The organism is Pseudomonas sp. P108, from assembly GCF_032613195.1.
Lineage (GTDB): Bacteria > Pseudomonadota > Gammaproteobacteria > Pseudomonadales > Pseudomonadaceae > Aquipseudomonas.
In genome coordinates, this window is the sequence record NZ_CP126691.1 from 3,857,169 (window position 1) to 3,972,511 (window position 115,343).

General features: G+C 60.8%; 76 protein-coding genes and 1 tRNA gene (2 of these 77 cut by a window edge). 40 read left to right on the forward strand and 37 right to left on the reverse strand.

What is annotated here, in order from left to right:
* The 13 genes from QOM10_RS16935 to QOM10_RS16995 all read right to left on the reverse strand — a co-directional run.
* On the reverse strand, positions 1 to 76 hold the beginning of the coding sequence (locus QOM10_RS16935) for a methionine ABC transporter ATP-binding protein (RefSeq protein WP_316916577.1). The gene continues 725 nt to the left of window position 1, outside the view; the window shows 76 of its 801 coding nt (coding positions 1-76); it begins with the start codon at positions 74 to 76; its stop codon lies beyond the left edge, outside the window.
* Positions 73 to 882 (reverse strand): MetQ/NlpA family ABC transporter substrate-binding protein, encoded by an 810-nt coding sequence (locus QOM10_RS16940; RefSeq protein WP_141128264.1) that lies wholly within the window; start codon positions 880 to 882, stop codon positions 73 to 75. The genes QOM10_RS16935 and QOM10_RS16940 overlap by 4 nt, the downstream gene beginning before the upstream one ends.
* A gap of 27 nt (positions 883 to 909) precedes the next feature.
* The gene (locus tag QOM10_RS16945) at positions 910 to 1,956 is read right to left on the reverse strand and encodes an isopenicillin N synthase family dioxygenase (protein ID WP_127928413.1); all 1,047 of its coding nucleotides are present in this window, start codon (positions 1,954 to 1,956) and stop codon (positions 910 to 912) included.
* A 495-nt stretch (positions 1,957 to 2,451) separates the two neighbouring features.
* The gene (catA, locus tag QOM10_RS16950) at positions 2,452 to 3,369 is read right to left on the reverse strand and encodes a catechol 1,2-dioxygenase (protein WP_316916578.1); all 918 of its coding nucleotides are present in this window, start codon (positions 3,367 to 3,369) and stop codon (positions 2,452 to 2,454) included.
* 163 nt (positions 3,370 to 3,532) lie between these two features.
* Positions 3,533 to 3,823 (reverse strand): muconolactone Delta-isomerase, encoded by a 291-nt coding sequence (gene catC / locus QOM10_RS16955; protein ID WP_150652796.1) that lies wholly within the window; start codon positions 3,821 to 3,823, stop codon positions 3,533 to 3,535.
* Between the two features lie 15 nt (positions 3,824 to 3,838).
* On the reverse strand, positions 3,839 to 4,960 hold the full coding sequence (locus QOM10_RS16960; RefSeq protein WP_316916579.1) for a muconate cycloisomerase family protein: 1,122 nt from the start codon (positions 4,958 to 4,960) through the stop codon (positions 3,839 to 3,841).
* A gap of 22 nt (positions 4,961 to 4,982) precedes the next feature.
* Complete coding sequence (locus tag QOM10_RS16965; RefSeq protein WP_127928421.1) at positions 4,983 to 5,744, reverse strand: 1,6-dihydroxycyclohexa-2,4-diene-1-carboxylate dehydrogenase; 762 nt, start codon at positions 5,742 to 5,744, stop codon at positions 4,983 to 4,985.
* 21 nt (positions 5,745 to 5,765) lie between these two features.
* The gene (gene benC / locus QOM10_RS16970; RefSeq protein WP_316916580.1) at positions 5,766 to 6,779 is read right to left on the reverse strand and encodes a benzoate 1,2-dioxygenase electron transfer component BenC; all 1,014 of its coding nucleotides are present in this window, start codon (positions 6,777 to 6,779) and stop codon (positions 5,766 to 5,768) included.
* A gap of 20 nt (positions 6,780 to 6,799) precedes the next feature.
* Positions 6,800 to 7,288: a benzoate 1,2-dioxygenase small subunit gene (benB, locus tag QOM10_RS16975; RefSeq protein WP_127928425.1), complete on the reverse strand. Its 489-nt coding sequence runs from the start codon at positions 7,286 to 7,288 to the stop codon at positions 6,800 to 6,802.
* Entirely contained in the window at positions 7,288 to 8,643 is a 1,356-nt protein-coding gene (gene benA / locus QOM10_RS16980) for a benzoate 1,2-dioxygenase large subunit (RefSeq protein ID WP_316916581.1), read from the reverse strand. The genes benB and benA overlap by 1 nt, the downstream gene beginning before the upstream one ends.
* A 154-nt stretch (positions 8,644 to 8,797) precedes the next feature.
* Positions 8,798 to 9,754, reverse strand: coding sequence for an AraC family transcriptional regulator (locus QOM10_RS16985; protein ID WP_316916582.1), 957 nt, complete (start codon positions 9,752 to 9,754; stop codon positions 8,798 to 8,800).
* An 884-nt stretch (positions 9,755 to 10,638) separates the two neighbouring features.
* Positions 10,639 to 11,562: a helix-turn-helix domain-containing GNAT family N-acetyltransferase gene (locus QOM10_RS16990; protein ID WP_127928431.1), complete on the reverse strand. Its 924-nt coding sequence runs from the start codon at positions 11,560 to 11,562 to the stop codon at positions 10,639 to 10,641.
* Positions 11,563 to 11,629: 67 nt separating this feature from the next.
* Positions 11,630 to 11,905 (reverse strand): hypothetical protein, encoded by a 276-nt coding sequence (locus QOM10_RS16995; RefSeq protein ID WP_150750956.1) that lies wholly within the window; start codon positions 11,903 to 11,905, stop codon positions 11,630 to 11,632.
* A 138-nt stretch (positions 11,906 to 12,043) separates the two neighbouring features.
* Here QOM10_RS16995 and QOM10_RS17000 point away from each other — a divergent pair, with 138 nt between their 5' ends.
* Together QOM10_RS17000 and QOM10_RS17005 are read left to right on the forward strand one after the other, a co-directional pair.
* Entirely contained in the window at positions 12,044 to 12,880 is an 837-nt protein-coding gene (locus QOM10_RS17000) for an AraC family transcriptional regulator (RefSeq protein ID WP_034155481.1), read from the forward strand.
* A gap of 54 nt (positions 12,881 to 12,934) precedes the next feature.
* Positions 12,935 to 13,531 carry a LysE family translocator gene (locus QOM10_RS17005; RefSeq protein ID WP_127928437.1) on the forward strand — a complete coding sequence of 199 codons (597 nt, stop codon included), beginning with the start codon at positions 12,935 to 12,937 and terminating at the stop codon, positions 13,529 to 13,531.
* A gap of 112 nt (positions 13,532 to 13,643) precedes the next feature.
* Here QOM10_RS17005 and QOM10_RS17010 read toward each other — a convergent pair whose 3' ends face one another.
* Positions 13,644 to 14,414, reverse strand: coding sequence for an AraC family transcriptional regulator (locus QOM10_RS17010; RefSeq protein WP_123593317.1), 771 nt, complete (start codon positions 14,412 to 14,414; stop codon positions 13,644 to 13,646).
* Between the two features lie 231 nt (positions 14,415 to 14,645).
* Here QOM10_RS17010 and QOM10_RS17015 point away from each other — a divergent pair, with 231 nt between their 5' ends.
* From QOM10_RS17015 to QOM10_RS17035, 5 genes are all read left to right on the forward strand, one after another.
* Positions 14,646 to 16,271, forward strand: a complete 1,626-nt coding sequence (locus QOM10_RS17015) for an APC family permease (RefSeq protein ID WP_316916583.1) — start codon at positions 14,646 to 14,648, stop codon at positions 16,269 to 16,271.
* Positions 16,272 to 16,293: 22 nt separating this feature from the next.
* On the forward strand, positions 16,294 to 17,220 hold the full coding sequence (locus QOM10_RS17020) for a 4-hydroxyproline epimerase (RefSeq protein WP_316916584.1): 927 nt from the start codon (positions 16,294 to 16,296) through the stop codon (positions 17,218 to 17,220).
* Between the two features lie 55 nt (positions 17,221 to 17,275).
* Positions 17,276 to 18,223, forward strand: coding sequence for a dihydrodipicolinate synthase family protein (locus QOM10_RS17025; protein WP_316916585.1), 948 nt, complete (start codon positions 17,276 to 17,278; stop codon positions 18,221 to 18,223).
* Positions 18,224 to 18,295: 72 nt separating this feature from the next.
* Entirely contained in the window at positions 18,296 to 19,888 is a 1,593-nt protein-coding gene (locus QOM10_RS17030) for an aldehyde dehydrogenase (NADP(+)) (RefSeq protein WP_316916586.1), read from the forward strand.
* Entirely contained in the window at positions 19,878 to 21,143 is a 1,266-nt protein-coding gene (locus QOM10_RS17035) for an FAD-dependent oxidoreductase (RefSeq protein ID WP_316916587.1), read from the forward strand. The genes QOM10_RS17030 and QOM10_RS17035 overlap by 11 nt, the downstream gene beginning before the upstream one ends.
* Before the next feature lie 72 nt (positions 21,144 to 21,215).
* Here QOM10_RS17035 and QOM10_RS17040 read toward each other — a convergent pair whose 3' ends face one another.
* Both QOM10_RS17040 and QOM10_RS17045 read right to left on the reverse strand, forming a co-directional pair.
* Entirely contained in the window at positions 21,216 to 23,501 is a 2,286-nt protein-coding gene (locus QOM10_RS17040) for a hypothetical protein (protein WP_316916588.1), read from the reverse strand.
* A 25-nt stretch (positions 23,502 to 23,526) separates the two neighbouring features.
* Positions 23,527 to 23,601, reverse strand: a tRNA-Lys gene (locus QOM10_RS17045).
* 304 nt (positions 23,602 to 23,905) lie between these two features.
* Between QOM10_RS17045 and QOM10_RS17050 the strand changes: the two genes are divergently transcribed.
* Both QOM10_RS17050 and QOM10_RS17055 read left to right on the forward strand, forming a co-directional pair.
* The gene (locus QOM10_RS17050) at positions 23,906 to 24,739 is read left to right on the forward strand and encodes an oxidoreductase (RefSeq protein WP_127928451.1); all 834 of its coding nucleotides are present in this window, start codon (positions 23,906 to 23,908) and stop codon (positions 24,737 to 24,739) included.
* An 11-nt stretch (positions 24,740 to 24,750) separates the two neighbouring features.
* On the forward strand, positions 24,751 to 25,689 hold the full coding sequence (locus QOM10_RS17055; protein WP_127928453.1) for an AraC family transcriptional regulator: 939 nt from the start codon (positions 24,751 to 24,753) through the stop codon (positions 25,687 to 25,689).
* Between the two features lie 5 nt (positions 25,690 to 25,694).
* Here the strand turns inward: QOM10_RS17055 and QOM10_RS17060 are convergent, their stop codons facing one another.
* From QOM10_RS17060 to QOM10_RS17070, 3 genes are all read right to left on the reverse strand, one after another.
* Positions 25,695 to 25,907: a DUF2945 domain-containing protein gene (locus QOM10_RS17060; protein WP_127928455.1), complete on the reverse strand. Its 213-nt coding sequence runs from the start codon at positions 25,905 to 25,907 to the stop codon at positions 25,695 to 25,697.
* 29 nt (positions 25,908 to 25,936) lie between these two features.
* The gene (locus QOM10_RS17065; protein WP_127928457.1) at positions 25,937 to 26,137 is read right to left on the reverse strand and encodes a hypothetical protein; all 201 of its coding nucleotides are present in this window, start codon (positions 26,135 to 26,137) and stop codon (positions 25,937 to 25,939) included.
* A 168-nt stretch (positions 26,138 to 26,305) separates the two neighbouring features.
* A complete protein-coding gene (locus tag QOM10_RS17070; RefSeq protein WP_127928459.1) occupies positions 26,306 to 27,232 on the reverse strand; it encodes a Gfo/Idh/MocA family protein in 927 nt (308 codons plus the stop codon).
* 188 nt (positions 27,233 to 27,420) lie between these two features.
* Between QOM10_RS17070 and QOM10_RS17075 the strand changes: the two genes are divergently transcribed.
* The 6 genes from QOM10_RS17075 (at position 27,421) to QOM10_RS17100 (ending at position 32,122) form a co-directional block, all read left to right on the forward strand.
* On the forward strand, positions 27,421 to 28,470 hold the full coding sequence (locus tag QOM10_RS17075) for an NAD(P)-dependent alcohol dehydrogenase (RefSeq protein WP_127928461.1): 1,050 nt from the start codon (positions 27,421 to 27,423) through the stop codon (positions 28,468 to 28,470).
* A gap of 123 nt (positions 28,471 to 28,593) precedes the next feature.
* The gene (locus QOM10_RS17080) at positions 28,594 to 29,289 is read left to right on the forward strand and encodes a tRNA (adenine(22)-N(1))-methyltransferase (protein ID WP_316916589.1); all 696 of its coding nucleotides are present in this window, start codon (positions 28,594 to 28,596) and stop codon (positions 29,287 to 29,289) included.
* Positions 29,290 to 29,470: 181 nt separating this feature from the next.
* Complete coding sequence (locus QOM10_RS17085) at positions 29,471 to 29,686, forward strand: tautomerase family protein (RefSeq protein WP_016987787.1); 216 nt, start codon at positions 29,471 to 29,473, stop codon at positions 29,684 to 29,686.
* Positions 29,683 to 30,339 carry a DsbA family oxidoreductase gene (locus QOM10_RS17090; RefSeq protein WP_127928465.1) on the forward strand — a complete coding sequence of 219 codons (657 nt, stop codon included), beginning with the start codon at positions 29,683 to 29,685 and terminating at the stop codon, positions 30,337 to 30,339. The genes QOM10_RS17085 and QOM10_RS17090 overlap by 4 nt, the downstream gene beginning before the upstream one ends.
* A gap of 49 nt (positions 30,340 to 30,388) precedes the next feature.
* Complete coding sequence (locus QOM10_RS17095; protein WP_127928467.1) at positions 30,389 to 31,099, forward strand: SDR family NAD(P)-dependent oxidoreductase; 711 nt, start codon at positions 30,389 to 30,391, stop codon at positions 31,097 to 31,099.
* 93 nt (positions 31,100 to 31,192) lie between these two features.
* Positions 31,193 to 32,122: a LysR family transcriptional regulator gene (locus tag QOM10_RS17100; RefSeq protein WP_127928469.1), complete on the forward strand. Its 930-nt coding sequence runs from the start codon at positions 31,193 to 31,195 to the stop codon at positions 32,120 to 32,122.
* A 57-nt stretch (positions 32,123 to 32,179) separates the two neighbouring features.
* On the opposite strand, the gene ycaC (QOM10_RS17105) is transcribed toward QOM10_RS17100, so the two are convergent.
* Positions 32,180 to 32,812, reverse strand: a complete 633-nt coding sequence (ycaC, locus tag QOM10_RS17105) for an isochorismate family cysteine hydrolase YcaC (protein WP_316916590.1) — start codon at positions 32,810 to 32,812, stop codon at positions 32,180 to 32,182.
* A gap of 189 nt (positions 32,813 to 33,001) precedes the next feature.
* The gene (locus QOM10_RS17110; RefSeq protein ID WP_316916591.1) at positions 33,002 to 34,012 is read right to left on the reverse strand and encodes a LacI family DNA-binding transcriptional regulator; all 1,011 of its coding nucleotides are present in this window, start codon (positions 34,010 to 34,012) and stop codon (positions 33,002 to 33,004) included.
* A 204-nt stretch (positions 34,013 to 34,216) separates the two neighbouring features.
* Between QOM10_RS17110 and QOM10_RS17115 the strand changes: the two genes are divergently transcribed.
* From QOM10_RS17115 to QOM10_RS17125, 3 genes are read left to right on the forward strand one after another with little or no spacing between them, the layout of a single operon-like run.
* Positions 34,217 to 35,380, forward strand: coding sequence for a Gfo/Idh/MocA family oxidoreductase (locus QOM10_RS17115; protein WP_316916592.1), 1,164 nt, complete (start codon positions 34,217 to 34,219; stop codon positions 35,378 to 35,380).
* Positions 35,370 to 36,452: a sugar phosphate isomerase/epimerase family protein gene (locus QOM10_RS17120; protein WP_316916593.1), complete on the forward strand. Its 1,083-nt coding sequence runs from the start codon at positions 35,370 to 35,372 to the stop codon at positions 36,450 to 36,452. The genes QOM10_RS17115 and QOM10_RS17120 overlap by 11 nt, the downstream gene beginning before the upstream one ends.
* 42 nt (positions 36,453 to 36,494) lie before the next feature.
* Entirely contained in the window at positions 36,495 to 37,733 is a 1,239-nt protein-coding gene (locus QOM10_RS17125) for a nucleoside permease (protein ID WP_316916594.1), read from the forward strand.
* 82 nt (positions 37,734 to 37,815) lie between these two features.
* On the opposite strand, the gene ycaC (QOM10_RS17130) is transcribed toward QOM10_RS17125, so the two are convergent.
* Complete coding sequence (gene ycaC / locus QOM10_RS17130) at positions 37,816 to 38,448, reverse strand: isochorismate family cysteine hydrolase YcaC (RefSeq protein WP_007916011.1); 633 nt, start codon at positions 38,446 to 38,448, stop codon at positions 37,816 to 37,818.
* Positions 38,449 to 38,576: 128 nt separating this feature from the next.
* Positions 38,577 to 39,173 carry a TetR family transcriptional regulator gene (locus QOM10_RS17135; protein WP_316916595.1) on the reverse strand — a complete coding sequence of 199 codons (597 nt, stop codon included), beginning with the start codon at positions 39,171 to 39,173 and terminating at the stop codon, positions 38,577 to 38,579.
* A gap of 140 nt (positions 39,174 to 39,313) precedes the next feature.
* Here QOM10_RS17135 and QOM10_RS17140 point away from each other — a divergent pair, with 140 nt between their 5' ends.
* Genes QOM10_RS17140 through QOM10_RS17155 form a run of 4 tightly spaced genes read left to right on the forward strand, consistent with a single transcriptional unit; the run spans position 39,314 to position 43,168 of the window.
* Positions 39,314 to 40,414, forward strand: a complete 1,101-nt coding sequence (locus QOM10_RS17140) for an alkene reductase (RefSeq protein WP_316916596.1) — start codon at positions 39,314 to 39,316, stop codon at positions 40,412 to 40,414.
* A 60-nt stretch (positions 40,415 to 40,474) separates the two neighbouring features.
* Positions 40,475 to 41,257, forward strand: a complete 783-nt coding sequence (locus tag QOM10_RS17145) for an SDR family NAD(P)-dependent oxidoreductase (RefSeq protein ID WP_116029652.1) — start codon at positions 40,475 to 40,477, stop codon at positions 41,255 to 41,257.
* Positions 41,258 to 41,271: 14 nt separating this feature from the next.
* Positions 41,272 to 42,102 carry an alpha/beta hydrolase gene (locus QOM10_RS17150; RefSeq protein ID WP_316916597.1) on the forward strand — a complete coding sequence of 277 codons (831 nt, stop codon included), beginning with the start codon at positions 41,272 to 41,274 and terminating at the stop codon, positions 42,100 to 42,102.
* 55 nt (positions 42,103 to 42,157) lie between these two features.
* On the forward strand, positions 42,158 to 43,168 hold the full coding sequence (locus tag QOM10_RS17155) for an NADP-dependent oxidoreductase (protein WP_316916598.1): 1,011 nt from the start codon (positions 42,158 to 42,160) through the stop codon (positions 43,166 to 43,168).
* 187 nt (positions 43,169 to 43,355) lie between these two features.
* Here QOM10_RS17155 and QOM10_RS17160 read toward each other — a convergent pair whose 3' ends face one another.
* Positions 43,356 to 44,288, reverse strand: coding sequence for an AraC family transcriptional regulator (locus tag QOM10_RS17160; RefSeq protein WP_316916599.1), 933 nt, complete (start codon positions 44,286 to 44,288; stop codon positions 43,356 to 43,358).
* Positions 44,289 to 44,857: 569 nt separating this feature from the next.
* On the opposite strand from QOM10_RS17160, the gene QOM10_RS17165 reads away from it, so the two are divergent.
* The 4 genes from QOM10_RS17165 (at position 44,858) to QOM10_RS17180 (ending at position 48,788) form a co-directional block, all read left to right on the forward strand.
* On the forward strand, positions 44,858 to 46,207 hold the full coding sequence (locus QOM10_RS17165; protein WP_410479166.1) for an MFS transporter: 1,350 nt from the start codon (positions 44,858 to 44,860) through the stop codon (positions 46,205 to 46,207).
* 99 nt (positions 46,208 to 46,306) lie between these two features.
* Complete coding sequence (locus tag QOM10_RS17170; RefSeq protein WP_127928493.1) at positions 46,307 to 46,999, forward strand: fumarylacetoacetate hydrolase family protein; 693 nt, start codon at positions 46,307 to 46,309, stop codon at positions 46,997 to 46,999.
* A gap of 41 nt (positions 47,000 to 47,040) precedes the next feature.
* Complete coding sequence (locus tag QOM10_RS17175; RefSeq protein WP_150751071.1) at positions 47,041 to 47,799, forward strand: SDR family oxidoreductase; 759 nt, start codon at positions 47,041 to 47,043, stop codon at positions 47,797 to 47,799.
* A 32-nt stretch (positions 47,800 to 47,831) separates the two neighbouring features.
* Complete coding sequence (locus QOM10_RS17180) at positions 47,832 to 48,788, forward strand: 2-hydroxyacid dehydrogenase (protein ID WP_150750927.1); 957 nt, start codon at positions 47,832 to 47,834, stop codon at positions 48,786 to 48,788.
* A gap of 568 nt (positions 48,789 to 49,356) precedes the next feature.
* On the opposite strand, the gene QOM10_RS17185 is transcribed toward QOM10_RS17180, so the two are convergent.
* Together QOM10_RS17185 and QOM10_RS17190 are read right to left on the reverse strand one after the other, a co-directional pair.
* The gene (locus QOM10_RS17185) at positions 49,357 to 51,483 is read right to left on the reverse strand and encodes a TonB-dependent siderophore receptor (protein ID WP_316916600.1); all 2,127 of its coding nucleotides are present in this window, start codon (positions 51,481 to 51,483) and stop codon (positions 49,357 to 49,359) included.
* A 167-nt stretch (positions 51,484 to 51,650) separates the two neighbouring features.
* Positions 51,651 to 52,235, reverse strand: coding sequence for a TetR/AcrR family transcriptional regulator (locus tag QOM10_RS17190; protein ID WP_122599598.1), 585 nt, complete (start codon positions 52,233 to 52,235; stop codon positions 51,651 to 51,653).
* Positions 52,236 to 52,447: 212 nt separating this feature from the next.
* Between QOM10_RS17190 and QOM10_RS17195 the strand changes: the two genes are divergently transcribed.
* The 4 genes from QOM10_RS17195 to QOM10_RS17210 all read left to right on the forward strand — a co-directional run bounded on the left by QOM10_RS17195 (position 52,448) and on the right by QOM10_RS17210 (position 58,761).
* Positions 52,448 to 53,125 carry a type 1 glutamine amidotransferase domain-containing protein gene (locus tag QOM10_RS17195; protein WP_150750924.1) on the forward strand — a complete coding sequence of 226 codons (678 nt, stop codon included), beginning with the start codon at positions 52,448 to 52,450 and terminating at the stop codon, positions 53,123 to 53,125.
* Positions 53,126 to 53,228: 103 nt separating this feature from the next.
* Positions 53,229 to 54,353: an alkene reductase gene (locus QOM10_RS17200; RefSeq protein WP_316916601.1), complete on the forward strand. Its 1,125-nt coding sequence runs from the start codon at positions 53,229 to 53,231 to the stop codon at positions 54,351 to 54,353.
* A gap of 279 nt (positions 54,354 to 54,632) precedes the next feature.
* Complete coding sequence (locus tag QOM10_RS17205) at positions 54,633 to 56,171, forward strand: cryptochrome/photolyase family protein (RefSeq protein WP_316916602.1); 1,539 nt, start codon at positions 54,633 to 54,635, stop codon at positions 56,169 to 56,171.
* A gap of 127 nt (positions 56,172 to 56,298) precedes the next feature.
* On the forward strand, positions 56,299 to 58,761 hold the full coding sequence (locus QOM10_RS17210; protein WP_316916603.1) for a PAS domain-containing protein: 2,463 nt from the start codon (positions 56,299 to 56,301) through the stop codon (positions 58,759 to 58,761).
* On the opposite strand, the gene QOM10_RS17215 is transcribed toward QOM10_RS17210, so the two are convergent.
* On the reverse strand, positions 58,723 to 60,270 hold the full coding sequence (locus QOM10_RS17215) for a sensor domain-containing diguanylate cyclase (RefSeq protein WP_127928510.1): 1,548 nt from the start codon (positions 60,268 to 60,270) through the stop codon (positions 58,723 to 58,725). The genes QOM10_RS17210 and QOM10_RS17215 overlap by 39 nt on opposite strands.
* Before the next feature lie 265 nt (positions 60,271 to 60,535).
* On the opposite strand from QOM10_RS17215, the gene QOM10_RS17220 reads away from it, so the two are divergent.
* Positions 60,536 to 61,786 carry an MFS transporter gene (locus tag QOM10_RS17220; RefSeq protein WP_316916604.1) on the forward strand — a complete coding sequence of 417 codons (1,251 nt, stop codon included), beginning with the start codon at positions 60,536 to 60,538 and terminating at the stop codon, positions 61,784 to 61,786.
* A gap of 81 nt (positions 61,787 to 61,867) precedes the next feature.
* On the opposite strand, the gene ycaC (QOM10_RS17225) is transcribed toward QOM10_RS17220, so the two are convergent.
* Positions 61,868 to 62,500, reverse strand: a complete 633-nt coding sequence (gene ycaC, locus QOM10_RS17225) for an isochorismate family cysteine hydrolase YcaC (RefSeq protein WP_007915995.1) — start codon at positions 62,498 to 62,500, stop codon at positions 61,868 to 61,870.
* Between the two features lie 211 nt (positions 62,501 to 62,711).
* Here ycaC (QOM10_RS17225) and QOM10_RS17230 point away from each other — a divergent pair, with 211 nt between their 5' ends.
* Both QOM10_RS17230 and QOM10_RS17235 read left to right on the forward strand, forming a co-directional pair.
* Positions 62,712 to 64,298 carry a sensor domain-containing diguanylate cyclase gene (locus tag QOM10_RS17230; RefSeq protein ID WP_316916605.1) on the forward strand — a complete coding sequence of 529 codons (1,587 nt, stop codon included), beginning with the start codon at positions 62,712 to 62,714 and terminating at the stop codon, positions 64,296 to 64,298.
* Between the two features lie 135 nt (positions 64,299 to 64,433).
* Positions 64,434 to 65,180 (forward strand): helix-turn-helix transcriptional regulator, encoded by a 747-nt coding sequence (locus QOM10_RS17235; RefSeq protein ID WP_316916606.1) that lies wholly within the window; start codon positions 64,434 to 64,436, stop codon positions 65,178 to 65,180.
* A 242-nt stretch (positions 65,181 to 65,422) separates the two neighbouring features.
* On the opposite strand, the gene QOM10_RS17240 is transcribed toward QOM10_RS17235, so the two are convergent.
* The 7 genes from QOM10_RS17240 to QOM10_RS17270 all read right to left on the reverse strand — a co-directional run bounded on the left by QOM10_RS17240 (position 65,423) and on the right by QOM10_RS17270 (position 107,422).
* The gene (locus tag QOM10_RS17240; RefSeq protein WP_238704347.1) at positions 65,423 to 65,704 is read right to left on the reverse strand and encodes a DUF6124 family protein; all 282 of its coding nucleotides are present in this window, start codon (positions 65,702 to 65,704) and stop codon (positions 65,423 to 65,425) included.
* A 59-nt stretch (positions 65,705 to 65,763) separates the two neighbouring features.
* Entirely contained in the window at positions 65,764 to 66,129 is a 366-nt protein-coding gene (locus QOM10_RS17245; RefSeq protein WP_316916607.1) for a DUF6124 family protein, read from the reverse strand.
* Between the two features lie 589 nt (positions 66,130 to 66,718).
* Positions 66,719 to 68,677, reverse strand: coding sequence for a MacB family efflux pump subunit (locus QOM10_RS17250; RefSeq protein ID WP_316916608.1), 1,959 nt, complete (start codon positions 68,675 to 68,677; stop codon positions 66,719 to 66,721).
* A 2-nt stretch (positions 68,678 to 68,679) separates the two neighbouring features.
* Positions 68,680 to 69,828, reverse strand: coding sequence for a macrolide transporter subunit MacA (gene macA / locus QOM10_RS17255; RefSeq protein ID WP_160040705.1), 1,149 nt, complete (start codon positions 69,826 to 69,828; stop codon positions 68,680 to 68,682).
* A 66-nt stretch (positions 69,829 to 69,894) separates the two neighbouring features.
* Positions 69,895 to 87,741 (reverse strand): non-ribosomal peptide synthase/polyketide synthase, encoded by a 17,847-nt coding sequence (locus QOM10_RS17260; RefSeq protein ID WP_316916609.1) that lies wholly within the window; start codon positions 87,739 to 87,741, stop codon positions 69,895 to 69,897.
* Positions 87,738 to 100,754 carry a non-ribosomal peptide synthetase gene (locus QOM10_RS17265; RefSeq protein WP_316916610.1) on the reverse strand — a complete coding sequence of 4,339 codons (13,017 nt, stop codon included), beginning with the start codon at positions 100,752 to 100,754 and terminating at the stop codon, positions 87,738 to 87,740. The genes QOM10_RS17260 and QOM10_RS17265 overlap by 4 nt, the downstream gene beginning before the upstream one ends.
* A gap of 257 nt (positions 100,755 to 101,011) precedes the next feature.
* On the reverse strand, positions 101,012 to 107,422 hold the full coding sequence (locus QOM10_RS17270; protein ID WP_316916611.1) for a non-ribosomal peptide synthetase: 6,411 nt from the start codon (positions 107,420 to 107,422) through the stop codon (positions 101,012 to 101,014).
* 477 nt (positions 107,423 to 107,899) lie between these two features.
* Here QOM10_RS17270 and QOM10_RS17275 point away from each other — a divergent pair, with 477 nt between their 5' ends.
* From QOM10_RS17275 to QOM10_RS17290, 4 genes are all read left to right on the forward strand, one after another.
* On the forward strand, positions 107,900 to 108,694 hold the full coding sequence (locus QOM10_RS17275) for a helix-turn-helix transcriptional regulator (RefSeq protein ID WP_150750911.1): 795 nt from the start codon (positions 107,900 to 107,902) through the stop codon (positions 108,692 to 108,694).
* Between the two features lie 33 nt (positions 108,695 to 108,727).
* On the forward strand, positions 108,728 to 110,122 hold the full coding sequence (locus QOM10_RS17280; protein WP_316916612.1) for an efflux transporter outer membrane subunit: 1,395 nt from the start codon (positions 108,728 to 108,730) through the stop codon (positions 110,120 to 110,122).
* 157 nt (positions 110,123 to 110,279) lie between these two features.
* Entirely contained in the window at positions 110,280 to 110,885 is a 606-nt protein-coding gene (locus QOM10_RS17285; RefSeq protein ID WP_008079652.1) for an SCO family protein, read from the forward strand.
* On the forward strand, positions 110,885 to 111,364 hold the full coding sequence (locus QOM10_RS17290) for a copper chaperone PCu(A)C (RefSeq protein WP_127928535.1): 480 nt from the start codon (positions 110,885 to 110,887) through the stop codon (positions 111,362 to 111,364). Before QOM10_RS17285 ends, QOM10_RS17290 begins: the two co-directional genes overlap by 1 nt.
* Positions 111,365 to 111,443: 79 nt before the next feature.
* Here the strand turns inward: QOM10_RS17290 and QOM10_RS17295 are convergent, their stop codons facing one another.
* A complete protein-coding gene (locus QOM10_RS17295; RefSeq protein WP_316916613.1) occupies positions 111,444 to 111,941 on the reverse strand; it encodes a hypothetical protein in 498 nt (165 codons plus the stop codon).
* A 234-nt stretch (positions 111,942 to 112,175) separates the two neighbouring features.
* On the opposite strand from QOM10_RS17295, the gene QOM10_RS17300 reads away from it, so the two are divergent.
* The 3 genes from QOM10_RS17300 (at position 112,176) to QOM10_RS17310 (ending at position 114,389) form a co-directional block, all read left to right on the forward strand.
* Positions 112,176 to 112,550, forward strand: coding sequence for a hypothetical protein (locus QOM10_RS17300; protein WP_127928539.1), 375 nt, complete (start codon positions 112,176 to 112,178; stop codon positions 112,548 to 112,550).
* Complete coding sequence (locus QOM10_RS17305; protein WP_093430734.1) at positions 112,547 to 112,744, forward strand: helix-turn-helix transcriptional regulator; 198 nt, start codon at positions 112,547 to 112,549, stop codon at positions 112,742 to 112,744. The genes QOM10_RS17300 and QOM10_RS17305 overlap by 4 nt, the downstream gene beginning before the upstream one ends.
* 175 nt (positions 112,745 to 112,919) lie before the next feature.
* Positions 112,920 to 114,389 carry an alkaline phosphatase D family protein gene (locus tag QOM10_RS17310; RefSeq protein ID WP_316916614.1) on the forward strand — a complete coding sequence of 490 codons (1,470 nt, stop codon included), beginning with the start codon at positions 112,920 to 112,922 and terminating at the stop codon, positions 114,387 to 114,389.
* A gap of 33 nt (positions 114,390 to 114,422) precedes the next feature.
* On the opposite strand, the gene QOM10_RS17315 is transcribed toward QOM10_RS17310, so the two are convergent.
* Positions 114,423 to 115,343, reverse strand: partial view of an ABC transporter substrate-binding protein gene (locus QOM10_RS17315; RefSeq protein WP_127928543.1) — the 3' portion only. Its footprint extends 96 nt past the window's final position; the window shows 921 of its 1,017 coding nt (coding positions 97-1,017); its start codon lies beyond the right edge, outside the window; the stop codon is at positions 114,423 to 114,425.

Below are 115,343 nucleotides of genomic sequence, written 5' to 3' on the forward strand. Positions count from 1 at the left end.
TGCTCAGCGAGACCTGGTCGAGTGCCGGTTGCGCGGCCGAAGGATAAGTCTTGCTCAACTGCTCGATGGCGATCATGGCTTGCCGCCCGCCACCGGAATCACCGAACCGGCGAAGTTGTCGGTGATGTATTTGGCGACCTCGGGCGACGTCAGGTCCTTGGCCAGTTGCGCGATACGCGGGTCGTGTTCGAGCTTGGGCGTGGTCACCAGAATGTTGGCGTAGGGGTTGTGCTCGGCTTTCTCCAGACCCAAGGCATCCTTGGCCGGCACCAGGCCTGCGTCGAGCGCGTAGTTACCGTTGATCACGGCCAGATCGACGTCGTCCAGCGAGCGCGGAATCTGCGGCGACTCGATCTCGAGAATCTTCAGCTGTTTCGGGTTCTCGGCGATGTCCTTGGGCGTTGCCTGGTCCGCTGCCGGGTCGTTGAAGCCGGATTTGAGTTTGATCAGGCCGTTGTCCTGCAACAGGTACAGCGCGCGGCTCAGGTTGGTGACGTTGTTGGGCACGGCGACGGTGCCTTTTACCGGCACGTCGGCGAAGCTTTTGTGCCGGTGCGAATAGATGCCCAAGGGTTCGATATGCACCGTGGCCGCCACCGCGAGTTTCTCGCCGAGGGCCTTTTCCTGGGATTTCAGGTACGGCAGGTGCTGGAAGTAATTGGCGTCGACATCACCGTGCACCAACAGTTCGTTGGAGTTCACACCATTGGGGATCTCGATGACTTTAAGATTCAGCTGCGGATCGATTTTCTGGATGTACGCCAGAATCTGCGCGTGAGGCACCGGGTCGGCGGCGACGCGCAACGGCTCCAACGCCTGCGCTCCGAACGACGTCACCAGCGCGCCGAGCACGGCCAGGGTCAAACCTGCTTTCTTGATCATGTGCGGAGTCCTTGAGCGAGTGATGAGTCAGGCGGATTTACGAATAGGCGGTGGCGGCAGCAGCGCATCGGCGTAGAAGCGCTGCGCGACATCCGGATGCGAGCGCAGACGCCCCTTGAGGTAGTTCCAGCCGACATCGCGAAACAGCGGATTGAGCGGATCACTCGCCGGCCCGCGCGCCTCGCGCAACAGTGCGGTGGGCAGCGGATACAGCGGCACCACGGCATCCAGTTGCGCGCCAAGGAAGAACGCGACAGACAGGCGTTCGCTACCCGCCGGTGGCGAAACCACGCGATGTACCGTGGCCCGCAGATAACCGTTGCTGGCCAGTTCGAGCAGTTCGCCGATGTTCACCACCAGGGTGTTCTCGCGCGGCAATGCATCGATCCAGCGGCCCTCTTCGATTTCGACCTGCAGACCGGCCTGCTGGTCTTGCAGGAGGAAGCTGAGGAAACCGGAATCCTTGTGCGCGCCGACGCCTTGATGGCTTGACTCGCTGGATTGACCGGGATAGCGCATCAATTTGATGTGCTCGTTGGGCTTGTCGCCGTAGAGCTGATCAAACGCATCGGCCCGTAGCGACAGTGCCTGAGCGAACGCACGCAGCAGGCGTAACGACATGCGCGTCATCGCCTCTTGCCATTCCAGCAGCAAAGGTTTCAGTTCCGGCAGTGCCGCCGGCCATTGGTTGGGGCCTTGCAGCCGCGCCCAGAACGGGCTGTCTGCGTCTAATGGCAACACCTCGCGCTCGGCGCCCAGATCGAACTGTTCACGCTGATCGGGCTGGCCACGGGTGATCTCCGAGGCGGCACGGTTGTAACCGCGAAAGTGTGGTGAGTTGATCATGCCGACGGCGTTTTTCTCGCTGTCGGGCAAAGCGAAGAACTGCCGAGCGTGGGCCTGTACCTGCTTGAGCAAAGCGCTGTCGATGCCATGCCCGGTCAGGTAGAAGAACCCGACGTCACGGGCGGCGTGGCGCAGGTTTTCAAGAAATTCGTAGCGCTGTTGCGCCGTGCCTTCGAACAGCGACAGGTCCAGCGTCGGTAATGCGGTGATGTCGAGGGTATGCGGCATGATTCACTCCCGTGTGAATCAAACCTGAAGAACCTGTGATCGATTCAGCGTGTGCCGTCATGGCAATCGGGGGTCTATCGGTTTGATGCGTTTTGATTCGTCGTTGTGACAAAACTAAACGATCTTAAAAATACGTAGCCAATATCTTTTTCGCATTACCTTAGGCCCGATTTTCCCTCACCCCAGCCCTCTCCCGGAGGGAGAGGGAGTCGACCGAGGTGTATATCGCGATACATCGACCTGAACGACCGAGTCGATTATGGATTCGGCACAAACTGTTCAGGTCGGCGTAGCACTAAATATCGCCTCGGTCAGTATCCTCCCAACCCTCTCCCGGAGGGAGCCGACCGAGTTGTTTAGCGTTATGCACCGACCTGAACGACCGGGTTGGATTCGGTACAAAACGTTCAGGTCGGCGTAGCACTCAAGGTCATCTCGGTCAGTCCCCTCTCCCTCTGGGAGAGGGTTAGGGTGAGGGAACCAGACGACTCGGTATCAAGCGTCTTGCAACGCACGCGGCCGTTGGCTGCGTTGTTCAGCACTGGCGTCCGGCGCCGGTTGCAACTGGAAGTCGAACTTCAGCTCGGCATAGCGCCCCGACACCGCATCTTCACAGAACACCACCTCCCCGACCAACCCTTCACGGGTTGCATAAGCGAAGTCATCCCACAGGTATTGATCACCCGACAGATTGATCTGCGTCGTCAGGTGCCGATGCCCCGGTGCGCTGATAAAGAAATGCACATGGGCCGGACGCTGGCCATGACGGCCGAGCAGATTCAGGCATTCCTGGGTAGGCCCTTGCGGGTCGCAGCCATAACCGGACGGGACAATGCTGCGAGCGCGGTAATAGCCTTCGGCGTCGGTAATGATGCGTCGGCGCAAGTTGTACTCGGACTGGCTCGGGTCGAAAAACGAATAGGTGCCCTTGGTGTTGGCGTGCCACAGGTCAACGGTGGCACCGGACAACGGCTGGCCCTGCAGATCGAACACTTGGCCTTCGAGGTGCATAACGGTGGCGACGCTCTCCTCGCTGCCGTCATCCATGCGGCACTCGCCTTCACACAGCGGCGCGCCGGCCACGTAGAGCGGGCCTTCGATGGTGCGCGGCGTGCCGCCGGTCAAGCCGATCTGTGCGTCCTTGGCATCCTGTAGCAGGTCGAGAAAATGCTCGAGGCCCAGCCCCGCGACCAATAATCCTGCTTCCGAGCGAGCACCCAAACGGTTGAGGTAGTCGACCGCTTTCCAGAACTCGTCCTCGCTGATCTCGAGGTCTTCGATGATCTTGGCGCTGTCCTGCAAGATGCGCAGGACGATGGTTTTCAGCCGGGAGTTGCCGTCGTCGTTGGCAAAACCGGCGGCTTCTTTGAAGAACGTTTGCAGCTCGGCGGTGTGGGCAATTTTCACGGTCATGGTGGTTACCTCATCTTGTTGTTTTGTCGACGCAGTTCTTGAGTTCCAGCACCGTCCCTTGTAGGAGTGAGCCTGCTCGCGATAGCGGTCTGCCAGTTACCATCAATGCTGAATGACACACCGCTATCGCGAGCAGGCTCACTCCTACAGGGACCGGGCTGGGTCAGCGGTCGTCGCTGTGGATCGACGACGGATGCCGGCAGAGGCCATCGACCTCGATGTCCATGTACGGAAACAACGGCAGAAGCATCAGTGTGTCGTGCAGGGCCTCAACGCTCGGCACATCGAACACGCTGTAATTGGCGTAATGCCCGGCGATGCGCCACAGGTGCCGCCAGACACCTTCGCGTTGCAGCCGTTGGGCCAGTTCCTTCTCGTCTGCCTTGAGCCGGGTGGCCAGTGACGGGTCCATATCGACGGGTAATTTCACGGTCATTTTTACGTGGAACAACATGCTGGTTCTCCTGATTCAGTGGCGACGAAAACGCGCCAGACGCTCTTCATCCAGCACTAGGCCAAGTCCCGGAGTTCGCGGGATGTGCAGATGGAAATCGCGGTACTGCGGCGTTTCAGTGACGATGTCTTCGGTCAGCAACAACGGCCCAAACAGCTCGGTGTCCCAGGTCAGTTGTTTGAGCGTGAGGAAGGCGTGCGCCGAGGCCAGCGTGCCGATGGAGCCTTCGAGCATGGTGCCGCCGTACAGCGCGATGCCGGCGGCTTCAGCGATCTGCGCAGTTCTGAGCACAGCACGCGGGCCGCCGTTCTTGGCGATTTTCAGGGCGAACACACTGGCAGCGCCGTCGGCGGCGAGGCTGAAAGCATCCTCGACGCTTTCGATCGATTCATCGGCCATGATCGGCGCCGGGCTGCGCTGGTTCAGGCGAATCTGCCCGGAGCGGTTGACCCGCGAAATCGGCTGTTCAATCAGGTCGATGTCGTTGTCACCCAGTACCTGACAACCACGAATCGCCTGGGACTCATCCCAATACTGGTTAACGTCAACCCGCACACTGGCACGCTCGCCCAAGGCTTTTTTGATCGCCACCACGTGCTTGAGATCCTGCTCCAGCGGGTTGGCACCGATCTTCAATTTGAAGATGCGATGGCGACGCGCTTCAAGCATCTGCTCGGCTTCGGCAATGTCGCGGGCGGTGTCGCCGCTGGCCAGAGTCCAGGCCACTTCGAGGCTGTCCCGTACGCGGCCACCGAGCAGTTCACTGACCGGCAGGCCGAGGCGCTTGCCTTGAGCATCGAGCAGTGCACTTTCGATGCCGGACTTGGCGAAGGTATTACCCTTGGCGATCTTGTCGAGCCGATGCATCGCGGCGTTGATGTTGTTGGCCTCCATGCCAACCAGCGCCGGGGCCAGATGTGCGTCGATATTGGCTTTGATGCTTTCCGGGCTTTCATAACCGTAGGCGAGGCCGCCGATGGTGGTGGCTTCACCGATGCCTTCAATACCATCGCTGCAGCGCAGGCGCAGAATCACCAGGGTCTGCTTCTGCATCGTGTGCATCGCCAGTTTGTGCGGGCGAATGGTCGGCAGGTCGACGATGATCGTCGTCAGGTTTTCAATCAGAATTCGCTGCATTTCAATATTCCTTGAAAAGTCATCAACCAAGGTCGCCGCCACCGACCGGCAGGGTCACGCCGGTGATGTACGAGGCGTCATCGGAAGCCAGAAAGAGGATCGCGCCGACCTGTTCATCAAGGCTGCCGTAGCGTTTCATCAGGCTGCTGTCGAGGGTTTGCGCGACGATTTCCTGATACCAGGCCTGCTCCTGCGCCGACGGTTCGGCGGCATTGCGCGGGATGCGCCGGGGCGGTGCTTCAGTGCCACCCGGCGCGGTGGCATTGACGCGAATACCGCGCTCGGCGTTCTCGAATGCCAGGCACGCGGTCAGCGCATTGATGCCGCCCTTGGCCGCGCCGTACGGCACGCGATTGACGCTGCGGGTAGCAATCGATGAAACGTTGACGATGGCGCCGCTCCCTTGCTTGAGCATGTACGGCAGCGCGGCGTGGCAACACCACAGGGTCGGGAACAGCGAACGGCGGACTTCAGCTTCAATCTGTTCGACTTCGTAGTGCTCGAAGGGCTTGGCCCAGATCGTGCCGCCGACGTTATTGATCAGGATGTCGAGTCGGCCGAAAGAGTTGATCGCCTCGACCATCACCCGCGCACACTCGGCGTACTGCTCAAGGTCGGCGGTCAACGCGAGAACACCCTCGCCTTGCAGCTCGTGAACCAGCTCGGAGCGGTCGACGGCAACCACTTGCGCGCCTTCGCGCAACAGGCGTTCGCACACACGGCGGCCGATACCCTGCGCCGCGCCAGTGACCAGCGCGACCTTGTTGGAGAATCTGTTGTTCATGACAACCTCGAAAGAAGGGTTTCAGGCAGCCGCAGCGGCGAATTTCTCGTAGTAGAAATTCGCGGGAGTGATGCCCTGCTCGCGGATGTATTGGCTGACCGCTTCGACCATCGGCGGCGGGTCGCAGAGGTAGACGTCGACATCGCCTTCATTGAGGTGGCGCGGCTCGATGTGCTGGGTGACGTAGCCCTTCAGAGGATGCGCACTCTGCGGGTTGGCCACGCAGGCACCGAAACTGAAATTGGCGATCCGTGCGGCAAAGGACTCGAGACGATCGAGTTCCACCAGATCGAAATCGTTGGTCACGCCGTAGATCAAATGCACCGGGTGCGCGCTGCCCTGCTCGGCGATCTTTTCCAGCATCGCGGTGAACGGTGCCAGGCCGGTGCCGCCCGCCAACAACAGCAGCGGCCGCTTGATCTCGCGCAGGTAGAAGCTGCCCAACGGCCCGGCCAGGTTCATGCTGTCGCCGGCCTTGGCCAGACCGGTGAGGAAGCTGCTCATCAGGCCACCGGGCACGTTGCGGATCAGGAAACTGACTTCTCCGTCCTTCTGCAATGAGCTGAAGGAGTAAGCGCGGGTCTGCTCGCTGCCGGGCACTTGCAGGTTGACGTATTGCCCCGGCAGAAACGCCAGTTTGCTCAGCGCTTCGCCCTTGATCGATAGCGCGATGGTGCTCTCGGACAACTGCCGGACAGCGCTGATCGAGGCCTGGAAATTCGCCTGTTCGGTCTTGCACACCTGTGAGCCGGCCGGCACTCGCACGACGCAATCGCTTGCAGCGCGCATCTGGCAGGTCAGCACATAACCTTGCGCAAGCTCGTCGTCGCTCAAGGCGTCTTCAATGAAGTTGTCGCCCATGTCGTACCGCCCGGCCTCGGCGAAACATTTGCAGGTGCCGCAGGCGCCGTCGCGGCAGTCCAGCGGGATGTTGATGCCTTGGCGATACGCCGCGTCGGCCACGGTTTCATGGCCGCCAGCCTCGATGAATCGGGTGACGCCGTCTTCAAAATTAAGCGCAATCTGGAAATTCATGGTGCACCTCGTCGTGTCGACTAGATGTGATAAATGTCGATGACCTGACGGACGTAATCGTTTTTCAGCACGACCTTCTTGGCCTTGATCAGCGGCTGTTCGCCACGCAGATCGAGGGTGTAGAAACTGCTGCCGAAGTAGCTGTCGGTGACCTGATAGCGAAAGCTCAGGGTGTGCCAGTTGAAGCGCACCAGGCACTGGTCCGCGCTCTGCTCGACGATTTCGATGTTGCTCAGGTTGTGCGAGGTGCGGGTGTCGGGAATGGTCGCGCTGGAGCGCTCGGTCTTGATCCGGAAAATGCGGTCTTCGAGGCCGCCACGGTTGCCGTACCAGATCAGTGAGATTTCGCTTTGCGGGTCTTCAGTGAGGGTGTCATTGTCGTCCCAGGCCGGCATCCAGAAGGTCGCATCAGCGGCGTACAGTTCCAGCCATTGATCCCATTGGCCGTCATCGAGATAGCGTGCTTCGCAGTAGAGAAAATCGCGCACGCTGTCGTAGAGGTTGCTCATCACACGGCCTCCACAGGGATCAGTTGTGGTTCGCTGGCAGCGGCTTTGAGCATGGTTTCCTGCCAGTACTTGTGTTGCAGCACGAACAGGCCTTCGTCTTCGGTGCGCATGCCGGAGAGCAGCGGTTTCAGGTCGATTTCTTCGGCCGCTGCGTCCGCGCCTTCAACCCAGTGGGTGGCGCCACGGGACATGTCGTTCCAGCCACGGCCAGCGCCGTAGCCGGTCTGGCACGAACGAAACTCTTCCAGATCATCCGGCGTGGCCATGCCGCTGACGTTGAAGAAGTCTTCGTACTGCCGAATGCGTTTGGCGCGCGCCTCGGCGCTCTCACCTTTGGGGGCGATGCAGTAAATGGTGATTTCGGTCTTGTTGACCGAGATCGGCCGGGCGATACGGATCTGTGAGCTGAACTGATCCATCAAGTACACGTTGGGGTACAGGCACAGGTTGCGTGAGTTCTCGATCATCCAGTCGGCACGGGCCTGACCGAAATCACGGGCCAGTTCGTCGCGACGCTCATAGGCGGGACGATCTTCAGGGTTGGCCCAGCGGGTCCAGAGCAGCAGGTGGCCGTGATCGAAGGAATAGAAACCGCCGCCCTTTTTCGCCCAACTGCCAGCGCTCATGGTCTTGATCGCCTCACCTGCTTCGCGCTGTTGACGCTGGTTCTGGGTGGCGGCGTAGTTCCAGTGCACCGAACTGACGTGGTAACCGTCGGCACCGTTTTCGGCGGTGAGTTTCCAGTTGCCTTCGTAGATATAGGAACTGGAACCGCGCAGTACTTCCAGGCCTTCTGGCGACTGGTCGACGATCATGTCGATGATTTTTGCCGACTCGCCCAGATGTTCGGTGAGGGATTTCACACCGGCATTCAGGCTGCCGAACAGAAAGCCGCGATAGGACTCGAAACGCGCGACTTTGGTCAGGTCATGGGAGCCTTCGCAGTTGAAACCTTGCGGGTAACCGGCTTCGCTCGGGTCTTTGACCTTGAGCAGTTTGCCGCTGTTGTTGAACGTCCAGCCGTGAAACGGGCAGGTGTAGCTGGAACGGTTGCCGGACTTGTGCCGGCACAGCATGGCGCCGCGATGGCTGCAGGCGTTGAGAAAAGCGTTGAGCACACCGTCCTTGTTGCGCGCGATAAAAATCGGCTGGCGCCCCATGATGGTGGTGAGAAAATCGTTGTTGTTGGGCAGCTGGCTTTCGTGGGCGAGGTAAATCCAGTTGCCTTCGAAGATGTGCGCCATTTCCAGTTCGAACAGACGCGGATCGGTGAACATCTCCCGCTTGCAGCGGTAGGCGCCCTTCTCTTGGTCTTCTTCAAGCATGGCATTGAGGTAGTCGATTCCCAGGGACATGGCCGGGGCCTCCATTGTTATTGTTCAGGCCAGGTCAGATTAGGGAGGCGATGCACGGGGCAATAGCCGAATCCTGCAGATCGCTATCCGTTTTGCGCAGGACGGCGCGGCAGGTGATTCGGCGTGTTTCAGAGGGGGGGTTTAGCGCAGTGTTTTAGTGGCGGCGTTTGAAGGTCTGCGACGGCAGTTCGCCGTACTGTTGGCGATAGCTTTCGGAGAAACGGCCGAGGTGCAGAAAGCCGTAGTCCAGGGCCAGTTCGGTGAGGTTGCGTACCGGGCAGCTCGGATCGCTGAGGCAGGCGTGGATGCGCGCAAGCTTGCGCTGGCGGATGTATTGCATCGGCGTGATGCCGAGCTGGCGCTCGAACAAGCTGTACAGCGAACGTGGGCTCATGCTCGCCTGCGCCGCTAGATGTTCGGCGGGCAAATCCAGTTTCAGATTGCGCTCGATGTAATCGAGAATGCGTTCGAAGCTTACGCTCGGTGCACTCAGACACTCACGGCTGACGTTGGTGTTCATCAGCGAGATCAGTTTGCTACCGATGATCTGCGCGTAATGCTCCTGCACCCGCAGCAACGGATCGCTGGCCTCGGCTTCCTGACAGATCATCGCGAGCAGGTTGGTGAAACCTTCCAGCTCATCGAGCCGATAGTGATTGCGCAGGAAACGGATACCGCTGGAGGGGTGCTGCCAGCGCTGCTCGTCGCACACCGATTCGAGCACGCTGACCGGCACCTTGAGGATGAATTTCTCGCAGTCTTCCGAGTACGTCAGATCGACCGGATCATCGGGGTTGATCAACAGCAACTCGCCAGGCACCAGATGCTGTTCGTGCTTGTGCCCGCGCCACAGGCAATTGCCTTGCAAGAGCACTTGCAGGTGGTAAACGGTCTCCAGCGCCACGGAGGTCACGCGCACGCTGCCGCCATAGCTGATGCGGGCCAGATCGAGATCGGCGAGTTTGCGATGGTTGAGGCTGGCTTGCGGGTGGGTGGTTCTGGACAGGCCAATGAAGTGCTGGCCGACGTGCTGATTGACGTAGTCGGAGACGGCATAAGGGTCAGCGTGACGGAACACGCTGCTGCGATCGCTCAGCAGATGGCTGTCCATGGGGCATTGCTCGTTGTTGTCGTTATTTTGGGATCACGGGGTTTCAGGCATCACGACTCACAGTACGCCGGAGTCTCACGGTGGGCAATTGGACGAAGGTTTGGGCGCTCGATAATCGAACACTTCTTGCGGATTACGGAGTGGTTTGTACAACGCCTACACTTGCCGAAGAAATGCCCTACACGCCAAAAAAACCCGATACAGAAAAATCCTACTTATGACAGTTTTATAAAACAAAAAAAGCCCGTTTTCAGTCGAAACTGAAAACGGGCTTTTCCCACCTCAACGGCCTTTACTTCAGGTCGTCAAAGTGGTCTCGCAGGAACTCGTAAAAGCGAAAGGCTTTAAACAATCTCCATACAAGGCTCAGCGTACGCAGCAAAAGCTTCATACGTTTTGGCCTCCAGGGCTGGGGGCCAAACCTCCAGCAAGCTTACCGGATCATGCTTGCCTTAAGCATGCATGTCAAAGCAGCCAATGAGGCGGCCGTTTGAAAGCCCTCCGAAGTATCATTCCGGCACGGGTGCAAAACCGTGTCAGAGGGAATGAAATCGTTGAGTTGCCAGCCAAACCTCGTCGCTGCTTAGACATGTGAGCGTCGGCATCATAACCCTCAATAGAACGATACATGACCAGGTAATTCATCGGCTTTGTAAAACGTTATTTCTGCCAGCATTGCTCTTTTCAACATTGGATAACGTATGCATCCACCTGAAACAGAATATTAATGTTGCGAGGGGACGCAAAGACTCATACCATGAGCACATGTCAAAGCAGCTAGTGAAGCAACAAACCTCAGCCGCAAACCGAGGTTTAAAAAACCACCCCGCTAAGGTGGTTTTTTTTCGTCTGCCTTTTCACTGCACTCGACGACGAAAAACAGATCACAACGTCCGCGCCCAAGTCTGACTCACCAGATCCTTGCCAAAGCTGTGAACCGTCTCCTCCTCCACCAATTCAAAACCGGCCTTCTGATAAATCTTGCGCGCAGCGGTCAGGTTACTGGTCGTCCACAAGGTCATTTTCTGGTACCCGATCTGCCGGGCAAAGCGCAGGCACTCCTCGACCAGACGGCTGCCAATGCCCAAGCCCCGCGCGCTGGCGTCGACGTAGAGCATGCGCAGTTTGGCGGTTGTTTCATCCTGGCGGACGATGAACACCGAGCCGATGACCTTGCCGTCCTTTTCCGCAATCCAGCAGCGCTCGCTCGTCGGGTCGTAATCACGCAGGTACTTGGCGACCACCTCGGCCACCAGCGCCTCGAACTCCGAATTCCAACCGTACTCACGGGAATACAGGGCCGCTTGTTGCTGCATCACCGTGCCCATGTCGCCGGGCTGCGGATCGCGTAATACGTAGGTTGAGTCTTTATTGCCTTGCAGCAGTGTCTGGATCAACGTCATGGCGCCGATCAGTTGCTTCTGCTGCGGTTCAGGCAATCGCTCGAGCATGGCGACGATCTGTTCGCGGGAGGCCTTTTCCAGCGGAATCAGGATTTCACGGCCAAAATCGGTTAAGTGCAATTGCGCAGCGCGAGCGTCCGTGGGCGACGGGACTTTCTGGATCAAGCCGCGCTTCTCGAAGCCGCTGATGATGCGGCTCATGTAGCCGGCGTCGAGGCCGAGCATCTGGCGCAGGTCGGCACTGGTCAGGTCACCGCGCGAGGCCAATTCATACAAGATGCGTAGCTCGGTCAGCGAGTAGTCGCTTTGCAGCAGATGCTCCTGCAATACGCCGATCTGATGGGTGTAGAAGCGGTTGAAGCCGCGCACAACGTCGGCTTGCTCGAGGAGATGGCTGCTGGACATGGCAGATACTCAGTTAATTGCTTAAAGCAACTATATATTTGCCTAAAGCAACCATGTCAACAGAAAGCTATCGGCACTTGGCCAACACCACCTGACAGGTGTCCGGCGTGCCCCCGGAGCGCCCGGCGTAACGGATGCAGTTGTTCATCGATTTCTGCCGGGCCATGTTCAGACTGGAGCCCCAGGCCAGACCGCCCTCGCCGACCGACGGCAAGGCTTTCGCGTAGCAGGCGTCGCCAACACCCGACGGTGGATAGTGTTTTCGGCTGGAGCAACCTGCATTAAGCGTCAGGCTAAGGCCGATCAGGGTAAGCATGCCCCAGAGCGTGTATCGGTTGAGCATCGTATTTCACCTGCCGCCAAAACGGGTCGTAACCTGCTGAGTCTAGCCCCCTCACCTGCACAAATCTTCTAAACGTCGATGACCATTGCGCGGTATTTTATGTGGCCGCACCTTTCAATGGCGAACACTGGAGCCTTCGTGGATAAACGCAACTGGATCGAACTGTCCCAGGATGTCGACACCGGGATTGAATCGATTCGCGCTCACTTTGAGGGCCATGCCTACGATCCGCACTGGCATGACAGTTTCCTCGTCGGCGTCACCGAGCAAGGTGTGCAGCAGTTCAATTGCCGCCGCGTGCGCCATCGCAGTACGCCGGGAAACGTGTTCCTGCTGGAGCCGGGGGAAATCCACGATGGGCAAGCGCCGACCGAGGAAGGTTTTACCTATTCGATGCTCTACCTCGATCCGCACTGGCTGGAGCGTGAACTGCATGCGCTGTTCGAAGACGCACCGTCCGACAGCCAGCCCGGTTTTGCCGACACGCTGAGTCAGGACCCGCGTCTGGCCACAGCGATCAGTCACGCTTTCCATGCGTTGCATGACGGCGATCTGCGCATCGTCCGTCAGACCGCCGTCGACGGGTTGCTGAGCTCGCTCACGCGCCATCTCGACTGGCGCAAGCGCCAGGTTTTCGATCCGCGCCTGCCATTGGTGGCGCAACTGGCGCGGGATTATCTGCACGCGCACACCTATGAAGATATCGGTCTCGATGATCTCGCGCGGGTATGCGGGGTCGACCGTTTTCGTCTCAGCCGCGCCTTCAAGTCGGCTTTTGGCCTGGCGCCCCACGCGTACCTGATCCAGTTGCGCCTGGCCAAGGCGCGACAGTTACTGGCCCGGGGTGAAACGCCGGCGCAGGTCGCCAGCGTGCTCGGTTTTGCTGATCAGAGTCACCTTGGGCGCTGGTTCCGCCGGGCCTACCAACTCACTCCCGCCGACTACCGCAAGCGCTGCTCAAACCTTCCAGACTGATCCACAACGACTGGCGATCATGGCTTCCTGTGTTTACTTCCAAGGAATCCGCCCGTGGCGTCATTATTGCCCTTCCTGCTGTTTGCTTTCGTTGCCTCGATCACGCCGGGGCCGACCAATATTCTGGTGTTGAGCCACAGTTCGCGCCAAGGCTTGCTCGCCACGCTGCCAATCATTTTTGGCGCCTGCGCGGCGGCGGCACTGATTGTATTGGTGGTCGGCCTCGGTGCCGGCGAAACCTTGCTGCGCTACCCGCGCGTGCAGCAAGCCATGGCCTGGGGCGGCGTGCTTTGGTTGAGCTGGTTGGCGTGGCAGATCTATCGCAGCACGCCGCCATCGCTGGACCCTACGGATACACAGGAAGAAAGTTTCAACGTGCTGGGCGCCGCCATGCTGCAACTGGTCAATCCCAAGGTATGGATGATGGCTGTAGCGGTGGTCAGCGTGTTTGTCGGCGGTGGTGACAAAACCCTGCGGCTGCTGGTGTTGTCGCTGGCGTTTCTGTTGGTGTCGCTGCCGTGCATGACGTTCTGGGCGTTGCTGGGTGTGGGCAGTGCGCGATTGATGGGATCGCCAAAGGCGTTCAAGCGGATGAACACGGCACTGGCGTTGTTGTTGCTGCTCTCGGCATGGCTGACTGTCCTGGCTTAACGCCCTCGTAGGAGCTGCCGAAGGCTGCGATCTTTTGGTTTTGTTTTTTAAGATCAAGATCAAAAGATCGCAGCCTTCGGCAGCTCCTACATAGCGCTTCAATACCATTTCATCAGGGTGAGGTGGCCTGCCGGTACTCACGCGGCGTAAACCCGGTCGACGCCTTGAACTGCCGAGTGAAGGCGCTGTGATCGGTATAGCCGCATTGCAGCGCTACATCAGTAATCGGCAGGTCGGTGTGTAGCAAGCGGTGCGCGTGTTCGAGGCGCACTTTCTGGATCATCTGCCGTGGCGTCAGGTGGAACACGCGTTTGCAGTAACGCTCCAGTTGCGCCACGGAAATACCGGCGATTCGCGTCAGTTCACCGAGGGTGACACGGCGATTGAAATTCGCGCGGATGTGCTCATCGACAGCCGCCAGCCGCTCGAATGCCGGATGCGTTTCACTGGCCGATTGCAGGTCCACGGAAATGCCCGCCAGGCCAATGATCACGCCGTCACGGTTGTACAGCGGCTGCTTGTGTGTCAGGCACCAGCCCGGTTCGCGACTGCCGTACAGATGCAGTTCGAGCTGATCCTCCAGCACAAAGCCCTCCTCCAGTACCTTGCGATCCTGCTCGGTGTAGCCCGGCCCGAGTTGCGCTGGAAACACCTGCGCACTGGTTTTGCCGAGCAACGGGCGTAAATCCTTCAAGCCACAGCGCTGCACCAGCGTGCGATTCGCGAGCACGTAACGGGCTTGCACATCCTTGATGAAAATCGCCGCATTAGGGATCACATCGAGCATCGGCAACAACAGCGCGGCGCCAGCCAAGAGCTCCTCAAGTGTTTGCGGACGATGCCCATCAATGCCTTGAGACAGGATCGAAAACGCCTGTTGCATCAAAGATTCCTCTCGTAACGTGGATGGACGAAGCGCCCGCCATGCGGACTTCGCGTGCAGATTGCAGCATCGCTCAAGACCTGTCGAGGGCCACGTTTCGCCAGCGCGACTGTGCTGATTTCGTCATCGAAGCCGCCGCAAAACATCAATCGCCCCACCGTTGATAAGTTCAAAGTCTGGCCGTCCCAGTGACACAACTGCCTATCCAATAACTCACAAGAAGGCGATGCCATGTCAGGCCAAGGCAAGTTCAAAAAACAGCTTTCACTGATCGACCTCACATTTATCGGGCTCGGGGCGATCTTCGGTTCCGGCTGGTTGTTCGCGGCCAGTCATGTGTCCGCCATTGCCGGACCGGCGGGGATTTTTTCCTGGCTGCTGGGCGGCTTCGCCGTGTTGTTGCTGGGCATCGTTTACTGCGAACTGGGCGCGGCGTTACCGCGTGCCGGCGGCGTGGTGCGTTACCCGGTGTACTCCCACGGGCCGTTGCTCGGCTACTTGATGGGTTTCATCACCCTGATTGCGTTTTCCAGTTTGGTGGCGATCGAAGTGGTTGCTTCGCGCCAATACGCGGCAGCGTGGTTTCCCGAGCTGACCAAGGCTGGCTCTGGCGATCCGACGATCCTCGGCTGGATGGTGCAGTTCGGCCTGCTCTGCGTGTTTTTCCTGCTCAACTACCGCAGCGTGAAGACCTTCGCCAAGGCCAACAATCTGGTCAGCGTGTTCAAGTTCATCGTGCCGCTGCTGGTGATCGGCGTGCTGTTCACCTTCTTCAAACCGGCCAATTTCGAGGTACAGGGTTTCGCCCCGTTCGGCCTGTCGGGTGTGGAAATGGCGGTGTCGGCGGGCGGGATCATTTTCGCTTATCTGGGTCTGACGCCGATCATCTCGGTGGCCAGCGAAGTGAAGAATCCGCAGCGCACCATTCCCATCGCGCTGATCCTCTCGGTGCTGCTGTCGACGCTGATTTACGTGCTGCTGCAAATGGCCTTTCTCGGCAGCATCCCGACGGAAATGCTCGCCAATGGCTGGGCCGGTATCAGCAAGGAGTTCGCCCTGCCGTACCGTGACATCGCGCTGGCACTGGGTGTGGGCTGGCTGGCCTGGCTGGTGGTCGCCGACGCGGTGATCTCGCCGAGCGGCTGCGGCAACATCTACATGAACGCCACCCCTCGCGTGATTTACGGCTGGGCGCAGACCGGGACCTTCTTCAAAGTATTCACCCACATCGATGAAAAGTCCGGGATTCCGCGTCCGGCGCTGTGCCTGACCTTTGCCCTGTCGGTGTTCTGGACCCTGCCGTTCCCGTCGTGGGAAGCGCTGATCAACGTGGTTTCCGCTGCGCTGGTGTTGAGTTACGCCGTGGCGCCGGTGACCGTGGCCGCGCTGCGCCGTAATGCGCCAGACATGCCGCGCCCATTCCGGGTCAAGTGCATGGGCGTGCTCGGGCCGGTGTCGTTCATCATCGCCGCGCTGATTGTCTACTGGTCGGGCTGGAACACCGTGTCGTGGCTGCTCGGCCTGCAAATCCTGATGTTCGTGGTGTATCTGCTGTGCGGCCGTTTTGTGCCGACCGCGCACCTGAATCTGGCGCGTCAGGTGCGCTCCTCGGCGTGGTTGATCGCCTTCTACGCGGTAACCATCGTGCTGTCGAAACTCGGCACGTTTGGCGGCCTCGGCATCCTCGCCCACCCGTTCGACACCATTGTCGTCGCTGCTTGCGCCACCGGCATTTATTACTGGGGCGCCGCGACCGGTGTGCCGGCGCATCTGCTGCGCCTTGAAGAGGACGACGAGGAAAGCGAAGTCACCGCCCCTGCCTCGACCGTTTCTGCACGCCCTGCCGGCGCCTACTGAAATCATCCAACGGGATCTAATCATGAAAGAACTACACGTCATTGATTCCCACACCGGCGGTGAACCGACGCGCCTGGTGATGAACGGCTTCCCCGATCTGCCCGGCAACACCATGGTGGAAAAACGCGATGCGCTGCGCACTGAGCATGATCAATGGCGCCGCGCCTGCCTGCTGGAACCACGCGGCAACGATGTGCTGGTCGGCGCGTTGTATTGCGAACCAGTATCGGCGGACGCCACTTGCGGGGTGATCTTCTTCAACAATGCCGGTTATCTGGGCATGTGCGGCCACGGCACGATAGGCCTGATCAATTCGTTGTATTACCTGGGGCAGATCGAACCGGGGGTGCACAAAATCGACACCCCGGTCGGCCCGGTCAGCGCGACGTTGCATGACGACGGAACCGTCACCCTGTGCAACGTCCCCGCCTACCGCCATCGCAAGCAGGTGCCAGTTGATGTGCCGGGATTCGGTCGTGTCTTCGGTGATATCGCCTATGGCGGCAACTGGTTCTTCCTCGTTTCCGAGCACGGTCAGACGCTGACGATGAACAACGTCGAACACCTCACCGCCTACACCTGGGCGATGCTCAAGGCCCTCGAAGACTCAGGCATTTTCGGCGAGGACGGTGCCGTCATCGATCACATCGAACTGTTCGCAGACGACTCCGTTGCCGACAGCCGCAACTTCGTCATGTGCCCCGGCAAAGCCTACGACCGCTCGCCGTGCGGCACCGGCACCAGCGCCAAACTCGCCTGTCTAGCCGCCGACGACAAGCTTCAACCCGGCGCAACCTGGGTGCAGGCGAGCATCACCGGCAGCCAGTTCGAAGGCCGCTTCGAATGGGACGGCGAACGAGTCCGCCCGTTCATCACCGGCCGCGCTTACATGACCGCCGACAGCAAATTACTGATCGACGAAGCAGACCCGTTCGCGTGGGGCATCTGAGCCACCGCGCTGACTTTTCACCTCAATTTGAACGATGTGCCAAGGAGTTAAAACAATGAGCGACAACATCTTCACCGGTTGCATGCCGGCCCTGATGACCCCGTGCACCGCCCAGCGCAAACCGGACTTCGATGCCCTGGTGGCCAAGGGTCGCGAGCTGATCGATATCGGCATGAGCGCCGTGGTTTATTGCGGTTCGATGGGCGACTGGCCGTTGCTCACCGAGGCTGAACGGCAGGAAGGCGTGGCGCGTCTGGTCGCTGCCGGGATTCCGACCATCGTCGGCACCGGCGCAGTGAACTCACGAGAAGCGGTTTCCCATGCAGCGCACGCGGCGAAAGTCGGCGCGCAGGGTCTGATGGTGATTCCGCGTGTGCTGTCCCGTGGTGCTTCGCCGGCCGCGCAAAAAGCCCACTTCGCAGCGATTCTGCAAGCCGCACCGAACCTTCCAGCAGTGATCTACAACAGCCCTTACTACGGCTTCGCCACCCGCGCTGACCTGTTCTTCGAACTGCGCCGCGAGCACCCGAACCTGATCGGTTTCAAGGAGTTCGGCGGTGGTGCCGACCTGCGTTATGCCGCGGAAAACATCACCTCCAAAGACGATGACGTGACCTTGATGGTCGGCGTCGACACGCAAGTGGTCCACGGTTTCGTCAACTGCAACGCCACCGGCGCCATCACCGGTATCGGCAACGCCCTGCCCCGCGAAGTGCTGCAACTGGTCGCGCTGAGCAAGCAAGCGGCCAAGGGTGACGCCAAGGCCCGTTGTCAGGCGCGGGAGCTGGAAGCGGCACTGGCGGTGTTGTCGTCCTTCGATGAAGGCTGCGATCTGGTGCTGTATTACAAGCATTTGATGGTGCTCAACGGCGACAAGGAATACACCCTGCACTTCAACGAAACCGATGCGTTGAGCGATTCGCAGCGGCGTTATGCCGAGAAGCAGTATGCGCTGTTCCGTCATTGGTACGAGAACTGGTCGGCGGAACAGAATTTCGCCTGATCGACTCCCCCTCACCTGCCGCGATGCGTTGTGCTACGCGGCAGGTATTTCCCTTTTTCTCAGGAAGACACCATGACTCTGACGGGCCACATGCTGATCGGGCAGCAATCCATTGCGGGCAATCGCGAGGCTGTTCGCGGGATCAATCCGGCCACGAATGAAGCGCTGGAACCGGCGTATGCCGGAGGATCGACGGAGCATGTCGAACAGACCTGCGCGCTGGCCTGGGCAGCGTTCGATGTTTATCGCGAGACAGCACTGAATCTCCGCGCCGAATTTCTGGAAAGCATTGCTGGAGAAATCGAAGGGCTCGGCGATGAACTGATCGAGCGTGCACACGCCGAAACCGGCCTGCCGCGCGCGCGTCTGCTAGGTGAACGCGGGCGTACTTGCCAACAATTAAGAATGTTCGCCCGCACCGTGCGCGCCGGTGAGTGGCTGGATTTACGCGTCGATAGCGCGCAGCCGCAACGTCAACCGATGCCGCGTGCGGATTTGCGTCAGCGGCAGATTGCGCTGGGGCCGGTCGCGGTCTTCGGCGCGAGCAATTTCCCGTTGGCGTTTTCGGTGGCGGGCGGTGACACCGCTTCGGCCTTGGCCGCCGGTTGCCCGGTGATCGTCAAGGCGCACAGTGCCCATCCCGGAACCAGCGAACTGGTAGGTCGCGCAGTGGCGCGGGCAGTGAAAGCCTGTGGTTTGCCGGAAGGCGTGTTCTCGTTGCTGTACGGTTCCGGCCGTGAAGTGGGCATTGCGCTGGTCACTGATCCACGGATCAAAGCGGTGGGCTTCACCGGTTCGCGCAACGGCGGTCTGGCCTTGATTCAAGCGGCGCAAGCCAGGCCCGAACCGATTCCGGTGTACGCGGAAATGAGTTCGATCAATCCGGTGCTGCTGTTTCCGGCGGCGCTGGAGAATCGCACGCAGGCGTTGGCTGAAGGGTTTGTGGCTTCGCTGACACTGGGCGCGGGTCAGTTCTGCACCAATCCGGGTTTGGTGATTGCCTTGAAAGGACCGGCGCTGGACAAGTTTATCGCCGCCACCGCCGAGATCATTCAACGCAGTCCGGCGCAGACGATGCTGACACCAGGCATTTTCAGCGCTTACGAATCGGCGGTGAATGCGTTGGCCGAGAATGCCAGTGCGAACATCGCGGGTGTTGGTCAGAGCGGCAACGGCCCGAACCAGTGTCAGGCGCACATATTCGTCACAGAAGCGGCCGACTTTCTCGCCGATCACAGGCTGCAAGCGGAAGCATTCGGCGCGGCTGCGCTGATCGTGCAATGCAGCAGTGAGGCTGAAATCCGTCAGGTCAGCGAACACCTGGAAGGCCAGTTGACCGCCACGTTGCACCTTGATGACCAAGACCTGGAACAGGCGCGTGCATTGCTGCCGACACTGGAACGCAAGGCCGGTCGGTTGCTGATCAACGGCTGGCCAACCGGGGTGGAGGTGTGTGACGCAATGGTTCACGGCGGGCCGTTCCCGGCCACCTCCGACTCGCGCACGACATCCGTCGGTACAGCGGCGATCCTGCGTTTCCTGCGCCCGGTGTGCTATCAGGATTTCCCCGACAGCTTGTTGCCGACCGCACTGAAACAAGGCAATCCGCTGCAATTGCGTCGTCTGCTCGATGGACAAAGGGAAGCGCAGCACTATGGCGAATAACGTCTCCCACGACATCGCCGTGGTCGGCGCCGGCATCATCGGCGTCGCCTGCGCACTGCGTCTGGCACGCCAAGGATTGCGCGTGGTGGTCATCGATTCGCAGCAACCCGGCCACGGCGCCTCGTTCGGCAATGCCGGGCATCTGGCGACCGAGCAAGTGTTTCCGATCGCCGATGCGTCCATCCTCAAGCGCCTGCCGGCCATGTTGATGGACCCAATGGGACCACTGCGACTGGACTGGAAATACCTGCCGCGCGCCTTGCCATGGTTCACCCGCCTGCTGCTGAACCTGCGCCCGGCGCCTTTTCAGAACACCGTGGCAGGTTTGCGCGCGCTCAATGAAAGCAGTCTGCAGGCTTGGCAGCGCTTGCTCGCCGACATCCAGCGGCCGGACCTGCTGAAGATCGATGGCTCGTTACTGGTATTCGAGCGCCCCGAATCGCGTCAGACCATCGAGGCATTACAGGCTCGACTGCATCAGCAGCAGGTGCCGGTCGATTACTGGCAGGCCGGCGCCATCCGCGAAACCGCGCCGCAACTCAGCGAACAGATTCAGGGCGGCTTGTTCTTCCCGCGCACCGGGCACTTCATCGACCCGTATCGCGTGGTGTGTGAATTGGTCGAAGCGGCCAAAGCCAGTGGTGTGAGCTTTGTGCAGCAACAGGTTCAGGGCGGCCATGTACAAGAGCAAGGTGTTGCGCTGATCACCGGAAATGGCGCTCTGACCGCAAGCCGCGTGTTGATTGCCTGTGGCGCACATTCGGCGAAACTCACCGCCGCCCTCACCGGCAAAAAAGTACCGCTGGACACCGAGCGCGGATACCACCTGATGCTGCCTCAGGAACACGATCGACTGCCCTTCCCCGTCACCTCGCTGGAACGCAAGTTCATCATGACGCCGATGTCCGAAGGCTTGCGTCTGGCCGGCACCGTCGAGTTCGCCGGACTGGAAAAGCCACCGAGCATGGAACGCGCGTGGCAGTTGCATCGGTTGAGTCAGGGCTTGTTTCGCGAGGATCTGAGCGCTGACGCAGCGACGCCGTGGATGGGTTTTCGACCATCGTTGCCCGATTCATTGCCGGTGATTGATCAGGTTTGTGAGGGCAAGGTGTTGCTTGCGTTTGGGCATCAGCATCTGGGGCTGACACAGGCGGCGGTGACGGCGGAGATGGTGGTGCGGATGGCTTTGCCTGCGACTGCAAAAGATGCCTGCAAGCTGCCACTCAACGAACATTACAGGCTCGATCGTTTCTGAAAGGAAGTCTCTGACCCACAAGCCTGCTTTCCGGCGCTGGCTTGTGGCGGTGCACTGGCAGATCTACAGACGCTACAAAGGCATTAACCAGTGTCGCTCAGTGGTCCATCCCAGAAAAACCCTCGCGCCCTCATCTTTTTGGCGGCTCGAGGTCAGCCGATGCCCGGCAGCGGCAACACGCAACCCAATCATGGCAGGCAGAAACCTTTCGCGGAATTCGCTGGATTGCGCTGCAAAATGCGACTCAACGCTATCGAGCGCAGCACGCAACAGCTCGCCATCCAGCATCGACAAGTAAAACATCATCTGACGCCAGGCATACGCCGTGTTCTTCAACATCACCAGACGTGCATGGTAATGCGTGATGTGCATTTGTTGCCGCTTGCAAATCCACTCGAAGCACGCCCGCGCCAGCGCGCTCAAACGATGATGCAGCAGTGTTTTCAGGTTCAATTCGCCGAACAGGAGCGCGAGGTTTTGCGTCGTCAGAATCTGCTGCTGTTCGATGATCGTACCGTTAACCGCTGGCGACCATGTGCCAAAGGTGGAGTTTGCCCGCTGTGCACACAGCGTCGCTAACGCATCACGGCTGTTGCTTCTGCGCCGAGATCGGCGCTGATCGGGAAGGCCTGCCAGGCCATCCGTATCAATGTCGTAATAACGAGCGTAAAGCGTTCCGGCTACACATCTGGCCGATTGCCTGGCCGCTCTCGTGAACTTGTTGGAGAACGCGCCCATAAAAATGTCAGCCGCCACCTCATCGACGAAAGGAAGATCCAGCTTCGCCGTTTCAGCCAGTGAAACAAACTCCTGCAGTAGCTTGTTCGGAAGAATGGCCTGCGGATACGCCGAGAGGGTCATTGCAGAGGCCTCGACCAACGCCTGCCTGGCACCCGTGGCGGAAATAGCACTCGCCTCACGCTCACCCTCTAAAGCCGCGACCCACGGCAGCTCGGCAATTTTGACCTGACTTTGCAGCTTAAGCAGCAGCAACGAGCGCCGACGACGGAAAGCACGATACGTCGCCCCCGCCAACGACTGCAGCATCCCGACCCGGTATACGCTGCTACAGATTTGCGCCGTCATTGCTGGCAGAACCTGCGCCACGGTATCGGCGGATGAGATCAAGCCATGATCAATCAACTCGGCAATGGTCCCCTTGCGGCAACGCTCGAGGCGGCGGCGAACCGCAGGCGGAATCATCACACCAAGGTTCAGCCGGTGACGCTTCGCCTCCTCATCGGTGATCGGTTCAAGCAGCGGCGAAAAGTCACTGACGCCGTCCGAACCCGGGTAACTAGCCAAACGTGCCGAGACAGCCCGGGCGATCAAATGATGCCCGGGGGCCGCCACATCTTGGTGCTGCTCTGCTCGTTTAAGGGAATGTGCGGCGGACTCGGGATGCCCGTGTTTGGCCACAAAGTCATCAACAATGCGCCGGATGCGACCGACCTGGCGGCCGGTCAATGATGCTTGATCGCACAAACACTGACCGAGCAACGCAAACAGTTCCGCCGCCCGGGTCTTGAAAGAACCGTTGCTGCGGTGTTCAGCGCTACAGGTCCGAGCAATCTGCGCGCCAAGTGCCGTTGCGCGTTCGAACCAGCCTTCAGGGTAGTGCCTGCAAGGCCAACCATCCTGACAGGTCAAAAGGAACAGTGAGACCGCAGCGTCGTAGAGAGGCAGACGATTTTCAACCACATGCTTTTGGACGGCCAGACGCGGTTGAGCCAATTGCCGGTTCAGCCGCTGCCTGACACTGGCGCTATCAAAAACATGCACCTCAGCCGTGGAAATCGGCGGCTCGTCAACGGCAGTCGGGAAGAAACGCAGGTGATCGAAGAAAGGCGCGATCTGCTCGATCAGCGTTCGCGCCTCGTCAGTACGCTGATGCCGCAAAAGCCATGACACTGTCAGCAGCGCGGCTTCCTCCGGAACATCAATTTGATAGGTGCCTTTCGCCAAACGCTCTTGCAGCGTTGCGACGCCCACATCAGAGAGGTGCCAGACGTTGAGATCGAACCGTTCATGCCCGGCACGAATGCCGGGGATCGACACGGCTAACTGGCGCTCATAGGCAGTCAAAGCGCCACCGGCCAGAAGTTGCCCGGTGGCAAATCCACCCGTCGCCACGTCCAGCGTGATCCACGGCGGCAAATCGGCGAACGGCACGCGTGAACCGTATTGTGCGCTGCCCTGCATCAGGTGTTCGACCACCCGCTGCCAGCGCTCGACTCGCTTGCGTGCCTGAGGGTCAGCGTCGCGCTGTGTAGCGATCAACGCTCGTGAGAGCTGGAACACCGCATAACCGGCATTCACGCCATCGTGCTCGCCGAACTCAACGTCGTCCCTGGACATACTTCCTTGTGACCCTGCAATGTAATGGGTCCGGGGGCTGGATTCGAACCAGCGCCCACCCGGTTAAGAGCCGAGTGTTCCACCGCTGAACTACCCCGGAACAGAGCCCGCATTGTCGAACAGCCACAAAAGAATGTGAAGCCCGAAGCCTGTTGCAAGACAATTCGCGCCAGCAGGCTGAAACAAGCACTCGTTACAGTTTTTGGCGACCGGCCTCGTCACTCCTGGCCTTGTATTGAGGCGCTTCCTTCGAGTCGGGCCGATGCTGTCTGTTTTCACTAACGTGGTGGCCGTCGTAGAAACTCAACCTGATAGGAATAGGCAATGCTCGAAGATAAACCGGCATAGGTTACCGCTTGGGTGGTGACTACCATGACGTCACACCCGAGTCATTGGAGACCGTCATGAAACCAAGCAAAACCCTGTTCATCACCGGCGTCAGCAGCGGTTTCGGCCATGCACTGGCCAAGGAAGCCATTGCCAACGGCCACCGCGTGATCGGTACTGTGCGCAATGAAAGCGACCTGAAAAACTTCCAGGCGCTGTCCCCGGACAACGCGTACGGCGTGCTGCTGGACGTTACTGATTTTGAGCGGATCGACAGCGTCGTTGCACAAGTGGAAGCCACTCACGGTCCGGTCGATGTGCTGGTCAACAATGCCGGTTACGGTCACGAAGGCATTTTTGAAGAATCGCCGCTGGAGGACATGCGCCGTCAGTTCGACGTCAATGTGTTCGGCGCTGTCGCCATGACCAAAGCCTTCCTGCCCTACTTCCGCCAGCGTCGCGCCGGCCACATCCTCAACATCACCTCCATGGGCGGCACCATCACGATGCCCGGCATTGCCTATTACTGCGGCAGCAAATTTGCGCTTGAAGGGATCTCCGATACCCTGAGCAAAGAGCTGCGGCCCTTCAATGTCTTCGTCACGGCGGTGGCGCCTGGCTCGTTTCGCACCGACTGGGCCGGCCGTTCGATGCAACGCACCGCGCGCAGCATTGCCGACTACGACGCCAGTTTCGACCCGATCCGCCAAGCCCGGGAAGCAAAAAGCGGCAAACAGCTCGGCGACCCGCAAAAGGCTGCGCAAGCGATGCTGCAGATCATCGATTGCCCCGAGCCTCCCGCCCATTTGTTACTCGGCAGTGATGCGTTGGGACTGGTGCGTGACCGCCTGCAACGGGCGCTCGACGAGATTGATCAATGGCAAGCGCTGAGCTGCTCCACCGATCACTGAGAGAGAAAACAATGACGCCGGCCGATACCAGCACCGCACGCATGGTGCAACTGATGGAAGTCCTCGCACCGGTCGAGGGCTACAATCTCAGCGCGCTCGATGACGTGCGCTTCCTGCGCTCGAATCGCCCACTGACCCGCACCCCGGTGTTGTACGACCCCGGCATTGTCATCCTCTGCCAGGGTCGCAAGCGCGGTTATCTGGGTGAGGACACCTACGTCTATGACGCGCAGCATTATCTGGTGGTGTCCGTGCCCATCCCCTTCACCATGGAGACCGACGCCACGGCAGCCGAGCCGATGCTCGCGATTTACATGCAACTGGATTTTCAGTTGGCCAGCGAGTTGATGTTGCAAGTCGATGAGGTGCATGGCGTCAGCGATGCTGAGCCAAAAGGCATGTACGCCTCGCCGATGGACGAAGCGCTGCGCACTACGACCCTGCGTTTTCTCGAGGCGATGAGCGTCGCCGGTGAAGCGCAAATTCTCGGGCCGGCGCTGGTACGCGAGATCTATTACCGCATTCTCACGGGCGAGCAAGGTGGATCAATGCGTGCCGCGCTGCACCGTCGCGGGCATTTCGGCAAGGTGAGCCGGGCGATCCGCAAGATTCACAGCTGTTATCGGCAGCGCCTCGACGTTGAGCAATTGGCCCACGAAGCGAGCATGAGCGTACCGAGTTTTCACCTGCACTTTCGCAGCGTGACCGATACCTCGCCGATGCAATACCTGAAGTCGACACGCCTGCATCAGGCGCGGCTGCTGATGCTGCGCCAAGCCATGAGCGCATCGGCGGCAGCGTTCGACGTCGGTTATGAAAGCGCCTCGCAATTCAGTCGCGAGTTCAAACGATTTTTCGGCCGCACGCCGCAGGCGGAGATTGAATGGATGAAGGCGACGTACTCATTGCCGCCGCCGACAACGCCTTCCGAATTCGTGTCGTCGCACTAGACCGGTCATTTCGCGGGATGAAGCGCCGCGCCGTGGTGCATTGCCAGATGCCCGGTCTTGTCACTTTTGACTTCGTACTGCGGCTCGTCCTTGGAAGCAGGCCGATGGCGGCCCATGAACTCGACATCCCAGGTGTGCACCTTGACCACCTTGCCGCGAATCTCGCCGGCTTCGCTGTTCCAGTGAACCGCGTCGCCGACCTTGAATGACGTGCTCATGGCCTGTTCCCCACACTTATTCAATCCGGTCATTGCGACTCAGGATGCTCGCTCGACACCGAGTTGTTGGCCGCCACATCCGTCATGTCTTCATCGACTGGGGATTCTTCATCGGCGGGCAATGGAACCTCAGGCGGATTGCGTTCCGGATCATGCCCCGTCTCATTGTCCGTCGTCCGTGTCACGTTTTGCTGTGACCGGTTGCCCGGTGCATTTTCATCGATGTCCATGCTTGCTTCTCCGTTCTTGTACGCGGGATATCCGCGCTTAAACGTGAGAGGCAACGGCACAGCGCAAGTGCCGGGCACTGGACGAACGGTGCTCCAACGAAAAAAGCCTGCCGTTCAGGGCAGGCTTTCGCTTGGAGATTAAAATAATCGTGCCGGGCCAGCCGGACGCTAATCGTAAAACGCCTCAACCAAAACCCGACTGCCGACAAAGAAACTGTCCGCCACCAACCGTAACGGCTGCACATCCAGGTCACTGGCCTTGTCGCCGATCAACTGTTGGAAATGTCTGTACACCGCCGCGTACTCGCCCTCCTCCGACACGGCCTGACGCACGCCATCGATGCTCAACAGCGCCCCGCCGTTTTCCAGACGCAGAACACCCTCGGCACAACGAACTTCGATACTCCACAGCTCATCATGCCCATGGTCGAAATCGAACTCCGCCCGCACATCAAGCTGACGCGCATCAGCCATTTTGATCGACGCAGCAATCGGCGACTGGCAGTTGCTCGGCACGCGCAGTTCAGCCGATTCGACAAACAGCGGCAGCTTCAGCAGATGGGTGACGATCGACAAGGCATTGATCCCCGGATCGAATACGCCGAGGCCGCCGGGTTGCCAGATCCAGGTCTGCCCGGGGTGCCATTTGCGCACGTCTTCTTTCCAGTCGATCTGCACGCTTTGCAAAGTGCGCGAGGCGAGCCAGTCGCGAGCGGCTTCGATACCGGGCGCGTAGCGTGAATGCCAGGCAAACAACGCGCTGACGCCCTGCTCTGCGGCCTGATCGACCAAGGCCAGCGCTTCGCCCAACGTGGCACACGGGGGCTTCTCAACCAACACGTGTTTGCCTGCGGCCAGCGCTTGCTGCACCAGCGCAAAACGACCTTGCGGTGGCGTGCAGAAGGCAATCGCGTCAACCTGCGGACCGTTTTCCAGCAGCTCGCTCAACGAACGGAAATTTTCGACACCGGGGCAAGGCTTGCCTTGGGTAGCGACGGAGACCAACTGGAAAGCGGGATTGGCGAGGATCGCCGGGACGTGTTGATCCTGGGCAATCTTGCCGTAGCCCACCAGACCGAGACGGATTGGTTGCATCAATGACTCCTGTTTTGATTTTGTTGTCGTCAGTGAACCGGGAGATTACCTGTAAACGCCACGAGCGTCTGTCCGCGCAATGTCACAACAACGCACAGGATCAGGCAAGGATTGCACAGGAATGCACTAGTGCCCGAAGCGCCGGAAAAGAAACAATGCCTTACGACAAACCGATCGAGGATGTTCCCATGCTTGTACAAGCCTACGGCGCCCACGCGGGCGACAAACCCCTTGAACCGATGCAGATAAACCGCCGCGCGCCGGCCGCCCATGATGTGCAGATCGATATCGCCTTTTGTGGCATCTGCCATTCGGATCTGCACCAGGTGCGCGCGGAATGGGCCGGTACACAATTCCCATGCGTACCGGGGCATGAAATCGTCGGTCGCGTTTCCGCCGTCGGCGCACATGTGTCGGACTATAAGGTCGGTGATCTGGTCGGCGTCGGTTGCATCGTCGACAGCTGCAAACATTGCGATGACTGCGAAAGCGGTCTGGAAAACTATTGCGACGGCATGATCGGCACCTACAACTTCCCGACCGCGGATGCGCCGGGCTGGACGCTGGGCGGCTACTCGCAAAACATCGTTGTGCATGAACGCTACGTGTTGCGCATCCGTCATCCTGAAGCGCAACTGGCCGCCGTCGCGCCGCTGCTGTGTGCCGGCATCACCACTTACTCGCCGCTGCGTCATTGGAATGCGGGACCGGGCAAGAAAGTCGGCGTGGTCGGCATCGGTGGCCTCGGCCACATGGGCATCAAACTGGCTCACGCTCTGGGCGCCCACGTTGTCGCATTCACTACCTCTGAATCCAAACGCGAAGCGGCCAAAGCGCTTGGCGCCGATGAGGTTGTGGTGTCGCGCAATGCCGAAGAAATGGCCGCACACGCCAAGAGCTTCGACCTGATCCTCAACACCGTCGCCGCGCCGCACGATCTCGATGCATTCCTGGTGCTGCTCAAGCGCGATGGTGCGTTGACGCTGGTCGGCGCGCCTGCGACGTCGCATCCTTCGCCGAACGTGTTCAACCTGATCATGAAGCGCCGCACGATTGCCGGCTCGATGATCGGCGGCATTGCCGAAACTCAGGAAATGCTCGATTTCTGTGCCGAGCACGGCATCGTTTCCGACATCGAACTGATCCGCGCCGACCAGATCAACGACGCCTACGAGCGCATGCTCCAGGGCGATGTGAAATATCGTTTCGTGATCGACAACGCAACGTTGGCCGGCTAAGCCTCAGCGCCCATTGGCCATTAAGCGCGGCCAATGGGCCATTGAATTCCGTCGCCGGGATTTGACAGGTCCGGCGTTGCTCGCCAGAGTCGCACCCCTTTGCCTGCCATCAAGGGGTTGCCGTTGAACGAACAGACATTGTCCATGCGCCTTGAGCGCGTGGCTGCCCACGTACCTGCCGGTGCGCGATTGGCGGATATCGGCTCGGATCACGGCTATCTGCCGGTGGCGCTAATGCGCCGTGGTCTGATCAGCGCCGCCGTGGCGGGCGAAGTCGCGTCGACGCCGTTCCACGCGGCTGAACGCACCGTGCGCGAGAATGATCTGCAGCAGCAAATCAGTGTGCGCCGGGCCGATGGTCTGGCAGCAATCAAACCTGACGACGGCATCACCGCCATCAGCGTCTGCGGCATGGGCGGTGAAACCATCCGCGACATCCTCGACAGCGGCAAGGCCCACCTCAACGGCCAGGAACGTCTGATCCTGCAACCCAACGGCGGCGAACAACCCTTGCGCCAGTGGCTGATGGAAAACGGCTACCGCATCCTCAGCGAAGAGCTGCTGCGGGAAAACCGCTTCGACTACGAAATCATCGTCGCCGAACGCGCTGAACCGGTGATCTATACCGACAAGGAACTGTACTTCGGCCCCTTGCAGATGCAGGCCCGCAGCCCCGAGTTTCTGCGCAAATGGCAGCACAAACTTCACCATAAGCAGAAGACGCTGAGCCAACTCGCCCATGCGCAGCAGGGTTTACCGGATGGAAAGGTGCAAGACCTGACGCAACAGACACGCTGGATTACCGAGCTGCTGGCCTGAGCGCCAGCGTTTCGCACTGAGAAAACGCGTGCACAGGATGACTGCTCGCGCGCCCTCATTTGATACACCACATCATAAATGATGTACCCCAAGCCCCATTTATCAATTCTCTCCTGCCTCTTAAAGTCCTCTCCAACAGCCGCCCATCACTCCGACGGGCCAGCGACTGGAGATACCCCAAATGCCTTTCATCAGCGTACGTATCACCCGTGACGGCGTGACCCGGGAACAGAAAGCCCAGGTCATCAAGGAAATCACCGAAACGATGCAGCGGGTGCTGCACAAGGACCCGAAACTCACCCACATCGTGATCGAGGAAGTCGACACCGATAACTGGGGTTACGCCGGCATCACCACCACCGAATATCGCCAACAGTTGGCGGACTCGCAGTCATGAGCCGGGCCGTGAAAATCGATTTCGTCTCGGATGTCGTTTGCCCCTGGTGCGCATTGGGCGCCACCGCTCTGGAGCAAGCGATCCGGAATCTGGCGGGCGAAGTCGACGTGGAACTGACCTACAAACCGTTCGAACTGAACCCCGACATGCCCGCCGAAGGTGAACACGCCATCGAGCACATGATGCGCAAATACGGGCGCAGCGCTGAGCAAGTGGCAGATCGCAACGCGATGATCATCGAACGCGGCGAGCAGATCGGTTTTCACTTCGACCTGGAAAAACGCAGCCATTTCCACAACACCTTCGATGCCCATCGACTGCTGTTCTGGGCCGCCACACAAGGACGTCAGCGTGAGTTGAAGCAAGCCTTGCTCAAGGCCTACTTCACTGACGGCAAGAACCCGAATGACCACGCCACGCTGGTGATGCTGGCAGGCGCAGTCGGGCTCGACAGTCAGCGTGCGCAAGAGGTTCTGGCCAATGCAGAGTTCCGCCAGGCCGTGCGCGAACTTGAACGGTTTTACCAGCAGCGCGGCATCGACTCGGTTCCGGCCATGGTCCTTGATGACAAACAGGTCATCCCCGGTTCCCAGTCCGTCGCTTATTACGAGCAAGCGTTACGTCAAGCCGCGCAGATTGCGGCTCACGCCTGACACCCGAACTTCGTTTTTTCAAACCATTCAGATTGCATGAGGAAACATCATGAGCACGTCCAAAAAAGTTGTAGTGATCACCGGCGCCTCGCAAGGCATTGGCGCAGGCCTGGTCAAGGGTTTCCGTGAACGCGGCTATCAGGTTGTCGCGACCTCCCGTTCGATCAAACCGTCCACTGACGCGGATGTTCTCGCCGTCGCCGGTGACATCGCCGACCCGCTGACCGCCGAACGTGTGATTCGCGAAGCCGTTGCTCGTTTCGGGCGCATCGACACGCTGGTCAATAACGCCGGGATTTTCGTCGCCAAACCCTTCACCGAGTACAGCCAGGCAGACTACGCACAAGTGGTAGCGACCAACATGAGCGGCTTCTTCCACATCTCGCAATTGGCCATTGCCGAAATGGAGAAAAACGCCAGCGGCCACATCGTCAGCGTCACCACCAGCCTGGTCGACCACGCGATTGACGGCGTACCGTCGGTGCTCGCGTCGCTGACCAAAGGTGGCATCAACGCGGCGACCAAATCCCTGGCCATCGAGTACGCCAAGCGCGGTATTCGGGTCAATGCGGTGTCGCCCGGCATCATCAAGACACCGATGCACGGCGAAGAGACTCACGCCGCCCTCGGTAGCCTGCACCCGGTTGGGCATATGGGTGAGATCGACGACATCGTGCAAGCGATCCTTTACCTGGACAGTGCGAAGTTCGTGACCGGCGAAATCCTCCATGTCGACGGTGGTCAAAGCGCTGGCCATTGACACCTCCCCACGGCACTGCCGGTGTGTACCGGCGGTGCCGCTTCATGAGATAAACCTGAGAATGAACCGTCAGTTGATCCTCAGGCTTATTCCATGAAGCGCCACTTTGAAGACTTGCAGTTAGGCAGCATCGAACTCTTTTGCCTCGCCGCTGAAGCCGGCAGCTTCACCGCCGCCGCCCAGCTTGCGGGTGTGACGCCGGCCGCGGTGAGCCGGTCGATTCTTCGCCTCGAAAAAAGATTGGGTTCACGCTTGTTTGCCCGAACTACCCGCAGCATTCGCTTGACCGAAGCGGGCAGAAACTTTTTCGTCCAGTGCAGCCAGGCGCTGACGCAACTGGTCGAAGCGCAACAAGAAGTCATGGGCGCACAGTCGTCACCGTCCGGTCAGTTGCGCATCAGCCTGCCCACCACTTACGGGCACCACCGCATTCTGCCGCTGCTGCCAAAATTCCGCGCGCTCTACCCTGACGTCACCGTCGACATCCACTTGGGCAACCGCAATATCGACTTCGTCGGCGAAGGCTACGACCTGGCGATCCGCGTCCGCGCGCAACCGGATTCGACCATGGTTGCGCGGCTGCTGGAGGATGCAAAACTGGTGGTGGTCGCCTCCCCCGACTATCTGAAAAAGGCTGGCACACCGAAGACGCTTGAGGATCTGGTGCAACACGAATGTATTCAGTTCGAACTGCCGAGCAGCGGGCGGCGGATCTCCTGGCTGTTCCAGGAAAATGGCCACGATCGCGAAGTGATTTCCGACGGCGGTTACTCCTGCTCCGATGACGTGCTCGGCGGTGTCACCCTGGCCAGACATGGTGCCGGGGTCTTCCAGACGTACAAGTTCATTGTCGAAAAGGAGCTGGCGGACGGCAGCTTGGTCGAGGTACTTAAGCCGTACGCCGGGCGCTCGCGACCTTACACCTTGCTGTATCCGCATGGACGGTATGTGCCGCAACGGGTCAGGGCGTTTGTCGACTTTCTGTTGCAGTTTCGTGATGAGTGGGCGGTTGACGCTGATTGAATCGGCGCAACACAAAAGCCTGCTTTTCATGGCAGGCTTTTGTGTGGTCGCGCAGGCTTACTTCTGCTGTGCGGTCAGCGCCGTGTAGCTGTTCATCAGGTTGCGGTAGTTCGGGATCCGCTGCGACAGCAGGTTACCCAGACCTTCAATGTCGTTGCGCCAGTCGCGGTGCAGCTCACACGCCACCGAGAACCAGTTCATCATCTGCGCACCAGCCTGAGTCATGCGGCTCCACGCGGCTTGTTGCACGGTGGTGGTGAAGGTGCCGGAGGCATCGGTGACCACAAACACATCAAACCCCTCCGCCAGCGCCGACAAGGTCGGGAACGCTACGCAGACATCCGTAACCACACCGGCAATGATGATCTGCTTGCGCCCGGTGGCCTTGATCGCCTTCACAAAATCTTCGTTGTCCCACGCGTTGATCTGACCAGGACGAGCGATGTACGGCGCATCCGGGAACATCTCTTTCAGTTCCGGTACCAACGGGCCGTTCGGGCCTTGTTCGAAGCTGGTGGTGAGGATGGTCGGCAGTTCGAAGAACTTGGCCAGATCCGCCAGGGCCAGCACGTTGTTCTTGAACTCGTTTGGCGAGAAGTCCTGCACCAGGGAAATAAGGCCGGTCTGGTGGTCGACCAGCAGCACGATGGCGTCGTCTTTGTTCAGGCGGTTATAGGTTGGAGTGGTCATGGTCTGCTTCCCTTTTGAGTTTTAGAAGTTGTTGTTGCGTTCAAGTTGGGTACAGATTACTGACGCACAGGGACGGGATAAATCGGCTGAAAAGCGTTTCACCGTCCACTCAAAAGGGACAATTTTCCGGCTGCCGGTGAGTCTGAAAAACTGGCACCACTGACAAACCTGCGCGGAGCAGTCACGGGGTCATTTATCAGCTGCAGGTCCCCGCGCCGTGCTGTCGCGCTTCGTCAATGTGAACGGCAACACCACATGCCGTTGCGGCAACGGCTGTTTCTCGATCAGCGCAATCAGCATTTCCACGGCTTTCTCGCCGAACATTTCGGCGGGCTGGGCAATGGTCGTCAGCGGTGGATCGCAGTACGCGGCCATTGGAATATCGTCGAATCCGGCGAGAGAAATATCCTCCGGCACACGCAGCCCCTGCTCTTTAATGCTCTTGAGCGCGCCGATGGCCATTTCGTCATTTTCACAAAACAGCGCGCTCGGTCGGTTGTCGAGCGCGAGCAGTTTCCCGGCACCCGAATAGCCAGCGTCCAGGGTGAAATCGCCGTGACAGATGAGCGTGTTGTCCAGCGCAAGACCGGCGTCGCGCAGGGCCGCCTCATACCCCGCCAGACGATCACGCGTGAGCGGGCTGCCTTTGGGGCCTTTGATCAGTCCGATGCGCTGATGCCCCATCGCGATCAGGTACTCGGTCATGGCTTTGGCCGCCGCAACGTTATCCAGACTGATCGTTGGATGCCGTCCGTGCCGGATGACTTCGCAGGCATTGACGATCGGGGTCAGCACTGGCTCGGCGGCGGATTCATCGAATGGATCAAAGGCACGCAACTGAATCACGCCATCGGCTTGATGGGCATACACCAGATGGGCGAACTGGCGCTCAAGCGATGCCTGGCCCTGGGTGTCGCACAACAGCAACCGGTACCCGGCGGCCTGCGCGGCTTTCTGTGCGCCGCTGATCACCCTGGCGAAAAAGGTGTTGGCAATGGTCGGGACCAGAATCACCAGGTTGCCCGTTCTACGCGAGCGAAACTGCACCGCCATCAAATTCGGTCGATAGCCGGTTTGCTGGACGGCGGCCATGACCCGCTCGCGGGTATCGGGCAGCACACGCTCGGGGGACTTCAATGTTCTCGACACCGTTGCTACCGAGACACCCGCCAGCCGTGCCACTTCGCGGATATTGGACAAGACTGCCTCGCTCTTTCAATCAAATCGGCCGTCGAGCTTACCGCACAGCGTCACACGCCGAAACGTTGGCATTCGTCAGACACGGTTTGACACTCGCTGATTTCAGGCCTAGATTTCGCCCACGATGTAACCGGTTACATCATCAATGTTCCGCATGAATCCACTGAGACAATTGCCATGATTGCAGCAGGTAGAAAAATAAGAATGGGCTTCGTCGGCGGTGGTGAAGGTGCCTTCATCGCCCAGGCACACCGGCAGGCCGCCGGCCTCGATGGACGCTTCGAACTGGTCTGCGGTGCGTTCAGCCGCGACGCCCATAACAATCAACGCAGTGGTGCGGCGCTTGGGCTGCCTGCGCAACGCTGCTATGACGCCTGGCAAGACATGCTGGCCGCCGAACACGCACTGCCGGCCGATCAGCGCATGGAACTGCTGGTGATCGTCACGCCTAATCACCTGCACGCCCCTATCGCCAGTGCAGCACTGAGTGCGGGTTTCCATGTGTTCAGTGAAAAGCCCGCTGCGCTCAATCTGGCGCAAGTGCAGGACTTGGCCCGCGTGGTCAACAACAGCCAAAGGATCTACGCCCTGGCACATACCTACCTGGGGTATGCGATGGTCTGGCAGGCACGCGAGATGGTCGCCAGCGGTGAAATCGGGCATCTGCGCAAAGTCCTCGTCGAATACCCGCAAGGCTGGCTCAGCAGCGATGTGGCTGGCCAAGGCAACAAACAGGCGGGCTGGCGCGACAATCCTGAACAATCCGGCATCGGTGGCTGCATCGGTGACATCGGCACGCACGCGTTTTCCCTCGCGGAGTTTGTCGCCGGTCAACCCATCCAGTTCATCAGCGCGATGCTCGGGTCGCATTTGAGCAGTCGCCAGCTGGATGACGACGCCTCGATGCTGTTCAAAATGGCCGACGGCGCCAGCGGCGTATTGATCGCCAGCCAAGTGTGCGCCGGCGAAGAGAACCCGCTGAAGATTCGTCTGTATGGCGACAAGGGCGGGCTGGAATGGCGTCAGGAAGAGCCCGCCAGTCTGATCCATCGCCCCTTGAATGAGCCGATGCGCGTGCTGCGCTCGGGCCTTGGTCAACCTTGGCTGTGCGCAAACGCCACGCGGCGCATGCGCTTGCCCGCCGGACACCCGGAAGGCTACCTCGAGGCCATGGCCAATCTCTACGGTGACCTCGCGCAGGCCATTTTCAACGATGCGAGCGGTCCTGACGCACCGGGCGTTCCCGGCATAGCCACCGGGCTGCGCGGCATGGCCTTCATCGAGACCGCCATCGCCAATCATTGTGGCGAAGCCAAATGGACTGCAATACCTGACCTTGCCAATGGAGCAACCGCCAATGAACGTTAATCAACAACGCCCGAGCGGGATGCGCGGCCCCGGTATCTTTCTCGCCCAATTCATCGCCGACGAAGCGCCTTTCGATACCTTGGCCAACATCGCGCAATGGGCAGCTTCTCAAGGCTACAAAGCCATTCAATTGCCGACCCTCGGCACGCGCTTCATCGACCTTGAACGCGCCGCCGACAGTCAGGATTACTGCGACGAACTCATCGCCGTATGCGCCAAGGCCGGTGTGGTGATCAGCGAGCTGTCGACACACCTGCAAGGCCAACTGGTCGCGGTGCATCCGGCGTTCGACGCACTCTTCGATGACTTCGCCCCGGCAGCGCTGCGTGGCAATCCGCAAGCACGCACCGAATGGGCGATCAACCAGTTGAAACTGGCGGCGCGCGCCAGTCAGCGCTTGGGGTTGACCGCCCACGCGACCTTTTCCGGCGCCCTGCTCTGGCCCTACGTCTACCCATGGCCGCAACGCCCTGCCGGCCTGGTGGAACAGGGCTTTGCCGAATTGGCGAAACGCTGGTTGCCGATCCTCGAATGCTTCGATGAGGCCGGTGTCGACCTCTGCTACGAGATCCACCCCGGCGAAGACCTGCACGATGGCGCCTCTTTCGAACAATTCCTTGAAGCGGTGAATCATCATCCGCGCGCGGCAATTCTGTATGACCCGAGCCATCTGTTGCTGCAGCAAATGGACTACCTGGGCTTCATCGATCGCTACCACGCGCGCATCCGCATGTTCCACGTCAAGGATGCGGAGTTTCACGCCAACGCGCGATCCGGCGTCTACGGCGGCTATCAGGGCTGGGTTGATCGCCCGGGGCGGTTTCGTTCATTGGGCGATGGCCAGATCGACTTCAAAGCGATCTTCAGCAAACTGACGCAATACGACTTCAACGGCTGGGCCGTACTGGAGTGGGAATGCTGCCTGAAAGACGCTGCGCAAGGCGCTGCCGAAGGGGCGGCCTTCATCGAACGACACATGATCACCCGAACCCGCAAGGCATTCGACGATTTCGCCAGTGTGAGCGCTGACGAGCAATCCAACCGGCGTCTGCTGGGCCTTGGCGAACCCTGATTACCACGCTGTTACCGACATAAAAATAATACGGTGATTGAAATGAACGTAATGAATGCGCGACTCAGCGTCATGATGTTTCTGCAGTTTTTTATCTGGGGCGGCTGGTTCGTCACCCTCGGCACCTTTCTCACCACGACACTGGCAGCCAGCGGCGGCCAGGTGGGAATGGCGTTCTCCACGCAGTCGTGGGGCGCGATCATTGCGCCGTTTGTCGTTGGTCTGATTGCTGATCGCTTTTTCAATGCCGAACGCATCTTGGCAGTGCTGCACCTGCTGGGCGCGGTGCTGCTCTTTCAGCTTTATCGGGCAACTGATTTCAGCGCGTTTTATCCCTATGTGCTGGCCTACATGCTGGTCTACATGCCAACGCTGGCCCTGGTCAACGCGGTAGCCTTCAGACAGATCAAAGACCCGGCCCGGGAGTTTTCCCGCATCCGCGTATGGGGCACCATTGGCTGGATCGTCGCCGGCATCGTGATCAGTTTCGGCTTTGCCTGGGACGCTCAACAGACGATTGCTGCAGGCGGTTTGCGCAACACGTTCCTGATGTCTGCCGTGGCTTCGCTGATCTTGGGACTCTACAGCTTCAGCCTGCCGAACACGGCGCCGCTGAAGTCGACGGGCGATTCGCCAGGCATCAAGCAGATGCTGGGGGTGGACGCATTGGGCTTGCTCAAGGATCGCAGCTATCTGGTGTTCTTTCTTGCATCCATCCTGATCTGCATTCCTCTGGCGTTCTATTACCAGAATGCCAATCCGTTTCTGGCCGAAATCGGTGTCACCAACCCCACCGCGAAGATGGCTCTGGGTCAGGTCTCCGAAGTGCTGTTCATGCTTCTGCTACCCCTGTTCATCCAGCGTTTCGGCATCAAGATTGCCTTACTGGTCGGGATGCTGGCCTGGGCCTTGCGCTATGTGTTGTTCGCCTACGGCAACAATGGTGACCAAGCGTTCATGCTGCTGATCGGTATTGCACTGCACGGCGTGTGTTATGACTTTTTCTTCGTCTGTGGGCAGATCTACACCGATGCCAAAGCGCCCGAGCGCTTCCGCAGCTCGGCTCAGGGCCTGATCACCTTGGCCACTTACGGTGTGGGCATGCTGATCGGATTCTGGGTGGCGGGTCAGATCACTGACCACTTCACCGCGCAAAACGGCCACGACTGGAGAAGTATATGGCTGTTCCCGGCAGGATTTTCGGTGGTGGTTCTGCTGTGTTTCGCACTGGCGTTCAAAAGCCGTGGCGGCGAAAAGGAAGGGATGCCGTCGACCGTCTAGAAACGCCGTTCTGATAGGCGCAGCGCAGAAAACAGAAAAAGCCTGCTTTTCAGGGCAGGCTTTTCGTTTACATCGCGCAGGCTTACTTCTGCTGTGCGGTCAGCGCCGAGTAGCTGTTCATCAGATTGCGGTAATTCGGGATCCGCTGCGACAGCAGATTACCCAAGCCTTCAATGTCGTTGCGCCAGTCGCGGTGCAACTCACACGCCACCGAGAACCAGTTCATCATCTGCGCACCAGCCTGAGTCATGCGGCTCCACGCGGCTTGTTGCACGGTGGTGTTGAAGGTGCCGGAGGCATCGGTGACCACAAACACATCAAACCCCTCCGCCAGCGCCGACAAGGTCGGGAACGCTACGCAGACATCCGTGACCACACCGGCAATGATGATTTGCTTGCGACCGGTAGCTTTGATCGCCTTCACAAAATCTTCGTTGTCCCACGCGTTGATCTGACCAGGACGAGCGATGTACGGCGCATCCGGGAACATCTCTTTCAGTTCCGGTACCAACGGGCCGTTCGGGCCTTGTTCGAAGCTGGTGGTGAGGATGGTCGGCAGTTCGAAGAACTTGGCCAGATCGGCCAGGGCCAGCACGTTGTTCTTGAACTCGTTTGGCGAGAAGTCCTGCACCAGGGAAATAAGGCCGGTCTGGTGGTCGACCAGCAGCACGATGGCGTCGTCTTTGTTCAGGCGGTTATAGGTTGGAGTGGTCATGGTCTGCTTCCCTTTTGAGTTTTAGAAGTTGTTGTTGCGTTCAAGTTGGGTACAGATTACTGACGCACAGGGACGGGATAAATCGGCTGAAAAGCGTTTCACCGTCAACTCAAAAAGGACAATACCGATCAACCAGGCACTTCTGCACTGTCGGCAGATATCAGCAATGACGCGGTCATTTCAGCGTGGCATACCGCAAGGATTTCATCGGCCAGCGCTGAATCATCCGGGCAGGCACGCGACAGAATAATCGCGCCCACCGCCCGCGCCAGCATGTCGATCATTTTCACTCGCCCCTCACCAGATGCCGCGTCGGGCCCTGTCGGGTACTTGTCGCCGAGCGTCTGCAGCGTGCGTTCGATCCCATCGGCAAACGCCGTTTTCACATCGTCAGACTGACGCGCTGCGTCGCCGCACAAAGCGGCCATGGTGCAACCGCTGCCCCGCCCGTCCCGATGTTCTTTCGAGACATAAGCGTCGATGAAGCCTTGAACATCGACCATTTCGGCACCGACCAACGAGCGCGAAAGGCTGTTGGCCGAAGCTTCGGACATCAGGTCGGCTTTCGAGCCGAAGTGTTTGTAGAAACCGCCATGGGTAAATCCGGCCGCCGCCATCAGGTCCGCGACGCCGACACCGTCAAAACCTCGCTCACGAAACAGCACCGAGGCGGTCTCGACGATGTGCTCGCGGTTTGCCTGCGCCTGGGCTTTGGTGACTCTCACGTGCAATACCTCCGCTGAAATTCATGCGCCGATGATACATAGATGTCAGCCATAATCAAAACCGTTGACAGTTTAGATTTCGATCATCATCCTAATTACAGAAATTATCGCTGCTCATCCACAGGCACGGATCAAACCCCATGACCGATCAAAATCTGTTCACACCGTACACGCTTGGCTCCCTGACGCTGGCGAATCGCATCGTTCTCGCGCCGCTGACCCGCAATCGAGCGGGCGAAGGCTTTGTGCCCAGTGAGTTCGCAGCCACCTATTACAGTCAGCGCGCCTCTGCAGGCCTGCTGATTTCCGAGGCTTCGCAGATCTCCCGACAGGGCCAGGGCTATCAGGACACCCCGGGGATTTACACGCAGGCGCAGATCGATGGCTGGCGCAAGGTGACCGCTGCGGTGCACGAACAAGGCGCGAAGATCTTTCTGCAACTGTGGCATGTCGGTCGTGTTTCACATGTTGATCTTCAAGAAAACGGCGCCGCACCTGTAGCGCCCTCGGCGATACGCCCGGCGACCAAAGTGTTCGTCAACAACCGTTTTGAAGACGTTTCCGCGCCGCGAGCACTGGAGATCAGCGAACTCCCGGGGATCGTCAACGATTTCCGCCAGGCAGCGGTCAACGCGATCGCCGCTGGGTTCGATGGTGTGGAAATCCACGGTGCCAACGGCTATTTGCTCGATCAATTCATCAAGGATGGCGCCAACGTGCGCACCGATGCCTACGGCGGCTCGATTGAAAATCGTGCGCGCTTGTTGCTGGAAGTGACGGCAGCAGTCGTCGCCGAGATTGGCGCAGATCGCACCGGCATTCGCCTCTCGCCGGTGTCGCCGGCCAACGGGGTGTCGAGCAGCGACCCGCAAGGGCAGTTCGATTACATCGTCGAGCAACTCGATGCGCTGGGCATCGTTTATCTGCATGTGGTCGAAGGCGCAACCGGCGGGCCGCGCGATGTCGCGCCGTTCGATTTCGGCGCTCTGCGCCAGCGATTCAAAAACACCTACATCGCCAACAACGGTTATGACCTCGAGCTGGCGAACGCGCGGATTGCCGAGGACCACGCCGATCTGATCGCCTTCGGTCGCCCGTTCATTGGCAATCCCGATCTGGTCGAGCGCCTGGCGGCCGGTGCGCCGCTGGCCGGTTTCAACCCCGCCACCCTGTATGGCGGCGGTGCGGAAGGCTACATCGATTATCCGACCTTGGCTGAATGGAGCGCTAGTGCTCAGTAAGCCGAGCACCAGCGTATTTACTGCCTCTCCTTAATCGTTTTTGTGAAAAGAGATGACCCTATGAACGCCCACCCTACTGTTCTTATCACTGGCGCCTCGACCGGCATCGGCGCGGTTTACGCCGAACGTTTCGCCCAACGCGGGCATGATCTGGTGCTGGTCGCCCGCGATCTTCAGCGCCTGGAAACGCTCGCCGCGAAGTTGCGCAGCGAATACAGCGTCGCCATTGATGTGCTGCAGGCCGACCTGACCCAACTCAGCGATCTGCACACCGTCGAAACGCGCCTGCGCGACGATGCGCGCATTGGCATCCTCGTCAATAACGCGGGCGCCGCGCAGTCCGGCAACTTCATCGAGCAGAGCACCGACAAAGTGGCCAATCTGGTCGCCCTCAACACCACGGCACTGGTGCGGCTCGCCAGCGCCATCGCTCCCCGTCTGGCAAAGGCCGGTGACGGCGCCATCATCAACATCGGCTCGGTGGTCGGTCTGGCCCCGGAGTTCGGCATGTCGGTCTACGGCGCGACCAAAGCGTTTGTCCTGTTCCTGTCTCAGGGCCTGAGTCTGGAACTGTCGCCGTTGGGCGTCTACGTACAAGCCGTGCTGCCGGCCGCGACGCGTACCGAGATCTGGGATCGCGCAGGCATCGATATCAACACCTTGAGCGAGATCATGGAAGTCACCGATCTGGTCGATGCAGCGTTGGTCGGTTTCGATCGTCGCGAACCGGTGACCATTCCACCGCTGCATGAAGGTGAGCGCTGGGATGCCTTGCAGACCGCGCGGCAGGGCCTGCTGGCACAGATCCGCCAGTCGGCAGTCGCCCAGCGCTATCTGGCGTGATTACAGTGGAACAAATGCCTTTCGTCAACGCCGCCAACCAATCGATTTTGGTTGGCGGCACGGCCTTCGCCTATCGCGACCTCGGCCCAAAATCGGCGGTGCCGCTGATCCTGCTCAATCATTGGGGCGCAGCACTTGACGACTTCGACCCGCGAATCGTCGATGGTCTGGCGCGAACCCGGCGCGTGCTCGCCATTGACTATCGCGGTGTCGGTGGCTCAGGCGGCACCGCGCCCCTGACCGTCGCGCAGATGGCCGACGACGTCATCAGCCTGATCGCTGCGCTGGAATTCACCAGTGTCGATCTGCTGGGTTTTTCCCTCGGCGGATTCGTTGCTCAGGACATCGCGCTCAAAGCGCCCGCGTTGGTGCGGCGCCTGATTCTGACCGGCACCGGACCGGCTGGCGGAGTCGGTATCGCCAAGGTCGGTGCGGTTTCCTGGCCACTGATGTTCAAGGGTTTGCTGACTCTGCGCGATCCCAAGTTCCATCTGTTTTTCACCACAACCGCCAACGGACGGCGGGCCGCGACAGACTTCCTGCAACGTTTGAAAGAACGCCGCAAAGATCGCGACAAGCGCCCGACACCCAGCGCTTTTCTGCGGCAGTTGAAAGCCATCAAGGCATGGGGCAAACAGACGCCGCAGAACCTTGGCGGCCTGCAAATCCCGACGCTGGTGGTCAACGGTGACAGCGACATCATGGTGCCCACGGTCAACTCGATTGATCTGGCGAACCGGATCCCCTACGCGCAATTGATCATTTATGAAGACGCCGGACACGGCGCGATTTTCCAGAACTACGCTGACTTTGTCAGCAAGGCGCAGGCGTTTCTCGACCACTGAGGCAATCCGCTCAGGCAACGCAGCCCTTCCCCAAACAGTGAGAGCCGTATCCACCATGAAAGCTTATTTTATCGATCGTTACGGCAAGCAGAACGGGCGTATTGGCGATGTCTGCGAGCCTGTACCCGGCGCCCATGACGTGCTGATTGAAGTCCATGCGGCCAGCGTCAACGTACTCGATTCAAAGATTCGCAGCGGCGAGTTCAAACTGATTCTGCCGTACTCATTCCCCTTGGTGCTGGGCAACGATTGTGCCGGCGTGGTGATTGCGGTTGGCGCAGCGGTCAAGGGTTTCAAGCCCGGCGACGCGGTGTATGCACGCGTGCCCGAACAACGAATCGGCACGTTTGCCGAGCGAATCGCCGTCGACCAAAACGCCGTAGCGTTGAAGCCAGCCAACCTCAGCATGGAACAGGCCGCTGCGATTCCTTTGGTCGCCCTGACAGCCTGGCAAGCATTGGTCGACATCGCCCGTTTGCAAAAGGGTCAGAAGGTCCTGATTCACGCCGGTTCCGGCGGTGTCGGAACAATCGCCATTCAACTGGCCAAGCGCCTCGGCGCTGTTGTCGCGACCACCACCAGCACCGCGAATGTCGAATGGGTTAAAGCGCTGGGCGCAGATGTGGTGATTGATTACAAACAGCAGCACTTCGAGCGCGAATTGCGCGACTACGACGTGGTGCTGAACAGCCTCGGCACCGACGTCCTGGAAAACTCGCTCAAGGTACTCAAACCGGGTGGTAAGCTGATTTCCATTTCAGGCCCGCCAACTGCCGAGTTCGCCAAGGCGCAGGGCCTGGCCTGGCCGCTGCGGCAAGTCATGCGCTTGTTGAGCCTGAGCATTCGGCGCAAGGCGCGCAAGCAGGATGTCCGTTACAGCTTCCTGTTTATGCGGGCCAACGGTGCACAGCTGCAAGAAATCACCTCCCTGATTGAAGCCGGCGAAATAAAGCCCGTGCTGGATCGCACCTTCGCCTTCGAGTCAGCGGGCGAAGCCCTGACTTACGTCGAACAGGGCCGTGCGAAAGGCAAGGTAATCGTGCAGATCAAAAAGTTGCCTGCCTGAAATCATCTGGCGAAAGACCCATGGATAATGTTGCCTGCGACACCGAAAAGCCCCCCGCCAACGAACAGCAAGACACGGAGAACAAACACTCACCTGAACCCGCGAACCACGAAACGCCTGACCCCAAGCGGCACAATGCGATACTTGGTGTTGCTCCGATCGTATGGCGGCCCTTGATGCTTGAGCCCTAAGTGTTCAACGGCGATTGCGGCGTATCCGGATTGAGTTGTCGGCGGCGAAACTGTCCCGGCGGCTGACCGTGAATCTGGCGAAAGCGCCGCGAGAAATATGCCTCGTCAGCGAAGCCGCACAACCGCGCCACCTCACCCACTGAGCGTGTGCTGTTGAGCAGGAAATTGCGTGCCGCGTGCATCCTGCGTTCAAGCACCAGTTCGGTGAAGGTCTTGCCGATTTCCTTGCGCAACCAGTGCGTCAGATAGGTCGGGGACAGGTACGTCGCCGCAGCCACCTTGATCAGATTGAGATCGGGGTCGGCAATGTTCTTGCGCAAGTATTCGAACATGCGGCCCAGCGCATCCCGGCGGCTGACCTCGGCCGCATTCTCCTCGGCCAAACGCTTGAGTGGCTCGGCGTAAAGGAAACACACGCTGCCAATCAGTTGCAGCAGCAAGCCCTTGAGCATCTCGCGCGTACCAAACTGACGGTTCTCGTCCAGCGTGCGCATCTGCTCGATCAAGGCACAGACCTTGGCGAAGTCCTCATCCCCGAGAATAAAATCCAGATGCTCCTGAAAACGGAATGGCGATAACTCCGGCGCCAGCAGAATCGACACCTCCTCCAGGTCCATCGGGTCGCACTGCAAATGCGGCAACAGAAAGGTCTGGGAAAAATTGATCACCATGAAATTGCTGTCCGCTGGATGCGGGATTACGTGCACCCGGTGCGGCAGGATGAATGCCAGGGTATTGCGCGGGAACGGGCGCTCGACGTTGCCGATGTGCTGCACGGTGTCGCCACCGAGGTGGATCTGGATCTGAAAATACTCGTGCCGATGGGGACTGGTCTCGGCGCGCCGGCCCTTTTTGTCGCGGATGTAGAAGTCGGTCAATTCGCTGCGCTGCTGCATGACATAGGTGGGAATACGGCTGGGTGACGACATCTGCGCGGAATCCTCGACAGGTATTTTGCAGTGAACTGACGACCGTCATCTTGCAGACATGTACGCAGTGCACGCAAGCAGTCATACGACGACCTGCCTCTCCAAGGATTTTTCATCTTCGATATGGCGTTTAGCCTGTCCAAAACCGCCGAAAAAGAATTACGATTTTTTATCGTTAATAATCAACTAATTAATCGACACATCTAAATAATTCATCAGGAGATTAACCCATTTATTTCTTGGACAGGTTTAGCAACGCCACTGCCATAGAAAAAAAACGTTCTAACTCCTCGGTTGCTTTACCGATGTTGTACGACCACTGTTAGCCGACGCAGCCCAACCTCTTCCAAAAACAATCACAGGTGTGCACGTCATGATTCAATTTTTCCCCCTCGCCGCCCCTCCCGACATTGTCCCGATCACGCCGACTGGAAGACGTTTCTAAACGTCTGACGCCGGCTACTCGCACCGTTCGCTCCAGTATCGATTGCTATGCCCCGACCATCGCGGGCAACGCCTTCGGCTGCGCGAAAACATCTCGATTCTTCTAACAATAACGAGGTCTCTCCATGTCGAATTCACATGCTTCCCAAGCCACCGTGCCGCCGGTGATAGACGGCGCCCGAGACGCCGTCCTGCCGCAACGCCTGCCCTCGCGGCGACGCTGGTTCATGCTCTCGCTGCTGCTGATTGCGACGATCATCAATTACATCGACCGGGTCAATATCTCGATTGCCGCGCCATTCATGGCCAAAGACCTGGGTCTGGACAAGATTGAAATGGGCCTGATTTTCTCGGCATTTGCCTGGACCTATGCCCTGGCTCTGGTCCCTGCCGGGTTTATCGCTGACCGCTTCGGCTCGCGCTTCACTTACGGGGTGTCGCTGATCAGTTGGTCGACGGTGACCGTGTGCCAAGGCTTTGCCACGGGATTTGCTTCATTGTTCGGCTTGCGTCTGGCGGTCGGCGCCATGGAAGCACCGGCGTTTCCGGCCAACAGTCGCGCGGTGACGGTGTGGTTCCCGGCGCGGGAGCGCGGTCTGGCCAGTAGTATCTACGTCTGTGGGCAATACCTGGGGACGGCGCTGTTTACCGGTGCCCTGCTCTGGCTGGCGACCACATTTGACTGGCGTCACGTGTTTTATAGCACCGGCGTGCTCGGCATCGTCTTCGGCGTGCTGTGGTTGTACCTGTATCGCGACCCGTTGAACTGCAAAAAGGTCAGCAAAGAAGAATTGAAATACATCGAAGCCGGCGGCGGTCTGGTCAAAAGCAGTCAGGAACGCACCCGCTTCAACTGGCGGCAAATTGCTGAACTGTTCAGCTACCGCCAGATCTGGGCGATTTGCATCGGCAAATTCGCCAGCACCTCGGCGCTGTACTTCTTCCTGACCTGGTTCCCCACCTACCTGATCGAAGAACGCCAGCTGACCATGATCAAGGCCGGGATCTTCGCAGTTCTGCCATTTGTCGGCGCGACGGTCGGCATCCTGCTCGCCGGCATCGTGTCGGACTTGTTGATCCGTCGTGGCTACTCGATGTCCTTCGCCCGCAAGTTGCCGCTGGTGATCGGCTCGATGCTGGGCATGTCCATCGTGCTGGTGAATTTCACCGATTCGAACACGATCTGCATCGCCGTGCTGACCATTGCCTTCTTTGCGCAAGGCATCGCCTCGTCTTCGTGGGCCGCCGTGTCGGAAGTCGCGCCCAAAGAGTTGATCGGCTTGACCGGCGGGATCACCAGCCTCGCCGCCAACATTGGCGGCATCGTCACGCCGATCGTGATTGGCACGATTGTTCACGCCACCGGCTCATTCGCCTGGGCTTTCTGGTTCATTGGCGGCGTCGCCCTGATCGGCACCCTCTCCTACTCACTGCTGCTCGGACGCTTGTACCGCATCGAATTGAAGGTGCGCTAAAGCCAACAGCACCGTTTTCTCCAACTGCAGGCGGCTTTCGTCCAACTTCACCAACGACTGCCGCCGTACGCTGAAGCTACCAACAGGACTCATAACAGGATGAACATGACTGAATACGTCTTCACGCCGGATCTGCCCGTGACCTTGCCCGTTGTCGGCAGTGAACAACGTTTTCCCGTTGGCCGGGTATTTTGTGTCGGCCGCAATTACCCGTGGCCAGATGCCGTCGGCCAGTCGCGCCAGCCACCGGTGTTTTTCATGAAACCAGCCAGCAACGTCGTCGACGCCGTCGGCGAGGTGGCATTCCCTTCGCTGACCGAGGATTTCGCCCACGAAATCGAGTTGGTGGTGGCCATCGGTGAAGGTGGCGCGAATATTCCCGAAAGCGAGGCGCTGGCTTATGTCTGGGGCTACGCCGCCGGCCTCGACCTGACCCGCCGTGATATTCAGCGCGCCGCCAAGAGCAATGGTTTGCCGTGGGAAGGCGCCAAGGTCTTTGACGGCGCCGCGCCTATGACCGCCATCGTGCCAGTGACCCGCGCCGGCCATCCCGAAGGTGAGTTGTGGCTGAACGTCAACGGCCAGGAGCGTCAGCGCGACAGTCTCGACAGCCAGATCTGGTCGGTCGCTGAAGTGATCAGCCGGATCTCCCAGTCAGTGGCGCTAAGGGCCGGCGACCTGATCATGACCGGCAGCCCGGCCGGCGTCGACGGGCTGCATCCCGGCGATGTGATCAATGCCGGCATCGACGGTATCGGCCAACTGGAAATGCGCGTCGGCCCACGGGCCTGAACGCCGCAGTGATTTGAAGACAGGAGAACAACAAAATGTCCATCACTCAACCTTTGAAAGTCGCGCTGGTCACCGGCGCTGGCAGCGGAATCGGCCGCTCCGTGGCGCTTGGCCTGCTGGCCGACGGTTACACCCTGGTGCTTGCTGGTCGCCGACCGGAACCGTTGCAAGCGCTGGTCGAACTGGCGGCGAGCGAAGGGCACGAAGCCCTCGCGGCGCCCACCGATGTGCGTGACCCGGTCAGTGTCGATGCGCTGTTCGCAACCATTGCCGAGGTCTACGGGCGTCTGGATGTGGTCTTCAACAATGCCGGGGTCAATGCCCCCGCTGTGCCCTTGGACGAACTGACGTTCGAGCAGTGGCGCAACGTGATCGACACCAACCTCAACGGGGTTTTCCTGTGTGCCCGTGGCGCCTTCGGCCTCATGCGCCGGCAACAGCCACAGGGCGGACGCATCATCAATAACGGTTCGATTTCGGCACACACTCCGCGCCCGTTCAGCAGCGCCTACACCGCCAGCAAACATGCGGTGCTGGGGCTGACCAAATCGCTGGCGCTGGACGGTCGCGAATTCAACATCGCCTGCAGCCAGATCGACATCGGCAACGCCCTGACCGAAATGTCGGTACGCATGACCAAAGGTGTACGTCAGGCCAACGGCAGCATCGCCGTGGAGCCGATGGTCGACGTCAAGCATGTCGCCGATGCCGTGCGCTACATCGCCGGCCTGCCGCTGTCGGCCAACGTTCTGAACATGACCGTCATGGCCACCGCCATGCCGTTTGCCGGCCGCGGTTAAGCCGGCCTTTTTATTCGGTAAGAGAGGTTTACATGAAGCCAGAAGTCTTGCAGCTCAGCCCGATCCTGATTCCTGAAATCAACACGCGTCTCGACGAATTGTTCACGGTCCGACGCTATTTCCAGCAGGCGGACAAACAGGCGTATTTACAGGAGCACGGCGCGAATATTCGCGGGGTGATCACCGGTGGCCATACCGGCATCACCCAAGCCGTCATGGCGCAACTGCCGAAACTTGAAGTGGTGGCGGTCAACGGCGTCGGCACCGATGCGGTGGACCTGGCTTACGCTCGGGATCGCGGCATCCGCGTGACGGCGACCATTGGCGCGTTGACCGAAGACGTCGCCGACCTCGCCATCGGACTGCTGATTTCCGTGTGTCGCGGGTTGTGTACCAGTGATCGCTATGTACGCTCGGGCCAATGGCCGCATAGCGCCACACCGCTGGCGCCGCTGCCGCTGGCGCGTCAGGTGTCCGGCATGCGTATCGGTATTGTCGGCATGGGCCGGGTGGGCCGCGCGGTGGCTAGTCGAGCGGCGGCGTTCGGCTGTCCGATCAGTTACACCGACCTGCAACCGATGAGCGATACACCCCACACTTTCGTCGCCGACCTCAAGCAGTTGGCCCGCGACAGCGATGCGCTGATTCTCGCCGCCGCTGCCGACAAGGCTGAAGCCATCATCGATGCTTCCGTACTACAGGCCTTGGGCAAGGACGGTTATCTGATCAACGTGGCACGGGGCAAACTGGTCAACGAGGCTGATTTGGTGGCAGCACTCGCTGCCGGCGAGATCGCCGGTGCGGGGCTGGATGTGTTTGTCGATGAACCGAATGTGCCGGAAGCCTTGTTCGGTAATGAGCAAGTGGTGCTGCAACCGCACCGCGCCAGCGCCACCTTGCAGACGCGCACACGCATGGGTGAGATGGTGGTGGCGAGTCTGCTGGACAGCTTTGCCGGGAAGACGCCGCAGGGTTGTGTCACTGGTTAAGTGGCAGGTGCCGAAACAGCTGCCCTCACCCTAGCCCTCTCCCCCAGGAGAGGGAACCGATTGGGGGATATTGGCGATGAGCGCCGACGTGCAATAGCGTCTGTGAATCCATGACCGCCAAGCATTGCGGATGAACCCGTAATCGACGCGATCTTTCAGGTCGATGCATAGCGCAAGACATCTCAGTGGGTTCCCTCGCCCCCCAGCAGAGGGAGCCGATTGGGGGATATTGGCGATGAGCGCCGACGTGCAATAGCGCCTGTGAATCCACTACCGTCAGGCATTACCGATGAATCCATAATCGACGCGATGTTTCGTGTCGATGCATAGCGCAAGACACCTCGGTCGGCCCCCTCTCCCGCAGGGAAAGGGACCGATTGGGGGATGTTGGCGATGTGCGCCAACGTGCAATAGCGCCTGTGAATCCACTACCGTCAGGCATTACCGATGAATCCATAATCGACGCGATGTTTCAGGTCGATGCATAACGCCAGACACCTCGGTCGGCCCCCTCTCCCTCAGGGAGAGGGCTGGGGTGAGGGGCAGCCGTTGCAGCGTCGAGCTCGGCTTACAAGGTATAGGAAATCCCCACCTGCACCGTTCTCGGCGCACCCGGATAGGCGTAGACATTACCAAACGCGCCCTCTTCATAATCCCGGTCAAACAGGTTTTTCACGTCAAGATTAAGCCGCACCTTCTCGTTGACCTTATAGAAGCCGAGCAAATCGACGACGGTGTAGCTGTCCATCGAGAACGCAGTATTAGCGGTTTGCCCAGCACGCTCGTCGACGTACTTGAGTCCGGTGCCCAGGCCGAGGCCTTTGAATGCACCGTCCTGAAATTCGTAAACGTTGAGCAGGCTGAAGCTGTTTTGCGGAATGTTCATCAACCGTGTGCCCGAGCGGATCACATTGTCTTTGGTCACTTCGGCATCCACGTAGGCGTAGCCGCCGATCACCCGCCATTCGGGGGTCAGGTTGCCGGCGACGTTCAGGTCGAAACCACGGCTGCGCACTTCCCCGGCCGCCACGCTGAAGGTCGAGTCCACCGGGTCGGTGGTCAACACGTTGCGTTTTTCGATCTGATAGATCGCTGCGTCGATGCTCAACTGATGATCCAGCGCTTCCCACTTGACGCCCATTTCGTAGGACTTGCCTTTCTCCGGGGCGAAGCCTCCGCCCACGCGGCTCGCGCCGGTATTGGGCTTGAACGAGCGCGCGGTGTCCGCATAAACCGCCAGCGTCTCGGTCAGGTCGTAGGTCACGCCGACGCGTGGAGTCACCGCGTTATCACTGGCCTGCCAGTTTTTACCGCCCGGCACGTAGGTTTCATAGTCGTGTTCGAAACGCTCAAAACGCGCCCCGGCCAGCACCTTCAGACGCTCGGTCAACGCCACCTGATCCTGGACGAACGCGGCATAGGTCTTGAGGTTTTCCTTGTCGTGGGTCGGGGTGCGGGTCAATGCCGGGCGCGGTTGGCCGTAAACCGGATCGAAGATGTCGATCGGGTAGGCGCCGACCGCGCCGCTGGAACGCTGAATGATCGACTTGTAGTCGTAATCTTCGTATTCGATGCCGGTCAGCAAGGTGTGCTGCAAGCCACCGGTGCTGAAATGCCCGGTCAGATTGAGTTGAGTGTCCTTGTCGGTCCATTCAAGTTTGCGGTAGTTGAAGTTACGCCCCAGGGTTCGACCGTCATCGGCAATGCCGTTGGCTTCGATCGCATTGCCCTCAAGCGAGCCGTCGAGCCACTGGAAGCCACCGCCCAGCGTCCAGTCATCATTGAGCAGATGTTCGAAACGCAGTTGCGCCATGTTGTTGTCGTTGTGCAATTTGCCGGCGTCTTTCTCGCCAAAGAACGTGTCCCGCGAGGCGGTGCCGATCTGTTTGGCGTAACGCGTCACGCCACGATCCAGCGGGTGATTGTTGCGCATGAAATCACCCTCGAAGATCACCCGCGTGGCATCGCTGGCCTGCCAGGTCAGCACCGGCGTGATGCCGTAGCGTTCGGTCTCGACGTGATCGCGGAAGGTATCGCCGCCCTCGCCCACCACGTTGAGTCGATAGGCCAGGCGCCCCTCTTCATCCAGCGGGCCGGAAGCGTCCAGCGTGCCGCGCTTCATGCCTTGATCGTTCAACTGACTACCCAACGTTACCGTGCGCTCGGGCAACGGCTGCTTGGAAACGACATTGAAGGTGCCGCCGGGATCGCCACGGCCGTAGAGCATCGTCGCCGGCCCGCGCAGCACTTCCAGACGCTCGATGGTGTTGGCGTCGGGCATGTTCGGGTAGCCGCGATTGATCGGGAAACCGTTGCGGTAGAACTCGCCGGTGGTGAAACCACGCACGGTGAATGTGGTCAGGCCCTGCCCGCCGAAATTGTTCGCGCGGCCGACGCCGCCGGCGTAATCCAGCGCGTCTTGCAGACGGGTGGCGCCGAGGTCTTCGACAGCATCTTTGGTCACTACGCTGATCGATTGCGGGGTTTCATGGATTGAGGTGTCGGTGCGCGTGGCGCTGGCGGAACGTGTAGCGCGATAACCCTGCACCGGGCCGTCGGCCCGCTCGTAATCCGCCGTGCCGACCACGTCGGTCGCCTCCAGCTCTAGCGCTGAGGATGTTGAATCGGCCTGTTCGGCCCATGAGGAAGAAGACAACGCCTGCAGCACGCAAATTGAAAGCAGAGTACGACGCATGAAATGAAAACCTTACGAATAGGCCAGAACGAGGGGTAAAACCGCCAGCAAAGCGCCGCGGATGGTATACCAAGTGTTCCGTTATTGAAACTTATTCCCATTCGTATGTTTGAGCGGACCGCGTGCCAGTACGCGTGTCATCCATTGCATCGCACAAAAAACCTTGGTCAAACGTGCAAAAGCTGTTTCGTCATTGCCATCGAAGTATCCAGGGATTGCCCGGTACGCTGCAGCTTGTTCAGCAAACTGGCGCCCAACCACAACTGATACAAGGTTTCCGCCAGATGCCGGGCATCGCCCTTGGGCAGACTGTTTTCAGCCTGGCCCTGCTCGATGCACAGGGTGATGCGCGCCACCACTTGCTCGGCGCCATCGCGCAAGGTCAGGCGCATCGACTCCGACAAGTCGGCGACTTCGGCACTGAGTTTCACCACCAGACATTCGTCGCCGTGGCCTTCGAGGGTGCAGCGGTTCTGCCAGCCCTGCCAGTAATCCATCAACCGCTCGTAGGCGCTCAGCCCCGGCAGCGTCAGGCGCCGCTCCATGTCGGCGAGGTAGCCGACGAAGTAATCCGCGAGCAACGCCTGGCCGTACAACTCTTTGGATTTGAAGTAGTGATAGAACGAACCCTTGGGCACACCGGCGGTTTGCAGGATTTCGTTGAGGCCGACACTGGTGAAGCCCTTCTCGGCCATCATCCGGTGGCCGGTGTCGAGCAAGTGTTGGCGGGTGTCGTCGTAGGTCGCTTTCATGGGGCGCACATTACCAGGCAATAGACCAGTCGTATATTTCGAGGAACGGAAGTTTGCCATACCTGTCGATGAAAAACCGCAGGATAAAAAATTACTAGACGACTGGTCTAATTGGAATCTATGCTGCGCCCCGACAAACGTTTTCTGACCGGTGTGGCCGATGTGCGAATCCTTCGCTCAATCGAAGACACCTGATCGACTCAAGGTGCTCTATGAAAATCCTGATGGTTTTGACTTCCCACGATCAACTCGGCAACACCGGCAAGAAAACCGGCTTCTGGCTGGAAGAGTTCGCCGCGCCCTACTACGCCTTCAAGGACGCCGGCGCCGACGTCACACTGGTCTCGCCGGCCGGTGGCCAGCCGCCGCTGGACCCGAAAAGCGATGAGCCCGATGCGCAGACCGCCGAGACTGATCGCTTCCGCAAAGACTCCGCCGCGCAACAGGCACTGGCCAATACCGGGCGCTTGGCCGACGTCAGCGCTGAGGATTTCGATGCGGTGTTCTACCCGGGCGGCCACGGCCCACTGTGGGACCTGGCCGAAGACCAGCAGTCGATCGCGTTGATCGAGGCGTTTGACCGCGCCAACAAACCCCACGGTTTTGTCTGCCATGCGCCGGGGGTGTTGCGTCACGCCCTCACCGCTGACGGCAAACCGCTGGTCCAGCATCGCCAGGTCACCGGTTTCACCAATGCCGAAGAAGAGGCCGTTGGCCTGACAGACGTGGTGCCGTTCCTGATCGAGGACGAGTTCCAGCGTCTCGGCGGCCATTATTCGAAAGTGGCTGACTGGCAGGTTCATGTGGTCGCCGACGGGCAACTGGTCACTGGCCAGAACCCTGCCAGCTCGGCCGCTGTCGCCAAGAAGCTGCTGGAGATGCTGGGCTAACACCCGCGCAAAACCCTTGCAAACGCCGGGCGCGTCTCGCCCGGCGTTATTTTTTTACCCGATTAATAGACGACTGGTCTAATAAACTGCAAAAAGGTCACTCATGAACAACAACCCTTTCTTCACCCCCGCCAAACTCGGCCATCACACCCTGAAAAACCGCATCGTCCTGCCGCCCCTCACCCGCCAGCGCAGCACCCAACCGGGCAACGTCGCCAATGAGCTGATGGCCGAGTATTACCAACAGCGCGCCGGCGCGGGTTTGCTGGTCACCGAAGGCACGCAGATTGAACCTCGTGGCCAGGGTTATGCGTGGACGCCGGGCATTCATACGCCTGAGCAAATCGCCGGCTGGCGCAAAGTCACCGAGGCCGTGCATGCCGTGGACGGGGTGATTTTCGCCCAGTTGTGGCACGTCGGCCGTGTCTCCCACACCGCGCTGCAACCCGACGGCGCAGCGCCGGTTTCGGCCTCCGCCGTAGCGACCGATCGGGTCAGCGTGTTTATCGAAACCGCGCCCGGCGCCGGTGAGCTGGTGCCGCCGTCGGCACCTCGCGCGCTGAGCACCGATGAAGTGCAGGAACTGGTTCAGCTGTACATCCAGGCCGCACGCAACGCCATGGACGCGGGTTTCGATGGCATCGAATTGCACTGCGCCAACGGTTATCTGGTGAACCAGTTCATCTCCGCCCACAGCAATTTGCGCGACGATCAGTACGGTGGTTCGCTGCACAACCGCCTGCGCTTTCTCAAGGAAGTAGTCGCCGGCGTCGCCGAGTGCATCGGCAAGGAAAAAGTCGGCGTACGGTTCGCGCCGCTGTTTACCACCACCGATGAAGCGCGCACTTACCTGGGCATGGTCGAAGAGGATCCGCACAGCACTTACATTGAAGCGATCAAAGTGCTGCAGGACGTGGGCATCGCCTATCTGTCGATTGCCGAAGCCGACTGGGACAACGCCCCGGCGATGCCCCTCACGTTTCGTCAGGCAGTACGTGACACCTTCAGCGGCGCGATCATTTATGCCGGGCGTTACACCGCGGAATCCGGCGCGCAACTGCTCGGTTCCGGGCTGGCAGACTTCGTCGCTTTCGGCCGCCCGTTCATGGCCAACCCCGATCTGCCGGCGCGCATTGCCAATGACTGGCCGTTGAATGCACTGAATCCGGCGACGGTGTATGGCGGCACCGCCGAGGGCTACACCGACTACCCCGTTTTTCCCGGCTAAGCCATTCAAGACAAAATAAACGCTCCCGAAATATCGGGAGCGTTTATCCGAGTCGGAGTGCAAGCCCCTGTGGGAGCGAGCCTGCTCGCGAAAGCGGCGGGTCAGTCACTCACAATGTTGAATGTGACGACGCCTTCGCGAGCAGGCTCGCTCCCACAGGGGGATGTGAATATTCACCGCACAAAAACCTATACAACTACTATAATCTGTACAACTATCTGGACTTGATGTTTAAACGTCCACTCGGCAGCCTGCTGCTCATTACGCTGAATCCGTGAAATGAACAAAACCCATCGGCTGTGCCTCGTTCTGGGTGACCAGTTATCGTTTGATCTGGCTTCATTGGCAGGCTTGGATCGCGAACAGGATCGTGTGCTGCTGGTCGAGGTCATGGAAGAAGCCAGCCACGTTGCTCATCATCCGCAAAAGATCGCCCTGATCTTCAGCGCCATGCGTCACTTCGCTCAGGCACTGAAAGAACAAGGCTTCCACGTGCATTACGTGCCTCTCGACGACCCACAGAACAGCGGCTCGGTGCCCGGCGAGTTGAAGCGCTGGCAGGCGCTGCTGCAAGCGAACGAGGTGCACCTGACCCAATGCGGCGACTGGCGTCTGGAGCAATCACTGAAGGATTGTGGCTTGCCAATCCACTGGCATGCCGACAACCGTTTCCTCTGCAGCCGCGATGAGTTTCGTACCTGGGCCGCTGGCAAAAAGCAGCTGCGCATGGAGTTCTTCTACCGCGAGATGCGCCGCAAAAGTCGTCTGTTGCTCAATGGTGACGGCACGCCGGTCGGCGGCGCCTGGAACTTTGATGCCGACAACCGCAAACCCTTGCCGAAAACGGTAAAGGCGCCCTACCCGGCTGGTTTTGCCAACGATGCAATCACCCTCGAAGTTCTCGCACTGGTCAAGGAACGCTTCGCCAGTCACTACGGCAGCCTGGATGACTTCAACTATCCGGTGACCCACGCCGATGCCCAGGCGCTGTGGGCCTGGTTTCTCGATTACGGTCTGGCCGGGTTCGGCGATTATCAGGACGCCATGGCCAGCGACGAACCGTATCTGTTCCATGCGCGCATCAGCGCGGCGCTGAACATTGGCTTGCTCGATCTGCGTCAACTCTGCAGTGACGTGGAGTCGGCCTATTGGTCAGGCAACATTGCCCTGAATGCCGCCGAAGGCTTCATCCGCCAACTGATCGGCTGGCGCGAATATGTGCGGGGCGTTTATTGGCTGCACATGCCGGAATACGCCGAGGGCAATGCCTTCGGTAACACGCGGCGCCTGCCAGAGTTTTACTGGACCGGCGACACAAAAATGAACTGCATGCGCCAGGCCATCGGCCAAAGCCTCAAACACGCCTACGCCCATCACATCCAGCGCCTGATGGTGACCGGCAATTTCGCCCTGCTCGCCGGCATCGCACCGAGCCAGATCTGTGAATGGTATCTGGCGATTTATATGGACGCTTTCGATTGGGTCGAGCTGCCCAACACCCTCGGCATGGTCATGCACGCCGACGGCGGTTATCTCGGTTCCAAGCCTTATTGCGCCAGCGGTCAGTACATCAACCGGATGTCCGACTACTGTCGCGACTGTGCTTACTCGGTGCGCGAAACCACGGCGGATAACGCCTGCCCGTTCAACGCCCTGTACTGGCATTTTCTGATGCGCCACGGTGACCTTCTGCGCGGCAATCAGCGCATGGGCATGATGTACAAAAACCTCGATCGCATGCCGCCGGAAAAACAGCAGGCTTTGTGGCACCGCGGGCAAGGGCTGCTCGACAGACTGGATCGCGGCGAATCGCTATGAAAGCGCGCGAGCCTTGATCCCCGTGCAACTTAACCATGAGGCCCCGGGTCAATGGCTCACAAAGCTTGTGAAGCAGAGGGCTTGAAACACACCCATTGAACGCAAGCCAACCATCAACGCATGAAGGGTGAACATCCTGAAACAGCTTACTCGCGAGGAGCTTGAGTCCGAAGTCACGCGCCTGCGTCTGGCCGTCAAGGCGACCTGCGACGCCGTTTGGGACTGGGATCTGCAAACCAACCAGGTCATCTGGAACGACTCGCTGCAACAGGCGTATGGCTACGCATCAACGGCCATAGAACCGACGTGTGACTGGCGGTTTGCGCAGATTCACACACAGGATCGCTCGCGCGTGACAACCTCGATTCGCTCGGCCATTGACGGCTCTGGCACGACCTGGAGCGCTGAGTACCGCTTCCTCTGCCACGATGGCTCATACGCCGAAGTCCTGGATCGCGGACATCTGATCCGCAATGCCGACGGCAAAGCCGAACGCATGATCGGTGCGATGCTCGACCTGACCCGCTCGCGCAGCGCCGAAACCGCATTGCGCCAGAGTGAAGAGCGCTTCAGCACCATTCTGGAGACCATCGAGGCGGCGTTCGCCATCGTCAAAGTCAAATTCGACGCCGACGACCACCCCATCGATTACTACTTTGTCGAGGCCAACCCGGCGTTCGAACGTCAGGCCGGGGTCAACCTGCGGGGCAAGTGGGTCACCGAGTTTGCGCCCAACCTGGAGAAATTCTGGTTCGAAACCTACGGCCATGTGGCCAAGACCGGCGAGCCGGCCAACTTCGAGAACTACGCCAATACCTTCGAACGCTGGTTCGATGTGCGCGCCGTGCGTGTCGGCGACCCGGCCGATCGGCAGATTGCGATCTTCTTCAGCGATGTCACCGAGCGCCGCGACGCGCAAGAGCGTTTGCGCATCAGCGAAGCGGTCGCTCGGGAAAACGTCGAACGGGTCCAACTCGCCCTGGCCGCCGGCGCCATTATCGGCACCTGGCACTGGCACTTGCCCAGCGATCGCTTCAGCGTCGATGAAGCCTTCGCGCGGGTGTTCGACCTCGACCCGGCCTGGGGTCTCGACGGTCTGAGCCTGGAGCAAGTGGTGATGACCGTTCACCCGGATGACCGGGAAGGACTCACAGCCGCGATCAACGAAGTCATTGCCCGTGGAGGTGCCTATTCGCACCAATACCGAGTGCGCGGCGCGGATGGCCAATACACCTGGATTGAAGCGAACGGACGCGTCGAGTGCGCCGAAGACGGCACACCTGTACGCTTTCCCGGCGTGCTCATCGATGTCGAAGACCGGCGCAATGTCGAAGCCGAGCGCGACCGGGTCACCGCCGCGTTAAAGGCGCTCAACGACACACTGGAACAACGGGTCTCGGCGCGCACCGCAGACCTGATGCAGGCCGAAGAAAAGTTGCGCCAATCGCAGAAAATGGAAGCGGTCGGGCAACTCACCGGCGGTCTGGCCCATGACTTCAACAACCTGCTGGCAGGCATCTGCGCCTCCCTTGAACTGATGGAAAAACGCATCGGCCAAGGCCGTCTGAACGACATCGACAAATACATGCTGATCGCTCAGGACGCGGCCAAACGCGCCACCGCCCTGACCCATCGCCTTCTGGCCTTCTCCCGGCGACAGACCCTCGATCCACGGCCAACTGAGGTCAACGCGCTGATTGCTGGTATGACCGAACTGATCCAGCGCACCGTCGGCCCGAGCATTCGCCTGAAGACGGTCGTCGCCGCCGATCTGTGGCCGGCGCTGGTCGATGCCAGCCAACTGGAAAACGCCCTGCTCAACCTGTGCATCAACGCCCGCGATGCGATGCCCGATGGCGGCAGCATCACCGTCGAGACCGCCAATCGAACCCTGGATGATGAATCAGCGCGCGTACGGGAAATGCCCGAAGGGCAATACCTGTGCTTGTCGGTCGCCGACACCGGTACCGGTATGAGCGCTGAAGTGATCGCCAAGGCCTTCGACCCGTTTTTCACCACCAAACCGTTGGGCCAGGGCACCGGGCTCGGGCTGTCGATGATCTACGGTTTCACCAAGCAATCCGGCGGGCAGGTGCGGGTGCAATCGACTGTGGGTCAAGGCACCACCATGTGCGTTTACCTGCCGCGCTATCTCGGCGAAACGCAGCGCAATCACGATGACGCGAAAAGCTCGGCAACCCTGCAGGCCAAGCCCGGCGAGACCATCCTGATTGTCGACGACGAACCCACCGTTCGCACGCTGCTCAAAGACGTGCTGAACGACCTCGGTTACAACCTGCTCGAAGCGGCCGACAGCGTTGAAGGGCTGGAAGCACTGCGCTCCAGCGCGCACATCGATCTGCTCATTACCGATGTCGGTTTGCCGGGCGGCATGAACGGCCGGCAGATGGCCGATGCGGGCAGGCAAATCAGACCGAAGCTCAAGACCTTGTTCATTACCGGGTACGCGGAAAACTCGGTGATCGGCAACGGTCAGCTCGGTCCGGGCATGCAGGTGCTGACCAAACCCTTTGCCGTCGACACGTTGGTGTCACGGGTAAGTGGTCTGCTGACCATCGACTTCGATTGAAGGGTGCGCAGCGAACCTCATGAACCTGTTGCGCCCTGCCGTCTTCGCTTGATACAGCGCCTGATCAGCGCACTCGATCAGCCCCTGCACCGGGTCCAGATGTGAACCACGCGCAGCGGCGATGCCGATGCTCAGGCTCACGCGGGTCACGGGACTGGTGGGGTGGGCAATGTTTTCCTGCTGCAAGCGCTGAAGAATCAGCTGCGCCACTACCGCAGCACCTTCAATGTCCGTGTCGGGCATGATCACCGCGAACTCTTCGCCACCGTAGCGCGCCACCAGATCCGACGGCCGTCGCACACACGCATCCAGCACGTGACCGACGGCCTGCAGACAGGCGTCACCGGCAACGTGCCCAAGCGCGTCATTGAACCGTTTGAAATAGTCGATATCGATCATCAACAAGGCCAGCGACGAGCCGTCGCGCTGTGCCCGCCGCGCCTCTGTGGCCAGGGTTTCGTCGAAGCAGCGCCGATTTGCCAGCCCGGTCAGCGCATCCTTCATGGCCAACAGTTCCAGCTGCCGATTGGAGCCGAGCAACTGCTGCTGAGCGATGCGCAGTTCGCCTTCAACCTGGGTCCGGCGACGGATATCGAGGATCAAGAACCAGCCAATCAGACCGGTGAGCCCCAACAGCCCCGCCACCACCACCGCCGACAACAGCGCCTCGGTTCGCCACGCCGTGAGCGCTTCACGCTTGCCGATGGCGACTGTGGTGATCAGCGGCAATTTCTCGCTTTTGCGGAACGCATAGAGGCGTTCGACGCCATCCAGGCTGGAGGTATACGACGCGGTACCGACCGATTGATCGACCAGGTACTTGGCGTAGATCGGCGACTTGGAAAAGTTGCGGCCCATGTCCTGTTCGCGGAAAGGATAGCGAACCAGCAATGTGCCGTCGGTATAGGACAAGCCTATGGCGCCGTCCTGGCCGATATCGAGTTTGCCGAACAGACGCAGAAAGTTTTCCACGCCCAAGGTCACGGCCACGACCCCGGCAAACTCACCGTGATCATCATTGAAACGGCGGCTGACGGTGATCACCCACTCCTGATTGGAACGGCTACGGATGGGTGGCCCGATAAAGGGTTCGCGGCTCGGGTCGTCGCGGTGATGAATGAAGTAGGCCCGATCACTGCTGTTGGCCCCCGCCGGGATCGGTCGGTTCGACGACATCAGCCAATGGCCCTGACGGTCATAGATGGTGATCCCGCTCATTTGTGGCATCAACGGCTGCTGGCGGTTGATCAGCGCACCCAGCCGCTGAATCTGCGCGGGGCCACTGCCTTCGGTCTCCAGGCGCTCGACCAGCCCGAGCAGCAGCAGCGAACTTTGCCGGACAATGCCTTCGGAATAGGTCTCGAGTGCCTGGGTCAGGTTCAACCCGTGCACGTTGACTTCCTCCAGCGCGCGATCGCGCGAGGACAGCACTTTCCAGATGGTCAGCGACGCCAGAGAGCAGCCGATGACCAGCAGCAAGAGGATGACGAGGTGGGTATCACGCTTCACGAAAGTACCTAATGGAAAGTCCGGTTTCCCGTTCCGGCCGTTACTGATTCAAGGCAATAACAGCGGTCGTATGTCCTCGACCGGCGCAAGGATACAAGTAGCGCGTCGAACGTGCAGCAACCGTATGACGGAACGTCGTTTTCAGCCCCTTGGCGTTGTTTCGCAACGACACGGCGGCGGCCTGCAACTTATATTCGTGGCCGCAGGTCATTAGGCTTGCTGAGGTTGAATCCATCCGCAAACCTCAACTATTGAAGACACTGCCGTGGCCGCTGACCTCGATCGCCGCAATAACCTGTCACTGGACAGCCTGAACTTTTTCCTCGCCGACGTGCGTGATGGTCTCGGGCCCTATCTGGCCATTTACCTGTTGGCGGTGCATCACTGGGAACCGGCCAGTATTGGCCTGGTGATGACCATCGCCGGGGTCGCCGCGCTGATCACCCAGACACCCGCCGGTGCCTGGGTCGACAACAGCCGGCGCAAACGTGCGTTGATTGCGATCGCCGCGCTGCTGGTGACCGGCAGTTGCCTACTGCTGCCGTTCGTGACGTCGTTCACGTGGGTGGCGTTGACGCAAACCCTGAGTGCGATGGCCGCTTCAATATTCGCCCCGGCCATTTGCGCAATTACCCTGGGCATGACCGGACCACGGGCATTTACCCGCCGAACCGGGCGCAATGAAACCTTCAATCATGCCGGCAATGCCTGCGCCGCCCTGCTGGCCGGGGTATTCGCGTATCTGTTCGGCCCAGTGGCGGTGTTCTATCTGATGGCGGCCATGGCCCTGGCCAGTGTCATCGCCATTGCCTGCGTGTCGCCAGACGCGATCGACCATGATCAGGCCCGCGGACTGGACCCGGCCGACGCTGGCCATCGTCAGCCTTCCGGTTTATCGGTGCTGCTGGGCAACCGCTCGCTGTTGCTGTTCGCCATTTGCTGTGCGCTGTTCCACCTGGCCAATGCGGCGATGTTGCCGCTGGTAAGCCAAAAACTCGCGCAAACCAATTTGCAGATGGCCACGCCGCTGACCTCCGCCTGCATCGTGGCCGCGCAGTTGGTCATGGTGCCTGCGGCGTTACTGGTCGGAGCGAAAGCCGATGTGTGGGGACGCAAACCGCTGCTGCTGGCCGGTTTTCTGATCCTGCCGTTGCGCGGTGTGCTCTATACGCTGTCGGACGATGCTTATTGGCTGGTCGCGGTGCAGATGCTCGACGGTGTTGGCGCAGGCCTGTTCGGCGCCTTGTTTCCGATCATGGTCAAAGACCTCACCCAGGGCACCGGCCACTTCAACATCAGCCTCGGCGCACTGACGACGGCCTTCGGACTCGGCGCCGCGTTGAGCAACGGTCTCGCCGGGTTCGTTGTGCAAGAAGCCGGTTACAGCGCGGCGTTTCTGACTCTGGCCGGTATTGCAGCAGTAGCGGTTGTCCTGCTCGGTATCGGGGTGCCAGAAACCCAGCGCGCTGGGCGTCAGGCTGAAACCGGAATGGTCGAGGCCGCTGCAGAATCCTGAACGTACCCTGCTGTTCAGCTTTGACGTACAGACACGACAAAAGCCTGCTTTCAGGGCAGGCTCTTGTTTGGTCGCGTCGGCTTACTTCTGCTGAGCGGTCAGCGCCGAGTAGCTGTTCATCAGGTTGCGGTAGTTCGGGATCCGCTGCGACAGCAGGTTACCCAGACCTTCAATGTCGTTGCGCCAGTCGCGGTGCAGCTCACACGCCACCGAGAACCAGTTCATCATTTGCGCACCGGCCTGAGTCATGCGGCTCCACGCGGCTTGCTGCACGGTGGTGTTGAAGGTGCCGGACGCGTCGGTCACCACAAACACCTCAAACCCTTCCGCCAGCGCCGACAAGGTCGGGAACGCTACGCAGACATCCGTCACCACGCCGGCAATGATGATCTGCTTGCGCCCGGTGGCTTTGATCGCCTTGACAAAATCTTCGTTGTCCCAAGCGTTGATCTGACCTGGACGAGCGATGTACGGCGCGTCCGGGAACATCTCTTTCAGCTCTGGCACCAGCGGGCCGTTCGGGCCTTGTTCGAAACTGGTGGTGAGGATGGTCGGCAGTTCGAAGAACTTGGCCAGATCGGCCAGGGCCAATACGTTGTTCTTGAACTCGTTCGGCGAGAAGTCCTGCACCAGCGAAATCAGGCCAGTCTGGTGGTCGACCAGCAGCACGATGGCGTCGTCTTTGTTCAGGCGGTTGTAGGTTGGAGTGGTCATGGTGGGCATCCCTTTTGAGTTTTTGAAGTTGTTGTTGCGTTCAAGTTGGGTACAGATTACTGACGCACAGGGACGGGATAAATCGGCTGAAAAGTGTTTCACCGTCAACTCGAACAGGACAATCAGGCAATAAAGCACGCTCCGCACCGAACTTTCTGGCGATCCTTGTCATACTGTTGCGATGGATTACGTATGAAAAAAGGAGAGGTTCATGCTCGGACGCCGTCCGCCAGAGCCGAACACCGAAGACTCAAGCAGAGCCGCTTCTGCCCGTAACGCCGTGCGCGCTGGCTCGACGTTCCGCCTTACGGTCAGCTTTATGCTGGTGGTGGTACTGGCCTTTCTGACGGTCGAGAGCTGGCGCACCTGGCGCGACTATCGCGCTGCATTCGCCTCCGCGCGCGATTCGGTAACCAACCTGGCCCGCGCAACCGCACAGCATGCCGAAGACACCATCCGCCAAATGGACGTGCTGACCGCAGCGCTGAGTGAACGGGTCGAAGGCGACGGTCTGCAGAACCTCGACGTGCCGCGGATCCACAAATTGCTGGTGCAGCAATCGAAAATCATGCCGCAGCTGCATGGCTTGTTCATTTATGGCGCAGATGGCCAGTGGATCGTCACCGACAAGGAGGTCACGCCCGAGACCGCCAACAACGCCGATCGCGATTACTTTCAATACCACCGCAGCCATGATGATCGGCAAGTGCGCATCGGTGATGTGGTCGAAAGTCGATCGACCCATGACCTGATCATTCCCGTCTCCCGCCGCCTGAACAATCCCGATGGCTCGTTCGCCGGGGTGCTGCTGGGCACGGTCAAGGTCAGCTACTTTGTCGACTATTACGGTGACTTCAGAATCGATGACAAAGGCGCACTGGTGCTGGCCAGACGCGACGGCACCATCCTCGTGCGCCGGCCGTTCATCGCCTCGGTGATCGGCAAAAGCCTGGCCAACAGCGAGATCTTCAAGGTCTACCTGCCCAACGCCAACGCTGGCATTGCGCAAGTACGCGCGGTGGTCGATGACACTGAGCGGTTGTATGGCTATCGCGCGCTCACCACCTATCCGCTGGTGGTCGAGGCCGGGCTTTCGCGGGAATCGATCATCGAACCGTGGCAGCAGGATTTGCTGAAAAACGGCTTCGTGCTGGTGTTTCTGATTTTGGTGCTCAGCGGTTTCGGCCTGGTGGTGCTGCACCAGTTGCGCCAGCGCATGGCCATGGAGCGGGAAATTCGCTATGCGCACCAGACCATGCGCGACATGGCGCTGACCGACAGCCTCACCGGGTTGGGCAACCGCCGACGTCTGGACAATGCGCTGGTGGACGAAATTCGTCTGGCGCGACGGCAGGGTTCGGCGCTGTCATTGATCATGCTCGATGTCGACCACTTCAAACGCTACAACGACCAGTATGGCCATGCGGCCGGCGATGATTGCCTGAGCGCCGTCGGGCAGGCGATCCAGCAAGCGGTCAAACGACCGAGTGACCTCGCGGTGCGCTACGGCGGCGAAGAATTCACCGTGCTGCTGCCCAACACCGACAATGCCGGCGCCATTCAGGTTGCCGAAGACATTCTGCAAGCCATCCGCGCACTGAAACTGGAGCACGCCGGACATCCATTGGGCTATGTCACCGCCAGCGCTGGAATTACCACACGGCACCCGGTCGATGACACGGTTACCCCGGCAACTTTGTTGAAAGCAGCCGATACCTGCCTGTATCAAGCCAAGCAACAGGGCCGTAATCGCTGGTGCTCACAGGGCAAACAACCCGACATCGCGGTTATGAGCTAATAACACCTTCATTAAACCGTCGCTCAAACGTTGTACTAGGATAGGATCCAAGTCTGCGGTATTTCGTCGACCAAGGAGATCGTCGACAGTGCTGCAGACGTTTTTGAATTAACGCCTCTCAGGGATGACACGCATATGAATTCACACTTGTTCCCCCACATCGGCAAGGTCATCGCCAGCACCGGCAGCCGACACTTTCCGCGCATGCTGCATGACCTGATCCTGACGCAACTGGCGGTAGACGCCACGCACATCCGGCAGATGCGTGTCGAACCGCTGGGCCGCGCGTCGAGCCGCAGTGAGCCGGAGCCGCTGAAAGAGCCGGCCCTGCTCGCCGAAACGGTGTTTTCCGAACACAGTGCGGCGGCCCACCACTTACAGAATCCGCCGGCCGCAACCAGCGCGGACGCTTCGCAACTGCACCTGACCCGGCGCAAGGACGGCTACCGCTACGTGATTACGGTGTACCGCAACGACGAGTCGCAGCGCTTTTCCGCGCAGGAACGCAGCCTGTTGCAGGACATCTCCCCGGTGCTGCTGCCGATGGTGGAAAAACACATCAACGCCCTGCAACCGTCCGGCCCTGATCCACAAAGCCCACCCGAGTCCGCAGAAGGCAGCGGCCTGGAAACCTTGCGCTTGCGCTTTGACGAGCGTCTGGAGCAACTGGGGCTGAGTCTGTCGAACCGCGAAACCGAAGTGTGTGTCGGCCTGCTCGCCGGGCGCACGGCGCCGGAACTGGCCGAGCAGTTGGCGCTGAAGGTCAACACCGTTGAGAGCTATCTGAAACGGGCGGCGATCAAGTTGGGCATCAGCGGGCGGCATTCGTTGATGCGCTGGATGTATTCGCCGTTGGAGACGTTGGCGTCGAGTGCGGCGTGATACGCAGGGATAGTGAGAGTTTCGGTTTCTTGGGTGTGTCAGTGAAATTCCCCCCCTCACCCCAGCCCTCTCCCCCCAAGGGGGGCGAGGGGGAAAGGGAGCCGATCTCGGTTGAATTCGAAACTGAGTTCGACTTTTGAGCCGATCTTTGTGCTTTTCAAAACCTGAGTTCGACTCGGTATCTCACGTCGGTGCATCTCGAAAGAACCCCGCGGTCAGTCCCCTCTCCCCCTGGGAGAGGGTTAGGGTGAGGGCACTCCCGCGACGTGCTCCAAAGCCTGATTCACCGCCAATTCCCCCAACATCACCACTTGCGCGATGCCCAGCAAGGTATTGCGATGCGGCCCCTCCAGCATCCCGGCAAAATCAGCAAGCATGACCGAGGCCGAGGCCAGCGATTCACAGGCGTTTGCCAGCAGGGATTCGGAATCGGTTTGCGGGTTGACCCGGAACATAGCGTTGGGCGTGTAGGGCGTGGTCATGATGCTGGCCGCAGTGACCGGCGGATCGGGTGTCTTTGACATTCGCACAAACTCCTTCTGCGCAGCGTGGGAGCAGGCTCCCTCGCGCGGCAGTTTCGCAATTAGTTGGGCAAGCGCTGGTTTTCGAGGACGCGACTCACCACCAATTCGCTCAACATGATCACCTGCTGCAGGATCAGCATCTTTTTGCGGTGAGGGCTGTCGACCGAGTCGGCAAGGTCGCGGGCCATGTCACTGGCCGATGACAACGATTCGTAGGCTTCAACGAGCAGGGTTTCGTCGTCGATGGCGGGGTCGATCAGGTAGATCTTGCCGGTTTTGCGGGTGGGTTTTGAGGTTTTGAGCGCGGAAGGATTGAGGTAGAAATTGATCGCCCGTTCTGTGGCCTCTTTGATGTTTTGAGGTTCGAGCGCGGCGTCGTAGGGGATTGGATCGGTATCTGGTGGGTTGGGTGTGGCTTTGAACATAGATAAAGTCTCGTATCGAAATTAACCGGAGCCATCACTTTCGCTACCAAACGAAGGTGGCGGCCATGCGCGGGTTGGTAGACCGGTCGATACGGAAACCCGGCGCTCAATGAGCCCCACGCATGTCCACCATATAAAACGCAGCCGCAAAAAGAGACTGCATAAGGTGGCGCCATACGGCGGTACCGAAGCGGGCTACCAAACCCGATCACTGATTTGCAGTGACAGGCAAACGATATATCCCGACCCATAGCCGCGTAAGCCGGCGGATTCTGGCGTACGCGTAGGTAACGACGCAAGGTGCTGTAGGCGGTATGACGTAACGGTTCGTGTAATTTAAACGCGTTCACGGCGTTGTGTTTATTGATGGAAATTCTGGATGGCGGTGGATCCAGGTTTTGCGGTGTGTCAGTGGGATTTACCCCCTCACCCCAGCCCTCTCCCCCAAGGTGGCGAGGGGGAAAGGGAGCCGATCTTTGTGCTTTTCAAAACCTGAGTTCGGCTCGTTGTCCCACGTCGGTGCATTTCCAGCAAACACCGCAGTCAGTCCCCTCTCCCTCCGGGAGAGGGTTAGGGTGAGGGTCAGCTTTTAATCCCGCGCCAACGCCTCAATCGGATCAAGCCGCGAAGCATTCCGCGCCGGCACAAACCCGAACACAATCCCGATCAACGTCGAACACACCACCGCCGTCAGCACCGACGCCAGCGAAAACACCATCTCCCATTCCTTGATAAACACCGAAAACAGATGCCCGATCGCATACGACAGGGAAATCCCGATCGCCCCGCCCAACAGACACACCATCACCGCCTCCACCAGAAACTGCTGACGAATGTCCGACTGCCGCGCGCCCACCGCCATGCGAATACCGATCTCCCGCGTACGCTCGGTCACCGACACCAGCATGATGTTCATTACCCCGATACCGCCCACCACCAAAGAAATCACCGCAATCAGCGACAGCAGCAACGCCAGTGAGCGGCTGGTTTTCTGCACGGTCTGCAAGACGCTGTCGAGGTTGTTGGTGAAGAAATCCTTGGTGCCGTGGCGTTGCAGCAACAGTTGAGTGACGTGTTCTTCCACCACTTTGCTCGGCTGGCCGTCCTTCATGCGCACGCTGATGCTGTCCAGATAACGCTGACCCAACACCCGCCCGGCCGCCGTTTCATAAGGCACCCAGACATTCAGGGTCTTGCCCGAGGCGAACAGGCTTTTATCCTGCGCGGCCACGCCGATTACCGTGCACGGCAGGTTGCCGATCAGGATCACCTGGCCCAACGGATCGACGTCTTGCCCGAACAAACGCTGCCGGGTGTTGTGATCGATGACCACCACCTGTGCCTGGCGCCGCGCATCGTTTTCGCTGAACGGGATACCCGCGGCCATCTTGATCCCGCGCACTTTGAAGTACTGGTCGCTGACGCCGTTGACCTGCGCATCCAGGTCGATATTGCGGTAGCGCAGCAACAGGCTGCGGCCGATCATCGGCGTGGCACTGTCGACGTAATACAACTGATTCAGCGCGGTGACATCGGCCGGTGTCAGGGTTTCGATGGCCGCTGCACGTTTGTCGCCATAACTGCTGCCCGGATAGACATCGATGGTATTGCTGCCGATGGCGGCGATGTCCTTGAGCACGTAGTTCTTCGCGCCCTCGCCCACCGCTGAAATCGACACCACGGAAGTGATGCCAATGACGATGCCGAGCATGGTCAGCAAGGTGCGCATGCGATGGGAAATCAACGCCACCCAGGCCATGGCGAACGCCTCTTTGAACAGCCCGAGGCTGGCGACCAGACGCCGTGAGGCGGTGGCTTTCGGGGCCACCGGTTCATCGCTGAGCAGGTGCGTGGTGTCGCGTTCGTTGGCGCGGTCGCTGAGGATTTCGCCGTCGCTGACTTCGATGATGCGTTCGGCATTGGCCGCGACTTTCGGGTCGTGGGTCACCAGAATCACCGTGTGCCCCGCCGCGTGCAGCTCCAGGAGGATGCGCATCACCTCCTTGCCGCTGGCCGTGTCGAGAGCGCCGGTCGGTTCGTCGGCGAGGATCACTTCGCCGCCATTCATCAAAGCCCGGGCGATACTCACGCGCTGCTGCTGACCGCCGGAAAGCTGGCTCGGCCGATGCGTCAAATGCCCTTCCAGACCCAGCCGCGCTAACAATTCACGGGCGCGGGCATGACGCTGAAGCTGCGGCGTGCCGGCGTAAATCGCCGGCATCTCGACGTTGTGCATCGCACTCAAATGCGGCAGCAAGTGGTAACGCTGGAAGATGAAACCGAAGTAGTCGCGGCGCAGCTCGGCCAGGGCCTGATTGTCCAGATCGCGGGTTTCCTGGCCGTTGATTTTGTAGCTGCCGGCGGTGGCATAGTCGAGGCAGCCGAGGATGTTCATCAGCGTCGATTTGCCAGAACCCGAGGCGCCGATAATCGCGACCATTTCCCCGGCATTGATCGTCAGGTTGATGTTCTTCAGCGCCAGAAACTCGCGGTCACCGGCGGTGAAACTGCGGGTGATGCCGGTGAGCTGTAGCAGTGGTTCAGTCATGCTCAGGCCCCCGCCACATTGGTCAGCGGATCTCCGATCACCACGCGATCACCTTCAGCCAGGCCGCCATTGATCTGCACTTTGACGTTGTTGTTGATCCCGGTCTGCACATTGCGCGACTGCGCGTGGCCCTTGGCGTCCAGCACCCGTACCGGAAAACTGCCATCGGCATTGCGCGGCCCGAGCGCCGCCACCGGTACGGTCAGCACCGACTTGGCGGTGTCGAGGATAATGCGCACCTGCGCGGTCATCGAAATGCGCAAACGATGGTCGGGGTTCGGCACCTCGAACAAGGCGTTGTAGAACACCGCGCTGCTTTGCTTCGGTGTACCGGCGGGCGGCGTTTCAAGAAAGTTCTGTGGCGCCGGATCGGTGCCGCGCAATTTCGCGTAGTAGCGTTTGTCCTCGCCGAGAATGGTGAAATACACCTCCTGCCCCGGGGCGATGTGAATCACGTCGGCTTCGGACACCTGCGCTTTCACCGTCATGGTGTCCAGATCCGCCAGTTTCAGCAGGACCGGCGCCAGTTGGCTGGCGATCACCGTTTGCCCTTCTTGAGTGACCACGCCGACCACGTCGCCATCGATTGGCGCGACGATGCGCGTATACGCCAGATTGACCTTGGCCGTGTCGATCTGGATGTGCGCGCTTTTGATCTGCGCGTCCAGCGACATCAGATTGGCCTGCTGCACCTGATAGTTCGACTCGGCGGTTTCAAAATCCTGGCGCGAGATCGACGCGTCGTCCTGCAAGTTCTTGTAGCGCTCGTAAATCGCTTTGGTCTGCCTCAGTTGAGCCTGGGTCGCGCGTTTTTGCGCCTGCAGGTTCTCCTCATCGACCTGGGCTTGACGCAGCGTATTCTGCAACACCAGTGGATCGATTTCCGCCAGCCACTGGCCCTTCTTCACCTTGTCGCCGACCTTGACCTTGAGCGACTTCAATTGCCCGGACACCTGCGCGCCAACGTCCACTTGTTTGATGCCTTCGAGCAACCCGGTAGCGAGCACCGCGTTTTCAATGTCACTGCGTTCCACCGGCGCGGTCAGGTATTGCGGCGCCTCGGCCGGTGCCTGCACCGCGTAGAACGCCAATCCCGCTACTGCCACTAACGCCAAACCCATACCGACTTTGCGCAACTTCGACTTTTCCATAAATGACCACAAGTCCGTTCAGGGGTGAACCCGGCCAGCGGCCGGGCTCTGGTAGATAAACAACAATCAGGAAACCACTTGGCCAGCCGGCACTTTCAGGCCGTCATGCCACCACGCTGCGAGACTGAAGACGTTGGGCGCCTTGAGAATCGTGAAGTGGTTGCCCGGCCCGTACCACACCGCCAGATCCGCGACCTGGCGCTGCCAGCCTTCGACCATCGCCGCTTGCTCGCGCTGATTGCCCCAGGCATCCAGCGTCGGGTCATCGACCAGCGCCAGCCGCACCGGCCCGGTGTAGGCCCGTTGCGGTTGATAGACCGTGCGCAGCGCGGTGGCGAAGGTGCGGACCGGGCCGTGCATGGCCTGCGCTGACGAACGCGCAGACAACACACCGGCGCGCACCATGCCCTCGTGCAACAGGCGCATTTGCGTGGTGTCGTCAGCCCCGGCGAACGCCAGCGGATCAATGCCCAGCGACTTGCCACTGGACAGTTGCAGCGTCTCGATCAAGCGTTCCAGCGCGGCAGTCGTGGTGTACGGTTTGCCCGCCTTACCGTTGCCGCCGGGCGATTCGCTGTCGATCAGGGTCAACGACGCCACCTCGCGCCCGGCTGCCTGCAACTGTGCGGCCATGGCATGCGCGACCCAACCGCCGAACGAATGGCCGATCAGGTGCACCGGGCCTTGCGGATACAACTGCTCGACGGCTTGCAGATAACACGCGGCTGCCGCTTCTACCTGACTGTGCGGCACGCCGTTGCCATCGAGCCCGCGCGGTTGCAGACCGATGATCGGCCACTCCGGGCCCAAGGCCTCGGGCAAGTGAATGAATCCGGTGACACTGTCGCCCGCCCCCGGCACGCAGAAGATCGGCGCATGCCCGGGGTGTCCGCTCTGGATCGTCAACACGGGTTGATAAGCATGTGGTTGCGGGGCCTGTGCCGCTGCCATGGCCTGACTCAAGGCCTGGCCGAGTGCTTGAATATCCGGGTTTTTCATCATGCTGCGGTGATCCCCCGGCACATCGATGCAGCGCAGCAAACCTGTACCGACCTTGTTCTCCCAACCACGGGTCGGACTCGGCTGTGCCTGCCCCGGCATTAATCCCTGCGCGCGGAACAAGTGCACCGGCTGACTGGCCGGGCTGACCCGGTAATGCGCCAGCGCCAGGCCATGAGCGGCCTCACGATCAAAGTAACTCCAGGCATCCGCTGCACTCAGTGCGGCCAGTTCCGGGTCAGGCAATTGCTGTTCGCAGCAGCGTTGGAACAGTGCGTCAAACGCAATGAGTTCGACTTCAGCCTCCAGCCGCTCGACCTCAGCCAACGCCGGCAGCCCTTCTGCACCGCGCATCTGCGAACGCGCGCGGCAATGTTCCAGTAACTGACGTTTGTCGCGATGCTCGCCGCTCCAGCGGGTTTTATCCTGGCTGGCCGGATGCGGTGCGTAGGTATCGAGCAGGCCGACAAACGCCACCGCCTCATCGAGGCCGAGCAATTGCTGCGCGATTTCATACGCCAGCAAGCCACCAAACGACCACCCGGCCAGACGATACGGCCCATGCGGCTGCACCGAGCGGATAATCCCAACCATCCGCGTGGCCATGCACTCAAGGGTGCGCAGTTGCGGTTGCCCCAGTGGCACACCGGGCAAGCCGTAAATCGGAAACTCGCCCTCGATATGCAGGCCAAATGCAGGGAAGTACACGTCCCGTCCGCTGAACTCATGGATCAGGAACAGCGCATTGCCGCCCTCGCCCGGTCGTACCACGACCAGTCCTTCCGGCTGCGCGGGCACGGCATGGCGTTGACTGAGCAGCGCCGCCAGCGACTCGACACTCGGACGCTGGAACAGCTCCGCCAGCGTCACCTGTTGCCCCGCACGTTGCAGCAGGTTGACCAGACGAATCGCCAGTAGCGAATGCCCGCCCAACTCGAAGAAGTTGTCATGGCGCCCGACCTGCTCGACCTTGAGCACCTCGCCCCACACCTGCGCGAGCGAGCTTTCAACCTCGCCTTGCGGTGCTTCGTAGTGGCGGCTGAGCACCGCGTCCAGGCCCGGTGCCGGCAGCGCCTGACGGTCGATCTTGCCGTTGGGACTCAACGGCAAGGCGTCGAGCGCAACAAACGCTCCCGGCACCATGTACTCCGGCAACTGCTCGAGCACGAATGCGCGCAACGTGTCGATAGCAGGCACAACGTTGCCCTCGCGCGCCGTGAAATACGCGACCAGACGCTCGTCGCGCATCAGCACCACCACCTCGCGCACCTGCGGGTGCTGGATCAACCGTGCTTCGATTTCACCGAGTTCCAGACGCAAGCCGTGCAGCTTGACCTGGAAGTCGTTGCGCCCGAGGAATTCGAGGTTGCCGTCAGCGCGGTACCGCACCAGATCGCCGGTGCGGTACAAGCGATCACCGGCCACAAACGGACTGTCGATAAAGCGCTCGGCCTGCATCTGCGGCAGCCCCCTATAACCGCGCGCCACGCCGATGCCGCCGATGTGCAACTGGCCAATGACGCCGAGCGGCACCGGTTGGTCATGCGCATCGAGCACATACAGGCGGGTGTTACAGATGGCTTTGCCGATCGGCAATTCAGTGGACGGCTCGGGCATGTGCGGTTCCAGTGTCCATGCCGTGCTGTCGACCGTGGCTTCCGTCGGGCCATACACGTTATGCAGGCGCACCCACGGCAGTTGCTGGCGCACAGCACCAGCCAGCGCCGCCGTGAGTTCTCCGCCACCACAGAACACATCGGTGAGGCTGGTGCACTGACTGACATCCTGCAGTTCAACAAACTGCTGCAACAACGCCGGCACAAACTTGACCACAGTGACCCGCTGCTCACGAATCACTTGCGCCAGATAGGCCGGCTCCCGATGACCGCCCGGCCGTGCCAGCACCAGGCGCACACCGGCCGTCAGCGGCCAGAAGAACTCCCACACCGAGCCATCGAAACTGAACGGCGCTTTCTGCAACAACGCGCCATCCGGGGTCGGCGGGCAAATCTGCGAGCCCCAATGCATCAGATTGCACAAACCACGATGTTCCAGCATCACGCCCTTCGGCGTACCGGTCGAACCCGAGGTGTAGATCATGTAGGCCAGATTCGCAGGGGTCAGGCCAGGCACCTGCGGATCGGTTTCCGACTGGTCATGCCAGCTGCATTGATCAAAGTCGATCACGGCCACGTCGCTCCCGGCAAACAGCGATCGGGTGGCCGTGTGGACCAGCACCGCCACCGGCGCGCAGTCCCTGAGCATAAAGTCGAGGCGCTCCGTCGGGTAAGACGGATCCAGCGGCACGTAGGCACCACCGGCCTTGAGAATACCAAGTAACCCCACCACCAGATCGAGTCCCCGCTCGACGCACAGCGCCACCCGCGCATCCGGCCCCACACCCTGCTCGCGCAGGTGATGCGCGAGACGGTTGGCACGGACATTCAGCTCGCGATAGGTCAGGCTGTGTTCGCCCGACTGCACGGCGATGGCGTCCGGCTGACGCTGCACCTGCGCTTCGAACAGGCTCTGGACCGGTTGTTCGACCGGGCAATCGACTTGCGTCGCGTTGAAATCACCGAGCAAGCGCCGCTGTTCATCCGCCGCAAGCAGATTGACCTGCGTCAACACGGCCTGATCATCACTGACCAACGCCGCCAGCAAACGCCGCAAGTAACCGCTAAAACGCCGCACGGTCGACTCATCGAACAACGCCGTGGCGTAGCGCAGCGCACCACGGATGCCTTGCGGGTTTTCCCCCAGGCTCAGCGACAGGTCGAACTTCACAAAGTGATTTTCCCCGGCCAGACCTTCCAACGTCAGACCGCCCAACGCCAGGGCGGGCGCGACGCTGCTGTCCCAGCTCACCAGGGTCTGGAACAACGGGGAGTGGGAAAGACTGCGCACCGGCCGGGTAATCTCCACCACGTGTTCGAACGGCAGATCCTGATGCGCCTGCGCCGCCAACGTCTGCGCCTTGACCCGTGCCAGCAGCGCTGCACCGGTCAGATCGCCCGAGGTATCGATGCGCAAAGCAAGGGTGTTGACGAACATGCCGATCAACCCTTCGATTTCGGCGCGGGTACGGTTGGCCACCGGCGAGCCAATGACCACATCGGACTGCCCGGACAGGCGCGCAAGCAACATCGCCCAGGCGCTCATGAGCACCATGTACGGCGTCACGCCGTGGCGCTGACACAACGCCTTGAGACCGACGCTGGTCTGCGTGTCCAGCACAATCTCGACACTGCCGCCGTGGTGATCCTGTTGCGCCGGACGCGGGCGGTCGATCGGCAGGCTCAACAATGCCGGGGCACCGGCCAGCGTCTGCTGCCAGTAATTGCTCTGGCGCTGCAACACCTCGCCGCTGAGCCAGCGCCGCTGCCACACCGCGTAATCCGCGTATTGCAAGGCCAGCGGCGGCAGCGGATCGTCCTCGCCGTGGCTGAACGCCTGATACAACGCCATCAATTCACGGGTCAGCACCCCCATCGACCAGCCGTCGGAGATGATGTGGTGCATCGTCAACAAGAGCACATGGTGCTCATCGGCCAGACACACCAACCGTCCGCGAATCAACGGGCCGTCCTGCAAATTGAACGGTCCGCGCGCTTCAGTTTCGATCAGCGCGCGCAAGGCCTCGTCGGTCTGCGGTTGTTGTCGCCAATCCTCCTCAAGCAGCGGCAGGCCAGTGTCGACCGGGGCAATCAGCACCTGCGCTTCGTCGTTCAATTGCGCAAAACGACTGCGCAGGGTTTCGTGACGAGCGACGATCCGCGCCAATGCCCGTTGCAGGGCCACGGCGTCGAGTCGACCACGCAAATGCAAGCCCAAAGGAATGTTGTAGGCGGTGTTGCCGCCGTCCATCTGCGCGAGGAACCACAAGCGTTGCTGGGCGAAGGACAACGGCAGCGCCTGATCGCGCGGCGCCGGCAGGATCTGCGGCAAGCTGCTGCGTTCGGCCTGACTCAGCACTTGAGCGACCGCCGCCAGTTCCGGGTTGGCAAACAGATCGGCCAGCGCCAGTTCCACACCCAATTGCTGGCGCACCTGGGAGAGCATGCGCATGGCCAGCAATGAATGGCCGCCGAGTTCGAAGAAGTTGTCATGGCGACCGACCTGTTCGACCTGCAACACCTCGGCCCAGACCTGCGCCAGGCTTGCTTCCAGTGGATTGGCCGGTGCCTCGTAGACCCGACTGAGCAGCGCCTCCTGAGTCGGTGCCGGCAGCGCCTTGCGATCAACCTTGCCGTTGTTGTTCAACGGCAAGACATCGAGTTGTACCCACGCTGTCGGCAGCATGTATTCCGGCAGACGCGCGTGCAATCGGGCGTGCAGTTCAGCGCTGTCCAAGTGCTCATCGTGCGCCGTGTAGTACGCCACCAGACGCGGGCTGTCCTGCCCGTCACGGCGCGCCAGCACCACTGCTTCCTTGATGCCCGGGCACTTCAGCAAACGGTTTTCGATTTCTCCCAGCTCGATGCGGAAGCCACGGATCTTCACCTGATCGTCGTTGCGCCCAATGCAATCGAGTTGTCCCGGCGCCAGCCAGCGCGCAAGGTCGCCGGTGCGATAGAGCAACGCGCCCGGCGTCTCGCTGAACGGATCGCGGAGGAATTTATCGACGGTCAGATCCGGCCGGTTCAGGTAACCCAGCGCCACGCCCTGCCCGCCGATATACAGCTCGCCGGTGACGCCCATCGGCACCGGTTGCTGATACGCGTCGAGCACGTACACCTGCGTGTTGCCGATGGGGCCGCCAATCGGCACGCTCTCGGCGTTTTCTGCCACTTCGCGCACTTCAAAGGTGGTGGCGTAGGTGGTGGTTTCGGTCGGGCCGTAGCAATGCACGATGCGCAGCGCGGGTGCCTCGGCCAACAGTCGACGGAACGCCGCCGGATCACCACGTTCACCGCCACACAAGAGGATGCGCAAGCCCTTGAGCGCCTGCGGAATCAGTTGCACGTACTGGTTGAACAGCGCGGTGGTGACAAACAGGATCGTCGCGCCACTGGCACTCAGTTCGCGGCCGAAGGCATTCGGATCAAGCAAGGTTTGATGGTCGATGATCACCACGCGACCGCCATTGAGCAGCGGCCCCCAGATGTCCATGGTGCTGGCGTCGAACGCCGGGTTCGAGGCGAACACCACGCGATCCTGTGCATTGAAATCGGCGTAACCGTTGTTGAGCACCAAGCGGCCGATGCCCCGGTGCGGCACCATTACCCCTTTCGGCGTGCCGGTGGAACCCGAGGTGTACATGATGTACGCCAGGGCCTCGGACGACTGCACCAGGTTCGGGTTGTGCGTCGGCTGACCGTTGAGGGTCAGCGTGTCCAGATCGATACGCGGCGCGGCGTAGTCGAGGACTTCGTTGCTCAAAGTCAGCAGCGCCACCGCCCGACAATCCTCGACCATGAACGCCTGGCGCTCGCTCGGTGCATTGATGTCCAGCGGCACATAGGCCGCCGCGCATTTGGCAATGGCCAGTTGCGCCACCAGCAACTCCAGCGAACGCGGCAGCAGGATCGCCACGTGGTCGCCCGGTTGCACGCCCTCTTCGACGATCAAATGATGGGCCAGACGGTTGGCCTGAGCGTTCAGCTCAAAGTAGCTCAGCGAATGTGCGCCATGCACCGCTGCCACAGCTTTGGGATGCGCCGCAGCCTGCTGTTGGAAAACTCCGTGTACGGTCAGCGTTTGCGGGTAGTCACGCGCTGTGGCGTTGAATTCGCCGAGCAAGCGCTGACGCTCATCCGCCGCCAGCAACGGCACGCTTTCCAGCACCACTTGATCACTGGCAATCATTGCTTCGAGCAGGCGCTCGAAATAACCGATGTAACGCCTGATCGTCGACGCATCAAACAGCGCCGTGGCGTAGTTCAGCGCGCCACGAATCACCCCGTTGACCTCACCCAGTGTCAGCGTCAGATCAAACTTGGCGACCTCGCCCGGCCCGGCAACGCCCTCCAGGGTCAAATCGCCCAACGCCAGTTGCGGGCCGACGCTGCTGTCCCAGCTCAGCGTGGTCTGGAACAACGGGCTGTGGGCCAGGCTGCGCACCGGCCGGGTGATTTCCACCACCTGCTCGAACGGCAGGTCCTGGTGCGCCTGCGCCTCAAGTGTCCGCGCCTTGACCTGTGCCAGCAGCGCTTCGACGCTCGGGGCGCCCGAGGTGTCGATGCGCACGGCGAGCGTATTGACGAACATGCCGATCAGGCCTTCGACTTCAGCGTGGCTGCGGTTGGCCACCGGCGAGCCGATCACTACATCGGATTGCCCGGACAGGCGACTCATCAGCATCGCCCAGGCACTCATCAGGGTCATGAACAGGGTCGCGCCGTGACGCTGGCTCAACGTTTTAAGGCCAGTGCTCAAGCGTTCGTCCAGCAACACCTCGACGTTGCCGCCGGTGTAATCCTGCTGCTCCGGTCGCGGGCGATCGCTGGGCAACGTCAACAAGGCCGGCGCGCCGTCGAGGGTCTGCTGCCAATAGTCGCTTTGCCGCTGCAGCACTTCACCGCTGAGCCACTGACGTTGCCACACGGCGTAGTCACCGTATTGCAGGGTCAGTGGCGGCAGCGGATCAGGCTGACCGTGGCTGAACGCTTGATACAACGCCATCAACTCACCGGTCAGCACGCCCATCGACCAGCCGTCGGCGACGATGTGATGCACAGTCAACAGCAACACATGGTGATCGTCGGCCAGGCGCACCAACCGCCCGCGAATCAACGGATCGTTGTGCAGATCAAACGCTGTCGAGGCTTCCTGCGCCATCAATCCCTGCACGGTGTGCCCGGCTTGCAAGTCTTCGCGCAGGTCTTCCACGCGCAAGAGCAAACCGCTGTCGACCGGGGCAATCGACACGTGGGCGCTGTCGTCGAGGCTGATGAAACGGCTGCGCAGGGTTTCGTGGCGGGCGACGATCCGTGCCAGCGCCGCTTGCAGGGCATCAACGTTGAGGTGACCGCGCAGGCGCAGGCCGAGAGGAATGTTGTACGCCGAGTTGCCACCCGTCATCTGCGCCAGGAACCACAGACGTTGTTGGGCGAAGGACATCGGCAGCGGTTGATCACGCGGTGCCGGCACAATGTCCGGTAGCGCGCTGCGGCCGGCACGATTCAATACTTCAGCGACTGCGCTCAATTGCGCGTCGGCAAACAGATCATTCAGCGCCAGTTCCACCCCGAGGCGCTGACGGATCAGCGAGACCATGCGCATCGCCAACAGCGAATGACCGCCGAGCTCAAAGAAGTGATCGTGACGACCGACCTGCCTGACTTGCAGCACGTCGGCCCAGATCTGCGCCAGTGCGGTTTCCAGTTGGCCTTGCGGCGCCACGTATTCGCGAATCGGCAGCGCGGCCAGATCAGGTTTCGGCAACGCCTTGCGGTCGACCTTGCCATTGGCGGTCAGCGGTAAAGCCTCGAGCCGGACAAACGCGGCGGGCACCATGTAATCCGGCAACTGCATGAGCAACTGCGCGCGCAATTCAGCCACCGCCAGTGGCTCGGCCCCCGCCCGTTCGGTGAAATACGCCACCAGTTGCGGCTGGCCGGGTTGGTCCTCGCGAGCCAGTAGCACCGCTTCGTTGATACCGGGGAGCTGATTGAGGCGGGTTTCGATTTCCCCCAGTTCAATGCGCATGCCACGGATTTTCACCTGGTCGTCGTTACGCCCCAGGTAGTCGAGCGAGCCGTCTTCGCGCCAACGGGCAAGGTCACCGGTGCGGTACATGCGCGCATTCGGCAAGGGGCTGAACGGGTCTTGCAGAAAGCGCTCGGCGGTCAGATCGGCGCGGTTCAGATAACCCCGGGCCACGCCCGCGCCACCGACGTACAACTCGCCCATGACGCCCATTGGCACCGGGCGTTGCTGCTCGTCGAGCAGGTAAACCGCAGCGTTCGCCACCGGTTTGCCGATGTGCAACGCCGCACCGACGTCGATACGCCCGGAAGTGGCGACCACCGAGGCCTCGGTCGGGCCGTAATTGTTGATCACGGCGAAGCGCTGGTCGCGGTTGAACTGGCGCAAGCGGTCGCCACCAATCAGCAAGGTGCGCAAAGTCGGGTGATCGAGGTTCTGGCTGAATGCGTATTCAGCAATCGGCGTCGGCAGGAAGCTCACATCCAACGGTTGCCCGCGCCACCATTCGAGCAATGCGTCGATGTCTTCGGTGCCGTCATGGTTCGGCGCCAAGTGCAAGGTCGCGCCCGTGCACAGGGCTGGCCAGACTTCCCACGCCATCGCATCGAAGCCAAACCCGGCAAGGCTTGAGGTGTGGCTGCCAGCGCGCAGATCAAACGCTTCGCAGTGCCAGTCGACCAGGTTCGACAGCGTCTGGTGCTCGACCATGACGCCTTTGGGCAGACCGGTCGAACCCGAGGTGTAGATCACGTACGCCAGATGCGCAACGCTCAGGCCCGGCACCGCAGGGTTGTGTTGCGCCTGTGCCGGCCATGCGCACAGGTCGACATCGATCACTGGCACGGTCAGCAGCGGCAGCCTCTCGCGCAGATCGCTTTGCGTGAGTACCGCGACCGGCGCGCTGTCGCCGAGCAAATAGCTGATCCGCTCGGAGGGATGCGCCGGATCGATCGGCACATAGCCGGCGCCAGCCTTGAGGATGGCGACCAGCCCGACCAGTGTGTCCAGACCACGACGGGCGACGATGGCCACACGATCATCGGGTTTCACGCCTGATTCGATCAAGTGATGCGCCAACGCATTGGCCCGGCGATTGAGCTGCAAGTAAGTCAGTGGCTGTCCGGCAAACACCGCTGCAATAGCCTGCGGACGCTCGGCGACCTGCGACTCAAAGCGCTGGGCAATCGTCAGCTCACGCGGGTAGTCGGCTTCGGTCGCATTGAAATCCATCAGCAACTGTTCGCGCTCTGCTGCCGGCAGGATCGACAACCGATCAAAGCCCACGTGCGGCGTGTGCTCCAGCGCGTTCAGCAAAGTCATCAACGCACCCTGCATGTACCCGCAGATACGCCGTGCATCAATGCCCGCCCCGGCCAATACCTTCAGGCGGAAGTCTTCGCCGAGATCATCAACGCTGAGGGTCAGGCGATAGTTGCTGTGCTCCTCGGCATCGAGCAATTGCATGCCGTGCCACGCCGTTTGCACCTCGGCGGATATCGGCCCGACCGGGGTGCTGTGACGATAGTTGAGCAGCGTGCTGAACAGCGGCGTGCCCGCCGGCATCGCGCTGCACTGTTGCACCTGCGCCAGTTGCGCGTGCTCGTGGGCGAGCAACTGACTCAAGCGTTCGTGGGTCGCCAGTGCGGCGCCTTTGACGCTATGGGCGTTCAGCTCGATGCACAGCGGCAAGGTGTTGATGAACACCCCAAGCGCGCGTTCCGAGCCTTCACCGCCCTGCAATCTCCCGAGTAAGACGGTGCCGAAGACCACGGCGTCGCGCCCGGACAATTGCCCCAGCACCTGCGCCCAGGCGAGGTGCATCAGGCTGGCGGCGCTGACACCCAAGCGCCGTGCCTGTTGCCGGACGCTGTGGCTGATTGTGTTTTCCAGCGTCAACTGCGCTTCTTGCGCGGGACCGTCATGGGCAAGATTTTGACCGTAGGGCAAGGTCGGTTCATCGATCGCGCCGAGCATTTCGCGGAAGAAGCTTTCGTGCTCTTGCTCACTCAGACCGGCCAGGGTGTGCGCCACGTAATTGCGATACGGCACCGGCTCGCTCAAGTGTGCGGCGTTGCCCAGCAGAAACGCCTGCATCTCGTGCTGCAACACCTCGAGCGCGACGTGATCCATGACCAAATGATGGAACAGCAACAACGCAACCACGCGTTGATTGGACACATCGCAGCTGTACACCACGCGCATCAGCGGTGCCTCGGTGACGGGCATGCGGTAGTTATCGATGGTGAAGCGGTCACGCAACTGGCTCAGCGCATCGCCCGCTTCGGCGTCCAGCTGCAAGGCCTCGCAGCCCAGCGAAGCCTCACGCCAGACCACTTGCACCGGCTCTTCCAGACCCTCCCAGAACAGCGAAGTGCGCAGAATGTCATGGCGTTCGATGACCCGTTGCAGCGCAGTGGTGAAGGCTTGCAAACGCTGTTCATCGGCAAAGGCAAACTGCGCCTGCAGCACATACGGATCGCCCTGCGCGGCCGACAGATGATGGAACAGAATGCCAGTCTGCAACGGCGCCAGCGGGTAGATGTCCTGCACATTGCGCGCACCGCCGGGGATACTCGCAACAATGCGGTCAATCGTCGCTTGATCCAGCGTAATCAGTGGCAGCAAATCAGGCGTGATGCGCGTGCAGTCTGCCGGAACAAGATTTGCTGGCACCGCCGCATCGGGTTCCCCGCCAACCGCCGCGGCCAGTGCGGCCAGCGTCGGCTGGCTGAACAGCACGCGAATATCCGCCGACAGGCCGGCCCGGCGCATGCGCGCAACCAGATTGACCGCCAGCAGCGAGTGGCCGCCCAGCTCGAAGAAATGATCGAAGCGCCCGACCCGCTCAACCTTCAGCAACTCGGTCCAGATACCGGCAATCACGGTTTCAACTTCACCGATCGGCGCTTCGTACGCGCGGGTCAGCCGTGCAGTCTGGTCGGGAGCCGGCAAGGCTTGGCGATCCAGTTTGCCGTTGGGGCTCAGCGGCAAGGCCTGCAAATACACAAACACGGCAGGCACCATGTAATCCGGCAGATGCGTGAGCAATTGACTTCGCAACTGATCGTTCTCAAAACACTCGCCGCTGTAATACGCCACAAGTCGCTGATCGCCTGGCACGTCTTCACGGGCCAGCACCACCGCTTCGCGCACGCCGTCGATGTGCGCCAGGTGCGCCTGAATCTCGCCCAGTTCAATGCGCAAACCACGGATCTTGACCTGATCGTCGTTGCGCCCCAGATACTCGATGTTGCCATCGGCCAGATACCGTGCGACGTCGCCAGTGCGGTACAAACGCGCGCCAGCCTGATCACTGAACGGATCGTCGAGGAAGCGTTCGGCGGTCAGCTCAGGCCGATTCAGATAACCCCGCGCCACCTGCACGCCACCCAGATACATCTCGCCGACCACGCCCAATGGCACCGGTTGCTGATGAGCGTCGAGGATATACACGCGGGTATTGCACAGCGGTTTGCCAATCGGCGGCGCGTATTGCGGCACCGGCGCATGCGGTTCCAGTGTCCACACCGTGCTGTCGACGGTGGCTTCGGTCGGGCCATACACGTTGTGCAGGCGCACCTGCGGCAGACGCTCGCGGACGCTGCGCACCAACGCGGCGGTCAGCTCACCGCCACCACAGAACACATCGCTCAGGCTGCTGCACTCAACGACTTCTTCCACTTCAAGGAATTGTTGCAACAACGCCGGTACGAACTGGATGACATTGACCTGTTGCTCACGAATCAGTTGCACCAGCGCGACCGGATCGCGGTGATCGTCGGGGCCGGCGAGAACCAGGCGCATGCCGCAGCTCAACGGCCAGAACAGCTCCCACACCGAGGCGTCGAAACTGAACGGGGTTTTCTGCAGCAGCGCGGCGCCGGTCGAAAGCGGGCACAGCCCGGCGCTCCAGTGCAGCAAATTGCCCAGGTTACGGTGCTCGACCATTACGCCTTTCGGCGTGCCGGTGGAGCCGGAGGTGTAAATCACATAGGCCAGATTCGCCGCGCTCAAGTCCGGCACCTGCGGATTGCTCTGCGCAAGGTCTTGCCAGGTGCACCGGTCGAAATCGACCAACACGCCTGCCCACTCACCGATCAGCCCACGCGTCGGCGCATGCACCAGCACCGCCACGGGCGCGCTGTCCTCGAGCATGTAAGCGAGACGCTCGGCGGGATAACCCGGGTCCAGCGGCACATAAGCACCGCCGGCTTTGAGAATCGCCAGCAGACCGACCAACAACTCCGGCCCACGCTCGACGCAGATCGCCACCCGCGCATCGCTGCCCACGCCGCACTGGCGCAGGTGATGGGCGAGTTGGTTGGCACGACGGTTCAACTCGGCGTAACTCAAACGCAATTCACCGGCCACCACGGCATCAGCGTCAGGTGTGCGCAATACCTGCGCCTCGAAGCAACCATGAACGGTCTGCTCGAGATCGTGGGCGACGGCGGTTGCGTTCAGATCGAACAGCAGATGCTGACGCTCGTCATCCGCTAACAACGCCACCTGCTCCAGCACCGCTTGATCATTGCTGACCATCGCCTGCAACAGTCGCTGGAAGTAACCGACGTAACGCTCGATGGTCGACTCATCGAACAAGGCGATGGCGTACTCCAGCACACCGCGAATCCCGTCCGGCGACTCCGCCAGCGTCAGCGATAAATCGAATTTGGCGAAGTGGCTCGGCTCGGCGACGCTTTCCAGTGTCAGCTCGCCCAGACTCAGGCTGGCGCCGTGGCCGCTGTCCCAACTGAACATCGCTTGAAACAACGGGCTGTGTGCCATGCTGCGCAGCGGCCGGGTGATTTCCACCACTTGCTCGAACGGCAGATCCTGATGCGCTTGCGCATCCAACGTGCGCGCCTTGACCCGCGCCAGCAGCGCCTCGGTGCTCAAAGCGCCCGAGGTATCGATACGCAAGGCCAGCGTGTTGACGAACATGCCGATCAAGCCTTCGATCTCGGCGCGGGTACGGTTGGCCACCGGCGAACCGATGACCACTTCCGATTGCCCGGACAAACGACTCAACAGACTCGCCCAGGCACTGAGCATGAGCATGTACATGGTAACGCCGTGACGCTGGGCCAAGGCCTTGAGTCCGGCGCTCAGGCGTTCGTCGAGCACCACATCGACGGTGTTGCCGGCGTAATCCTGCTGTGCCGGCCGCACGCGGTCAGTCGGCAGCGTCAACAGTGCCGGAACGCCCGCCAAGGTCTGTTGCCAGTATTCACTCTGGCGCTGCAACACCTCACCGCTGAGCCAGCGCCGCTGCCACACCGCGTAATCGGTGTATTGCAGCGTCAGCGGCGGCAGTGGATCCGGTTGACCCTGGCTGAACGCCTGATACAGCGCCATCAGTTCGCGGGTCAAAACGCCCATCGACCAACCATCAGAAATAATGTGATGCATCGTCAGCAACAGCACGTGATGATCGTCGGCCAGACGCACCAGCCGTCCGCGAATCAGCGCATCGTCCTGCAAATCGAACGGCCCCGAGGCTTCGCCCTGAATCAGCGCCTGCAAGGCCTGGTCCGGTTGCGGGTGTTGGCGCAGGTCCTCGACGCGCAGCAACAGGCCGCTGTCGACCGGAGCGATCAGCACCTGTGCCTGATCATTGAACTGGGCGAAACGGCTGCGCAGGGTTTCATGGCGAGCAACGATCCGCGCCAGTGCACGCTGTAGCGCAGCGTCGTCGAGGCGGCCACGCAAACGCAGGGCCACGGGAATGTTGTACGCAGTATTGGCGCCTTCCATTTGCGCGAGAAACCACAAGCGTTGCTGGGCGAACGACAGCGGCAAGGCGCCGTCACGGGCCACCGCGACAATCTCCGGTTGCGTGCTGCGCCCGGCCTGCGCCACCGCCTCGGCAACCGCGGCCAGCTCGGCGCTGGCAAACAGATCGCCCAGCGCCAGCTCCACGCCGAGGCGCTGGCGAACCTGGGACACCATGCGCATGGCCAACAGCGAATGGCCGCCGAGTTCGAAGAAATGATCCTGACGCCCTACTCGCTCGACCTGCAGCACCTGCGCCCAGATCTGCGCCAAGGCGCTTTCCAGTTCGTTGTGCGGGGCCTCGTATTCGCGGCTGAACAACGCCGCACGCTCGGGTTTCGGCAAGGCTTTGCGGTCGACCTTGCCATTAGCGGTCAACGGCAACGCGTCGAGTCTGACGAAGGCCACCGGCACCATGTACTCCGGCAACTGAGTCAACAGGTGCGCGCGCAACTCGGCTACGGCCAGCGGTTCGACCTGGCTCTGCTCGGTGAAATACGCCACCAGGCGTGGCTGACCGGGTTCATCTTCGCGCGCCAGCAGCACCGCTTCCTGAATGCCGGGCAACTGGTTGAGGCGGGTTTCAATTTCGCCGAGTTCGATGCGCACGCCACGGATTTTCACCTGATCATCGTTACGCCCCAGGTACTCGATCGTGCCGTCGGCGCGCCAGCGTGCGAGGTCGCCGGTGCGATACATGCGCGCATTCGGCAAGGCGCTGAACGGGTCATGGAGGAAGCGCTCGGCGCTCAAGTCGGCGCGATTCAAATAGCCGCGAGCGACCCCGACACCGCCAACGTACAACTCGCCCATGACGCCAATCGGCACCGGCCGCTGCTGTTCATCCAGCAGGTACACCGTGGCGTTGGTCACCGGTTTGCCGATGTGCAAGGCATCGCCTGCCTCGATGCGTCCAGAAGTGGCGACCACGGTGGCTTCGGTCGGGCCGTAGTTGTTGATCACATCGAATTGCTGATTGCGGCTGAACTGGCGCAAGCGGTCGCCACCGATCAGCAGCGTACGCAACGTCGGGTGTTCGAGGTTCTGGCTGAAGGCGTATTCGGCGACGGGCGTCGGCAGAAAACTGACGTCCAATGGCTGCGCGCGCCACCAGTCGAGCAGCGCATCGATATCCTCGGTGCCTTCGTGAGTCGGTGCCAGGTGCAAGGTCGCGCCGGCACACAACGCCGGCCAGACTTCCCAGGCCATGGCGTCGAAACCGAACCCGGCAAGGCTTGAAGTGTGGCGCCCGGCGCACAGATCAAACGCTGAGCAATGCCAGTCGACCAGATTCGACAAAGTGCGGTGTTCGACCATCACGCCTTTGGGCAGACCGGTGGAACCGGAGGTGTAGATCACGTAGGCAAGATGTGCGGCGGTCAGGCCCGGCACCTGCGGATCAAGGGTCTCGCTCAGCGGCCAGGTCAGCGGGTCGAGATCGATCACCGGCACCTGCAGCGCCGGCAAGCGGTCCCGCAGATTATTCTGGGTGAGCACGGCGACGGGGGCGCTGTCGCTGAGCAAGTAGTGCAGACGCTCGGCCGGGTGCGCCGGGTCGACCGGCACATAACCGGCGCCGGCCTTGAGAATGGCGACCAGCCCGACCAGCGTATCGAGGCCACGGCGGGCGACGATGGCGACGCGATCATCAGGCTTCACCCCAAGCGCGATCAGGTGATGGGCCAAGGCGTTGGCATGCCGGTTGAGTTCGGCATAACTCAATTGCTCACCCAGGCACTGTGCTGCCAGCGCTTCTGGTCGCTGCGCCACTTGCGCCTCGAAACGTTGGGCAATGGTCAACGTTGCCGGGTAGTCGGCCTGAGTGACATTGAACGCCAACAGCACCTGCTCGCGCTCGGCCGCCGGCAGAATCGGCAACTGGTTGATTGCGGTATCGGGCGCCTGCTCCAGTGCCAGCACCAGACTTTCCAGGGCGCAGTGCAGGTAATCGCAGATACGCTGTGGATCGACCTCGGTGGTAGCCAGCAAGGTCAGGCTGAACGCATCGCCGAAATCATCAACGCTCAGGGTCAGCGGATAGTTGGTGCGTTCTTCGGAGCTGATCGTGCTGATGCCTTCCCAGGCGGCCAGCACCTCGGCACTGGCCGTCGCCGCCGTGTGGCTGTGACGGTAATTGAGCAAGGCACTGAACAACGGCGTCGGCGCGACCACACCACTGCAACGCTGTGCCAGGGCCAGCGGCGCGTGTTCGTGGCGCATCAGCGTGGTCAGGCGTTTGTGGGTCGCCTCCACCGCCGCACGCACGCCTTGCGCATCGACATCGACCCGCAACGGCAAGGTATTAATGAAAATCCCCAGCGCCCGTTCGGTGGCTTCGGCGCCCTGCATGCGCCCCATCAGCACCGTACCAAACACCACGTTTTGCTTGCCAGTGAGCACCGCCAGTACCTGCGCCCAGCCCAGATGAAACAGGCTCGCGGCACTCACGCCGAGCTGCCGCGCCTGCGCGCGCAGACGCTGGCCGAGCAACGGGTTGATCGGCAGGCTCAGTTCGGCGATGCCGAGGCCGTCACCCTGCACATCCTGCAAACCGTAGGGCAGCGTCGGCTCGGCAATGTCAGCGAGCATCTCGCGGAAAAAAACCTCGTGCTCGGCTTCGCTGATGCCCAGCCGCGCTTGCGCCACGTAATTGCGAAACGGCACCGGGCGCCCGAGCGCTTGATCCTGGCCGGTGAGGCAGGCGAGCAGTTCATGACGCACCACATCGAGTGCCGAGTGGTCCAGCGCCATGTGATGGAACAACAACGTCGCGACCACGCGCTGACCGTCCTCGTCCCACGCGTAGGCCAGACGCATCATCGGCGCGCACCGGACGTCCAGACGGAAATGCCGCGCATCGAAACTCTCATGCAGTTGCTGCAGCGCAGCGCTTGCGCCGTCTGCCAGCACGACCTCTTCGATCGGCAACTGTGCCTGACGCCAGACCACTTGCAGCGGCACGTCCAGCCCCTCCCAATGCACCGCCGTGCGCAGGATGTCGTGGCGATCGATGACTTTTTGCAAAGCTTGAGCGAAGTCCTGCAGACGCTCATGGCTGCTGAACGCGAAGTACGATTGCATGACGTAGGGATCGCCCTGCTCGTTGCTCGCGTGGTGATAGAGAATCCCCTCCTGCAACGGCGCCAGTGGGTAGATATCCTGCACGTTGGCGGCACCGCCCGGGACATCGGCGAGCAGGCGATCCAGGGTCGGCTGATCGACTTCAGCCAAGGTCACCATCGCGGGCGTGATGTGCGGGGTGCCGGGAAGAATGCCGTTGGCCGGAACCTCGACCTGACCGGCCTTGGTGGCCGAGTATTGCCCGGCCTTGATCAGTTCGATCAGTGCCGGTTTGTGTTCGCGCAACAGCGCCAGCAACGCCGGATCGCTCAAGGCCTGCTTGTTGCCGTTCACCCGCAGCTGATCATCGGTGACCGCCAGTTGGATGTCTTTAGCCTTCAATGTGGCCAACAGTTCGATCACGTTCACAGGACGATCTCCATTCTTTCCGTAATTGCGGCGTAGCCGGCCAGGGTCGGTTGTTCGAACAACGCCCTGACATCGGCCTCCATGCCTTCCTGACGCAACCGGCCGATCAGACTGACCGCCAGCAGCGAGTGACCACCCAGTTCAAAGAAGTGATCGTGACGCCCTACCCGTTCGACGTTGAGCAGTTCGGCCCAGAGCCGTGCGAGGGTGATTTCGACGTCGCCGACCGGGGCTTCGTATTCGCGGGTTTTCAACGATTGCTGATCCGGCGCCGGCAGGGCCTTGCGGTCGAGCTTGCCGTTGGGACTCAGCGGCAAACCCTCGAGATGCACGAACACGGCGGGCACCATGTAGTCCGGTAAGTGCTCGAGCAAATGACTGCGCAGCAGGTCGATTTCCAGGCGTTCGCCGGTGTAATAGGCGACCAGACGTTTGTCGCCCGGCACGTCTTCACGGGCCACCACCACGGCTTCCTGCACACCGTCGATCCGGGCCAGGCGTGCCTGAATTTCACCCAGTTCAATACGCAGACCGCGGATCTTCACCTGATCATCGTTACGCCCCAGGTACTCGATATTGCCGTCCGGCCGATACCGCGCGACGTCGCCGGTGCGGTACATGCGCCCGTTGGGCTGGAACGGATCGTTGAGGAAGCGCTCGGCACTCAGCTCAGGCCGGTTCAGATAACCACGCGCCACCTGCACACCAGCGATGTACAACTCGCCAATCACGCCTTGCGGCACCGGCTGCTGTTGCGCATCGAGGATGTACAGGCGGGTGTTGGCGATCGGTTTGCCGATCGGCGTGTTGTCCGGGGTCTGCTCGATGGAGCCTGCGCAATCCCAAGCGGTGACGTCGACGGCCGCTTCGGTCGGACCATACAGGTTATGCAAACCGCTGCCCGGCAATTGCAGTTTGAAACGTCGCACCAGACTGCCCGGCAACGCCTCACCGCTGCACATCACCTGCCGCAGGCCGTCGCAGCGTGTGGTGTCACTGTTAGCGAGGAATACGTCGAGCATCGACGGCACAAAGTGCAGCGTGGTGATGTTTTCGGTTTCGATCACTTCAGTGAGGTATTGCGGGTCCTTATGCCCGTCGGGCCGCGCCATGACCAGTCGCGCACCGGTCATCAGCGGCCAGAAGAATTCCCACACCGACACGTCGAAACTGAACGGGGTTTTCTGCAACACCGAATCGGCCGCCGTCAGCTGATAGGCGTCCTGCATCCACAGCAAGCGGTTGACCACACCGGTGTGTTCGTTGACCACGCCCTTTGGCTGACCGGTCGAGCCGGAGGTGTAGATCACGTACGCGCTGTGCTGGGGTGTCAGCGCCGGGATTTGCAGATTGTCGGTGGACAGGGATTGCCAGGTGTTCTGGTCAAGATCGACCACTGCCGCTTTGACATCCCCCAGCAACCCGCTGGTAGCACCGTGCACCAGCACCACGGCCGGCGCGCTGTCCTCGAGCATGTAGGTCAGGCGCTCCGGCGGATAGGCCGGGTCCAGCGGCACATAAGCGGCGCCGGCCTTGTTGATCGCCAGCAGGCCGATGACCATTTCCAGACTGCGTTCGACGCAGATCGCCACCCGCGAATCGACTTGCACGCCAAGGCTGATCAAATGCCCGGCCAAGCGGTTGGCGCGCTCGTTCAACTGCGTGTAGCTCAATGCCTGATCGCCGGCAACGACGGCCACAGTCTGTGGCGTACGCTGCACCTGCGCTTCGAACAAACCGTGCAACGTCTGCTGCAAATCGTAATCGACGTCGGTGTCGTTGAGGCCGAGCAGCAACGCCTGCCGCTCTTCGTCCGACAACACCGTCAGGCGATTCAACGCTTGCTGTGGGGTGTGCTCCAAGGCTTCAACCAGCGCGGTCAGCGCGTTGTGCATGTACTGACCGATGCGTGCTGCGCCGATGCGCGACGGCGTCATCACTGTCAGTTCAAAACCGCTGCCCAGATCGTCGACGTTGAGGGTCAACGGGTAATTGGTGCGCTCCTCGCCGGCAAGGGATTCGATGCCCTGCCAGGATTCACGCTTGGCCTCTTGTCGGGTTTCATTGTCGCTGTGCCGGTAATTGAGCATCGCGCTGAACAGTGGCGACGGCGCCGCGACACCGCTGCAACGCTGGGCCAGCGCCAGCGAAGCATGTTCGTGGGCCAACAGCGCACTGAGCCGCGCATGGGTCGCCTTGACCCCGGCGCGCACCTCGGTTTCGTCGAGATCCACGCGCAATGGCAAGGTGTTGATGAACATGCCCAGCCCGCGATCCGCGCCCGCGCCGCCCTGCATGCGGCCAAGCAGCACCGTGCCGAACACCACCCGCTCCTGAGCGGACGTTGCCGCCAGCACCCGCGCCCAAGCGAGATGGAACAGGCTGGCGACGCTGACGCCGAGCAACCGTGCCTGACTGCGCAGACGCTGCGCCACCACGGCGGGCAGTGCTTGACTGACTTCCTCGATGTCATTGCCGTCGCCGTGCACGTCCTGCAAGCCGAACGGCAGCGTCGGTTCGTCGATGTCGCCGAGCATTTCGCGGAAGAACACTTCGTGCTCTTGTTCGCTGACGCCAAGGCGGGTCTGCGCGACATAATTGCGGTACGGCACAGCGTCTACCGGCAATCGTTCATCGCCGCGCAAAATCGCCTGCATTTCTGCGCTGACCACCGCCAGTGCGGTGTGGTCCATGGCGATGTGGTGGAACAACAGCATGGCGACGACACGCTGATTGTCCGGATCGAGGGCATACACCAAACGCAGCAGCGGTGCCTGATCCAGGTCCAGACGCCAGTGCCGCGCATCGAAGCGCGCACGCAACTGATCGATGGCTTGACCCTGCGCAGGCTCCAGCGCCACGGCTTGTACCGGCAGCTCGGCACGCCGCCAGACCACTTGCACCGGCGCCGCCAGTCCTTGCCAGACAATCGAAGTGCGCAGGATGTCGTGGCGCGCCATGACTTGACGCAGCGCCGCAGCGAACCCTTGAAAACGTTCAATACTGTCGAACGCCAGACACGATTGCAGCAGGTACGGATCGCCTTTCACGGCGCTGAGGTGGTGATACAGAATCCCTTCCTGCAACGGCGCCAGCGGATAAATATCCTGCACGTTGGCCGCGCCACCCGGCACCGTGGCGACGATGCGTTCGATGCTGGCCTGATCCAGTTGCACCAGTGGCAGCATGTCCGGGGTGATGTGCGTGCAGTCGGCCGCAATCAGATTCTCCGGCACTGCAACCTCGCGACCACTGCCCACCGCGGCCGCCAGCGCGGCCAATGTCGGTTGGCTGAACAGCACGCGCACATCGGTGCTCAGATCAACCTGACGCATGCGTTCGATCAGCGTCACCGCCAGCAATGAATGCCCGCCCAGTTCGAAGAAGTTGTCGTGACGGCCGACCTGTTCAACGTTCAAGACGTCCGACCAGATCTGCGCCAGGCCGATTTCCACCGAACCTTGCGGTGCGGCATATTCGCGGCTCAGCCACGCCGTTTGATCCGGCTCCGGCAACGCCTTGCGATCAAGTTTGCCGTTGGCGGTCAGCGGCAGGGATTGCAGGCGCACGTAAGCGGCGGGCACCAGGGCCTGCGGCAACTGCGCTTGCAGATGACTGCGCAAATCCTCGATCTCGACGTTCAAACGTTCGGTAAACCACGCCAGCAACTGGCCGTCGCGCACCAGCACCACGCAATCCTGCACGGCCGCGTGACGACTCAACGCCGCTTCGATTTCCCCCAGCTCGATGCGCACACCGCGCAGTTTGACCTGATCATCGTTACGTCCCAGGTATTCGACGTTGCCGTCAGCCAGCCAGCGCGCGAGGTCGCCGGTACGGTACATGCGCGCCTGCGGTTCGTCGCTGAACGGGTCGTCGAGAAAGCGTTCGGCAGTCAGCTCAGGGCGATGCAGATAACCGCGCGCCACACCCGCGCCGCCGACATACAACTCGCCAGCGACGCCGATTGGTACCGGGCGCTGCTGATCGTCGAGCAGGTAAATCTTCGCGTTGGCCATCGGCCGACCGATGTGCAGCACCTGCCCGGCCTCGACCGCGCCAGAAGTCGCAACCACCGTGGCTTCAGTCGGGCCGTAGTTATTGATCACCGCGAAGGTCTGCTCGCGGGGGAACTGGCGCAGCTTGTCGCCACCGATCAGCAGCGTGCGCAAGGTCGGGTGGCCTAGGTCGCGACTGAACGCATATTCGGCCACCGGCGTCGGCAGGAAACTCACCTGCAACGGCTGCGCACGCCACCATTCCAGCAACTCGTCGAGGTGCTCGTTGCTCACCGTTTGCGGTGGCAGATGCAGGGTCGCGCCGACACACAGTGCCGGCCAGACCTCCCACGCCATCGCATCAAAACCGAATCCGGCGACGCTCGATGTGTGGCTGCCGGCGCGCAAGTCGAAGGCCTCGCAGTGCCAGTGCACAAGGTTCTCCAGCGTCGCGTGTTCGACCATTACACCTTTCGGCTGGCCGGTGGAGCCGGAGGTGTAGATCACATAGGCAAGATGCGCCGGGGTCAGCGCCGGCAGTTGCGGATTGCTCTCGGACAACTGCTGCCAAGTGGGATTGTCCAGATCAATCAGCGGCACGGCGCCGAGCAAATCGGCCGTCGCAGCCTGCGCCAGCACCGCCATCGGCGCGCTGTCCTGCAACAGATAGGCGATGCGTTCCGCCGGATACGCCGGATCGACCGGCACATAACCGGCGCCGGCCTTGAGGATCGCCAGCAACGCGACGAGCATGTCCGGGCCACGGCGCAGACACACGGCGATACGGTCATCGGGCTGCACGCCGAGCCCGAGCAAGTGATGGGCCAGGCGATTGGCGCGCTGATTGAGCTGAGCGTAGGTCAGATGCTGATCGCCCTGCAGCACGGCCAGTGCCTCCGGCTGCTGCTCGGCCTGAGCCTCGACCATCCGCTGAATCGTCGTGCCACGCGGGTAGGCTGCTGAGTGCTGGTTGAAGCCGACCAGCAAGTGCTCGTATTCCGCCACCGAAAGCACCGGCAAACGGTTGAGCGGGCGTTGCGGTGCTTCTTCCAGTGCGGTCACCAGATGTTCCAGTGCGGTGTGCATGTAACTGCAGATCCGCTGTGCACCAATCTCGGCGAGCGCCAGCACGTCGAGGGCAAACCCTTCGCCCAGATCATCCACCGACAGGGTCAGCGGATAATTGCTGCGCTCCTCGCCGCCGAGCATGCGCACGCCCTGCCAGATACCCTGGCCGTCGCGCGGCTGTTGTGCGGCGGCGCTGTGCCGGTAGTTGAGCAAGGCGCTGAACAGCGGCGCGGAACCGGCCATGCCAGTGCATCGTTGAGCCAGCGCCAGCGATGCGTGCTCATGCCCCAAAAGCGCTGTCAGCCGCGCATGAGTAGTTTTCACCCCGGCGCGCACGCCTTCAGCGAGATCAACCCGCAGCGGCAAGGTGTTGATGAACACCCCGAGTGTCCGGTCGGCGCCCTCACCGCCCTGCATGCGCCCCATCAACACGGTGCCGAAGACCACGTCGCGGCGCCCGGAGACCACGCCCAGCACCTGCGCCCAGGCCATGTGCATCAGGCTCGCCGGGCTGACGCCCAACTGCCTGGCCTGTTCCCGCAAACGCAGATTGAGTCCGGCATCGACCGGTTGCAGCGCTTCTTCGATGCCACGTCCGTCGCCCTGCACATCCTGCAAACCGAAGGGCAAGGTCGGCTCGTCGATATCGCCAAGCATCTCGCGGAAGAACGCTTCGTGCGCCTGCTCATCGGCGCCCAAGCGGGCCTGCGCCACGTAATTGCGGTAAGGCATCGGCGGCGTCAGCGTGTCGAGCTGATCGAACATCAATGCGTGCATTTCCCGACCGATCACGTCCATGGCGGTGTGGTCGAGAATCGAGTGATGGAACAGCACAATGGCGACGACTTGCTGTTGCGCCGGATCCTCGGCGTAGACCATGCGGATCAGCGGTGCCTGATTCAAGTCGAGGCGGAAATGCCGCGCATTGAAACGCGCCTGCAACTGCTCGAGGATGTCGCCGTCACGGCCCTCCAGAGGCACCTGTTGCACGACCATCTGTGCCTCGCGCCAGACTACCTGCTGCGGATTGGGCAAGCCTTCCCAGACCACGCTGGTGCGCAGAATGTCGTGACGCGCGATGACCTGCTGCAAATGCGTGGCGAAGGTTTGTAAACGCTCGAGACTGTCGAAGGCCAGACGCGATTGCAGCAGATACGGATCGCCCTGCTCAGCACTGAGGTGGTGATAAAGAATGCCTTCCTGCAACGGCGCCAGCGGATAGATATCCTGCACATTCGCAGCACCGCCCGGCACCGTCGCAACAATACGATCAATGCTGGCCTGATCCAGCGTGGTCAGGGTCAGCATATCCGGGGTGATGTGCGTGCAATCGGCCGCAATCAGATTGGCCGGCACTGCGATTTCCCGGCCACTGCCCAAGGCACGCGCCAGCGCGGCCAGACTCGGCTGGTTGAACAGCACCCGTACATCGGCGTTCAGACCGGCCTGACGCATGCGTTCGATCAGGCTCACCGCCAACAGCGAATGGCCGCCGAGTTCGAAGAAGTTGTCGTGACGGCCGATCTGTTCGATGTTCAGCACGTCGGCCCAGATCTGTGCCAACGCGATCTCGACCGGGCCTTGTGGCGCTTCATATTCACGGCTGAGCCACGCGTCCTGATCCGGTTCGGGCAAGGCCTTGCGGTCGAGTTTGCCGTGAGCCGTGAGCGGCAGGCTGTCCAGTCGCACATAGGCAGCCGGCACCAAAGTGTCCGGCAGTCGCGCTTGCAGATGGCGGTGCAAGTCGCCGATCTCGACCTGCTCGATGTCAGTGAACCACGCAACCAGACGCCCGTCGCGTACCAGTACCACGCATTCGCGGACCGCGTCATGAGCGCTCAACGCGGCTTCGATTTCGCCGAGTTCAATACGCACACCGCGCAGTTTCACCTGATCGTCGTTGCGCCCCAGGTATTCGATATTGCCGTCGTCCAGCCAGCGCGCGAGGTCACCGGTGCGGTACATGCGTGCGTGCGGCTCGTCACTGAACGGGTCGTCGAGGAACTGCGCAGCGGTCAGTTCCGGACGATTCAGATAACCCCGTGCAACCCCGGCGCCGCCGACATACAACTCGCCTTGCACACCGGTCGGCACTGGCTGCTGCTGGCGGTCCAGCAGATAAATCCGCGCATTGGCGATCGGCCGGCCGATGTGCAAAACCCGCCCGGGCTCGATGCGCCCGGACGTCGCCACCACCGTGGCTTCGGTCGGGCCGTAGTTGTTGATCACATCGAACGTCTGATCTCGTGGGAACTGGCGCAATTTATCGCCACCGATCAGCAATGTGCGCAGGGTCGGATGGCCCAATTCACGACTGAAGGCATATTCGGCCACCGGGGTCGGCAGAAAGCTCACCTGCAACGGCTGCGCGCGCCACCACTCGAGCAGTTCGTCGAGGTGTTCATTGCCGATCGCGGACGGTGGCAGATGCACGGTCGCGCCGACGCACAACGCCGGCCAGACTTCCCAGGCCATGGCATCGAAACCGCAACCGGCGACGCTGGCGGTGTGGCTGCCGGCGTGCAGATCAAAGGCTTCGGCGTGCCAGTGCACGAGGTTTTCCAGAGTGCGGTGCTCGACCATCACGCCTTTCGGCTGCCCGGTAGAACCCGAGGTGTAAATCACGTAGGCCAGATTCGCCGGGGTCAACCTCGACAGTGCCGGGTTGGTGTCAGGCAAGTGCCGCCAGTCGTTGGCGCCCAGATCGATCACGGGTACAGCGCCAAGCAGGTCGCGCGTCGAGGCCTGCGCCAGCACCGCGATCGGGTCGCTGTCCTGCAACAGGTAGGCAATCCGTTCTGGCGGATAATCCGCATCGATCGGCACGTAACCCGCGCCGGCCTTGAGAATCGCCAGCAGTGCGACGAGCATGTCCGGCCCGCGACGCAGGCACAGCGCGACACGGTCGTCGACTTGAACGCCGAGGCCAATCAAGTGATGGGCGAGACGATTGGCGCGCTGATTCAGTTCGCGGTAGCTGAGCTGTTGCTCGCCCTGCACCACCGCCAGCGCCTCGGGATGCGCCGCCACTTGTGCTTCGAAAAGGCGCGGCACAGTCTGTGCGGGAGGATATTCACGACCGCTGATGTTGAAACCGACCAGCACCCGTTGCCGCTCGCCCGGCGACACGATCGTCAGTTGCTGCAACGGCGCCTGCGGTGTGTACTCCAGCGCCGTGACCAGACTGTGCAAGGCGGTTTGCAAGTAGTCGCAGACCCGTGCGCCATCCACCTGCGGCACCGCTTGCACGCTCAAGCGGAAACCTTCGCCAAGGTCGTCGACACTGACCACCAGCGGATAATTGCTGCGCTCGCGCGAGCTGAGAATCTGCACGCCGTCCCACATGACAGCCGCCGATTGCGGCGCACTGTGGCGGTAGTTGAGCAAAGTGCTGAACAGCGTTTGCGAACCAGCGACACCACTGCAACGCTGGGCCAGCGCCAGCGAGGCTTGCTCATGGCCGAGCAACTGCGCCAGACGCGCATGGGTGGCACGCACGCCGCTCTCTACCGAATCCACCCCGACGCTGACGCGCAACGGCAAGGTGTTGATGAACATGCCCAACGCCCGATCAGCGCCCTCTCCGCCCTGCATGCGCCCCAGTAACACGGTGCCGAACACCACGTCTTGCTGGCCGGAAACCTGCGCCAAGACCTGAGCCCAGGCCTGATGCACCAGACTCGCGACGCTGACACCCAGCCGCCGTGCCTGCTCACGCAGACGCTGGCCAAGGCTGGCGTCCAGCTCGGAATGACTGTCGAGGATCGCGCTGCCGTCGCCATGCACGTCCTGCAAACCGAAGGCCACGGTGGGTTCGTCAATGTCAGCAAGCATCTCGCGGAAGAAGACTTCATGAGCCTGATCATCGGCACCGAGCCGCGCCTGCGCGACGAAATTACGGTACTGCACCGGCGGCGGCAGGTCGCTGCTGCGGCCGAGCATGACGTCGTTCATTTCCGCGACCAGCACTTCCAGCGCGGTGTGATCGAGGACGATATGGTGCAGCAGGAGAATGCCGATCCAGCGGTTGTGCGGCTGATCTTCGGTGTAGACAAAGCGCATCAGCGGCGCGCGATTGAGGTCCAGACGGTAGTGGCGCGGATCGAAACGCGCCTGCATCTGTTCCAGTACATCGCCGTCGAGTTCATCGGCATCGACGCGTTCCAGCGCCAGTGCTGCTTCACGACAGACCACCTGTACGGCTTCTTCGAGCCCCTCCCAAACGATGCCGGTGCGCAGAATGTCATGGCGCGCGATCACGCCGTTCAAGGCGCGGACGAAGGTTTTGATCTGCGCCAGACCGTCGAAGGCAAATTGCGCCTGCAACACATAGGGATCACCGGCGCCGGTCGCCAGATGGTGATAGAGAATCCCCGCCTGCAACGGCGCCAGAGCATAGATGTCCTGCACATTGGCGATGCCACCCGACACAGTTGCAACGACACGGTCGATCGCTGCTTGATCGAGATTGGCCAGCGGCAGCATCGCCGGAGTAATGCGCGTACAACCCGGTTCGATCAGGTTGTCGGGAACGACGATGACGCGTTCGCTGCTCAGGGTCGCCGCCAGCGCTGCCACGCTCGGCTGACCGAACAGTACGCGCACGTCACAGTGCAGATCCTGTTGGCGCATGCGTTCGATCAGCTTCACTGCCAACAGCGAATGACCACCGAGTTCGAAGAAGTTGTCATGGCGACCGACCTGCTCGACACCGAGTAACGTCTGCCAGAGTCCGGCAATCAGGTTTTCCACGGCACCAACCGGCGCTTCGAAACCACGCCGGGCGAATGCATCGCTGTCCGGTGCCGGCAAGGCTTTGCGGTCGAGCTTGCCATTGGTGGTCAGCGGCAAAGCGTCCAGACGCACGAAGGCGCTCGGCACCATGTAGTCAGCCAACACCGCCAACAGATGATCACGCAATTGCGCCACATCCGGCGCCGCACCTTCGTCGGCCAGCCAGTACGCGACCAGACGCTGATCGCCGGGGCTGTCTTCGCGAGCGATCACCACAGCTTCGCGCACGCCTTCGCAAGTAGACAGGCGCGCCTCGATCTCGCCCAGTTCGATGCGGAAACCGCGAATCTTCACTTGATCGTCGTTACGCCCCAGGTATTCGAGGCTGCCGTCCGCCGCCCAACGCGCAAGGTCGCCGGTTTTATACAAGCGCGCACCGGCGTTTTCGCCAAACGGATCATTGATAAAACGCTCGGCCGTCAGTGCTTCGCGATTCAGATAACCGCGCGCCACCCCGGCCCCGCCGACGTACAACTCGCCAATCACGCCGACCGGAACCGGTTCGCGCTGCGCATCGAGGACATACAGTTGCAGGTCGGGAATGCGCACGCCAATCGGGCTGACGCCAAGCAACTGCGCGTCGGCGGCTTGCAGCGGTCGATAGGTCACGTGCACGGTGGTTTCGGTGATGCCGTACATATTGACCAACCGTGTTCCGGCATTGCCGACCCGCGCATACCACGGCTTGAGCAGCCCCGGCTCCAGCGACTCACCACCGAAAATCACTTCCCGCAGGGAGTGCTGTAATTGGCTGCGGCCCTGGGCGGAGATCAGTTGGCGGAATGCGCTCGGCGTCTGGTTGAGCACGGTGACGCCGGTTTCGCACAGCAGCGCATAGCAGTCGTCCGGCGAGCGGCTGACGGCTTGCGGGATCAACAGCAGTTGCCCGCCGAACGCCAGCGCGGCCCAGATTTCCCAGACCGAGAAGTCGAACGCGAAGGAATGAAACAGCACCCCGATGTCTTGCTGGTTGAACTGGAACCAGTCATGGGTGGCAGAAAACAGCCGCGCCACGTTGCGGTGCTCGACCATCACGCCTTTGGGCAGACCGGTGGAGCCCGAGGTGTAGATCACGTACGCCAGATGCGCCGGAGTCAGCTCGGGAATCTGCGGATTGCTCTCGAGTTCGGCCTTGAGGTGAGCGCTGTCGAGGTCGATCTGCGGCACCTCGAGAGCGGCCACACGATCGCGGGTCGCCGCCTGCATCAGCACCGCCGCCGGGGCGCTGTCCTGCAAGGTGAAACTGATTCTGTCCAACGGATAGGCCGGATCGATCGGCACGTAACCGGCGCCGGCCTTGAGTACACCGAGCAGGCCGATGATCATTTGCGGGCCGCGCTCAACGCAGATGGCGACACGGTCATCGGGGCGGATGTTCAGCGCCAGTAAATGATGGGCGACCTGATTGGCGCGACGATTGAGTTCGCCGTAGCTGAGCGTCTGCCCTTCAAAGATCAACGCCGTGGCGTCAGGTCGGGCCTGCGCATGGGCTTCGAATTGCTGGTGGATCAGCGTGGTTACAGGGAACTGCGCCAGCGGCAAATTGCTGCCGTGCAGCAGGTGTTCGCGTTCGCTGGCGGGAAGGATTGTCAGCTCTTGCAGCGCCACATCAGCGGTGGATTGCAGGGACGCCGCCAGACTTTCCAGCGCCGTGTTCAGGTACGCGGCCATGCGCTCGGCGCCGAGCGCTACATCCGCCAGCGCGGTGATGCGCAAGTCTGCGCCGAGGTCATCGATGTTGATCGTCAGCGGGTAGTTGGTGCGCTCACGCGCGCCGAGCACCTGCACACCGGGGGCAATGTCGACCACGTCCGCGACTTCTTCGACGCTGCTGTGCCGGTAGTTGAGAATCGCGCTGAACAGGGGCGTCGGCACGGCCACTGCGCTGCAACGTTGGGCCAAGGCCAGCGAGGATTGCTCGTGCGCCAGCAGCGCGGTCAGGCGCCGGTGGGTTGCCAGCACGCCGGCACGCACACTTTGCGCGCCGACATCAACGCGCAGCGGCAAGGTGTTGATGAACATCCCTAACGCCTGTTCACCGCCCTCGCCCGCGTCCATGCGCCCCAGCAGTACGGTGCCAAACACCACCGCCGTGCGCCCGGACAATTGCCCCAGTACCCGCGCCAGCGCCAGATGCGTCAGGCTCGCGACGCTCACGCCGAGCTGCCGCGCCTGCTCGCGCAAATTCTGGCTCAAGCGGCTGTCGAGCATCAACGAAGACTCCTCGATGGCGTGGCCGTCACCCTGCACATCCTGCAAACCACACGGCAGTGTCGGCTCGTCAATGTCGGCGAGCATTTCGCGGAAAAATGCTTCCTGCGCCTGCTCATTGCCGGCACCGCGTGCCTTGGCCAAGTGATCGCGATACGGCACCGCCGCTGGCACTTGCGCAGTCTGCCCGAGCAGGCAGGCCTGAACTTCCCGGCGCAGCACATCCAGCGCCACGTGATCCATGATCATGTGATGAAACAGCAACAGCGCAACGACGCGGCCCTGAGCGGGATCCTGCGCATAGACCATGCGCAGCAGTGGCGCTTGCTGCATGTCGAGGCGGAAGTGCTGCGGGTCGTGGCGTTCGAGCAGTTGCGTGAGCACGTCTCGGTCGCTGTCGACGGTAATTGCCTGACACACCAGCGGCGCCTCGCGCCAGACCACTTGCACCGCCTCGTCGAGGTACTCCCAGACAAATGAGGTGCGCAAAATATCGTGGCGCTTGACCACCCAGCGCAGCGCCTCAGCAAAGGCGTCCAGGCGTTCCTGGCTGTCGAACACGAAGCGCGCCTGCGAGATGTAAGGGTCACCGGCAGCGGCCGAGAGGTGGTGATAGAGCATGCCCTCCTGCAACGCAGACAGCGGATAGATGTCCTGCACGTTGGCGGCGCCGCCCGGCACCGTGGCGACGATGCGGTCAAGGGTGTCCTGATTCAGCTTCACCAGCGGCAGCATGTCCGGAGTGATGCGAAACGCAGGGCTCAGCCAGTCGCCGCCATGTTGGGCGACCAGTTCCAGCAGTTGCGCCTTGTGCGCCGCGAGGCTGTCCCACAACGCGTCATCCAGCGCGTCGTCGCTGCCCAGAATGACCAGGTCTTCATCTTCCTGTTGAAGGCGGATCGCATGGGTGGAAATAACAGCCATCAGTTCGCTGAAATGCATGAGGTAACCTGCTGTAAATACGGAAAAAAGGAGCGCGCAGCAGCGAGTCCGTGCACGCGGCGCGCAGCCTGGAAAAACTAAAACATCGGGGCGTGGGTGTCTGACATGGGAAGCGGGGACAAGCCGCCGGCGTGAGCACCGCAAGCCCCCTGTGGGAGCGAGCCTGCTCGCGAATACGCTGGTTCAGTCAATGTTGATGGCGACTGATACACCGCTTTCGCGAGCAGGCTCGCTCCCACAGGTTTTGTGTCCGGTAGTCAGAGACGGCGCTTGCGGTTGAGATTCGGGATGGTGGTCTGGGCGATTTCGACCTGTTTGGCCTGCCGCGAGGTCTGCGCCGCCAGCGCGGCCAGCGTCGGCTGGCTGAACAGCGTGCGCGCATCAACATGCAGCCCAGCCAGACGCATGCGCGCGACCAGACTCACCGCCAACAGCGAATGCCCGCCCAGCTCGAAGAAGTTGTCGTGCCGCCCCACCTGCTCGACGTTGAGCACCTGCGCCCAGATCTGCGCCAAGGCTGTTTCCACGTCACCTTCGGGTGCCTCGTAAGGACGACTGAGCAACGCCTCCGCCCCCGCCTCCGGCAACGCCTTGCGGTCGATTTTGTCGTTGGGAGTCAGGGGCAGCGCCGCCAGCATCACATAGGCACCGGGCACCATGAACTCCGGTAACTGCGCCAACACATGCGCGCGCAATGCTTCAAGCGTCGGCGCAGTCAGCTCGGTACGCAGGGTGTAATAAGCCACCAGCCGCTCATCGCGCACCAGCACCACCGCTTCACGGAGGGCCGGGTGTTCAAGCAAGCGCGCCTCAATCTCGCCCAGCTCAAGACGCACCCCGCGCAGCTTGACCTGAAAGTCATTGCGACCGAGAAACTCGAGATTGCCGTCAGCGCCATACCGCACCAGATCACCGGTGCGATACAAGCGATCACCGGCCACGAACGGACTGTCGATAAAGCGTTCGGCCTGCAATTGCGGCAGGCCCAGATAGCCGCGCGCCACGCCCACTCCACCAATGTGCAAATGCCCGCTCACGCCAAACGGCACCGGCTGATCGCAGGCATCGAGCACATACAGGCGCGTGTTGCTCAGCGCCTTGCCGATCGGCACCAGTGTCGGCGGCACCGGCTCGCCGGGCTCCAGCGTCCAGCCGCTGCTGTCGACCGTGGTTTCGGTCGGCCCGTAGACGTTGTGCAGGCGCACCCACGGCAGACGTTCGCGCACTTGCCGGGCCAGCGCGACGGTCAACTCGCCGCCACCGTTAAGCACGTCGGTGAGGCTGGTGCACTGGCTGACGTCGTCCTGTTCGATGAACTGCTGCAACAACGCCGGCACGAACTTCACCACAGTGATGTTCTGTTCGCGGATCACTTGCGTGACATAAGCCGAATCGCGATTGCCATCGGCCCGCGCCAGCACCAGACGCATGCCCGAGCACAGCGGCCAGAAGATCTCCCACACCGAACTGTCGAAACTGTACGGGGCCTTTTGCAGCAGCGCCCCGTGTTCAGTCGGCGGCGACAACTGCGAACCCCAGTGCACCATGTTGCAGGCGCTGCGGTGCTCGATCATCACGCCCTTCGGCGTACCGGTGGAGCCGGAGGTGTAGATCATGTAGGCCAGATTCGTCGCGCCGAGATCCGGCACCTGCGGATTGTCGTGTGGCTGGTCCTGCCAGGTGCCGAGGTCGAGATCGAGCAGCGGCAGGCCGGGGTCGCCGAGCAGATCACGCGTTGCGGCATGCACCAGCAGTGCAACCGGTGCGCTGTCCTGCAACATGTAGTTGAGGCGTTGCGCCGGATAATCGGGATCGAGCGGCACATAAGCACCGCCCGCCTTGAGAATGCCAAGCAGACCGATCACCAGTTCAGGCCCGCGCTCGACGCAGATCGCAACCCGAGAATCCGGTTGTACGCCGAGCCCACGCAGATGATGGGCCAGGCGGTTGGCCTGCTCGTTCAGCTCGCGATAGGTCAGGCGCTGTTCGGCGAATTGCACGGCGATGGCATCCGGCTTGCGCTGCACCTGTTGTTCAAACAGCGCCTGAAGTGGCTGGTCCATCGGGCAGTCGACGGCGGTGGCGTTGAACTCGATCAGCAACCGTTGCAGTTCTTCCGGTGGTAACAACGGCAGGCTATTCAGCGGCCGCTGGGGTTCGGTCTCCAGCGCTTCGACCAAACCGTTCAGCGCCGACTGCACATAACTGCAAATCCGTTGCGCGCCGATGGTCGACAAGGTTCGGGTGGTCAGACGCAAGCCTGTGCCGAGGTCATCGACGCTCAGGGTAAACGGGTAATTGGTGCGTTCCTCGTTGGCCAGAGTCTCGATGCCCTGCCAGGTTTGCCGGGAGGTTTTTTGCTCGACGTCATCGCTGTGCCGATAGTTGAGCAAGGCGCTGAACAGCGGCGCTGGCGCAGCGACACCACTGCAACGCTGAGCCAGCGCCAAAGAGGCGTGCTCATGGGCGAGCAACGCTGTCAGGCGGGCATGCGTGGACTTCACCGCCGCGCGTGCGCCTTCGCCGACATCGACCCGCAGCGGCAAGGTGTTGATGAACACCCCCAGCGCCCGGTCGGCCCCCGCGCCGCCCTGCATGCGCCCCATCAACACCGTGCCGAACACCACGCTTGGCTGGCCGGATGTCGCCGCCAACACTTGCGCCCAGGCGAGGTGGATCAGGCTGGCGACACTCACGCCGGCCAGACGCGCCTGCTGCTGCAAGCGCTGATAGAGACCGCTGGCCAGGGTTTGCTCGGCTTCTTCGATGTTGCTGCCGTCGCCCTGCACATTCTGCAAAGCGAACGGCAAGGTCGGCTCATCGATGTCAGCGAGCATCTGGCGGAAAAACGCCTCATGCTCCTGTTCACTGACACCCAATCGCGTCTGCGCCACATAGTTGCGGTATGGCACCGGTGCCGCCAGCGGTTCGCCGCTCCCGGACAGGCAGGCGTGGATTTCTTCGCGCATGGCCTCCAGCGCAATGTGATCCATCGCCAAATGATGGAACAACAAGATGCCGACCACCCGGTTATGCGCAGGATCACGGGCATACATCAGGCGCAGCAGCGGTGCCTGACTGACGTCGAGGCGATAGCGCCGTGCGTCGAAACGCTGGTGCAATTGATCGATGATCTCGCCGTGGGCAGGATCCAGTTCGACCTCCTGCACCGGCAGAATTGCCTCGCGCCACACCACTTGAACCGGTGACGTCTGCCCTTCCCAGACCACCGCCGTGCGCAGGATGTCGTGCCGCGCCATGACCTGACGCAGCGCAGCGGCGAAGGCCTCGACCCGTTCAAGACTGTCGAACGCCAGCAGTGATTGCAGCAGATACGGATCGCCCTGCGCGGCGGTGATGTGGTGATAGAGAATGCCTTCCTGCAACGGCGCCAACGGATAGATGTCCTGCACATTGGCGGCACCGCCCGGCACGGTGGCGACGATACGCTCGATCATCGGCTGATCCAGTTGCACCAGCGGCAGCAGCTCAGGCGTGATGTGCGTGCAGTCGGCAGGAATGCGGTTGGCCGGCACCTCGACCTCGCGGCCGCTGCCCTCCGCTGCAGCCAATGCGGACAGTGTCGGCTGGCTGAACAGCACGCGAACATCGCTGCTCATGCCGATCTGGCGCATGCGTTCGATCAAGCCCACAGCCAGCAACGAGTGCCCGCCCAGCTCAAAGAAGTGGTCGTGACGCCCTACCCGTTCGACTTGCAAGACCTCGGCCCAGATCTGCGCCAAAGCGATTTCGACGTCACCTCGCGGCGCCTCGTACTGACGACGGATCAACGCTTCCGGCCCCGGCGCCGGCAAGGCCTGGCGATCGAGCTTGCCGTTGGCGGTCAGCGGCAGCGTCGCCAGGCGGATGTAGGCGGCCGGCAGCATCGCGGCTGGCAAACGCGATGTCAGGTGCGCGTGCAAGTGCAGGATGTCCAGCGTTTCGCGCTCGGTAAACCACGCCAACAGTTGGCCGTCACGCACCAGCACCACGGCTTCCTGCACCGCAGCATGGCTGGCGAGTGCCGCTTCGATTTCGCCCAGTTCTACACGCACACCGCGGACTTTCACCTGGTCATCGTTGCGACCGATGTACTCAAGATTGCCGTCGGCGCGCCAACGGGCGAGATCGCCGGTGCGATACATACGCGCATCCGGCTGTGCACTGAACGGGTCGTCGAGAAAGCGTTCGGCGGTCAGCTCCGGGCGATTCAGATAACCCCGGGCAACTCCGGCGCCGCCGACATACAGCTCACCGATGATGCCGATCGGCACCGGGCGCTGCTGATCATCGAGCAGGTAAGCCGTGGCATTGCTCACCGGTTTGCCGATGTGCAACGCCTGCCCTGGAGTGATCAGCCCCGAGGTAGCAACCACCGTGGCCTCGGTCGGCCCGTAATTGTTGACCACCGCAAAACCCTGCGCACGGTTGAACTGGCGCAGGCGATCACCGCCGATCAGCAAGGTGCGCAACGTCGGGTGATCCAGTTGTTTGCTGAAGGCATATTCGGCAATCGGCGTTGGCAGAAAGCTGACGTCCAGCGGCTGGGCACGCCACCAGTCGAGCAGCGCGTCGATGTCTTCGCTGCCTTCGCTCGCGGGTGACAAATGCACCGTCGCTCCGGCACACAGCGCCGGCCAGACCTCCCACGCCATCGCGTCAAAACCGAAGCCGGCGAGGCTCGAAGTGTGCTGCCCGGAGCTGAGCCCGAATGCCTCGCAGTGCCAGTCGACCAGATTGCCCAGCGTACGGTGCTCGACCATGACGCCTTTGGGCAACCCGGTTGAGCCTGAGGTGTAAATCACATACGCAAGGTTGCTCGTGTTCAGCTCCGGCACGTCGGGATCGGCCATGTTATCGAACGACCATTCGCGCCGATCAAGCTCGATCACTGGCAGCGCTGTGGCGGGCAAGCGATCACGCAGATCGCTTTGCGTCAGCAACGCCACCGGAGCGCTGTCGCTGAGCAGATAACTCAGGCGCTCGGGCGGATGCGCCGGGTCGATCGGGACATAAGCGGCGCCAGCCTTGAGAATCGCCAGCAGCCCGACCAGCGTCTCCAGGCCTCTGCGGGCAACGATCGCAACCCGGTCATCGGGCCGTACGCCGAGGCCCAGCAGATGATGAGCCAACGCATTGGCTTGCCGGTTCAGTTCGGCATAACTCAGGGTTCGTCCCTGATACGTCGCGACCACGGCGTCCGGTTGTTCGGCCACTCGGGATACGAATCGCTGATGAATCAGTGGGCCTTGCGGATAACTGACGCGGGTGTTGTTCCACTCATCGAGCAGGGCCAGTTCTGCCGGGCTATTGAGGTTGAAATCGGCGATCGCGAGTTCCGGGCATTCCAGACCCTGCTCCAGTATCAGCAACAAGCGCTCGGTGAACGACGCGATCTCGTCAGCCGTGAAATAGGCCGGCGAGTACACCAGATGCAACCAGGCCTTGTCGGTGTAACGGTTGCTGCGCAGGTGAATGGCCAGCGGAGTCGCCTCGTGCTGGTTGGAGACCTTGACCGAGTGTCCCGACGCCTCACCGTAGCGATAATCATGGTCGTCCTGTTCGTAGGACACCGACAGCTCGAACAGTTGCGAGCGGTCTTCACGCAATAGGCCGAGCGCGCGGTTCATCTCGCTCAGCGGGTAGCGTTGATGACGAAAATCCTGCTTCAGACCATCGCCGATTGCCTTGATCAATTCAGCGAATGGCATCGCTCGACCGAAGCCCATGCGCATTGCACTGACCTGGGTGAACAAGCCCAAAGTGCTTTTGAAGCGGGCGCCGGAGCGATTGAGAATCGGCAAGCCGACCACCCACTCGTCACGCTGGGCGGTGCGACTGAAATACACATGCAGCGCCGCCAGCAACACGTGAAAGGCCGAGCCACCGAATCGTCGCGCGCAGTCTTTCATGCGCTCGTGCAGCACGGCAGGAAAAGCCTCGACGTGGATGCGGCTTGGCGCCGATTCAGCGTCGAGGGATTCGTGATGGCGGGACGTCAACAAGGGCTCGGGAAGGCTACGGTACTTGTCCAGCCAGTAGCGTCGATTGCGTTCATAGCGGAGTGACTGATGGTAGCGCGCGTCATCTTCGATAAAGCCGACATAGGACGGTGCCGCCCTGCGCGGGCGCTCGCCACGGCACAACGCGCTGTAGATCTCGCCCACCGACTTGAACAGCAGCGCGAACGCCCAGCCATCGATGATCAAGTGATGGGCCTGGGCTGCCAACCAGTGGCGATGGCGATCGAGGCGAATCAGACAGAAGCGGAACAACGCTTGCCCGCTCAATACAAAGGGCAGCGCCATCTGCGCTTCGACCAGCGCCCGCGCCGCCGACTGTGGGTCGGGGTGGCCACTGCAGTCATACAGCGGCATGGCCACGGGCAGCGCCTGGGCAAAACCTTGCAACGGCAGCCCGTCGCGACCAACGTCCGCTCGCAGAACAATGCGCAAGGCATCATTGGCTTCAACCAGAGATTCAAGCGCCGATTGCAGCAATGCCGGATCCAGCGGCCCGCTCAGTTCGACGTAACCGCCAATGTTATACAGCGGCGAATCTCCGCGGCTCAGTTGGTCCAGCCAGATATCCCGTTGAGCGGCAGTCAGCGCGAATGTCTCGACAGGCACGGACAGATCGTCCGCCACGTTGGCAGAAGTAGGCTGCATAAGATCCTTCTCATGTAATTTTGCCCGTATTCAAGCATCGGCCCCCGCGCCGACATGACACCTGAAACCCGGACAACCACCACCCTGATAGGCGCCATGGGCGTGGTTATCGCAGGCAACATCTAAAAATTCGGAGAGGAAATACTGAAAAGCTTGTAGGAAAAAAACCACATACCAGCGCCGCCATTTGCCCGAGCGCTGCCGATCAGAATTGACCATCGCCCGGGTTTTCGGGGCTTGAGCGTGACTGAACAGTCACGCTCGCCGATATGCCAGTGATCAACACCGTCAGAACCCCGGCGCCAACAATCAGAAATAGTGGCACTTTGTGTCCCCGATTTCCCCTACAGACGTAGGACAAATCCATAGGCTTAAATCCCGCTCCAGATCGTGTTCAAGGAGAAATGACGGCGTGGGTGGCTTTTGCATAATCGGCAGACGATTCAGTGATGGTTCTGAACCAGGGATGACAAGGATATGAATCTGAGCGGCAGTATTCGCAATATGGAAAACCCACACTTCTACTGGCAACTCGGTGAGCTGATTGCCAGTACCGGCGATGATCACTTCGCCACGAACATGTTCCAGTTGGTCGATACGCTGGTGCCGGTCAACCGGGTAGATCTCAGTGAGTGGACGCTGGATGAGCGTCAGGCCAGCGTGGTCGACATCAAACCGTTGGGCAGCGCCGGTCTGACGCAGACCTGTGCACCGGCCGATCCGCTGGAAAGCCTCGACGACCATCCGTTGTTGCAGAAAATGATCGAGATGAACGACTCGCTGCTGATTCAGTTACGCGCCTCGCTGCAGCCTCGGCATCCGCAACACAGCGCCCACCAGTGCAATCTGGTCTCGCGCACGTCCAACCGCCGTTGCGTGATTTCGTTTTACCGACCGCATACGCAACGGGTGTTTTCCCTGCCGGAGCTGTCGTTTCTCAAAAGCCTGTCCGACACCCTGCTGCCACTGATCGAACGCCACGCACAGATCAGTCGGCAAATCCTCGCCCGGCAACCGCGCCAACCGTTGGCCGAACTGGATCAGGCGCCGCTGGCACAGGTGTTCGATGAGCGATTGGCGCTCAGCGACATCGCCTTGTCGGTGCGCGAAAAAGAAGTCTGCCTCGGCTTGTTGACCGGCGGCACTGTGCCGCAAATGGCGGAGAAACTGCGGGTGAAAAACAGTTCGATCGAGACATATCTCAAGCGCGCCACCGCCAAACTCGGCGTCAGTGGCCGCCATGGTCTGGCGAAATGGATGGCCGGGGCCTGAGCACAACGCTCTTTATATGCATGAGGCAGTTCGATGTTGACGTTGCGACTTTCCCTGCTGTCCATCGCGGTACTGATGGGCGGTTGTTCATTGATTCCCGAATATCAGCGGCCCGTTTCACCCAGTGCCGCGCAGTATCCGACAGCAACGCAAGCGGCCACGAGCAACGAGGACTGGCGCACGCTGTTCACCGACCCGGCGCTGCAACAGCTGATTGAAAGCGCCTTGGTCAACAACCGCGACCTGCGCGTGGCGGCTCTCAACGTCGAAGCCTTTCAGGCGCAATACCGCATTCAGCGCGCCGACCTGCTCCCGGCGGTGTCCGCCAACGCCAACGAGTTACGCCAGCGGATGCCGCCGAGCGTGACCCAGGGTAAAGCGCTGATCAACTCGACGTACTCGGCCAACCTCGGCATCAGCGCCTATGAACTGGACTTCTTCGGTCGCGTGCGCAGCCTCAGCGAACAGGCGTTGCAAACGTGGCTGGCCACCGAACAAGCGCGGCGCAGTGCGCAGTTGAGTCTGGTGGCCAACGTCGCCAACGCCTACCTGACCTGGCGCGCCGATCAGGAACTGCTGGAACTGACCCGCGACACCCTCGCCGCCGATGAGCAGAGCCTGCACCTGACCACGCGCAACCGCGAGGCTGGCAAGTCGTCGGCGCTGGAGCAGGCCCAGGCGCAGACCAGCGTCGACAGCTCACGGGCCAATCTGGCGCGCTACCAGCGGCAGGTCGCGCAGGACTTGAACAGCCTGACGTTGCTGGTCGGCGCGCCAGTGCCCGAGGCCCTGCCCGGCCGTCCGCTGGCCAGCGATCTGGTGCAACAACTGCCCGCCGGGCTGCCTTCGGATCTGCTGCAACGGCGCCCGGACATTCTCCAGGCCGAATACAAACTCAAAGCCGCCAACGCCAATATCGGCGCAGCGCGGGCGGCGTTTTTCCCCAGTGTCAGCCTGACGGCGAATGCCGGCACCTCCAGTCGAGACCTTTCCGGCTTGTTCGGCGCAGGTTCCGGGGCCTGGACCTTTCAGCCGCAGATCAGCCTACCGATCTTCAACGCCGGCAGCCTGCGCGCGAGCCTGGATTATTCGAAGTTGCAGAAAGACGTCGCGGTGGCCGAATACGAAAAATCGATTCAGACCGCCTTTCAGGAAGTCGCCGATGGTCTCGCCGCACGCAGCACGTATCAGCAGCAATTGCAGGCGCAGCGCGATCTGGTCCAGGCCACGCAGACCTATTACAACCTGGCGCAGAACCGTTATCAGAACGGTGTCGACAGCAGCCTGACATTCCTCGATGCGCAGCGCTCGCTGTTCAGTTCGCAACAGGGTCTGATCACCGATCGCCTCGCGCAACTGGTCGCCGAGGTCAATCTGTACACCGCGCTGGGCGGCGGCTGGAGCGTTGAGGATTCGCGGGTGCAGTGAGTCCGTCGTCACTTTTTCTTACACCTTTTGTCGCTCGATCCTGCACCGTGCGGCGATCCGTGGCCGGCCTCTGCCCTCAGTTTGGTATCATGCGCCGCTTTTACGGTTAACCCCCCGCCAGTCCTGCTGACTGACGGGCTGCAAAAGGCGGTATTAGATGACGGCTTTGTTGACTCGCCGCAAGGTGCTTGCGGGAATGGGCGTGCTCGGGCTCGGCCTGCTCGCCGGCTGCGACACCCGCGGCCAACTGTCGTACAAGTACGGCAAGGATCTGAGTAACAAGATCATGGGACGTACCTTCAAACTGAAGAACACCGACGGCGAAACCATGACGCTGTCGAGCTTTCGCGGCATGATGCCGATGGTGTTTTTCGGCTTCACCCAGTGCCCGGCAGTCTGCCCGACCACCCTCGCCCGCGCGGCCAAAATCAAGAAGCTGATGGGCGCTGATGGCGACCGTTTGCAGGTGATTTTCATCAGCCTCGATCCCGAGCGCGACACGCCGGAAATCCTCGACGCCTACATGAAAGCCTTCGACCCGACCTTCGTTGCGCTGTACGGCACGCTTGAGGAAACCGCGGCCACGGCCAAGGAATTCGACGTGTTCTACGAGAAAGTCCCGGCCGGCGACACCTATACCATCTCGCACACTGCCACCAGTTACGTTTACGACTCCAACGGCGGCTTACGCCTGGGTCTGTCCACCTCGCTTTCGGCAGAACAATGCACGGAAGATTTGCTTACTGTTATGGAGGTTTGCTGATGCAACCTGTTTTGAACCACCTCAAACGCGCTGTCATCGGTCTTTCTCTGCTGGGTCTGGCATTCCAGGCGACCGCAGCGACCAAAATCGATGACGCCTGGGTCCGTGCCACCGTGCCGACCCAGTCCGCCAGCGGCGCGTTCATGACCCTCACCGCCGACAGCGACAGCAAGTTGCTCAGCGTCGCGACGCCAGCGGCCAAAGACGTGCAGATCCACGAAATGACCATGAAGAACGACGTCATGAGCATGGGCCCGGTGAAGTTTGTCGAGCTGCCAGCCGGCAAAGCGGTCAAGCTTGATCCGAACGGCTACCACGTGATGCTGATGGGCCTGACCGGTCAGCTGAAGGAAGGCGAAAGCGTGCCGCTGACCCTGACCGTGGAAAACGCCAAGGGCGAGAAAGAAACCATCGAAGTCAAAGCGCCGGTTCGTGCGCTGACCAACATGGAAGGTCACGATCACAGCAAAATGCACTGATCTGACTGAGCGGCAATAAAAAAGGGGCGGCCTGATCGATGATCAGGCCGCCCCTTTTTTGTATTTGATCTGCGCAGTATTAACGCTTGCGGGCCAACGCCTTGCGCACGCTTTCCCGTGACATCCCCGAGCCGGAACGGGTCACGGTTTTATCTATGGGCGCCTTGGACAACTGTTCCTTGCGTTGTGCCACCTGACGCCAGTGGTAAGCGAAATATCCGCCCGCCACCACAATCCCCAGCCAACCGAACACCGAACTGACGAAGAACCACAGCGCCAGTGTGATCCACACGGTTTTCGAGTTGAACAACTTCAGACTGTCATCGGCAGGCAGCGATTCAACCGGTTCAATCGCTGCCTGCGTCACCGGTACTCTGTGCACGCCATCCAGATCAATGCGCCAAGCGAAGTCCGCGCCGGCCACCGGAATGTCTAGCTGATTGCCTTCAGCACGATGCACCCGAATTTCGCCATCGACAAGCGACATGGAGCTGAAACTGATCTGGGCTTCATAGTGAATCTCGCCGTTGACCTGGGTCACGACCGTTCGTTTTTGGTCGATGGGGGTGTCGCGCATGCCGACTCCTTGAGCGTTGCACGTCGGACGACGTGCGAAGGGATAATCCGTTGGGCTCGAATGCTACTGAGTGGTTATTACGCTGTCCAGAAAGCGTGCCCCTTAGCTGCAGACCTAGGCGAAAATCCTCCGGCATGAGTCTGTTCGAGGCTACCAGCCATGATGGAAAGCGTGCTTTACATCGGACAAATCTTCGGCGACCATGTAAAGGGTCTTTTACATAGGAAGTAAAGAATGAACCGCTACTACCTCGAATTGGGCGCAGCATTAATCATCTACATGCTGGTACTGACAGCCTCATTGATTGCCTCGCAATACCTGATGGACGCCCCCATCGTGCTGCGCTCGGCCGTCGCACTGACGCCGGTCATTCCGGCGGGACTGATGTGCTGGGCCATTGTGCGCAATATGCGGCGCATGGACGAAATGCATTTGCGCATCCAGTTCGAAGCATTGGGGTTTGCCTTCGCCGCCTCGGCATTGTTGACCTTCAGCTACGGTTTTCTGGAAAACGTTGGCGCCCCACATATCCCGTGGACGTGTGTGTGGCCGGTGATGGGGCTGATGTGGATTGTCGGCCTGCACATTGCGCGGCGCCGCTACCAATGAAAAACCGCCTCAAGGAATTGCGCGCCGAGCGCAAATGGTCGCAGGTCGATCTGGCTGAACGCCTGAGCGTATCGCGTCAGACGATTAACGCTATAGAAAACGAACGCTACGACCCGAGTCTGCCACTGGCCTTTCAGATTGCCCGGGCGTTCGAGTTATCAATCGAAAGCATTTTTGATGATGGCATGAACTGAAACGCTCCCCTCGCGTCCTCGCTACTTGCAAAAACGGACTACGCTCGGTGACACCACGGCATTGCGTGGCATCCGTTTTTCTATTGTCAGCGAGGACGACAACATGAGTCCCTTTGGCCCGGTTTTGAGCTTTCGCGGTATTCAGAATCAGTAATACTGTGTATCTGCCCTGCTGGTGCAAGACCTCAACGCACCGGCACCCACTACGCAGGTCGCGCAGGCACACAATCCGACGATCAAACGGATTGCCCGGATTCCTTTGATCAAACCGCGCATGGCCGTCTGGCGACTGGACATGCAGATCCAGCAAAGTAAAACGCAGTTGAAGATCGACTATGACTTGGGAGATGTGTCGGGCTCCTTTCACGTCCCGCCTCTGGATCAGGCTCCCCGCATCGCTTACACCTCGTGCAACGGTGTGTCGGACGTCAAATACCTGAATTCTCTGGCAGATCGCTATGCCGAACGCTGGAGTCATCTCGCGCAGACCCACAAACAAGCCGAGTACCATCTGTTGGTCATGGGAGGCGATCAGATTTACAGCGATGAACTGTTACAGACTCAAGGCCCCTTGAATGAATGGTACAAACAGTTCTCCTGGAATCGCGATGACACTCTGTGGACTGACGAAATGGAGATTCAGGCAGACGAGTTTTTCGCCAGTGTTTATCCGCGATACTGGGCCAGACCTCAGATACTGAACATGCTCAGTAGCGTTCCGACCCTGATGATGTGGGACGATCACGACATCATTGACGGTTGGGGATCCTATCCCCAGGCCCTGCATGAAAGTCCTGTACACCAGGGGCTGTTCCGCATTGCCAGTTATTATTTTCGTCTCTACCAATTACAGGTTGACGAAACCGAGAGCCGCCCGGGAGCGATTACTCGTCAAGGGCATACTTTCGCTTTTGAAGGCCTCGGTGGCCTCGCCATTGTCGTTCCCGACCTCAGGTCTGAACGTGCGCCCGACATCAAAGGCAGAAACGGCCAGCTCAAACAGCCCACGCAAATCATGTCGCAAAAAAGCATCTCGCAGATGTTTACCTGGATCAAAAGCCTGACGGTCAGCAAACCTTCACACCTGCTGTTCATCTCCAGCGTTCCGGTATCGTTCGTCAACCTTGCGCTGCTTGAGGCCCTGATCGGATGGATTCCGGGGGAGATCGGGCCGGAGGATGATTTCCGGGACCATTGGCGCCATCAGCCGCACAAAAACGAGCGTAAGCAACTGATCAATGGATTGCTCGATTTCGCCAAGTTGGCGAAGTGCAAAGTCACCATTGTCTCCGGGGATGTGCATGTAGCGGCCGCCAGCGTCATTCGTTCGGCCAACCCCCGGCATATCGACAATGGTGCAGAAGTCATCCATCAGCTGATTTCAACCGGCATCGTCCATCCTCCTCTGCCTGTGCTGACGATCAGAAGCCTGGAAACGATCACCGGTACCCGGGAAAAGATCGACACCGACCTTACTGCCGAGATGCAAGCCATTGGATACGACGGAAATTGCCTGATTGCCAGTCGTAACTGGCTGTCCATCGAGCCAGACAAAAGTTCCGACGGGCGCAATCGGTTGTGGGTGAAATGGCACGTCGAGGGGCACGATCACCCCATTACGCGACTGATCGAGCCTGCCGGTTGAGTTCCGGAAATCCCCTGCACCGGGCCGGGTTCTTCAGCTACCGGCCCCACCATGCGCCTCTTCAAAGAAGTAATCCTTCCAGCTGTCGGCCTTGTTCTTCAGCACGCCCAGTTCCTGCAATTTCTCGGCATAAATAAAGGTGCGCTGCGGCACCACGGTGAAATCGATTTCCGGGTCCTTGACGATTTGCTCGACCAGAGCCAGCGGCAACTTCGACTGCTCGACACGAATGTACGCCTGAGCCGCCGCCGGTTTGTCGGCCTTGATGATTTTCTCAGCCTCAGCCAAAGCGTCGTAGAACGCCTTGTAGGTCTTCGGGTTTTCGTCGTGGAATTTTTCTGTGGTGTAGAGCACGTTGAACGTCGCCTGGCCGCCGAGTACGTCGTAGGAACTCAACACTTTGTGCACGTTGGGATTCTGCAGGGCCTGATACTGGAACGGCGGGCTGGAGAAGTGCGAGTTGATTTCCGAGCCGCCGGCAATCAGCGCCGCCGTTGCATCGGGGTGCGGCAGGCTGACTGAGATGTCGTCGAACTTTTTGTATTGCGCGTCACCGAACTCCTTGGCGGTTTCGATCTGCAAGGTGCGCGACTGGAAGCCGACACCGGCGGCCGGTACGGCAATGCGGTCCTTGTCGGTGAAGTCCTTGAGCGTCTTGATGTTTGGATTGTTGGTCAGCAAATAGTTGGGCATCGAACCCAGCGCGGCAATGGCTTTGACGTTCTGTTTGCCTTTGGTGCGATCCCACACGGTGAGCATTGGCGGCACACCGGCAGACACCACGTCGAGCGATCCGGTGAGCAGCGCTTCGTTCATCGCCGTGGCACCGGAAATGCTGTTCCAGTCGACCTTGATATCGAGGCCCTGCTCCTTGCCGTGTTTTTCGATGAGGTTCTGATCGCGCACTACATCGAGAATCAGGTAACCGATGCCGAATTGCTGGGCGATGCTGAT

Bases quoted from the DNA above. Each gene is read 5' to 3' on its own strand.
- QOM10_RS16940 (WP_141128264.1), bottom strand. From the start codon at position 882: ATGATCAAGAAAGCAGGTTTGACCCTGGCCGTGCTCGGCGCGCTGGTG.
- QOM10_RS16945 (WP_127928413.1), bottom strand. From the start codon at position 1,956: ATGCCGCATACCCTCGACATCACCGCATTACCGACGCTGGACCTGTCG.
- catA (WP_316916578.1), bottom strand. From the start codon at position 3,369: ATGACCGTGAAAATTGCCCACACCGCCGAGCTGCAAACGTTCTTCAAA.
- catC (WP_150652796.1), bottom strand. From the start codon at position 3,823: ATGTTGTTCCACGTAAAAATGACCGTGAAATTACCCGTCGATATGGAC.
- QOM10_RS16960 (WP_316916579.1), bottom strand. From the start codon at position 4,960: ATGCAGCGAATTCTGATTGAAAACCTGACGACGATCATCGTCGACCTG.
- QOM10_RS16965 (WP_127928421.1), bottom strand. From the start codon at position 5,744: ATGAACAACAGATTCTCCAACAAGGTCGCGCTGGTCACTGGCGCGGCG.
- benC (WP_316916580.1), bottom strand. From the start codon at position 6,779: ATGAATTTCCAGATTGCGCTTAATTTTGAAGACGGCGTCACCCGATTC.
- benB (WP_127928425.1), bottom strand. From the start codon at position 7,288: ATGAGCAACCTCTACGACAGCGTGCGCGATTTTCTCTACTGCGAAGCA.
- benA (WP_316916581.1), bottom strand. From the start codon at position 8,643: ATGTCCCTGGGAATCGACTACCTCAATGCCATGCTTGAAGAAGACCAA.
- QOM10_RS16985 (WP_316916582.1), bottom strand. From the start codon at position 9,754: ATGGACAGCCATCTGCTGAGCGATCGCAGCAGCGTGTTCCGTCACGCT.
- QOM10_RS16990 (WP_127928431.1), bottom strand. From the start codon at position 11,562: ATGTCCAGCAGCCATCTCCTCGAGCAAGCCGACGTTGTGCGCGGCTTC.
- QOM10_RS16995 (WP_150750956.1), bottom strand. From the start codon at position 11,905: ATGCTCAACCGATACACGCTCTGGGGCATGCTTACCCTGATCGGCCTT.
- QOM10_RS17010 (WP_123593317.1), bottom strand. From the start codon at position 14,414: ATGCAACAGGCGTTTTCGATCCTGTCTCAAGGCATTGATGGGCATCGT.
- QOM10_RS17015 (WP_316916583.1), top strand. From the start codon at position 14,646: ATGTCAGGCCAAGGCAAGTTCAAAAAACAGCTTTCACTGATCGACCTC.
- QOM10_RS17020 (WP_316916584.1), top strand. From the start codon at position 16,294: ATGAAAGAACTACACGTCATTGATTCCCACACCGGCGGTGAACCGACG.
- QOM10_RS17025 (WP_316916585.1), top strand. From the start codon at position 17,276: ATGAGCGACAACATCTTCACCGGTTGCATGCCGGCCCTGATGACCCCG.
- QOM10_RS17030 (WP_316916586.1), top strand. From the start codon at position 18,296: ATGACTCTGACGGGCCACATGCTGATCGGGCAGCAATCCATTGCGGGC.
- QOM10_RS17035 (WP_316916587.1), top strand. From the start codon at position 19,878: ATGGCGAATAACGTCTCCCACGACATCGCCGTGGTCGGCGCCGGCATC.
- QOM10_RS17040 (WP_316916588.1), bottom strand. From the start codon at position 23,501: ATGTCCAGGGACGACGTTGAGTTCGGCGAGCACGATGGCGTGAATGCC.
- QOM10_RS17050 (WP_127928451.1), top strand. From the start codon at position 23,906: ATGAAACCAAGCAAAACCCTGTTCATCACCGGCGTCAGCAGCGGTTTC.
- QOM10_RS17055 (WP_127928453.1), top strand. From the start codon at position 24,751: ATGACGCCGGCCGATACCAGCACCGCACGCATGGTGCAACTGATGGAA.
- QOM10_RS17060 (WP_127928455.1), bottom strand. From the start codon at position 25,907: ATGAGCACGTCATTCAAGGTCGGCGACGCGGTTCACTGGAACAGCGAA.
- QOM10_RS17065 (WP_127928457.1), bottom strand. From the start codon at position 26,137: ATGGACATCGATGAAAATGCACCGGGCAACCGGTCACAGCAAAACGTG.
- QOM10_RS17070 (WP_127928459.1), bottom strand. From the start codon at position 27,232: ATGCAACCAATCCGTCTCGGTCTGGTGGGCTACGGCAAGATTGCCCAG.
- QOM10_RS17075 (WP_127928461.1), top strand. From the start codon at position 27,421: ATGCTTGTACAAGCCTACGGCGCCCACGCGGGCGACAAACCCCTTGAA.
- QOM10_RS17085 (WP_016987787.1), top strand. From the start codon at position 29,471: ATGCCTTTCATCAGCGTACGTATCACCCGTGACGGCGTGACCCGGGAA.
- QOM10_RS17090 (WP_127928465.1), top strand. From the start codon at position 29,683: ATGAGCCGGGCCGTGAAAATCGATTTCGTCTCGGATGTCGTTTGCCCC.
- QOM10_RS17095 (WP_127928467.1), top strand. From the start codon at position 30,389: ATGAGCACGTCCAAAAAAGTTGTAGTGATCACCGGCGCCTCGCAAGGC.
- QOM10_RS17100 (WP_127928469.1), top strand. From the start codon at position 31,193: ATGAAGCGCCACTTTGAAGACTTGCAGTTAGGCAGCATCGAACTCTTT.
- ycaC (WP_316916590.1), bottom strand. From the start codon at position 32,812: ATGACCACTCCAACCTATAACCGCCTGAACAAAGACGACGCCATCGTG.
- QOM10_RS17115 (WP_316916592.1), top strand. From the start codon at position 34,217: ATGGGCTTCGTCGGCGGTGGTGAAGGTGCCTTCATCGCCCAGGCACAC.
- QOM10_RS17120 (WP_316916593.1), top strand. From the start codon at position 35,370: ATGAACGTTAATCAACAACGCCCGAGCGGGATGCGCGGCCCCGGTATC.
- QOM10_RS17125 (WP_316916594.1), top strand. From the start codon at position 36,495: ATGAACGTAATGAATGCGCGACTCAGCGTCATGATGTTTCTGCAGTTT.
- ycaC (WP_007916011.1), bottom strand. From the start codon at position 38,448: ATGACCACTCCAACCTATAACCGCCTGAACAAAGACGACGCCATCGTG.
- QOM10_RS17140 (WP_316916596.1), top strand. From the start codon at position 39,314: ATGACCGATCAAAATCTGTTCACACCGTACACGCTTGGCTCCCTGACG.
- QOM10_RS17145 (WP_116029652.1), top strand. From the start codon at position 40,475: ATGAACGCCCACCCTACTGTTCTTATCACTGGCGCCTCGACCGGCATC.
- QOM10_RS17150 (WP_316916597.1), top strand. From the start codon at position 41,272: ATGCCTTTCGTCAACGCCGCCAACCAATCGATTTTGGTTGGCGGCACG.
- QOM10_RS17155 (WP_316916598.1), top strand. From the start codon at position 42,158: ATGAAAGCTTATTTTATCGATCGTTACGGCAAGCAGAACGGGCGTATT.
- QOM10_RS17160 (WP_316916599.1), bottom strand. From the start codon at position 44,288: ATGTCGTCACCCAGCCGTATTCCCACCTATGTCATGCAGCAGCGCAGC.
- QOM10_RS17165 (WP_410479166.1), top strand. From the start codon at position 44,858: ATGTCGAATTCACATGCTTCCCAAGCCACCGTGCCGCCGGTGATAGAC.
- QOM10_RS17170 (WP_127928493.1), top strand. From the start codon at position 46,307: ATGAACATGACTGAATACGTCTTCACGCCGGATCTGCCCGTGACCTTG.
- QOM10_RS17180 (WP_150750927.1), top strand. From the start codon at position 47,832: ATGAAGCCAGAAGTCTTGCAGCTCAGCCCGATCCTGATTCCTGAAATC.
- QOM10_RS17185 (WP_316916600.1), bottom strand. From the start codon at position 51,483: ATGCGTCGTACTCTGCTTTCAATTTGCGTGCTGCAGGCGTTGTCTTCT.
- QOM10_RS17190 (WP_122599598.1), bottom strand. From the start codon at position 52,235: ATGAAAGCGACCTACGACGACACCCGCCAACACTTGCTCGACACCGGC.
- QOM10_RS17195 (WP_150750924.1), top strand. From the start codon at position 52,448: ATGAAAATCCTGATGGTTTTGACTTCCCACGATCAACTCGGCAACACC.
- QOM10_RS17200 (WP_316916601.1), top strand. From the start codon at position 53,229: ATGAACAACAACCCTTTCTTCACCCCCGCCAAACTCGGCCATCACACC.
- QOM10_RS17205 (WP_316916602.1), top strand. From the start codon at position 54,633: ATGAACAAAACCCATCGGCTGTGCCTCGTTCTGGGTGACCAGTTATCG.
- ycaC (WP_007915995.1), bottom strand. From the start codon at position 62,500: ATGACCACTCCAACCTACAACCGCCTGAACAAAGACGACGCCATCGTG.
- QOM10_RS17230 (WP_316916605.1), top strand. From the start codon at position 62,712: ATGCTCGGACGCCGTCCGCCAGAGCCGAACACCGAAGACTCAAGCAGA.
- QOM10_RS17235 (WP_316916606.1), top strand. From the start codon at position 64,434: ATGAATTCACACTTGTTCCCCCACATCGGCAAGGTCATCGCCAGCACC.
- QOM10_RS17240 (WP_238704347.1), bottom strand. From the start codon at position 65,704: ATGTCAAAGACACCCGATCCGCCGGTCACTGCGGCCAGCATCATGACC.
- QOM10_RS17245 (WP_316916607.1), bottom strand. From the start codon at position 66,129: ATGTTCAAAGCCACACCCAACCCACCAGATACCGATCCAATCCCCTAC.
- QOM10_RS17250 (WP_316916608.1), bottom strand. From the start codon at position 68,677: ATGACTGAACCACTGCTACAGCTCACCGGCATCACCCGCAGTTTCACC.
- macA (WP_160040705.1), bottom strand. From the start codon at position 69,828: ATGGAAAAGTCGAAGTTGCGCAAAGTCGGTATGGGTTTGGCGTTAGTG.
- QOM10_RS17265 (WP_316916610.1), bottom strand. From the start codon at position 100,754: ATGCATTTCAGCGAACTGATGGCTGTTATTTCCACCCATGCGATCCGC.
- QOM10_RS17270 (WP_316916611.1), bottom strand. From the start codon at position 107,422: ATGCAGCCTACTTCTGCCAACGTGGCGGACGATCTGTCCGTGCCTGTC.
- QOM10_RS17275 (WP_150750911.1), top strand. From the start codon at position 107,900: ATGAATCTGAGCGGCAGTATTCGCAATATGGAAAACCCACACTTCTAC.
- QOM10_RS17280 (WP_316916612.1), top strand. From the start codon at position 108,728: ATGTTGACGTTGCGACTTTCCCTGCTGTCCATCGCGGTACTGATGGGC.
- QOM10_RS17285 (WP_008079652.1), top strand. From the start codon at position 110,280: ATGACGGCTTTGTTGACTCGCCGCAAGGTGCTTGCGGGAATGGGCGTG.
- QOM10_RS17290 (WP_127928535.1), top strand. From the start codon at position 110,885: ATGCAACCTGTTTTGAACCACCTCAAACGCGCTGTCATCGGTCTTTCT.
- QOM10_RS17295 (WP_316916613.1), bottom strand. From the start codon at position 111,941: ATGCGCGACACCCCCATCGACCAAAAACGAACGGTCGTGACCCAGGTC.
- QOM10_RS17300 (WP_127928539.1), top strand. From the start codon at position 112,176: ATGAACCGCTACTACCTCGAATTGGGCGCAGCATTAATCATCTACATG.
- QOM10_RS17305 (WP_093430734.1), top strand. From the start codon at position 112,547: ATGAAAAACCGCCTCAAGGAATTGCGCGCCGAGCGCAAATGGTCGCAG.